Source organism: Phytohabitans sp. LZ39, from assembly GCF_059359075.1.
Genome location: NZ_JCADBM010000008.1, coordinates 57,672 through 169,981, shown reverse-complemented (window position 1 = coordinate 169,981; position 112,310 = coordinate 57,672). Strand labels below are relative to the sequence as shown.

107 protein-coding genes and 1 pseudogene (2 of these 108 cut by a window edge) are annotated in these 112,310 nt (G+C 73.0%); 46 read left to right on the top strand and 62 right to left on the bottom strand.

What is annotated here, in order from left to right; translation table 11 throughout:
- From AC5L36_RS17855 to AC5L36_RS17845, 3 genes are all read right to left on the bottom strand, one after another.
- A protein-coding gene (locus AC5L36_RS17855; protein ID WP_441217374.1) for a sulfate ABC transporter permease crosses the window boundary here: on the bottom strand, positions 1–106 show its 5' portion. Its footprint begins 737 nt before the window's first position; the window shows 106 of its 843 coding nt (coding positions 1–106); it begins with the start codon at positions 104–106; its stop codon lies off the left edge, out of view.
- A complete protein-coding gene (gene cysT, locus AC5L36_RS17850; RefSeq protein ID WP_441217372.1) occupies positions 99–944 on the bottom strand; it encodes a sulfate ABC transporter permease subunit CysT in 846 nt (281 codons plus the stop codon). The genes AC5L36_RS17855 and cysT overlap by 8 nt, the downstream gene beginning before the upstream one ends.
- Positions 945–1,065: 121 nt before the next feature.
- Positions 1,066–2,100, bottom strand: a complete 1,035-nt coding sequence (locus AC5L36_RS17845; protein ID WP_441217370.1) for a sulfate ABC transporter substrate-binding protein — start codon at positions 2,098–2,100, stop codon at positions 1,066–1,068.
- 136 nt (positions 2,101–2,236) lie between these two features.
- Here AC5L36_RS17845 and AC5L36_RS17840 point away from each other — a divergent pair, with 136 nt between their 5' ends.
- Together AC5L36_RS17840 and AC5L36_RS17835 are read left to right on the top strand one after the other, a co-directional pair.
- Positions 2,237–2,956, top strand: coding sequence for a class I SAM-dependent methyltransferase (locus tag AC5L36_RS17840; RefSeq protein ID WP_441217368.1), 720 nt, complete (start codon positions 2,237–2,239; stop codon positions 2,954–2,956).
- A 16-nt stretch (positions 2,957–2,972) separates the two neighbouring features.
- Positions 2,973–4,736 (top strand): putative glycosyltransferase family protein, encoded by a 1,764-nt coding sequence (locus AC5L36_RS17835; protein ID WP_441217366.1) that lies wholly within the window; start codon positions 2,973–2,975, stop codon positions 4,734–4,736.
- Between the two features lie 217 nt (positions 4,737–4,953).
- On the opposite strand, the gene AC5L36_RS17830 is transcribed toward AC5L36_RS17835, so the two are convergent.
- Positions 4,954–5,148: a hypothetical protein gene (locus AC5L36_RS17830; protein ID WP_441217364.1), complete on the bottom strand. Its 195-nt coding sequence runs from the start codon at positions 5,146–5,148 to the stop codon at positions 4,954–4,956.
- A gap of 79 nt (positions 5,149–5,227) precedes the next feature.
- On the opposite strand from AC5L36_RS17830, the gene AC5L36_RS17825 reads away from it, so the two are divergent.
- Positions 5,228–6,379, top strand: a complete 1,152-nt coding sequence (locus AC5L36_RS17825) for a saccharopine dehydrogenase family protein (protein WP_441217362.1) — start codon at positions 5,228–5,230, stop codon at positions 6,377–6,379.
- A 53-nt stretch (positions 6,380–6,432) separates the two neighbouring features.
- The gene (locus AC5L36_RS17820; protein ID WP_441217360.1) at positions 6,433–7,599 is read left to right on the top strand and encodes a glycerophosphodiester phosphodiesterase; all 1,167 of its coding nucleotides are present in this window, start codon (positions 6,433–6,435) and stop codon (positions 7,597–7,599) included.
- A gap of 60 nt (positions 7,600–7,659) precedes the next feature.
- Here the strand turns inward: AC5L36_RS17820 and AC5L36_RS17815 are convergent, their stop codons facing one another.
- From AC5L36_RS17815 to AC5L36_RS17800, 4 genes are read right to left on the bottom strand one after another with little or no spacing between them, the layout of a single operon-like run.
- Positions 7,660–8,310: a class I SAM-dependent DNA methyltransferase gene (locus AC5L36_RS17815; protein WP_441217358.1), complete on the bottom strand. Its 651-nt coding sequence runs from the start codon at positions 8,308–8,310 to the stop codon at positions 7,660–7,662.
- 9 nt (positions 8,311–8,319) lie between these two features.
- Positions 8,320–9,270 carry a TIGR03557 family F420-dependent LLM class oxidoreductase gene (locus AC5L36_RS17810; protein WP_441217356.1) on the bottom strand — a complete coding sequence of 317 codons (951 nt, stop codon included), beginning with the start codon at positions 9,268–9,270 and terminating at the stop codon, positions 8,320–8,322.
- Positions 9,271–9,295: 25 nt separating this feature from the next.
- Positions 9,296–10,153 (bottom strand): aldo/keto reductase, encoded by an 858-nt coding sequence (locus AC5L36_RS17805; protein ID WP_441217354.1) that lies wholly within the window; start codon positions 10,151–10,153, stop codon positions 9,296–9,298.
- A 10-nt stretch (positions 10,154–10,163) separates the two neighbouring features.
- Positions 10,164–11,291, bottom strand: a complete 1,128-nt coding sequence (locus AC5L36_RS17800) for a glycosyltransferase (RefSeq protein ID WP_441217352.1) — start codon at positions 11,289–11,291, stop codon at positions 10,164–10,166.
- Between the two features lie 193 nt (positions 11,292–11,484).
- Between AC5L36_RS17800 and AC5L36_RS17795 the strand changes: the two genes are divergently transcribed.
- From AC5L36_RS17795 to AC5L36_RS17780, 4 genes are all read left to right on the top strand, one after another.
- Positions 11,485–12,471 carry a TolB family protein gene (locus AC5L36_RS17795; RefSeq protein WP_441217350.1) on the top strand — a complete coding sequence of 329 codons (987 nt, stop codon included), beginning with the start codon at positions 11,485–11,487 and terminating at the stop codon, positions 12,469–12,471.
- 64 nt (positions 12,472–12,535) lie between these two features.
- The gene (locus AC5L36_RS17790; protein WP_441217348.1) at positions 12,536–12,976 is read left to right on the top strand and encodes an SRPBCC family protein; all 441 of its coding nucleotides are present in this window, start codon (positions 12,536–12,538) and stop codon (positions 12,974–12,976) included.
- Positions 12,977–12,986: 10 nt separating this feature from the next.
- Positions 12,987–13,574, top strand: coding sequence for a dienelactone hydrolase family protein (locus AC5L36_RS17785; protein WP_441217346.1), 588 nt, complete (start codon positions 12,987–12,989; stop codon positions 13,572–13,574).
- A 25-nt stretch (positions 13,575–13,599) separates the two neighbouring features.
- Positions 13,600–13,959 (top strand): YkvA family protein, encoded by a 360-nt coding sequence (locus AC5L36_RS17780; protein ID WP_441217344.1) that lies wholly within the window; start codon positions 13,600–13,602, stop codon positions 13,957–13,959.
- Positions 13,960–14,595: 636 nt separating this feature from the next.
- Here AC5L36_RS17780 and AC5L36_RS17775 read toward each other — a convergent pair.
- Positions 14,596–15,489: a LysR family transcriptional regulator gene (locus AC5L36_RS17775; RefSeq protein ID WP_441217342.1), complete on the bottom strand. Its 894-nt coding sequence runs from the start codon at positions 15,487–15,489 to the stop codon at positions 14,596–14,598.
- A 70-nt stretch (positions 15,490–15,559) separates the two neighbouring features.
- Here AC5L36_RS17775 and AC5L36_RS17770 point away from each other — a divergent pair, with 70 nt between their 5' ends.
- Positions 15,560–16,069, top strand: coding sequence for a hypothetical protein (locus tag AC5L36_RS17770; protein ID WP_441217340.1), 510 nt, complete (start codon positions 15,560–15,562; stop codon positions 16,067–16,069).
- Here the strand turns inward: AC5L36_RS17770 and AC5L36_RS17765 are convergent.
- The 6 genes from AC5L36_RS17765 to AC5L36_RS17740 form a co-directional block, all read right to left on the bottom strand.
- The gene (locus AC5L36_RS17765; protein WP_441217338.1) at positions 16,026–16,577 is read right to left on the bottom strand and encodes an RNA 2'-phosphotransferase; all 552 of its coding nucleotides are present in this window, start codon (positions 16,575–16,577) and stop codon (positions 16,026–16,028) included. The two genes, AC5L36_RS17770 and AC5L36_RS17765, sit on opposite strands and share 44 nt — an antisense overlap.
- Complete coding sequence (locus AC5L36_RS17760) at positions 16,570–17,772, bottom strand: VWA domain-containing protein (protein WP_441217336.1); 1,203 nt, start codon at positions 17,770–17,772, stop codon at positions 16,570–16,572. Before AC5L36_RS17760 ends, AC5L36_RS17765 begins: the two co-directional genes overlap by 8 nt.
- Positions 17,772–18,743: a VWA domain-containing protein gene (locus tag AC5L36_RS17755; RefSeq protein ID WP_441217334.1), complete on the bottom strand. Its 972-nt coding sequence runs from the start codon at positions 18,741–18,743 to the stop codon at positions 17,772–17,774. The genes AC5L36_RS17760 and AC5L36_RS17755 overlap by 1 nt, the downstream gene beginning before the upstream one ends.
- Positions 18,740–19,624, bottom strand: coding sequence for a DUF58 domain-containing protein (locus AC5L36_RS17750; RefSeq protein WP_441217332.1), 885 nt, complete (start codon positions 19,622–19,624; stop codon positions 18,740–18,742). The genes AC5L36_RS17755 and AC5L36_RS17750 overlap by 4 nt, the downstream gene beginning before the upstream one ends.
- Positions 19,621–20,598, bottom strand: a complete 978-nt coding sequence (locus tag AC5L36_RS17745; RefSeq protein ID WP_441217330.1) for an AAA family ATPase — start codon at positions 20,596–20,598, stop codon at positions 19,621–19,623. Before AC5L36_RS17745 ends, AC5L36_RS17750 begins: the two co-directional genes overlap by 4 nt.
- An 82-nt stretch (positions 20,599–20,680) precedes the next feature.
- Positions 20,681–21,439, bottom strand: a complete 759-nt coding sequence (locus tag AC5L36_RS17740; RefSeq protein ID WP_441217328.1) for a S1C family serine protease — start codon at positions 21,437–21,439, stop codon at positions 20,681–20,683.
- A gap of 70 nt (positions 21,440–21,509) precedes the next feature.
- On the opposite strand from AC5L36_RS17740, the gene AC5L36_RS17735 reads away from it, so the two are divergent.
- A complete protein-coding gene (locus AC5L36_RS17735) occupies positions 21,510–24,389 on the top strand; it encodes a glycoside hydrolase family 2 TIM barrel-domain containing protein (RefSeq protein WP_441217326.1) in 2,880 nt (959 codons plus the stop codon).
- 56 nt (positions 24,390–24,445) lie between these two features.
- Here AC5L36_RS17735 and AC5L36_RS17730 read toward each other — a convergent pair whose 3' ends face one another.
- The gene (locus AC5L36_RS17730) at positions 24,446–25,195 is read right to left on the bottom strand and encodes an SDR family oxidoreductase (protein WP_441217324.1); all 750 of its coding nucleotides are present in this window, start codon (positions 25,193–25,195) and stop codon (positions 24,446–24,448) included.
- A complete protein-coding gene (locus AC5L36_RS17725; RefSeq protein ID WP_441217723.1) occupies positions 25,192–25,845 on the bottom strand; it encodes a VOC family protein in 654 nt (217 codons plus the stop codon). The genes AC5L36_RS17730 and AC5L36_RS17725 overlap by 4 nt, the downstream gene beginning before the upstream one ends.
- Before the next feature lie 150 nt (positions 25,846–25,995).
- Between AC5L36_RS17725 and AC5L36_RS17720 the strand changes: the two genes are divergently transcribed.
- The 11 genes from AC5L36_RS17720 (at position 25,996) to AC5L36_RS17670 (ending at position 37,415) form a co-directional block, all read left to right on the top strand.
- On the top strand, positions 25,996–27,327 hold the full coding sequence (locus AC5L36_RS17720) for an ABC transporter substrate-binding protein (protein WP_441217322.1): 1,332 nt from the start codon (positions 25,996–25,998) through the stop codon (positions 27,325–27,327).
- 1 nt (position 27,328) lies between these two features.
- On the top strand, positions 27,329–28,261 hold the full coding sequence (locus tag AC5L36_RS17715; protein ID WP_441217320.1) for a carbohydrate ABC transporter permease: 933 nt from the start codon (positions 27,329–27,331) through the stop codon (positions 28,259–28,261).
- Positions 28,258–29,160, top strand: coding sequence for a carbohydrate ABC transporter permease (locus AC5L36_RS17710; protein WP_441217318.1), 903 nt, complete (start codon positions 28,258–28,260; stop codon positions 29,158–29,160). The genes AC5L36_RS17715 and AC5L36_RS17710 overlap by 4 nt, the downstream gene beginning before the upstream one ends.
- Entirely contained in the window at positions 29,157–30,464 is a 1,308-nt protein-coding gene (locus AC5L36_RS17705) for a GH1 family beta-glucosidase (protein WP_441217316.1), read from the top strand. The genes AC5L36_RS17710 and AC5L36_RS17705 overlap by 4 nt, the downstream gene beginning before the upstream one ends.
- Complete coding sequence (locus tag AC5L36_RS17700) at positions 30,457–31,512, top strand: LacI family DNA-binding transcriptional regulator (RefSeq protein WP_441217315.1); 1,056 nt, start codon at positions 30,457–30,459, stop codon at positions 31,510–31,512. The genes AC5L36_RS17705 and AC5L36_RS17700 overlap by 8 nt, the downstream gene beginning before the upstream one ends.
- 69 nt (positions 31,513–31,581) lie before the next feature.
- On the top strand, positions 31,582–32,106 hold the full coding sequence (locus AC5L36_RS17695; protein WP_441217313.1) for a SigE family RNA polymerase sigma factor: 525 nt from the start codon (positions 31,582–31,584) through the stop codon (positions 32,104–32,106).
- Positions 32,103–33,335 (top strand): WD40 repeat domain-containing protein, encoded by a 1,233-nt coding sequence (locus tag AC5L36_RS17690; protein ID WP_441217311.1) that lies wholly within the window; start codon positions 32,103–32,105, stop codon positions 33,333–33,335. Before AC5L36_RS17695 ends, AC5L36_RS17690 begins: the two co-directional genes overlap by 4 nt.
- Positions 33,336–33,519: 184 nt before the next feature.
- Positions 33,520–34,842 (top strand): FAD-binding oxidoreductase, encoded by a 1,323-nt coding sequence (locus AC5L36_RS17685; RefSeq protein ID WP_441217309.1) that lies wholly within the window; start codon positions 33,520–33,522, stop codon positions 34,840–34,842.
- A gap of 33 nt (positions 34,843–34,875) precedes the next feature.
- On the top strand, positions 34,876–35,718 hold the full coding sequence (locus tag AC5L36_RS17680) for a DUF427 domain-containing protein (RefSeq protein WP_441217307.1): 843 nt from the start codon (positions 34,876–34,878) through the stop codon (positions 35,716–35,718).
- Positions 35,719–35,760: 42 nt separating this feature from the next.
- Positions 35,761–36,267, top strand: coding sequence for a hypothetical protein (locus tag AC5L36_RS17675; protein WP_441217305.1), 507 nt, complete (start codon positions 35,761–35,763; stop codon positions 36,265–36,267).
- 56 nt (positions 36,268–36,323) lie between these two features.
- Positions 36,324–37,415 (top strand): class F sortase, encoded by a 1,092-nt coding sequence (locus AC5L36_RS17670; RefSeq protein WP_441217303.1) that lies wholly within the window; start codon positions 36,324–36,326, stop codon positions 37,413–37,415.
- Positions 37,416–37,419: 4 nt separating this feature from the next.
- Here AC5L36_RS17670 and AC5L36_RS17665 read toward each other — a convergent pair whose 3' ends face one another.
- The 7 genes from AC5L36_RS17665 to AC5L36_RS17635 all read right to left on the bottom strand — a co-directional run bounded on the left by AC5L36_RS17665 (position 37,420) and on the right by AC5L36_RS17635 (position 46,434).
- Entirely contained in the window at positions 37,420–39,072 is a 1,653-nt protein-coding gene (locus AC5L36_RS17665; RefSeq protein ID WP_441217301.1) for an amidohydrolase, read from the bottom strand.
- Between the two features lie 19 nt (positions 39,073–39,091).
- Entirely contained in the window at positions 39,092–39,796 is a 705-nt protein-coding gene (locus AC5L36_RS17660) for an ABC transporter ATP-binding protein (protein WP_441217299.1), read from the bottom strand.
- Positions 39,789–41,663: a branched-chain amino acid ABC transporter ATP-binding protein/permease gene (locus AC5L36_RS17655; RefSeq protein ID WP_441217297.1), complete on the bottom strand. Its 1,875-nt coding sequence runs from the start codon at positions 41,661–41,663 to the stop codon at positions 39,789–39,791. The genes AC5L36_RS17660 and AC5L36_RS17655 overlap by 8 nt, the downstream gene beginning before the upstream one ends.
- A complete protein-coding gene (locus AC5L36_RS17650; RefSeq protein ID WP_441217295.1) occupies positions 41,660–42,532 on the bottom strand; it encodes a branched-chain amino acid ABC transporter permease in 873 nt (290 codons plus the stop codon). The genes AC5L36_RS17655 and AC5L36_RS17650 overlap by 4 nt, the downstream gene beginning before the upstream one ends.
- A complete protein-coding gene (locus tag AC5L36_RS17645) occupies positions 42,529–43,791 on the bottom strand; it encodes an amino acid ABC transporter substrate-binding protein (RefSeq protein ID WP_441217293.1) in 1,263 nt (420 codons plus the stop codon). The genes AC5L36_RS17650 and AC5L36_RS17645 overlap by 4 nt, the downstream gene beginning before the upstream one ends.
- A 2-nt stretch (positions 43,792–43,793) precedes the next feature.
- Complete coding sequence (locus AC5L36_RS17640; protein WP_441217291.1) at positions 43,794–45,461, bottom strand: amidohydrolase; 1,668 nt, start codon at positions 45,459–45,461, stop codon at positions 43,794–43,796.
- Between the two features lie 208 nt (positions 45,462–45,669).
- Complete coding sequence (locus AC5L36_RS17635) at positions 45,670–46,434, bottom strand: helix-turn-helix domain-containing protein (RefSeq protein ID WP_441217289.1); 765 nt, start codon at positions 46,432–46,434, stop codon at positions 45,670–45,672.
- Positions 46,435–46,629: 195 nt separating this feature from the next.
- On the opposite strand from AC5L36_RS17635, the gene AC5L36_RS17630 reads away from it, so the two are divergent.
- Entirely contained in the window at positions 46,630–47,055 is a 426-nt protein-coding gene (locus AC5L36_RS17630; RefSeq protein WP_441217287.1) for a cupin domain-containing protein, read from the top strand.
- A gap of 643 nt (positions 47,056–47,698) precedes the next feature.
- Positions 47,699–49,105 (top strand): DivIVA domain-containing protein, encoded by a 1,407-nt coding sequence (locus AC5L36_RS17625; protein WP_441217286.1) that lies wholly within the window; start codon positions 47,699–47,701, stop codon positions 49,103–49,105.
- 48 nt (positions 49,106–49,153) lie between these two features.
- Here the strand turns inward: AC5L36_RS17625 and AC5L36_RS17620 are convergent, their stop codons facing one another.
- The gene (locus tag AC5L36_RS17620; RefSeq protein WP_441217284.1) at positions 49,154–50,563 is read right to left on the bottom strand and encodes a glycoside hydrolase family 10 protein; all 1,410 of its coding nucleotides are present in this window, start codon (positions 50,561–50,563) and stop codon (positions 49,154–49,156) included.
- A gap of 225 nt (positions 50,564–50,788) precedes the next feature.
- Positions 50,789–51,922, bottom strand: a complete 1,134-nt coding sequence (locus AC5L36_RS17615; protein ID WP_441217282.1) for a low temperature requirement protein A — start codon at positions 51,920–51,922, stop codon at positions 50,789–50,791.
- Between the two features lie 110 nt (positions 51,923–52,032).
- On the opposite strand from AC5L36_RS17615, the gene AC5L36_RS17610 reads away from it, so the two are divergent.
- Positions 52,033–52,935 carry a phytanoyl-CoA dioxygenase family protein gene (locus AC5L36_RS17610; RefSeq protein ID WP_441217280.1) on the top strand — a complete coding sequence of 301 codons (903 nt, stop codon included), beginning with the start codon at positions 52,033–52,035 and terminating at the stop codon, positions 52,933–52,935.
- A 6-nt stretch (positions 52,936–52,941) separates the two neighbouring features.
- Here the strand turns inward: AC5L36_RS17610 and AC5L36_RS17605 are convergent, their stop codons facing one another.
- Together AC5L36_RS17605 and AC5L36_RS17600 are read right to left on the bottom strand one after the other, a co-directional pair.
- Positions 52,942–53,583 (bottom strand): response regulator, encoded by a 642-nt coding sequence (locus tag AC5L36_RS17605; protein WP_441217278.1) that lies wholly within the window; start codon positions 53,581–53,583, stop codon positions 52,942–52,944.
- A complete protein-coding gene (locus AC5L36_RS17600) occupies positions 53,571–54,647 on the bottom strand; it encodes a sensor histidine kinase (protein WP_441217276.1) in 1,077 nt (358 codons plus the stop codon). Before AC5L36_RS17600 ends, AC5L36_RS17605 begins: the two co-directional genes overlap by 13 nt.
- Positions 54,648–54,769: 122 nt before the next feature.
- On the opposite strand from AC5L36_RS17600, the gene AC5L36_RS17595 reads away from it, so the two are divergent.
- Positions 54,770–55,888: a serine hydrolase domain-containing protein gene (locus tag AC5L36_RS17595; protein ID WP_441217274.1), complete on the top strand. Its 1,119-nt coding sequence runs from the start codon at positions 54,770–54,772 to the stop codon at positions 55,886–55,888.
- Here AC5L36_RS17595 and AC5L36_RS17590 read toward each other — a convergent pair.
- The 6 genes from AC5L36_RS17590 to AC5L36_RS17565 all read right to left on the bottom strand — a co-directional run bounded on the left by AC5L36_RS17590 (position 55,806) and on the right by AC5L36_RS17565 (position 63,049).
- Positions 55,806–56,456 carry a DUF2306 domain-containing protein gene (locus AC5L36_RS17590; RefSeq protein WP_441217272.1) on the bottom strand — a complete coding sequence of 217 codons (651 nt, stop codon included), beginning with the start codon at positions 56,454–56,456 and terminating at the stop codon, positions 55,806–55,808. The genes AC5L36_RS17595 and AC5L36_RS17590 overlap by 83 nt on opposite strands.
- Before the next feature lie 91 nt (positions 56,457–56,547).
- A complete protein-coding gene (locus AC5L36_RS17585) occupies positions 56,548–56,940 on the bottom strand; it encodes a hypothetical protein (protein ID WP_441217270.1) in 393 nt (130 codons plus the stop codon).
- Positions 56,937–57,599, bottom strand: a complete 663-nt coding sequence (locus AC5L36_RS17580; protein WP_441217269.1) for a response regulator — start codon at positions 57,597–57,599, stop codon at positions 56,937–56,939. Before AC5L36_RS17580 ends, AC5L36_RS17585 begins: the two co-directional genes overlap by 4 nt.
- A gap of 94 nt (positions 57,600–57,693) precedes the next feature.
- Positions 57,694–58,833, bottom strand: a complete 1,140-nt coding sequence (locus tag AC5L36_RS17575) for a sensor histidine kinase (RefSeq protein ID WP_441217267.1) — start codon at positions 58,831–58,833, stop codon at positions 57,694–57,696.
- Between the two features lie 78 nt (positions 58,834–58,911).
- Entirely contained in the window at positions 58,912–59,199 is a 288-nt protein-coding gene (locus AC5L36_RS17570; RefSeq protein ID WP_441217265.1) for an antibiotic biosynthesis monooxygenase family protein, read from the bottom strand.
- 70 nt (positions 59,200–59,269) lie between these two features.
- Positions 59,270–63,049 (bottom strand): CHAT domain-containing protein, encoded by a 3,780-nt coding sequence (locus AC5L36_RS17565; RefSeq protein ID WP_441217263.1) that lies wholly within the window; start codon positions 63,047–63,049, stop codon positions 59,270–59,272.
- A gap of 143 nt (positions 63,050–63,192) precedes the next feature.
- Here AC5L36_RS17565 and AC5L36_RS17560 point away from each other — a divergent pair, with 143 nt between their 5' ends.
- Complete coding sequence (locus AC5L36_RS17560; protein ID WP_441217261.1) at positions 63,193–64,080, top strand: hypothetical protein; 888 nt, start codon at positions 63,193–63,195, stop codon at positions 64,078–64,080.
- A 21-nt stretch (positions 64,081–64,101) separates the two neighbouring features.
- Here AC5L36_RS17560 and AC5L36_RS17555 read toward each other — a convergent pair whose 3' ends face one another.
- Positions 64,102–64,500, bottom strand: coding sequence for an STAS domain-containing protein (locus tag AC5L36_RS17555; protein ID WP_441217259.1), 399 nt, complete (start codon positions 64,498–64,500; stop codon positions 64,102–64,104).
- A gap of 171 nt (positions 64,501–64,671) precedes the next feature.
- Between AC5L36_RS17555 and AC5L36_RS17550 the strand changes: the two genes are divergently transcribed.
- The 3 genes from AC5L36_RS17550 to AC5L36_RS17540 are packed head-to-tail and all read left to right on the top strand — an operon-like array spanning position 64,672 to position 66,382.
- Positions 64,672–65,352 carry a hypothetical protein gene (locus AC5L36_RS17550; RefSeq protein ID WP_441217257.1) on the top strand — a complete coding sequence of 227 codons (681 nt, stop codon included), beginning with the start codon at positions 64,672–64,674 and terminating at the stop codon, positions 65,350–65,352.
- A complete protein-coding gene (locus AC5L36_RS17545) occupies positions 65,349–65,768 on the top strand; it encodes a phage holin family protein (RefSeq protein ID WP_441217255.1) in 420 nt (139 codons plus the stop codon). Before AC5L36_RS17550 ends, AC5L36_RS17545 begins: the two co-directional genes overlap by 4 nt.
- Positions 65,765–66,382 (top strand): DUF3618 domain-containing protein, encoded by a 618-nt coding sequence (locus AC5L36_RS17540; protein ID WP_441217254.1) that lies wholly within the window; start codon positions 65,765–65,767, stop codon positions 66,380–66,382. Before AC5L36_RS17545 ends, AC5L36_RS17540 begins: the two co-directional genes overlap by 4 nt.
- Before the next feature lie 50 nt (positions 66,383–66,432).
- On the opposite strand, the gene AC5L36_RS17535 is transcribed toward AC5L36_RS17540, so the two are convergent.
- From AC5L36_RS17535 to AC5L36_RS17520, 4 genes are all read right to left on the bottom strand, one after another.
- Entirely contained in the window at positions 66,433–67,008 is a 576-nt protein-coding gene (locus AC5L36_RS17535; protein ID WP_441217252.1) for a DUF5709 domain-containing protein, read from the bottom strand.
- A 40-nt stretch (positions 67,009–67,048) separates the two neighbouring features.
- Positions 67,049–68,455: a hypothetical protein gene (locus tag AC5L36_RS17530; RefSeq protein ID WP_441217250.1), complete on the bottom strand. Its 1,407-nt coding sequence runs from the start codon at positions 68,453–68,455 to the stop codon at positions 67,049–67,051.
- Between the two features lie 224 nt (positions 68,456–68,679).
- Positions 68,680–69,357, bottom strand: coding sequence for a response regulator transcription factor (locus tag AC5L36_RS17525; RefSeq protein ID WP_441217248.1), 678 nt, complete (start codon positions 69,355–69,357; stop codon positions 68,680–68,682).
- Positions 69,354–70,505, bottom strand: coding sequence for a sensor histidine kinase (locus AC5L36_RS17520; RefSeq protein WP_441217247.1), 1,152 nt, complete (start codon positions 70,503–70,505; stop codon positions 69,354–69,356). The genes AC5L36_RS17525 and AC5L36_RS17520 overlap by 4 nt, the downstream gene beginning before the upstream one ends.
- A 147-nt stretch (positions 70,506–70,652) precedes the next feature.
- Here AC5L36_RS17520 and AC5L36_RS17515 point away from each other — a divergent pair, with 147 nt between their 5' ends.
- Complete coding sequence (locus tag AC5L36_RS17515; RefSeq protein ID WP_441217245.1) at positions 70,653–72,812, top strand: MMPL family transporter; 2,160 nt, start codon at positions 70,653–70,655, stop codon at positions 72,810–72,812.
- On the opposite strand, the gene AC5L36_RS17510 is transcribed toward AC5L36_RS17515, so the two are convergent.
- The 6 genes from AC5L36_RS17510 to AC5L36_RS17485 all read right to left on the bottom strand — a co-directional run bounded on the left by AC5L36_RS17510 (position 72,746) and on the right by AC5L36_RS17485 (position 77,713).
- Positions 72,746–73,474, bottom strand: coding sequence for a hypothetical protein (locus AC5L36_RS17510; RefSeq protein WP_441217243.1), 729 nt, complete (start codon positions 73,472–73,474; stop codon positions 72,746–72,748). The two genes, AC5L36_RS17515 and AC5L36_RS17510, sit on opposite strands and share 67 nt — an antisense overlap.
- A complete protein-coding gene (locus AC5L36_RS17505; protein ID WP_441217241.1) occupies positions 73,471–74,001 on the bottom strand; it encodes an RNA polymerase sigma factor in 531 nt (176 codons plus the stop codon). Before AC5L36_RS17505 ends, AC5L36_RS17510 begins: the two co-directional genes overlap by 4 nt.
- A gap of 375 nt (positions 74,002–74,376) precedes the next feature.
- The gene (locus tag AC5L36_RS17500) at positions 74,377–75,768 is read right to left on the bottom strand and encodes a M1 family metallopeptidase (RefSeq protein ID WP_441217239.1); all 1,392 of its coding nucleotides are present in this window, start codon (positions 75,766–75,768) and stop codon (positions 74,377–74,379) included.
- 69 nt (positions 75,769–75,837) lie between these two features.
- Positions 75,838–76,461: a pentapeptide repeat-containing protein gene (locus tag AC5L36_RS17495; RefSeq protein WP_441217237.1), complete on the bottom strand. Its 624-nt coding sequence runs from the start codon at positions 76,459–76,461 to the stop codon at positions 75,838–75,840.
- On the bottom strand, positions 76,454–77,119 hold the full coding sequence (locus tag AC5L36_RS17490) for a Pr6Pr family membrane protein (RefSeq protein WP_441217235.1): 666 nt from the start codon (positions 77,117–77,119) through the stop codon (positions 76,454–76,456). Before AC5L36_RS17490 ends, AC5L36_RS17495 begins: the two co-directional genes overlap by 8 nt.
- A 12-nt stretch (positions 77,120–77,131) precedes the next feature.
- A complete protein-coding gene (locus AC5L36_RS17485; protein WP_441217233.1) occupies positions 77,132–77,713 on the bottom strand; it encodes a PH domain-containing protein in 582 nt (193 codons plus the stop codon).
- A gap of 75 nt (positions 77,714–77,788) precedes the next feature.
- Between AC5L36_RS17485 and AC5L36_RS17480 the strand changes: the two genes are divergently transcribed.
- The 3 genes from AC5L36_RS17480 (at position 77,789) to AC5L36_RS17470 (ending at position 81,229) form a co-directional block, all read left to right on the top strand.
- Positions 77,789–78,373, top strand: coding sequence for a TetR/AcrR family transcriptional regulator (locus AC5L36_RS17480; RefSeq protein WP_441217231.1), 585 nt, complete (start codon positions 77,789–77,791; stop codon positions 78,371–78,373).
- A gap of 36 nt (positions 78,374–78,409) precedes the next feature.
- Positions 78,410–79,618: a cytochrome P450 gene (locus AC5L36_RS17475; RefSeq protein ID WP_441217229.1), complete on the top strand. Its 1,209-nt coding sequence runs from the start codon at positions 78,410–78,412 to the stop codon at positions 79,616–79,618.
- Between the two features lie 66 nt (positions 79,619–79,684).
- Complete coding sequence (locus AC5L36_RS17470) at positions 79,685–81,229, top strand: NAD(P)-binding domain-containing protein (protein WP_441217227.1); 1,545 nt, start codon at positions 79,685–79,687, stop codon at positions 81,227–81,229.
- On the opposite strand, the gene AC5L36_RS17465 is transcribed toward AC5L36_RS17470, so the two are convergent.
- From AC5L36_RS17465 to AC5L36_RS17455, 3 genes are all read right to left on the bottom strand, one after another.
- Positions 81,213–81,779, bottom strand: coding sequence for a nitroreductase family protein (locus AC5L36_RS17465; protein WP_441217721.1), 567 nt, complete (start codon positions 81,777–81,779; stop codon positions 81,213–81,215). The genes AC5L36_RS17470 and AC5L36_RS17465 overlap by 17 nt on opposite strands.
- 124 nt (positions 81,780–81,903) lie before the next feature.
- The gene (locus AC5L36_RS17460; RefSeq protein ID WP_441217225.1) at positions 81,904–83,022 is read right to left on the bottom strand and encodes a carboxylate-amine ligase; all 1,119 of its coding nucleotides are present in this window, start codon (positions 83,020–83,022) and stop codon (positions 81,904–81,906) included.
- Positions 83,023–83,043: 21 nt separating this feature from the next.
- Entirely contained in the window at positions 83,044–84,180 is a 1,137-nt protein-coding gene (locus tag AC5L36_RS17455; protein WP_441217223.1) for a M20 family metallopeptidase, read from the bottom strand.
- 106 nt (positions 84,181–84,286) lie between these two features.
- Here AC5L36_RS17455 and AC5L36_RS17450 point away from each other — a divergent pair, with 106 nt between their 5' ends.
- Positions 84,287–84,832, top strand: a complete 546-nt coding sequence (locus tag AC5L36_RS17450) for a carboxymuconolactone decarboxylase family protein (RefSeq protein WP_441217222.1) — start codon at positions 84,287–84,289, stop codon at positions 84,830–84,832.
- Positions 84,833–85,079: 247 nt separating this feature from the next.
- Positions 85,080–85,529, top strand: coding sequence for a hypothetical protein (locus AC5L36_RS17445; RefSeq protein ID WP_441217220.1), 450 nt, complete (start codon positions 85,080–85,082; stop codon positions 85,527–85,529).
- Between the two features lie 104 nt (positions 85,530–85,633).
- Here the strand turns inward: AC5L36_RS17445 and AC5L36_RS17440 are convergent, their stop codons facing one another.
- The 3 genes from AC5L36_RS17440 to AC5L36_RS17430 all read right to left on the bottom strand — a co-directional run bounded on the left by AC5L36_RS17440 (position 85,634) and on the right by AC5L36_RS17430 (position 88,188).
- On the bottom strand, positions 85,634–86,482 hold the full coding sequence (locus AC5L36_RS17440) for a serine/threonine protein kinase (protein WP_441217218.1): 849 nt from the start codon (positions 86,480–86,482) through the stop codon (positions 85,634–85,636).
- Positions 86,483–86,503: 21 nt separating this feature from the next.
- The gene (locus AC5L36_RS17435; RefSeq protein ID WP_441217216.1) at positions 86,504–87,235 is read right to left on the bottom strand and encodes a methyltransferase; all 732 of its coding nucleotides are present in this window, start codon (positions 87,233–87,235) and stop codon (positions 86,504–86,506) included.
- A 101-nt stretch (positions 87,236–87,336) separates the two neighbouring features.
- Complete coding sequence (locus AC5L36_RS17430) at positions 87,337–88,188, bottom strand: oxidoreductase (RefSeq protein WP_441217214.1); 852 nt, start codon at positions 88,186–88,188, stop codon at positions 87,337–87,339.
- Between the two features lie 457 nt (positions 88,189–88,645).
- On the opposite strand from AC5L36_RS17430, the gene AC5L36_RS17425 reads away from it, so the two are divergent.
- Positions 88,646–89,560 carry an AraC family transcriptional regulator gene (locus AC5L36_RS17425; RefSeq protein WP_441217212.1) on the top strand — a complete coding sequence of 305 codons (915 nt, stop codon included), beginning with the start codon at positions 88,646–88,648 and terminating at the stop codon, positions 89,558–89,560.
- A 5-nt stretch (positions 89,561–89,565) separates the two neighbouring features.
- Positions 89,566–89,970 (top strand): SRPBCC family protein, encoded by a 405-nt coding sequence (locus AC5L36_RS17420; protein WP_441217210.1) that lies wholly within the window; start codon positions 89,566–89,568, stop codon positions 89,968–89,970.
- A 74-nt stretch (positions 89,971–90,044) separates the two neighbouring features.
- On the opposite strand, the gene AC5L36_RS17415 is transcribed toward AC5L36_RS17420, so the two are convergent.
- The 4 genes from AC5L36_RS17415 to AC5L36_RS17400 all read right to left on the bottom strand — a co-directional run bounded on the left by AC5L36_RS17415 (position 90,045) and on the right by AC5L36_RS17400 (position 93,247).
- Positions 90,045–90,476, bottom strand: a complete 432-nt coding sequence (locus tag AC5L36_RS17415) for a bleomycin resistance family protein (RefSeq protein WP_441217209.1) — start codon at positions 90,474–90,476, stop codon at positions 90,045–90,047.
- Positions 90,477–90,492: 16 nt separating this feature from the next.
- A complete protein-coding gene (locus tag AC5L36_RS17410; protein ID WP_441217720.1) occupies positions 90,493–91,317 on the bottom strand; it encodes a phosphatase PAP2 family protein in 825 nt (274 codons plus the stop codon).
- Between the two features lie 101 nt (positions 91,318–91,418).
- Complete coding sequence (locus AC5L36_RS17405) at positions 91,419–92,075, bottom strand: response regulator transcription factor (protein ID WP_441217718.1); 657 nt, start codon at positions 92,073–92,075, stop codon at positions 91,419–91,421.
- A gap of 8 nt (positions 92,076–92,083) precedes the next feature.
- The gene (locus tag AC5L36_RS17400; protein ID WP_441217207.1) at positions 92,084–93,247 is read right to left on the bottom strand and encodes a sensor histidine kinase; all 1,164 of its coding nucleotides are present in this window, start codon (positions 93,245–93,247) and stop codon (positions 92,084–92,086) included.
- 92 nt (positions 93,248–93,339) lie between these two features.
- Here AC5L36_RS17400 and AC5L36_RS17395 point away from each other — a divergent pair, with 92 nt between their 5' ends.
- The 4 genes from AC5L36_RS17395 to AC5L36_RS17380 all read left to right on the top strand — a co-directional run bounded on the left by AC5L36_RS17395 (position 93,340) and on the right by AC5L36_RS17380 (position 97,818).
- Complete coding sequence (locus AC5L36_RS17395) at positions 93,340–94,068, top strand: ABC transporter ATP-binding protein (RefSeq protein ID WP_441217205.1); 729 nt, start codon at positions 93,340–93,342, stop codon at positions 94,066–94,068.
- Positions 94,065–95,408: a DUF1349 domain-containing protein gene (locus AC5L36_RS17390; RefSeq protein ID WP_441217204.1), complete on the top strand. Its 1,344-nt coding sequence runs from the start codon at positions 94,065–94,067 to the stop codon at positions 95,406–95,408. The genes AC5L36_RS17395 and AC5L36_RS17390 overlap by 4 nt, the downstream gene beginning before the upstream one ends.
- Positions 95,405–96,064, top strand: a complete 660-nt coding sequence (locus AC5L36_RS17385; protein ID WP_441217203.1) for an ABC transporter permease — start codon at positions 95,405–95,407, stop codon at positions 96,062–96,064. The genes AC5L36_RS17390 and AC5L36_RS17385 overlap by 4 nt, the downstream gene beginning before the upstream one ends.
- 131 nt (positions 96,065–96,195) lie before the next feature.
- Positions 96,196–97,818, top strand: a complete 1,623-nt coding sequence (locus AC5L36_RS17380; protein WP_441217202.1) for an ABC-F family ATP-binding cassette domain-containing protein — start codon at positions 96,196–96,198, stop codon at positions 97,816–97,818.
- Here AC5L36_RS17380 and AC5L36_RS17375 read toward each other — a convergent pair.
- The 3 genes from AC5L36_RS17375 to AC5L36_RS17365 form a co-directional block, all read right to left on the bottom strand.
- Positions 97,805–98,557 carry a M50 family metallopeptidase gene (locus tag AC5L36_RS17375; protein WP_441217201.1) on the bottom strand — a complete coding sequence of 251 codons (753 nt, stop codon included), beginning with the start codon at positions 98,555–98,557 and terminating at the stop codon, positions 97,805–97,807. The two genes, AC5L36_RS17380 and AC5L36_RS17375, sit on opposite strands and share 14 nt — an antisense overlap.
- A gap of 61 nt (positions 98,558–98,618) precedes the next feature.
- Positions 98,619–99,056, bottom strand: a complete 438-nt coding sequence (locus AC5L36_RS17370) for a DUF1707 SHOCT-like domain-containing protein (protein WP_441217200.1) — start codon at positions 99,054–99,056, stop codon at positions 98,619–98,621.
- Between the two features lie 17 nt (positions 99,057–99,073).
- Entirely contained in the window at positions 99,074–102,142 is a 3,069-nt protein-coding gene (locus tag AC5L36_RS17365) for a discoidin domain-containing protein (protein ID WP_441217199.1), read from the bottom strand.
- A 209-nt stretch (positions 102,143–102,351) separates the two neighbouring features.
- On the opposite strand from AC5L36_RS17365, the gene AC5L36_RS17360 reads away from it, so the two are divergent.
- The 3 genes and pseudogenes from AC5L36_RS17360 to AC5L36_RS17350 form a co-directional block, all read left to right on the top strand.
- Positions 102,352–102,903, top strand: coding sequence for an ArsR/SmtB family transcription factor (locus AC5L36_RS17360; protein ID WP_441217198.1), 552 nt, complete (start codon positions 102,352–102,354; stop codon positions 102,901–102,903).
- Positions 102,900–104,168, top strand: a complete 1,269-nt coding sequence (locus AC5L36_RS17355; RefSeq protein WP_441217197.1) for an MFS transporter — start codon at positions 102,900–102,902, stop codon at positions 104,166–104,168. Before AC5L36_RS17360 ends, AC5L36_RS17355 begins: the two co-directional genes overlap by 4 nt.
- A 1,027-nt stretch (positions 104,169–105,195) precedes the next feature.
- Positions 105,196–106,449 (top strand): annotated as a pseudogene (locus AC5L36_RS17350) (glycoside hydrolase family 6 protein); the annotation flags it as partial.
- A gap of 42 nt (positions 106,450–106,491) precedes the next feature.
- Here the strand turns inward: AC5L36_RS17350 and AC5L36_RS17345 are convergent.
- Complete coding sequence (locus AC5L36_RS17345; protein ID WP_441217196.1) at positions 106,492–107,826, bottom strand: carbohydrate-binding protein; 1,335 nt, start codon at positions 107,824–107,826, stop codon at positions 106,492–106,494.
- A gap of 103 nt (positions 107,827–107,929) precedes the next feature.
- Between AC5L36_RS17345 and AC5L36_RS17340 the strand changes: the two genes are divergently transcribed.
- The gene (locus tag AC5L36_RS17340; RefSeq protein WP_441217195.1) at positions 107,930–108,772 is read left to right on the top strand and encodes an endonuclease/exonuclease/phosphatase family protein; all 843 of its coding nucleotides are present in this window, start codon (positions 107,930–107,932) and stop codon (positions 108,770–108,772) included.
- 39 nt (positions 108,773–108,811) lie between these two features.
- On the opposite strand, the gene AC5L36_RS17335 is transcribed toward AC5L36_RS17340, so the two are convergent.
- A complete protein-coding gene (locus AC5L36_RS17335) occupies positions 108,812–109,915 on the bottom strand; it encodes an FAD-dependent monooxygenase (protein ID WP_441217194.1) in 1,104 nt (367 codons plus the stop codon).
- A 42-nt stretch (positions 109,916–109,957) separates the two neighbouring features.
- Positions 109,958–111,061, bottom strand: a complete 1,104-nt coding sequence (locus tag AC5L36_RS17330) for a serine hydrolase domain-containing protein (RefSeq protein WP_441217193.1) — start codon at positions 111,059–111,061, stop codon at positions 109,958–109,960.
- A 737-nt stretch (positions 111,062–111,798) separates the two neighbouring features.
- Between AC5L36_RS17330 and AC5L36_RS17325 the strand changes: the two genes are divergently transcribed.
- Complete coding sequence (locus AC5L36_RS17325) at positions 111,799–112,251, top strand: hypothetical protein (protein WP_441217192.1); 453 nt, start codon at positions 111,799–111,801, stop codon at positions 112,249–112,251.
- Here AC5L36_RS17325 and AC5L36_RS17320 read toward each other — a convergent pair.
- Positions 112,248–112,310, bottom strand: the 3' portion of a protein-coding gene (locus AC5L36_RS17320) for a hypothetical protein (protein ID WP_441217191.1). The gene runs 381 nt beyond the window's last position; the window shows 63 of its 444 coding nt (coding positions 382–444); its start codon lies off the right edge, out of view; the stop codon is at positions 112,248–112,250. The genes AC5L36_RS17325 and AC5L36_RS17320 overlap by 4 nt on opposite strands.

Genomic DNA, 112,310 nt, shown 5'->3' with positions numbered 1-112,310 from the left:
GCCAGGCCACGAGGAAGAAGAGATAGGCGACCACGATCAGGCGGGACACGTACCGCCCGGGTCCGCGGACCGCACGCGGTCGGCGCGCTGTCGCTTGCTCAGCCACGGCGGATCACCCTCCGCTGGATGACGTCGAGAATCACGATCACCGCGAACGAGATGGCGAGCAGCACCGCGGCGACGGCTGCGGCGCTGTCGATGTTGTCGTTCTCGATGCTGCTCAGGATGCGGACCGAGGTGACCTCGGTGCGCATCGGCAGGTTGCCGGAGAGGAGCACCAGCGAGCCGTACTCGCTGACGCCCCGGGCGAAGGAGAGCGCGGCGCCGGCGGCGATCGCCGGGGTCAGGCTCGGCAGGATGATCCGCCGGAACGTGGTGAACCGGCTCGCGCCCAGCGACGCGGCCGCCTCCTCCACCTCGTGGTCGAGCTCGGCCAGCACCGGCTGCACGGTGCGGACGATGAACGGCAGCGTCACGAACAGGAACGCCAGGAACACCGCGATCCGGGTGTTGTGGATGTCGATGCCGAGCGGGCTCTCCGGCCCGTACAGCGAGAGCAGCACAAGGCCGGCGACGATCGTCGGCAGTGCGAACGGGATGTCGATCAGGACCTCCAGCAGCCGCTTGCCGAAGAACCTGTCGCGCACGAGCACCCACGCGATGAGCGTGCCCATGACGACGTTGACCACCGTCACGCCGAACGCGGTGCCGACCGTGAGCCGGATGGCCGCCGCGGTCTGCTCGTTGGTCACCGCGTCCCAGAAGCCGCTCCAGCCGCCCTCCGAGGCGGTGACCACGACGGCGGTCAGCGGGATCAGGACGAGCAGGCTGAACCAGAGCATCGCGACCCCGAGACCCAAACCGGAGTAGCGGTTGAGGCGGCGGCCACCCCGGGCCGATCGGCGCGCGGCCGACCGGTCCGGGGCGAGGGTCGCAGTCGTCACTGAGTCTCCTGGTTCGCTCGCTCGTGCGGCGCTGAAGGCGACGTCTTCCTCCGCCACCCCGAAACCCCGACTTCGTCGGCGGGGCGGCTCCGTCCAGACGCCGCCGCGCCAACTCGCTCGCTCACTGAGCTTTGCCCGACTCAGCGATGATCTTCGTGATGATGCCCTCCTTCTCGTCGAAGAACTTCTTCGACAGGGCGGACCAGCTCTCGAAGTCGTTCTCGACGGTGAGCAGCTTCTTCGGCGTGGGGAACGGGTTGTTGGGGTCCGGGACGCCCTCGATGCCGGTGGTGTCGACGCCGTCGACGATCGGCCGGAAGCCCTTCAACGCGAACTGCCGCTGCCCCTTGTCGCTCAGCACGAAGTTGAGCCACTCCTGCGCCTTCGGGTTGGCGTTCTTGAGGACCGCGCCCGGGTTTTCGATCTTGATGGTGGTGTCCGGGTAGATCCATTCGAGCTCCTCGCCGCTCTGCGTGGCGAGGATGGTCTCGTTCTCGTACGCCAGCAGCACGTCGCCGCCGCCGTTGAGGAAGCTCGTCGTGGCGTCTCGGCCGCTGTTGGGCAGCGAGCTCACGTTCGCGAAGAGCTTCTTCAGGAACTCGGTGGCCTGCGCCTCGGTGCCGCCGTTGGCGGCGATGTGCCCCCATGCGGCCAGGGCGTTCCATCGGGCGGCGCCGGAGGAGGCCGGGTTGGGCGTGACGATCTTGATGCCCGGCTTGACCAGGTCGTCCCAGCCCTGGATATTCTTCGGGTTGCCCTTCTGCACGGCCAGCACGACGACCGAGGACGAGACCACGCCCTTGGTGGGGCCGTCGTCCCAGGTCGCGTCGACCAGACCCTTGTCGACGAGGCGGGTGACGTCGCTGGCGACCGAGAAGTGCACGTAGTCGGCCTTGAGGCCGGCCACCACCGCGCGGCTCTGGTCGCCGGACGCGCCGTACGACGTCTGGAACTTGACGCCCTTGCCCTCGGGCGTCTTGTTCCACTCCGCGGCGATGGCCTTGTTGGCCTGCTCCGGCACGGCGAAACCAACGATGTTGAGAGTGGTGTCGCCACCACTGCCCGAGGAGGCGTCGTCGCCCCCACCACAAGCGGAAAGAGCCAGGCCGGCCGCGAGTGCGAAGGCGATGGCTGCTCTGGAACGTATCTTCGTCACGCCTCGCAATATTCCACTTAACCCATAGACTTTCAAGGTCAAGTAGAGATTCGTAACCGACCGGTGGATGGCTGGCGGTACGGGACCGGTAACATTCGGTCGAATTCGGCCCGCCCCCGCGGCACAAGGAAACGCCATGCCCCCTGACGACCGCCCCGCTCCCGGTCAGAGCGCGCACGACCTGCTGACCCGGTGGTACGAGGACCACTACTCGACCACCGCCGCGACCGCCGACGGGTCGTTCTTCGAGCGCTACCTGCACCGGTCGATGGAGGCGGCGTACGGGCCGGAGGCGCGCTTCGCCCGGGTGCTGGAGGTGGGCGGAAACCGCGGCGAGCACGTGCCGTACGTGCGGCACCGGTTCGACGAGTACCTGCTGACCGACCTCCGCGAGCCGCGTCCGACCGAGGAGGTGGCGGCGGACCCGCGGGTGAGCGTCGCGGCCTGCGACGTGGCCGCGCTGCCGTACCCCGACGGCCGCTTCGACCGGGTGATCGCGACCTGCCTGCTGCACCACCTGCCCGACCCGTTCGCCGCGCTGGGCGAGATGCGCCGGGTCACCGCGGCCGGCGGCACGGTCACGATCCTGCTGCCGACCGACCCCGGCGTGGCCTACCGCGCCGGCAAGGCGCTCACGTCGGGCCGGGCCGCCCGCCGGCAGGGCATCGCGGAGATGTACCAGGTGGTCACGGCGCTCGACCACCGCAACCACTTCCCGTCGCTCCTGGCTCAGGCGCGGCACGTCTTCCGCACCGACCGGGTGGGGGTGAGCTGGCGGCCGTTCCGGGTGCCCGGCTGGCACCTCAACGCGTTCACGGTGCTACACGTCCAGGTATCGGATGGCGCGGGTGTCTGACCTAACATCGACTGCTATGGAAGCCGCAGCGCCCACGATCGAGCCCGAGGCCGCCTCCGACGAGCCGAAAGGCGGGTCCGGACGCGGGCGCGTCTGGCGGGTGCTCGCGCACGAGTGGACCCTCGCCGTGCTCGGCGGCCTGCTGCTGGCGGTGGTGCTGACCTGGCCCACGCTCAAGCACCCCGCCTCGACGATCCCGGGCGACATCGGCGACCCGACAGTGCAGTCGTGGCAAATCGCGTGGGGCGGCCACGCGCTGCTCACCGACCCGCTGAGCCTGTGGGACTCCAACACGTTCTACCCCGAGCGGTACACCTACGTGTACACGGACACGCTGCTCGGCTACGCGCCCGCCGGGTGGATCGGCTCCGGCCTCGAGGCCACGATCGTTCGCTACAACATCCTGTACGTGCTGCTGTACGCGCTCGCGTTCATCGGGGCGTACGCGCTGGTCCGCCAGCTCGGCGCGGGCAAGCTCGGCGCGGCGGTGGCCGGCATCGCGTGGGCGTTCGCGCCGTGGCGGCTGGCGCACGGCGGCCACATGAACATCCTCTCCACCGGCGGCATCGCCCTCTCGCTCGCGATGCTGGCCCGCGGCCACGGCTGGTCCCTCACCGGCGGGTACCAGCCGGACAAGCGCAGGCCGGGCTGGGTGGTGGCCGGCTGGCTGACCGCGGCCTGGCAGGTCAGCCTCGGCTTCGGCATCGGCCTGCCATTCGTGTACTTCCTGTTCGGCGCCGGCGTGGTCGCGGCCGCCACGTACGCGTGGTCGTGGTGGCGCAAGAAGGCCCGCCCGCCGTTCGGCCGCAAGCTGCTGATCGCCAACCTCGCCGGCGGCGCGATCTTCGGCCTGGTCACCGTCTCGATCGCGATGGCGTACCTGAAGGTCATCGAGCTCAACCCGGGCAGCAAGCGCGGCCTGGAGTGGACCATCATGTTCTCCCCGCCGGTCAAGGCGTTCTTCACCGCGCCGGCCGAGTCGTGGTTCTGGGGCGAGCGCCACACGGCCGCCCGTGAGCAGCTGACCTGGCCGCCGGAGATGGCGCTGCTGCCCGGCATCACGCTGATCGTGCTGGCGTCCGCGGGCCTGTTCTTCTCGATCTTCTCGGTGCGCCACCGGGTCATGCTGGCCGCCGGCGCGGTCGGCACCGCCCTGCTCGCCATGGGTGCGAAGCTCGGCGGCGACGGCGACCCCGGCTACATCACGCTCTCCAAGCACCTGCCGGGCTGGGACGCGCTGCGCACCCCCGGCCGCCTGATGATCTGGATCAGCCTGCTGCTGGCCATCCTCGCCGCCGGCGCGGTCAGCGAGGCGGTCCGCAACGCCGACGTGCTCAAGGGCGCCGGCCGCACCGTGGCGCGGGTGGCGCTCGTCGTCCCGCTGCTGCTGGTGCTCGGCGAGGGCGTCAACAAGACCGGCCACCCGCCGGTGCCGCAGCCGCCGGCCGCCTTCGCGCAGGCCCGCGAACCGTTGCTGGTGCTGCCCGCCACCGGCCTGATCGAGCTGCACTACATGATGTGGACGGTCGACGGCTGGCCGCGGATAGCCAACGGCATGGCCGGTTTCGAGCCGGCCACCCAGGCGCAGACCCGCGCGGCCACCGTCACGTTCCCGGACCCGACCTCCATCGCGTACCTGCGGGGGATCGGCGTCAAGGACGTGCTCGTGCTGCCCGCGGCTCTGGCCGGCACGCCCTGGGACGGTGTGCAGACCCGGCCGATCGACGGCCTCGGTATCACCCGCGAAGACATCGACGGCGCGGTGCTCTATCGCTTGTGAGCGACGGGGCGCCGCGCCGTGGGTACCGCTGGCTCCTGATGGTGGGGGTAAACCGCCGAGCCTGCGTGCTTCGGGTCGGGGTGCCTCTCCGCCGGACCCCGCAGGTTCGCCTGCCGATGTTACGGAAGCCCATCGAAATATCCAAGGCCTTCAATGAAACGCGTCAGCCGGACGGCCCGCGCACGATAGCGTGCGCGGGCCGCCGTGGGGCTGGTTATCAGCGGAACCCGAAGCGGTGCTTCCGCTTGCGTCCGGTCATGCTTTGCAGCGTGTCGGCGCCCTTGTGCAGCAACCGCGAGACGCGATTGGAGCCGCGGCGCGCCTCGACGGCCTGACCGATCCGCCGCGCACCCACCGCCGCCAGGGGAACGGCGACCGCCAGCACGGCCCAACGGCCGATGGCCCTTCTCATCGTGGTCCTCCCGTCTAGGTGGTTTCCCATCTGGTACCCGGACCTGCGATGGATCATGCGTTTTGACTACTCTCCGGTAATGACGGATCGGGCGTACGACATCGTGCTCTTCGGCGCCACGGGCTTCACCGGCCGGCTGACCGCCGAATACCTGGCCGCGCACGCGCCGGCCGGCCTGCGGTGGGCCCTCGCCGGGCGGGACGGCGACCGCCTGCGCGCGGCCCGCGACCGGCTCGGTGTGCCCGTCGACGTGGTCACCGCCGACGCCGGCGACGAGCGCGCACTCAGGGAGCTGGCCGGTTCGGCGCGTCTGGTCGCGACCACGGTCGGCCCCTACATCCGGTACGGCGGGCCGCTGGTCGCCGCCTGCGCCGCCGCCGGCACCGACTACGTGGACCTGACCGGCGAACCCGAGTTCCTCGACCGGGTGTACGTGGAGCACCACGCCACCGCGGCCCGCACCGGCGCCCGCCTGGTGCACGCATGCGGCTTCGACTCGATCCCGCCCGACCTCGGCGCCCTCTTCACCGTCCAGCAGCTGCCGGAGGGCGAGCCGATCCGGATGCGCGGCTACATCAGCGCGGGCGGCCGCCCGTCCGGCGGCACGTTCAACACCGTGCTGCTCAACTTCGGCCGCTTCCGCGCCGCCGCGGCCGCCCACGCCGCGCGCCGCCGGGTCGAGCCGCGGGTCACCGGGCGGCGGGTCCGCGGCGTGTCCGGGCGCCCGCACCGCCAGCCGGCACTCGGGCTGTACGCGCTGCCGATGTCGAGCATCGACCCGCTGATCGTGGTCTCGTCGGCGCGGGCGCTGGACCGGTACGGCCCGGACTTCACGTACGGCCACTTCATCGGCGTCCGCAACCCGATCACCGCGGCGGCGTTCGCGGCCGGCGCGGGTGGCGCGTTCGCCCTGGCCCAGCTCGGCCCCACCCGCCGCGCGCTGGGCCGGCTCCTCCCGCCGGGCGCCGGACCGTCCGAGGAGCAGCGCGCCCGCGGCTGGTTCCGCATGCGCTTCGTCGCCGAGAGCGGCGACCGCCGGGTGCTCACCGAGATGGCGGGCGGCGACCCCGGCTACGGCGAGACGGCGAAGATGCTGGCCGAGTCGGCGCTGTGCCTGACCCACGACGAGCTCCCGGCGCTGGCGGGGCAGCTGACGACGGCGGTCGCGATGGGCGACGCGCTCCGGGCCCGCCTGGAGAAGGCCGGCATGACGTTCCGCGTCATCACGTAAAGATCAGCGCCGGGCCACCTCGGCTTCACGGGTGGAGTCGAGACTCGACAGGCATGAGATCTCACATCATGCGGGCGCTCGTCGCGGCCGGCGCCGTCGCGGGCCTGCTGGCCACCGGCGCGGCCGCGCGGGCCGACGAGGATCCGCGGGTCGAGCAGTACCGGCAGGCGCTGGCCGCGCTGAAGCAGCTGGCCGCACCGCCCGCCTGCGACCAGGTGCCCGAGCCCGGCCGCTGGCTGGACGCCGGCACGCCGGACGCGGGTTCGGACAACGTCGTCATCTCCGCACACCGCGGCGCGCTCACGCTCGCGCCGGAGAACACGCTCAAGTCCTACGAGTACGCGTTCGCCTACGGCGTCGACCTCGTCGAGGTGGACGTGCAGCAGACCCGCGACGGGCGTTTCGTCGCGATGCACGACTCCACTGTGGACCGTACGACCGACGGCACCGGCGCGGTCGCCGACCTCACCTACGCCGAGATCCGCGCGCTCAACGCGGCCGACTACGAGCCGTGGAAGGGCGGCGCGTACGACGGGTCGAAGGTGGCGTCGCTGGAGGAGATCCTCGCGCTGGCCCGGCGGGTCGGCGGCGGCCTGGAGCTCGACATCAAGGGCTCGGTGACCGAGGAGGGCCAGCTGGCCGCGCTCGTCGGGCGGTACGGCCTGATCGAGGAGTCCATCTTCAACTCGGCCGACCCGCGCGTCCTCGTCGCGGCGCCGGCCGCCCGGCTGATCTACAACCGGGACGCCTGGGAACCCACCTTCCTGATCTACGAGATCGGCGAGGTCTTCAAGGTGTTCGGCTCGCGGCTCGACGAGTACACGCCCGAGTCGGTCGTCGCCGCGCACGACGCCTGCGCGATCGTGATGCCGCACGCGTACGACGCCGGCCCGGACCAGGAGGTCGCGCAGTTCCAGCTGGCCCGGTCGATCGGCGCCGACGGCGTGCAGACCAACCAGCCCGCGCTGATCGTCGCTGCGGCCGGCGAGGCGGTCCGCTCCCGCCTCACCGTGCGGCACCACGGCGACATCTGCCTGGTCAACGCCCGCAACGGGCTCGGCTTCCCAGGTAAGACCGTCTCCCTGTCCAAGGGCCGCAAGTCGGCCAGCCTGACCACCGGGTACGCGGGCTGCGTGGCCCTGCCGGCGAAGCACTGGCGCGGCGCGGTGGCGACGTTCGCCGGCGACGGCGCCGTGCACCCGTCCCGCACGCGCGTCTAGCCCAGTGCGGTGGCCACAAACGTTGGCCGGCTTCCCCGGTGAAGGTTTGTGGCCACGGCTCTAGCGGCGGGCCAGCAGGTACGCCTGCGGGGTCGACTCCAGCGGGCCCTCCGGCCGGCGCACCACCCGCGTGGTCACCTCGAAGCCGGCCGCCGCCAGCAGGTCCGTGATCCGGTCCGGCGACAGGCGGTAGGCGTCCGCCGCGACCGCGTGCCCGTAGGCCTGCTCGATCCGCCGCTTCTCGAAGTCGCCCTCCCAGGGCGCCTGGAACGCCGTCATCAGATGCCCACCGGGCCGCACCACCCGCGCGAACTCGGCGAAGACCAGCGGCAGCCGCTCCGGCGGCGTGTGGATGATCGAGTACCAGGCCACGAGGCCGGCGAGCGCGCCGTCCGGAAGGTCCAGGTCCGTCATGGTGCCGACCACGAACGAGATCCCCGGGTACAGGCGGCGGGCGACCGCCACCATCTCCGGCGACAGGTCGACGCCGCGCACGTCGACGCCGAGCTTGTCGAGATAGGTGGTGATCCGGCCGGGGCCACACCCGACGTCGGCGACCGGGCCGGCCTCGACCAGTTCGGCGAACGCGCCGAGGAGCGCCCGCTCCAGCGGCGCCCCGGCGAGATGGTCCTTGAGCGTCTCGGCGTAGTCGGCGGCGACGGTGTCGTAGGCGGTCCGCGTCTCTTCGAGGTATGGCAGGGTCTCGGTCACCCGAGCACACTACGCGAGGCTGGGCAGCACCTTCTCGGCGTACATGTCGAAGAGGCCCTGCCAGTGCGGCCCTGTGTTGGCGACGTAGACCTCGTCGAACCCGGCCTCGGCGTACTCCTCGATCTTGCGCAGGTGCGGCTCGGGGTCGTCGCCGCAGGCGAAGGACTCGCCGACCATCTCCGGTGTGACGAGCCGCGACACCTGCTCGAAGTGGCGCGGCGACGGCAGCACCTGGGAGAGCTCGCCCGGCACGCCCGCGTTGGGCCACCGCTCGTGGGCGATGCGGGCGCCCTCCTCGGCGCTCGCCGCGTACGCCGCCTTGAAGCCGCCCTGGCAGGGCTTGTCGCCGCCGCCGCCATCGCGGAAGCGGCGGACCAGGTCGCCGTCGGGCATCGTGCTGACGTAGCCGTCGCCGATCCGCGCGGCGAGGTCGACCGCCTTGGGGCCGAAGCCGGACACGTAGACGGCGGGTGGCCGCTCGGGGCGGGTGTAGATCCGCGCGTTCTCGACGGTGTAGTGCCGGCCGCGATGGTCGACGAAGCCGCCGTCCCACAGCCGGCGCATCACGTCGATCGCCTCTTCGAGCATCTCCAGCCGCACGTCCGCGCTGGGCCACGCGTCGCCGAAGATGTGCTCGTTGAGCGCCTCGCCGCTGCCCACACCCAGCACGAAGCGCCCCTCGTGCAGCACCGCGCTGGTGGCGGCCGCCTGCGCGACAACCGCCGGGTGGATGCGGACGGTCGGGCAGGTGACCGCGGTCGTGACCGGCAGCCGGCACACCTGGCTGAGCGCGCCGATCATCGACCAGACGAACGGGCTCTGCCCCTGGGCGTCGATCCAGGGGTGGTAGTGGTCCGAGATCCACAGCGCCTGGAAGCCGGCCGCCTCGGCGCCCCTGGCCTGGGCCAGCAGCTCGTCCGGGCGGTACTCCTCGCTGGACAGGAAGTAGCCGATCCGCATGCCGGCCCTGTACCCAGGTTTCGGGCTACATGAACAAGGGCGACAGCTCGCGCTCGGCGACGAGGGCGTCCATGCGTTCGTCGGACGGGCGCTCGGTGAAGCGCTCGGCCGCGTCGAGCAGGCGGGGGAGGATGTCCACGTCGCCGGTCGTCAGCAGGAACGCCCGCGGGTCGCCGAGCACCCAGTGCACCGCGAGGTCGATGTCGGCCTGCTCGGTCAGCGGCTCGTACCACGTGTTGGCGGTCTTGGGCCGGCCGTCCCACGGGCGGTAGGCGAGGCTCTTGATGGTCTGGAGCGCGACGTCCCGCTCGGCGCACACGGCGGCCACGGCGTCGAACGTCTCCGCGTAGCGGGGGTCCTTCATCTGCCGGTAGTTGTACGGCAGCAGCACCGAGTCGAACGGGAAGCGCTCCAGCGAGCGGCGGTGCATCTCGGGCACGGAGAGGCCGTGGCCGGTCACACCGATGAACCGGACCAGCCCCTCCTCGCGCGCCTCGACGGCGGCCTCGAGCGCGCCACCGTCGCGCAGCGCGGTCTCCCACTCGATGACGTCGACGAGGTTGTGCAGCTGGATCAGGTCGATCCGGTCGACGCCGAGGCGCTCCAGCGAGCGGTGGATCTGCTCGCGCGCGCCGCGGTAGCTCCGCTCGCCGGTCTTGGTGGCGACGAAGAACGTGTCGGGGTGGCGGCGCAGCCACGGCGCCACCCGCAGCTCCGCGTCGCCGTAGCCGGCCGCGACGTCGATGTGGTTGATGCCGTGGGCGAGCAGGGCGTCGAGCGTGCGGTCGGCCTCGCCCTTGGAGACGGCGGCCAGCGCCGCACCACCGAAGATGACCCGGCTGGAGGAGTGTCCGGTCGCGCCGAACGGGACCTTTGCGATCACGTACCGAAGCTTACGCGGCCAGCCGCGGCGCGGCGGCGGTGTCGTGGCTGAGCGCGTGCTGGTCCATCGCCCGCTCGTACGCCTCGACGGTGCGCCGCGCGGCCACCGCCCAGTCGTACGCGCCGCGCACCCGCTCGGCCGCCGCGACCCCGTAGGCGCGGCGCAGGTCCGGATCGGCGAGCAGGTCGCGGATCGTGCCGGCGAGCTGGTCGGGCGGCACGACGCGGCCGGTTGCGCCGTCGACGACGCTCTCGACCGGCCCGGTCGCCACCACCGGTATCCCGCAGGCCATCGCCTCGATCGCCGCGCGGCTGAACGACGCGTGCTCCGGCGTGCACACGAGCAGGTCGGCGGAGCGGTACCAGCCGGGCATGTCGGCGTAGGGTGCCGCGCCGGTGAGCCGGAGGTGCTCGTGTACCCCGTGGTTGACGGCGAGGGCGCGCAGCTCGGCGGCGTGTGGCCCGAGCCCGTTCGACGGCGGTCGCGGTCGCCCCACGACGACGAGCTCGGTGTCGCCGAGCTCGGGGAGCGCCTCGACGGCGGCGGCGAACCCGCTGGCCGCGACGAGTTGACCCACCGCGAGCACGCGGTGGGTCCGGCGGCGGGCCCAGGACCGCCCTTCGGGGGCGAACCTGCCGATGTCTACCCCGGGTGAGATGACGGACATGTTGGTCGGGGCGGCGCCCAGCCGCAGCACTCCGTCCACCTCGGCGCGGCAGAGCGCCACGACGGCGTCGGCGGTGCCCGCGATGGCGGCGGCGTCACCTTCCTCCTGCCCGTGGAGGGTGACGGCGGTGGGCCGGCTGGTCAGCTTGCGGGCCACCATCGCGGCGACCGCGGAGGGCAGGGCGTGCGCGTGCACGACGTCCGGCTCCCAGCCGAGCCGCCACGCCGCGTCCAACCACTGCCCGAAGGCGTCACCCTCCTCTTCGGGCACCGCCACGGTGGTCACGCCGTCGGCGCCCAGCTTGGCCTCGGGCTGCGACGGGTTGGCCCGCCGGGTGTAGACCCGCACGTCGTGGCCGAGACCGGCGAGGGCGCCCGCCAGCTCGGTGACGTGCACCGCCGGTGCGGCCGTCCACTCACGGCTCGCCGGGCGCACTGGCCGATGGTCGACTGAAAGCATCGCGATGCGCATCTACGCTCCATCCGCCGTGACCTTGACACACCGCGGCCTCGACGCGCCGTGACCTTGTCGAGACCTGGCCGTGATGTTCCCGAGACTCTACCCGCCAAACCCGTTCCTTGTCGGGCTTGCCTCCGGGTGCCACTATCTGGCTGGCCGTGGCGGGGGCGCGGCGCCAGCGTTTGTCGACGTCAAGGGAGGGACGATGGCGTCCGTCGTGGACCGGCGCACGATCATCATCGGGATACCGGTGCTGGCCGGCCTCGCGGCGGTGGGCGCCGTGACCGGTTACGCGCTGGCCGGCGACCCGCCTCGCGCCGGCGACGGCGGTGACGCCCCCGACGGCAGCGGCGGGCTCGGCTCGGCACCGACCGGCAGCCCGCGGCCGTATCCGAGCGAGACCATGCTCGTCCGCTTCGACCAGGGCGAGAGCTCGTTCGTCTACGGCGTCACCCCGGGCACCGACAAGCGCACCAAGCTCGCCGACTCCGGTCACGACGCGCTGCCCCAGTGGTCGCACGACCGCAAGACCATCGTGTACATCCGGGACGCGGGCAACTGGTGGCAGATCGTGACCATGAACCCGGACGGATCCAACCAGCAGGTCGTCGTCGACCGGGTGACACGCGGCACCCGCGTGTGCTGGTCCGGCGATGACAAGCGACTGGCCTATGTGGACAAGGTAGACGGGCGAAACCAGCTCTTCACGCTCACCCTCGGCGAGGCGAAGCCGAAGCAGATCACCCACACCCCGGACGACAAGGACGACCCCACCTGGTCCCGCGCGGGCGACCAGGTAGCGATGTGGATCAACACGCGGGGTAACCGCCAGATCGCGATCGTCCGGCTCGACCAGCCCGACGCCACCCCGCTGTGGCTGACCAAAGACAAGGTCAACTGCGCCGACCCCTGCTGGTCGCCGGGCGGCGAGTGGATCGCGTACACCCGCAACGGCGAGGTCTCCGGCCAGTCGGACATCTGGGTGGTGCGGCCGGACGGCACGGACAACAGGCCGGTCACCACCGGCACCGCGCAGGACATGGACCCCACCTGGTCGCCGGACGGCCAGTGGATCGCCTTCACCCGCGGCAAGGTCAAGGCGCCGTCGGTCTGGATCGTCCGTCCCAGCGGGCGCGACCCACAGCGGCTCACCGTCGGCCCGGCCTACGAGGCGCATGCCTCCTGGTCCTGAGCCTCCTGTCACCTTCTCGCCGGCGCATCCGTCAAGGCTGTGACGACGAGTTTCGGGAGGCATCATGTCCGCTCTGACCAGCACCATCGAGATCGCGCGGCCCCAGGACGAGGTCTTCGCGTACGTCACCGACCCCACCCACTTCCCCGACTGGCAGGGCGACGTCCTGCGGGTCGACGTCGAGGACGGATACCGCGCGGAGGTGGGCGCCCGCTTCACGACCACCCGCCGCGTCGGCGGCTCGGAGCGCACCATGACGCAGCGGGTCACCGAGCTGAGCCACCCCCGCCGCTGGGCCGTGGAGGGCGTCGACGGGCCGATCCGGCCGAACGCCTCGATCACCGTCGAGCCGCTGGACGGCGGGCGCTCGCGGGTCACGTTCACGCTCGACTTCGCCGGCCACGGCGTGGGGGTGGCGCTCGCGCCGATGGTCCGCCGGCTCGCCGCCAAGGGCGCGCCGCGCAGCTACGCGAGCCTCAAGCGGCTGCTGGAGGCGGCGGCCTAGGCTACGGCCCATGGCCGAGATTCTCTTCCTTCACCACGCGCTCGGGCTGACCGGCGGACAGCGCGACTTCGCCGAGGGCCTCCGCAAGGCCGGGCACGCGGTGCACACCCCGGACCTGTACGGCGGGAAGGTCTTCGACACCCTCGAGGCCGGCATCGCCCACGGCCGCGCGCTCGGCTTCGAGGCGCTGCTCGAAGACGGTGTCGCCGCCGCCGAAGGGCTGCCCGCCGAGCTTGTTTACGTCGGGTACTCCCTCGGCGTCCTGCCGGCACAGCGGCTCGCGCAGACCCGGGCCGGTGCGCGGGGCGCGGTGTTCCTGGAGGCGTTCGTGCCACCGTCCGAGTTCGGCGGGTGGCCCGCGGGCGTACCCGCGCAGGTGCACGGCATGGACGAAGACCCGATCTTCGCTGGCGAGGGTGACCTCGACGCGGCCCGCGCGTTCGTCGAGGCGACGCCGGAGGCGGAGCTGTTCCTCTACCCCGGCAAGGCGCACCTGTGGGCCGACCCGGGACTGCCGACCTACGACCGGGCGGCCGCGGCGCTGTTGACCGAGCGCGTGCTGGCCTTCCTCGACGGGCTGTCTCCAACGGGCGGGTAGCGCTCCGCTCGGATACGGTGACGGCATGTCGCGCGAAGCCTGGATCGTGATCATCGTCCTCGGCGCGATCGTCGCCGTGGCGACGCTGATCGGCGCGCTCGTGCTCGCCTTCCGCGTGTGGCGCACCCGCAAGATGCTGGGCGAGCTGGGTGCTGGCGGCAAGGTGGCGTTCTACGGTGCGCTGCTCTACACCATCCTGCCGGTCGACGTGCTGCCCGACCCCATCTACCTCGACGACATGGGCCTGCTGGCCGGCTCGCTGCTCTACCTCTCCCACCTGGTGCGCAAGCGCCAGGCCGCGAAAACCGACCTCCACCCGCCCGTGCCGGCGTCGCGACCCGGCCGCCAGCTCCGTCCCAGAGGTGAGTCCGCCCCCCGAGGCTGAGCCGCCGCGACGCCGTCCGCTGCCGGGCCCGCGGTGTAGGCCCGCGGGCAAGACCTTGGCCGGCGGCCAGCCCGGTTTACCGCGGGGCCTGCCATCAGAGCTTGGATTTGTCGGCCCCTTGACTTTCGCGGCTTTTGGCCGGGCTTGGGGCTCGGCCAAGCAGGGCTCCGCGAGCCCCGGTGTCCGCCGCGCTTCGATGATCGTTAGCCCTAGAACCGCATTTTCGCCCGCGTGTCACACAGGTTCCGGGCTAACGATCACCACGCCTTCCAACTGCTGACCCGGATTGTCCCGTTACGTGGGAGGTCCGGGACTGCGACGGCCGCGACGATCATGGCGCCGCCCACATGCCGAGCCACATCCCCAAACAGTGGGAAGGCGGCACGGCTCCCACCGCAACCACCCACCAAGAAAAGAAGACAAGCCGGGACGGCCCGGCCGGAGCCCGCGGCCCCGCCGGAGGCGCACTAACCGCAACCAACAGCGGACGGGTGAGGCCGCGGGAGCAGCGGTCCGGGCCACGACGGACGTCGCGGTAGCCCAAATCTCCTTGGATCGAGGAGGAGGCCGCGGCGACCTCGGCTCCGGAAGCACCAAGCAGTTGCGAGGCACGACCCTCGCGCACCGGCGTCCAAGTCAACGTCGGTCACCGGGATCCCGCGCGGCGAGGTGGGCGCGGGTGCTGGCGAGTAGGTCGGCCACGCGTGGGTCGTCGAGGGCGCCGGGGCGGTGGAACGCGTAGTACGGGACGTCGGGCAGGTCGGCGACCGGGCGGCTGACCAGGCCCGCCGTCGGGGTGACGCAGCCGTTGACGACCGCGAGCCCCAGGCCCAGCGAGACGAAGTGGACGGTCAGGGGCCATCCCTCGGCTTCGACCGCGACCGACCACTCGACGCCGGCCGCGCGCAGGGCGCGTTCCAGGGCGATCCGATGTGGACGGTGCGGTGGCGGTACGACGAGGGCGGCGCCGGTCAGGTCGCGGAGCCGCAGCCGGCGGCGGCGGGCCAGGGGGTGGGTGGCCGGGAGGATCGCGGTCTGTGGATAGGTCGCGAGGACCTCCGTCGTCAGGTCGTCGGGCAGCGTGTCGAGCACGGCGACGCCGATGTGGGCGCGGCCGGTGCGGACCGCGGCGAGGGTCTGTGACCGGTCGCCGTTGACGAGGCGGAGGCGGGCCGGCAGGGCGTCGCGCACCACGTCGCCGAGCAGGTACAGGTAGGCGCCCTGGCCGGCGGCGAGGATCACCGGCTGGTGTGGGGGAGTGGCGCGCAGCTCGCCGAGGAAGCGGGCCAGCCGGTCGTCGTGGTCGCGGGCGAAGCGGGCCACCGCCTCGCCGTCGGGCGTGAGGACCAGCCGGCGGCCGCTGCGGTGGTAGAGCGGTCGGTCGAGCGTGCGGGCCAGCTTGGCCACCTTGACGTGCAGGGCGGGCTGGGAGATGTGCAGCTCGGCGGCCGCGCGGGTGAAGTTGAGGTGCTCGGCGAACACGGCGAACGCGGTGAGCGCGTCACCGGAGACCGACGGCACCAAAGCCATAACCGTGGACTATAGCTGAGCCCATCAAGAATAGTTCCGCTCAAGCGCCGCTGGGCCCCACGCTGGGACTATGAGACTTGGTATCGACATCGGCAAGGTCATCATCAACGGGCCGGCGCACCCCGAGGGCGGCGACACCGCGTTCTTCACCGGCGACACCGCGCGGCTGCTGCGCACACCCTCGATGCCGGGGGCTTTCGAGGCGATCGCGCGGCTCGTGACGCTTTTCGACGGGCGGGTGTGGCTCGTCTCCAAGTGCGGCGAGCGGGTGGAGCGGCGCACACTCCAGTGGCTCGCGCACCACGACTTCGCCGGCCGCACCGGGATCCCGCCGGACCATGTGCGCTTCTGCCGGCAGCGGCGGGACAAGGCGATCCACTGCGCGGAGCTGGGCATCACGCACTTCGTCGACGACACGCTCGAGGTGCACGAGGCGCTGCGCGGGCTGGTGCCGCGCCTCTACCTCTTCGGGTCCGGGGAGAGCCAGCCGCGGTGGCTGGAGCACACACCGACGTGGGCGAGCGCCGAGGAGGCGATCACGGCGACGTTCGCAGAAACCGCGGCGGGACGTGGTCGGTGAGCCACACGCCGTTCGCGCTGCGGTAGAACGCGTGCCCGGCCGCGGCCATCGCCGCCGCGTCGACGGCCAGCACCGCGATCGGCCCGCGCCGTCGCCGGCCGACGACCTGCGCGGTGGTGACATCGGGCGAGAGGTGAACATGGTGGCGCCCGCCCCGCTCCAGCCCGCGCGCCCGGATCGAGGGGAGCGCCGCGGCCGACGTGCCGTGGTAGAGGACCGGCGGTGGTGACACCTGGTCGAGGCCGAGGTCGACCGGCACCGAGTGGCCCTGGCTGGCGCGGATCTCGTCGCGGCCGTCGGGCCGGCGGCGGATCGCGTACCGGCGCTTGTCGTTGCCGGCCACCACCGCGTCGAGGTCGGCGCGGCTGACCGAGGTGCCGAGCGCGGCCAGCAGGTCGTCGACCGCCACCCAGCCCCGCGAGTCGAGCGTGAGGCCGACGCTGGCCGGGTCGTGGCGCAGGATGTACGACAGGCGCCGGCTCAGCCGGACCAGCGCGGCGCTATCCACGCTTCCAGACCGCGTCGTCCGGAGGATCAGCACGAGACGGCGGCGGCTCGGCATGGGACGGCGGCGCCTCGGCGCGTGACGCGGGCTCAGCACCGGACGGCGGCGGCTCGGCATGGGACGGCACGGCCGCCACGACCGGAGAGACCGCGCGCTGCCACCACTGGGCCAGCCCCACGCCGGCGAGCACGAACAGCGCGCCCACCAGCGCGAACCACGCCGTGATCTCGACGTTTTCGCGCTGGAGCGTGATCGAGTCGGGCAGGTCGAGCAGCACCTCGGTGAGGGCGTCCGCGTTTTCGGCCTTGAAGAACTCGCCGCCGGTCAGGTCGGCGACCTCGGTGAGCGTGCCCTCGTCGGCCTGCATGTAGCGGCCGCGGCCGCCGAAGCCGCCGAACGGGCCGCCGCTCCCGTCACCCCGGTACGCCGCGTCGCCGCTGATCTGCTCGCGCGTGCAGATCGACGGCGCGGGCTCGGTGCTGCCGAAACCGATCGTGTACACGCGGAGCTTGCGCGCGGCCGCCTCGCCCGCGGCGGTGACCGGGTCGACGCCCTGCGTGTTGCGCCCGTCGGTGAGCACGACGATCGTGTCCGGCTCGTAGGCGCCGGCATCGCCGCTCGCCGGCGGCACCTCGACGCCGGTCGGCGCTACGTCCGGGTTGATCTCGGCGATCGCGTCGACCGAGGTGAGGATCGCCTGGCCGATCGCCGTGCCGCGGGAGGTCTTGAGGTCGTCGATCGCGGCGAGCAGCGCGTCCTTGTCGTCGGTCGGCTCGACCAGCAGCCCGGCGATCGCCGAGAAGGTGACCAGCCCGATCCGCGTGCCCTCGTCGAGGTCCTTGACGAACTCGCGCGCCGCCTCCTGCGCCGCGCTCAGCCGGTTGGGCTCGACGTCGGTGGAGCACATCGACGCGGAGACGTCCATGGCGAGCAGGATCGTGGCGGAGTTGGACGGCACCGGCACCGAGGCCTGCGGGCGGGCGGCGCCGGCGGCGAGCACAACGAGCCCGGCGGCGAACAGCCAGAGCGGGACGCGCCGCCGCCACAGCGAGCGGCCGGGCAGCGCGGCGCGGATCAGCGTGACGCTGGAGACCCGCACGGTCTCGCGGCGGCGCCGGCGGCGCAGCCACCACCGGTAACCCAGCAGCAGCGGGAAGGCCAGGAGCGCGGTGAGGGCCCACGGCCAGGTCAGCGACATCAGAGGATCCGTCCGAACCAGGAGATCATGAGCAACCCGCCGATCGTGAGCAGGATCAGCGCGATCGCGACCGCCGCCCCGGTCAGCTCGACAAGCTTGTCTTCCGTGGTGATGCGCAGGTCGAGCGAGTCGTAGACGTCGTTGAGGGACCGTGCGTCCTGAGCTCGATGGTAAGAGCCGGCGGTGGTCTCCGCGACCTCGGTGAGCAGTTCCTCGTTGAGCGCGGTCGCCATCTGGTACCCGTCGACCTCGATCGTGGCGCCCTCCACCGTGCCGACGCCGACGGTCTCGATGTGTACACCCGCGGTCGCGGCGAGCTCGGCGGCGGCGAGCGCGTCGGGCCCGCCGGTGTCCTCGCCGTCGGACAGGAGCACGATCGTCGCCGAACGCCAGTAGCCGAGATCGGGCGGCGGCTCGGCCGCGTCCGGGTCGGGCAGGCTCACCGGCTGGCCGACGATCGCGGAGAGCGAGGCGAGGATCGCCTGCCCCAGCGACGTGCCGCCGGCGACGGTGAGCCTGTTGATGGCCGCGACCGTGCTGTCGTGGTCGGCGCTGGGCAGCTGGGTGGTGAGCGCGCCCTGCCCGAAGGCGACGATGCCGACGTCCACTGTGTCCGGTTGCGCGCGCACGAACGCGGCCGCCGCGGACTGGGCGGCGGCGAGGCGGGTGGGCGTGACGTCCTTGGCGCCCATGCTGTTGGAGACGTCGAAGGCGAGGATCACCGTGCCCGAGGCGCGCGGCACCGGCACTGTCGCTTGTGGACGCGCGACGCCGAGGAAGAGCAGCACCAGCGCGGCGAGCATCAGCAGCGGCGGCAGATGCCGCCGTACGCGCCCGCGCCGCCGGGTGGGCTGGAGTCCGGCGGCCGCTAGCGCCGCCGCCCGCCGCCGCTGGAGCAGTTGGTACGCCACGAGCAGCCCCGCGCCGACCGCCACCGCGACGGCCAGCAAGAGGGGGTACTCGAAGCTCACGCCCGCCTCCGTTTCGACCGCTGTGCCATGTCGACGAGCGCGCCCACCAGGTCCTGGTCGGTGCCGAGCCGGTGGTCGACGGCACCGGCCCGCCGCATCGCGCCGGTGACCGCGAACTCGCGGGCGTCGACCTCGGCCCGCAGCCGCCGGCGGAAGAGCGGGTCGCTGGTGTCGGCCAGCAGCTGCTCGCCGGTCTCCGCGTCTTCGACCAGCACCAGCCCGAGGTCGGGCAGGTCGAGCTCGGCCGGGTCGACGACCCGGATCGCCACCACCTCGTGCCGCAGGGCGAGCCGGGTCAGCGCCGGCTCCCAGTCGAGCTCGCCGATGAAGTCGGATATGACGAAGACGAGCCCCCGCCGCCGCGCGGTGGCCGCGGCCAGGTGCAGCATCGCCGCGAGGTCGGTCGGGCGGCGGTCGTCGCGGGCCGGCCCGTCCTTGGTCAGCTCGTGGGTCAGGTGGAGCACGTGGGTGCGCCCGGTGCGGGCCGGGACGACCCGCTGCACCTGGTTGTCGTAGAGGATCGCGCCGACCCTGTTGCCACCCTGGGTGAACAGCCGCGCCAGGCACACCGCCAGCTCGGTCACCACCGAGGCCTTGCCGGCGCCGACGCCGAAGCGCATGGACGCGGACCGGTCGAGCACGAGCCAGGCGGTCACCTCACGGTCCTCTGTGTACTGCCGGACGTAGGGCTCGTCGAGGCGGGCGGTGACGTTCCAGTCGATGTGCCGCACGTCGTCTTCGGGCGTGTAGCCACGCAGGTCGGCGAAGTCGATGCCGGTGCCCCGGAACACCGTGCGGTAGGCGCCTTGCAGCCGCCCGTCGAGGCGGCGCACGACCTGCCACTCCAGGCGGCGCAGCAGGCGGTCCGGCGGGCTCGTCACGACACGGCCGCTCTGGCCCGCGGCGGCGCGTCCGGCGCGGGCAGCGCCTCCAGGACGCGGGTGAGGATGGTGTCCGGGGTGACGTCGTCGGCGAGCGCCTCGTACGACAGCACGAGCCGGTGCCGCAGCACGTCGAGCGCGAGGTCGGTGAGGTCGGTCGGCACCACGTAGTCGCGGCCGCGCACGAACGCGAGCGCGCGGGCGGCCAGCACCAGGTTGATGGAGGCGCGCGGGCTGGCGCCGAAGCTCACGTACCGGGCGAGGTCGTCGAGGCCGACGTCGGCCGGGCGGCGGGTGGCGGCGGCGAGCCTGACTGAGTGCTCGATCAGCGCCGGGTCCACGTACACCTGCTCGACCTTGGCCTGCATCGCGATGAGCCGCTCGGGGTCGGCGACGGCCTGGGTGGCCGGCGGCGCCGCGATGGCCCGCTCGACGATGACGAACTCCTCCGTGGTGCTCGGGTAGCCCACCACGACCTTCATCATGAACCTGTCGACCTGCGCCTCGGGCAGCGGATACGTGCCCTCCGACTCGATCGGGTTCTGCGTGGCCATGACCAGGAACGGGCGCGGCACCTGGTGGGTCTCCCGGCCGATCGTCACCTGCTGCTCCTGCATGACCTCCAGCAGCGCGCTCTGCACCTTGGCCGGCGCCCTGTTGATCTCGTCGGCGAGCAGCAGGTTGGTGAAGACCGGACCGAGCGACACCTGGAACTCGCCGGTCGGCTGGTGGTAGACCCGGGTGCCGACGATGTCGGCGGGCACGAGGTCGGGCGTGAACTGGATCCGGTGGAACTGCCCGCCGATCGCGCTGGCGAGCGCCTTGACGGCGAGCGTCTTGGCCAGGCCGGGAACGCCCTCGACGAGGATGTGACCGCGGGAGAGCAGCGCCACCAGCAGCCGCTCGAGCAGGGCGTCCTGGCCGACGATGGTCTTCTTGACCTCGTAGAGAACCTGCTCCACCGGGGTGTCCATGCCTACCACGCTCCGTCGCTCGGCGCTCGTTCGCCGTCGTGGTCGAGGCCCGTGGCCTCGCAACTCCCGCTCATCCTGTGTCCTATCGCTGTGGGCCGTTGCTGCTGCCGGGGCCGCCGCCGAGGGCGGTGCCGATCGGCACCGCGAAGCCGATGCCGATGAACGTGCCGGCCTTGGTCGGGTTGGCCAGGGCGACGACGATGCCGACCGTCTCGCCGCGGGTGTTGACCAGCGGGCCGCCCGAGCTGCCCGGGTTGACCGCGGCGTCGAACTGGATGAGGCCGCCCAGCCGGGTGCCGTCGTCGCCGGCCGCGGCGCGGTCGAGCCCGGAGACCACGCCCGCGGTCGCGCTGCTGGTCATGCCGAGCTGGTTGCCGATCGCGACGACCGTGTCGCCGATCGCGAGGCGCCCCGAGTTGCCGATCGTGGCGGGCACGAGCACCTGGGGCAGGCCGGTGACCGCGAGCGCGGCGATGTCGTTGGCCGGGTCGCTCGCCTCGACGGTCGCCGCCGAGCGCGTGCCGTCGGCGAACGTGACCCGCACCGCGCCGCCCTTGACCACGTGCAGCGCGGTGAGGATGACGCCGGTGTCGCTGGCCACGACGCCGGTGCCGGTGCCGGCGACCTGGTTACCCGCGGCGAGCCGCTCGACGATGACCACCGAGGGGGCCACCGCCTCGTAGACCTCGGCGGGGGTGAGCGCCTCGACGGCGGTCGGCTCGGGCGAGGGTGTCGGCTCGGCGGCGGGCTCGCCGCCGCCGGGGCCCCATCGGACCAGCGCGACCGCGAGTAGCAGGAGCGCCACGACCGCGGCCGCCCAGAGTACGGTCCAGCGGCGCATCACAACACGATAACGGTGGAGGAGTCACACAGGCTAGCCTGCTGTGAGCGCTCACAGTATGGTTGCCGCCATGAGCGAACGCCTCTGGTACGAATCCTTCGCCCCGCCACCGACCGCCCGGCCCGCCCGCGCCTGGCTCGACAGCGACGCCCCGCGGCTGCCGCTCGACGGGCAGTGGCGCTTCCGGTACGCAGAGCGCGCCGACGGGCCGCTGGACTTCACCGGGCCGGCGTTCGACGACGCGGGCTGGGACAGCCTGCCGGTGCCGTCGCACTGGCAGCTGCACGGATACGGCGCCCCGGCGTACACGAACGTCACCTACCCCTTTCCGCTCGACCCGCCGCACGTGCCCGACGAAAACCCGACCGGTGACTACCGGCACACGTTTCGCCTCCCGGCCGGCTGGCCGCCCGGGAGCACGCTGCTCCGCCTCGCCGGCGCCGACTCCGCCGCCCGGGTGTGGCTCAACGGCGTCGAGCTCGGCCGCACCAGCGGCAGCCGGCTGACCACGGAGTTCGACGCCACGGAGGCCCTGCGGCCGGACGGTGACAACGTTATCGCGGTACGCGTCGTGCAATGGAGCGCGGGCAGCTACCTGGAAGACCAGGACATGTGGTGGCTTTCCGGCATCTTCCGCGGCGTCGACCTCGTCGCCCGTCCCGACGGCGGGATCGACGACGTCGACGTGCGCGCCGAGTACGACCACGTGACCGGCGCCGGCACGCTGACCGTCGCCGCCAGCGCCCCGGACGCCCGGGTGCGCGTCCCCGAGCTCGGCGTCGACGTGGCCGCCGGCGAGACCGTGCCGCTGGCGTCGGTCGAGCCGTGGTCGGCCGAGCGCCCCCGCCTGTACGACGCGACGGTCAGCACGGCCACCGAGACCGTGCGCCTGCGGATCGGCTTCCGCACCATCCGCGTCGAGGACGGCGTCATCACCGTGAACGGCCGCCGCGTGCTCTTCCGCGGCGTCAACCGCCACGAGTTCCACCCCGACCGCGGCCGCGCCGTCACCGAGGAGGACATGCTCGACGACGTGCGCCTCATGAAGCAGCACAACGTCAACGCGGTGCGCACGAGCCACTACCCGCCGCACCCGCGCTTCCTGGAGCTGTGCGACGAGTACGGCCTCTACGTCGTCGACGAATGCGACCTGGAGACCCACGGCTACGGCGACGTGGAATGGCGGGGCAACCCGGCCGACGACACGCGCTGGGAGGCGGCGCTCGTCGACCGGATGCGGCGCACCGTCGAGCGCGACAAGAACCACCCCAGCGTCGTGCTCTGGTCGCTCGGCAACGAGAGCGGCAGCGGCCGCAACCTCGCCGCGATGGCCCGCTGGGCCCGGCACCGCGACCCCAGCCGCCCGCTGATCTACGAGCGCGACTGGACCGGCCGCGACGTCGACGTGTACAGCCGCATGTACCTGAACGTCGCCGAGGTCGAGGCGATCGGCCGCGGCGAGGAGGCGCCGCTCGACGACCCCGCGCTGGACGCGCGGCGGCGCCGGATGCCGTTCGTCCACATCGAGTACGCGCACGCGATGGGCAACGGTCCGGGCGGGCTCGCCGAGTACCAGCGGCTGTACGAGACGTACCCGCGCCTTCAGGGCGGCTTCGTGTGGGAGTGGATCGACCACGGGCTGCGCGCGCGTACGGCGGACGGGCGCGAGTACTTCGCGTACGGCGGCGACTTCGGCGAGCTGCTGCACGACGGCAACTTCGTCGCCGACGGGCTGCTCTTCCCGGACCGCACGCCGTCGCCCGGCCTGCTGGATGTGAAGAAGGTCTTCGAACCGGTGCGGCTCACCCCCACCGGCGACGGCGGCCTGGCCGTCCACAACGGACGTATCCACAGCGGACTGTCCGACCTGGACTTCCGGTGGGTGCTGGAAGACGACGGCGAGGTGGTCGCGCGGGGCGCGCTCGAGGTGGGCGACGTGCCGGCCGGCGAGAGCGTGCGGGTCGACCTGCCCGCCCTGCCGGCCACCGAGGGCGAGGCGCACCTGACCGTGCAGGCCGTGCTCGCCGCCGACGAGCCGTGGGCCAAGGCCGGCCACGAGGTCGCCGCTACCCAGCTGCCGGTGGGCGTCCGCCGCCCGGCCGCGCCGCCGGCCACCCCGGTCCCGGTGCGGCGCGACGGCGCCCGGGTACACGTCGGGCCGGGCGTGCTGGACGAGCGGACCGGGCGCCTCGTACGCCTCGGCGGGTGGGACGTCGACGGTCCGCGCCTGCAAGTCTGGCGGGCGCCCACCGACAACGACCGCGCGCCGCACGGCGAGGCCCTCGAACCGCTCTGGCGCCGCGCCGGCTACGACCGCCTCACCCACCGCCTTGACGAGGTGACCGTCACCGGCACCGGCGCGGTGGTGCGCGTCCGGGTCGCCCCGGCCTCGTCCGACGGCGGGCTGCTCGCCACGTACACGTGGAGCGCCCTCGCCGACGACCGCCTCGGCTTGGTCGTCGACGTCGACCTCGACGGGCATCTGCCCGGGCCGCTGCCGACGCTCGGCGTGCTGTTCGCGCTGCCCGGCGAGCTCGACCAGGTGGAGTGGTTCGGCCGGGGTCCGGGCGAGGCGTACCCGGACACCGGCCTGGCCACCCGCACGAGCCGGTGGTTCCGGACGGTCACCGACCTACAGACGCCCTACGTGTTCCCGCAGGAGAACGGCCGCCGCGCGGACGTCCGGTGGGCGACCGTGACGGCCGGGCAGGGCGGCGGCGTGCGGGTGGAGGGCCGGACCCGGTTCGGCCTCACGGTGCGGCCGTGGACCGCGGAGGCGCTGGACCGGGCCGCGCACCCGACCGACCTTGTCCCGGACGGTCGCACCTGGCTGACGCTGGACGCCGGCCACAACGGCATCGGCTCCGCCTCCTGCGGTCCCGGCGTCCTCCCGCCCTACCTGCTGCCGGCCGCTCCGGCCCGGCTGGACCTGGAGCTGCGGGTGATCTGACGATGTCGACCAGGGAGTCGGTGGAGCGGCGCGCCCGGCGACTCCCTGGCCGACTCTCAGGGGAGCGGGGTGCCGGTCAGGGTCGCGCAGGCGGCCAGCAGGGCGTCCTGCACCGCGGTGTCGTAGGCCTGCTCGTTGAGGCGGACCACCCGGCGGTCGTGGAAGAACATGCCCGTCGGTGGGTCGTCCCTTGTGGACAGCCAGACCGGGGTGTCGGCGCCGGCGGAGACGTCGAGCGGGGCGGCGACGCCGCTCATCTTCGTGCGGATCCAGCCGGGGTGGACGGCGTTGCACCGCACGGCCGGGTAGCGGCGGGCGACGGCGAACGCGATCGCGGTCATCGCGAGCTTCGAGTCGGCGTAGGCGCTGTCGGCCGTCCACTGTGTCTCGTGCTGGAGGTCGTCGAGGTCGATCCGCCCGCGCGCGATCGAGTCGGAGCTGACGTAGACGAGTCGCGACGGCAGCGGCAGCAGCGCGGTGAGCAGGTAGGCGGAGAGCGCGTTGACCTGGAATGTGCGCTCCAGCCCGTCCGCCGTCACCGGCCGCGGGCCTTCGGGCGGGAGCCAGCCGGCGTTGTGCACCACCACGTCGAACGGGGCACCGGCGCACAGCGAAGCGGCCATCGCCCGGGTGGAGGCGAGTGATGCGAGGTCGCCGACCACCACCTCGCCCGCGCCGGCGTCGCGCAGCCGGGCCGCCTTCGCCTCGTCGCGGGCGTGCCGGACCACCTCGTGGCCCCGCCCGTCGAGCACCCTGGCGATCTCCGCACCGATCCCGTCGGACGACCCGGTCACCACGACCCTCATGCGGCGACTCCCTGGAAGCCGAGCACCCCGTCGACCTCCAGCGGGCGTGGCCGCACCGGCACGTCGAAGCTGAACACCTCCAGCACCGCCGGCCCGGCCTGGAGGTAGGTCATCAGGAAGCCGCGCGGGTCGTCGTGGTGGCGGATCTCGCCGATCACCGGGTAGCCGAACGTGTCGAGCGCGGCCGGCAGGTCGTCGACGGTCACCGCCACGTGGTCGAAGCGCGGCCGCTCGCCGGGCGCGACGAGGGTCTGCGCGGCGGCCAGGTCCGGCGCGTACACGTGCTGGTAGCTCAGGTTGCCCTGGACGAACTCGAGGCGTGCCCCGTCCGGGTCGAGGAAGAACGCGATCCGCACGTCGCCGAGCACGTCGGCGGGGGGCGACAGCACGGTGACGCCGGCCGCCGCGAGGTCGCGGACGCGGGCGTCGATGTCGCCGACCTTCATGCCGAAGTGGCGGATGCCGCCCTGGAGGTCGTCGTTGACCCAGCCGCCGAGGTCGCCGCCCGGCCCGACGTCGGTGACCAGGACGCGCACCGCCCCGGCCGCGAAGCACCGCGTGCGCGGCGCCGACGTCACCTCGTCGAAGCCGAGCAGGTCGCGATAGAAGGCCGCAGACCGTTCGAGGTCGCGCGAGCCGAGCCGCAACATCACAAACGGGCACCCTACCGTGACCGCTCACAGAGGCACAACCGCTAGCGGCGCACTGGAAACAATTCCGCAACGAGCCCTTGACAGGCGCGCGACGGCGCGCAGATTCTGTGAACGCTCACAGAGTAGTGAACTCAGGAGGGCACCCCCATGACTCAGCACATCCACCGGCGCGGCTTGCTAAAGGGCATCGCGACCCTCGGCGCGGCCGCCGCCCTGCCCACTTTCCTCGGCGCGTGTACCGACGACGAAGAGCCGGCGAGCCAAGCGGCCGGCGACCCCAACGCACCGGCCAACCTCACGTTCTGGACCTGGACCACCAACATCCAGAAGGTCGTCGACATCTGGAACGCCAAGAACCCCACGCAGAAGGTCACGGTCAGCAACCAGGCACAGGGCGAGGAGCTGATCACCAAGACGCTCACCGCGCACCGCGCCGGCAACGCGCCCGACCTGATCCACGCCGAGTACCAGGCGCTGCCGGTGCTCATCACCAACGGCGTCGCCGCCGACCTCACCTCGATGGCCACCGGCATCAAGGGCGAGTTCACCGACGGGACGTGGGCGCTGACCTCGTTCGGCGGCAAGACGTACGGCATACCGCAGGACGTCGGGCCGATGATGCTCTACTACCGCGAGGACCTCTTCCAGCAGATGGGTCTCACGGTGCCGAAGACGTGGGACGAGTTCGCCGGTGTCGCGCGACAGGTGCGGCAGAAGGACGCCAAGCGCTACCTCGCGACGTTCTCCTCCGGCGACCCGGGCTGGTTCGCCGGGCTCGCCGAGCAGGCCGGCGCCAACTGGTGGGTCAACGACAACGGCACCTGGACCGTGCGGATCAACGACGAGGCGACCAAGAAGGTGGCCACCTTCTGGGGCCAGCTCGTCAACGAGGGCATCCTGTCCGGCAAGCCGATGTACACCCCGGAGTGGAACAAGGCGATGACCGACGGCACGCTGATGGCCTGGCCGAGCGCGATCTGGGGCGCCGGCGTGCTGGAGGGCGTGGCGCCGAGCACCAAGGGCAAGTGGCGCATGGTGCCGATGCCGCAGTGGGACGCCACCCCGGCGACCGGCTACTGGGGCGGCTCGGCGACGGCCATCTCCAGCAAGTCGAAGCAGCGGGCGCAGGCGGAGAAGTTCGTCACCTGGCTCAACACCGACCAGGAGGCGCTCGACACGCTGATCTCCGCGGGCGGCATCTACCCGGCCGCGACCAAGGGCCAGTCGAGCACCCAGCTGAGCAAGGCGCCGGCGATGATGCCCAACCAGCCGGACTTCTTCGCCGAGGCCGCCGAGATCGCGAAGACCGCGCGGGGCTTCAACTGGGCGCCGAACGTCAACGTGACCTACAGCCAGTACAACGACATCTTCGCCAAGGCGATCCAGGGCAAGACGGACTTCGCCGCCGCCGTCGACGCCATCCAGGCCGCGTCCGTCGCCGACCTCAAGAAGCAGGGCTTCGAGGTCAAGGAGGCCTGAGGTGGTAGCCCCGGCCGCCACGGTCCGCCGCCGCCGGCCCCGCCGGCGCGGCGGCCCGACCCCGTACGTGCTCCTGGCCCCGGCGATCGTCCTGCTCGTGCTGTTCCTGCTCGTCCCCATCGGGTACACGGTGTGGCTGAGCCTGCGCGCGGCGAGGGTGACCGGCGGCGGGTTGGGGATCCGCGAGGAGACGTTCGTCGGCCTCGAAAACTACGCGAGCGTGCTCAGCGACTCCGCGTACGTCGACGGCCTGCTGCGCATGCTGCTCTACGGCCTGATAGTCGTGCCCTCGATGCTCGGCCTCGCCCTGCTATTCGCGCTGCTGCTGGACACACCGCGGGTGCGCTTCGCGACGTTCTCCCGGATCGGTATCTTCCTGCCGTACGCGGTGCCCGGCGTGATCGCGTCGCTGCTGTGGGGCTTTCTCTACCTGCCCAACGTGAGCCCGATCCGGGACGCGTTCGAGGCGGTCGGGCTTCCCGCGCCGGACTTCCTCGCGGCCGGCTCGGTGCTCTTCTCGGTCGCCAACATCGGCGTGTGGGGCGGTGTCGGGTTCAACATGATCGTGCTCTTCACCGCGCTGCGCGGCCTGCCGGGGGAGATGTACGACGCGGCCCGCATCGACGGCGCCAACGAGGTCCAGATCGCGCTCCGGGTGAAGGTGCCGCTGATCATGCCGGCCGTCATCATGACCGGCATCTTCGCGATGATCTCCACGCTCCAGGTCTACACCGAGCCGGCGACGCTGCTACCCCTCACCGACACCGTCTCGCAGACCTGGGTACCGCTGATGACGATCTACCGGGACGCGTTCGTCAACGCGGACCTCTACAGCGCCGCGGCCGCCTCGGTGGTGCTCGCGCTCGGCACGCTCGTCGTGTCGGTCGCGATGCTCACGCTGCTCCAGCGGCGCGCCTTCGGGAGGGACCGATGACGACGCTCACCGCGCCCCGGGCGGCGGCGGACACCCGGCCCGCCCAGCGCCACCGCGGGGCCGACAAGCGCACCCGGTGGGTGCCGACGGCCCTGCTGCTGCTCGGCGCGCTGTACTGCCTCGTGCCCGTGGTCTGGGTCGCGGTCGCGGCCACCAAGGGGCCGAGCGAGCTGTTCAGCACGTTCTCGTTCTGGCCGAGCTTCCACGGCGGGTTCCAGTACAACGTCACCCACCTGCTCGACTTCCGCGACGGCGTGTTCCTCAAGTGGGCGCTCAACAGCCTGCTCTACGCCGGCGTCGGCTCGGTGCTGTCGGTGGGCGTCTCGACGATCGCCGGGTACGCGCTGGCCAAGTACGACTTCGTCGGCCGCGAGCTGATCTTCATGACGATCCTCGCCGGCGTGCTCGTCCCGCAGATCACGCTCGCCGTGCCGCAGTACCTGCTGATGTCCGAGCTCGACCTGGTCAACTCGTACTGGTCGGTGCTGCTGCCGAGCATCATCAGCCCGTACGGCATCTACCTGTCCCGGATCTACGCCGCCTCGGTGGTCTCCGACGACATGCTGGAGGCCGGCCGGATCGACGGTGCCGGCGAGTACCGGCTGGCCTGGAAGGTCGGGCTGCCGCCGATGATCCCGGGCATGGTGACGCTGCTGCTCCTCCAGTTCGTCGCGATCTGGAACAACTTCCTGCTGCCGTACATCATGATCTCGGACGATGGCCGCTTCCCGATGACCGTCGGCCTCTTCACGATGCTCAACCAGGGCGCCAGCCAGCCGGCCCTGTACTCGCTGGTGGTCATGGGTGTTCTCCTGTCCGTGCTGCCGCTGGTCGCGCTGTTCCTGTTCCTCCAGCGGTACTGGCGGCTCGACCTGGTCAGCGGGGGAGTGAAGGGATGACGTCGGTGCGTTTCCCGACCGGTTTCGTCTGGGGCACGGCCACGGCCGCGTACCAGGTGGAGGGCGCGGTCGCCGAGGACGGGCGCGGACCGTCCATCTGGGACACGTTCTGCCGGGTGCCGGGCGCGATCGCCGGCGGCGACACCGGCGACGTGGCGTGCGACCACTACCGGCGGTGGCCGGAGGACGTGGCGCTGATGGCGTCGCTGGGGCTGGGCGCGTACCGCTTCTCCGTCGCCTGGCCCCGCGTGCAGCCGGACGGCGCCGGCCCGGCCAACCAGAAGGGCCTCGACCACTACCGCCGGCTCGTCGACGGGCTGCTGGAGCGGGGCATCGTCCCGTACCTGACGCTCTACCACTGGGACCTGCCGCAGGCGCTGGAGGACCGGGGCGGCTGGCCCGCACGCGACACCGCCTACCGGTTCGCGGACTACGCGGCGATCGTGCGGGACGCGCTCGGCGACGTGGTCGACCACTGGGCCACGCTCAACGAGCCGAAGGTGGCCAGCCACGCCGGGTACGGCGAGGGCATCCACGCCCCCGGCATCCGCGACCGGGCGCTGCGCGACAGGGCCGCCCACCACCTGCTGCTCGCGCACGGGCTGGGCCTGTCGGTGCTGAGCGGGAGCGGGGAGGTCGGCGTCACCCTCGACCTCAGCCCGGTGGTGCCTTACGGGGGGAGTAGGGCGGACGCCGAGGCGTACGACTACGACAACCACGGGATGTTTCTGGAGCCGATCCTGCGCGGCGAGTCCCGCCTTCCGGATGATCTTGTCCACGCCGGCGACCTCGACCTGATCAGCGCGCCGATCGACTACCTCGGCGTCAACTACTACCGGCCCCTCTACGTCCCGAGGGTGCCGCCCGAGCTTCCGGTGACGGCCGTGGGGTGGCCGGTGGTCCCGTCCGGCCTGCGTGACCTGCTCGTCGGCCTGCGCGACACCTACCCCGACCTGCCGCCGGTCTACATCACCGAGAACGGCGCCGCCTACGACGACGAGGTCGGCCCGGACGGGTGGGTCGACGACCCGCTGCGGGTGGCCTACCTGCACGCGCACCTGCTCGCCCTGCACGAGGCGATCGAGGCCGGCGTCGACGTGCGCGGCTACTTCCTGTGGACGCTGCTGGACAACTTCGAGTGGGCCGAGGGCTACTCGAAGCGCTTCGGCATCGTCCACGTCGACCACGCCGACCAGACCAGACGACCCAAGACAAGTGCCCATTGGTACGGACAGGTGGCCCGCACCGGCGCGGTGCCGCAACCCGGGCCGGAGCTCACGTGGAAAACTGAGTCCGATGAGTAGCGAGATGGCGCAGCCACACCCCAAGTCGCGCGGCGCGGCGCGGCGGGCGATGCGCCGCGGGCCGACGATCGATGACGTGGCGGAGATCGCCGGCGTCTCCCGGGGCACCGTCTCCCGGGTGCTCAACGGCGCCCGCTACGTCAGCCCGGCCGCGCTCAAGGCGGTCGAGCGGGCCGTGCGCACCACCGGGTACACGGTCAACCAGAGCGCCCGCAGCCTGGTCACCAAGCAGTCCAACGCGGTGGCGTTCGTGCTGTCCGAGCCGCAGGAGCGGCTCTTCGAAGACCCCAACTTCAGCGTGCTGCTGCGCTGCTGCACCCAGGCGCTCGCCGAGCACGACATCAGCCTGATCCTGATGCTGGAGTCCAGCGACGCCGAGCGTGACCGGGTGCTGCGGTACGTGCGCGGCGGCCACGTCGACGGGGTGCTGCTGATCTCCGCGCACTCCGGCGACCCGCTGATCGCCGACCTGGCCACCGGCGTCGTGCCCGCCGTGGCCTGCGGCAAGCCCGGCGGGGCCGAGGCCGCGATCCCGTACGTGGCGGCCGAGGACGCCGAGGGTGCCCGCCAGATGACCCGCCACCTCGTCGCACAGGGCCGCAAGCGGATCGGCATGATCGCCTGCCCGCAGGTGGTCGGCGGCCCCGAGCGGCTACAGGGATACCGCGACGTGCTCGGCCGCAAGGCCCTCAAGCGCCTGGTCGTGCACACCTCCGACTACAGCTTCGCCGCCGGCGCGGCCGCGATGCGCGAGCTGCTCGCCGAGAGCCCCGACGTCGACGCCGTGTTCGCCGCGTCCGACCTGCTCGCCGCCGGTGCCCTCGCCGAGCTGCGCCGCGCCGGCCGCCGGGTCCCGGACGACGTGGCGGTCGGCGGCTTCGACGACTCCCGGATCGCCCGCGAGACCGACCCGCCGCTGACCACGATCCGCCAGCCGCTGGAGCGCGTCGCCGCCGACATGGTCGACGTGCTGCTCCGCCTCGTCCGCCGCGAGCCGGCGTCGTCCCGACTCCTCCCCACCGAGCTGGTCCGGCGCGAGTCCGCCTGAGCTTCTGACCTTTCCGGCCGCCGCGGCGTGTACTCCTGTGACAGGGCTCGCTGACATCGGAGGACACGGGTGGAGGACGGGGATGGTTTCCAGGAGTTCGCGCGCGCCAGGCTGACGACGCTTTCCCGGATCGCGTACCTGCTCGCCGGCGACCACCACGGGGCGGAAGACCTCGTGCAGAGCACCTTGATGAAGGTGGCGCTGCGGTGGCGGCAGGTGCGGGAGACGGCTGATCCGGACGCCTACGTGCGGCGGATCCTCTACAACGAGCGGATCAGCGCGTGGCGCCGGCGTGGCCGGGGCGGCGAGGTGGTCACCGACGCTCCGCCCGAGCATGCGTCCACTGTGGACGAGTCGGAGTCCGTGCTGCGCCAGATGATGCTGCGCCGGGCATTGGTCCGGCTCACACCGCGGCAGCGGGCGACGATCGTGCTGCGGTTCTTCGAGGACCGCACGGCGGCGGAGGCCGCGGCGATTCTCGGCTGCTCGGTCGGTGCCGTCAAGAGCCAGACCCACCACGCGCTCGGCCGGCTCCGTGCCGTGGCACCGGAGCTTGCCGAGCTGCTCGACCAATCGACGGAGGTTCGGGGATGAACGGTTTGCGGGGGCTTCTGGAGGACGTGGCCGACCAGGCCAGGACCTACGACGTGACCGAACGCGCGGTGCGCGCGGCCCACCGGCGTGAGCGGCTCCACCGGTACGCGCCGCTGGCGGCGGTGGCCGCGGTGGCGCTGCTGGCGGTGGGCATCTGGGTGCCGCTCCGGCCCTCCGGCGGCGAGCCGTCGCTGGTCGCGGGCCCGGTGCCGTGGCTACCGGAGGTGGTGGCGCCGCCCGCCCAGCCTCCGCCCGTCCTCGGCCCGGACCGGCGGGTGGGGCCGGGCTCGCTGCTCTACCGGGTACAGGGCCAGGCGGGCACGATCCTGTTGACGTCGGACGGGCGGCGGTACACCGTCCCGGACCGCGACGACCGGCGCGCGCTGTCGCTCTCCCCGGACGGGCGCTGGCTCCTGCTGGGATCGGATGACCTGCTGGTGATCCAGGACCTGCGTGACGGCGGCCAGCGGCAGGTTGCCGCGACCGATGGGAGGCAGCTCTCCTGGCGGTGGTCGTCGAACGGCAGGTGGCTCGCGCTCGGCGAAACGCTCGTGCCGCCCGCCGAAAGGAGCATGATGCGCCTGATCGACCTGACCACCGGGCAGAGCACTTCGTCGCGTGCGCAGCCCGTGGAGAGGTCGATGCTGGCCGTGCTGGATTCCGGAGAGGTTCTGCTCTGGCACGCCGGTACGACGTCGCTGAGCGCGGAACACCCGTCCGGTGGTGCGCGGTCGGTCCCGCTGCGGCTCGCCGGGGCGATGCGGCCGAACGAGGGGCTCAACCCGCAGCCGGTGGCCGCCCAGGCGCTGGCCGACGGCGCCAACGTCCTCATGCGGGCCTGGGCGTTGCTGTCCGGAGGGGACGGCCGGACCGCCCTGGTCCCCGACGACCTGCTGATGCTGGACCCCGGCAACGGCACGGTGCTGCGCCGGTTCGAGCTACCCGACCCGGTGTTCCGCGGCCCGGTGGGCGGGCCGCCGTCGGTCGACCCCAGCGCCGGCACGCAGACCTCGGGTACCCCGAGCGAACCGCCCCTCGGCTGGACGGACGCCGCCTACGACAAGCGCGACTCGGTGGCGGTCGCGCCGGAAGGCGTCCTGCTGGTGCACGAGATGCTGTCCGGATCGGTGGAGCTTGAGCTGCTGGACACCCGGACCGGGGAGCTGACGGTCGTCACCCGCGCCGGCGACCGGGTCGGCGACCTGCGACCCCGCGGCTACACCCGCTGACCAGGGCATCCGCCCGATGTCTATCAGGTGTCTACATCCCCGCTGGACGCTGTTCGCGGCGTCCAGTGGGCGCCACCGAGGGCTGGCCGGCCGGCGGGCCGAAACTCGCGACCGGCCGGGTGACCCGAGCCTCATCCAGGCCGTGGTTCCGCCGGCCGGCCTTCGCCTTCTAGGGTCTAGGCCCATGGACGCGGTCCGCGACATCTCGGCTCGGCTCGGCCCGGAGCGGGTGCTGGCGTCCGGCCCCGCGTTCGAGGCGGCCAGCCGGGTGTGGAACTCCGCGGTCGAGCACCGGCCGGTCGTCGTCGTGCGCCCCCGGTCCACCGCCGAGGTGGCCGTCGCCGTCGAGGCCGCGGGGGAGCACGGGCTGCCCCTGTCGGTGCGCGGCGGCGGGCACGACTGGCTCGGCCGGGCGGTGCGCGACGGCGGGCTCGTCGTCGACCTCGGCGCCATGCGGCGGGTCACTGTGGACGCCGCCGCGCGCGTCGCCACAGTGGAGGGTGGCGCGACCGTCGGCGACGTGATCGGCGCGGCCGCACCGCACGGCCTGGTCGCCGCGGCCGGCACCGTCGGCGGCGTGGGCATGGCCGGCCTCACCCTCGGCGGCGGGTACGGGCCGCTGGCCGGCCGCTTCGGGCTGGCCGCCGACAACCTGCTCGGCGCCGAGGTCGTGCTCGCCGGCGGGCGCGTGGTGACGGCCGGCGCCGACCTGCTCTGGGCGCTGCGCGGCGGGGGCGGCAACTTCGGCGTGGTCACCGCGATGCGGATCCGGCTGCACCCGGCGGCCCGGCTGCTCGCCGGCTTCGCGGTCTACCCGTGGGAGGACGCCGCCGGCCTGCTGTCCCGCCTGGACGACCACCTGCCGGCCGCGCCCGACGAGCTGACCGTCCCCAGTGGAGTCGCGGGCGCCCCCGGCCCGGCCGTCTTCCTCGCCCCGGTCTGGTGCGGCGACGAGAGCGCCGGCCAGGCGGCACTTGCCGAGCTGCTGCGCCTCGGCACGCCGCTGGAGTCCACCGTCGCGGCGGTGACCTATCCGGAGCTGCTCGCCCGGTTCGAGCCGTACGCCGCCGGCGGCCGGCACCACGCCATGCGCACCCGCGGCGTCCCCGGGCTCACGCCGGATGTCGTCGGCGCGCTCGTCGCGGCGGGGGAGCGCCGCACCTCGCCGCTGTCCGGCGTCGTCGTCCACCACTTCCACGGCGCGGCCGCGCGGGTACCCGAAGACGCCACCGCGTTCGGCAACCGCCGCGACCACCTGATGGTGGAGATCGGCGCGGTGTGGGAGCCCGGGCCCGGAGAGCCGCACCGGGCGTGGGCCGACGAGGTGTCGTCGGCGCTGGCGCCGGCGGCGCTGCCCGGCGGCTACCCCAACCTGCTCCGCCCCGACGACCATGACCAGATAGCGCACGCCTACGGCGCCAACGCCGCCCGCCTGGCCGAGGTGAAGGCCCGCTACGACCCCGGCGGTGTCTTCACCGCGACACCACTTCCATCGCCGAAGAGCTGACGCGCGGGGCGGGTGCCGTGCCACGCTGGACCGATGTCACTGACGATGGGGAGCGGCCCGTTCGGCCACGCGCCGGCCGGCGTGTTCGCACCCGGCATGGTGCTGATCGACCCCTACCCGCGGCGCATGCGCGGCGTCCTCGACGGCGAGACGATCGTCGACTCCACGCGCGGCCAGCTCGTGCACGAGCCCGGGCGGCTGCCACGGTGCTTCTTCCCGCCCTCCGACGTGCGCACCGACCTGTTCGTCTCCGGCCCGGCCGGCGTGCCCTCCGCGGCCCTCGGCGAGAGCCAGGTGTGGGACCTGCGGCTGGGCGACCGGCTCGTCGAGCGGGCCGCGCTCGCCTACCCGTCGCCGCCGGCCGAGGCCGCGCGCCTCGCCGGCCACATCGCCCTGTACTGGCGGGCGATGGACCAGTGGTACGAGGAGGACATGCCGGCGCTCGCGCACATCCGCGACCCGTACCACCGCGTGGACGCGCTCCCGTCGTCCCGCCACGTGCGGGTCAGCCTCGACGGGGTGACGCTGGCCGAGAGCGAGCGGGCGGTGGTCGTCTACGAGACCGGCCTGGTGCCCCGGTGGTACTTCCCGCGCGCGGACGTGCGCGTCGAGCTGGAGCCGAGCGACTACGCGTCGCGGTGCGCGTACAAGGGCGAGGCGTCCTACTGGTCGGTGGTGGTCGGCGACACCCCGCACGTCAACCTGGCGTGGACGTACCGCGAGCCCCGCCACGACGCCGCGCTCACCAGGGACCGGGTGGCGTTCTTCAACGAGCGCGTCGACGTGGATCTCGCCGGGGCGCGCGAGGAGCGCCCCGGCGGCCCGTGGGCCGACCCCGACTGGTGGCGCGACAAGACGTTCGAGGGTGATCTCTGACCGCGGCCGTTTGTGCCCCTGGCGGGCGGGAAACCGCACGCGATGAGCCACAGATTCGTCGCTCGTACGCTCTTCGTCGCCGCCACCGCCGCGGCGATGATCGGCACCCCGGCGCTTTCCGCGGCCGCCGCCCGCGGCACCGAGGTTTTCGTGGAGGTGACGCCGAGCACCGTGCAGGCCGGCGACCAGGTGCACATCCAGGCCAGCTGCGACGGCAACGACCGGCAGGCGCGGGTGCGCTCGGACGCGTTCGGCCAGGTCTCGGTGCGGCCGGACAACGGCCTGCTCACCGGCACCGCGACGGTGCCCGACCGCAAGCCGCCGAACACCTACGACGTCGTCCTGAACTGCCCCAACAACGTCACCGCCAACACCACGGTCACCGTCGTCAACATGAGCAAGGCCACCCGTGGTCCGGCCACCGGCGCCGGGGGTACCGCCGGCGGTGGCGTCAGCCCGTTCGTCCTGACCGGCGGCCTGGGCGTTGTCGCGGTGGGCGCCGGGGTCGCGCTGATCGTGCGCGGTCGGCGCGCCGGATCCGGCGGCTGAGCCGGCCGCGCGTGGCCGGAAGCGACGACCGGCGGTGGCCGGGCGCCGAGGCCGTCGTGAGCGCGGCTGTCGGGATCGGCCGCGAGGCGGCTCGCGCCAGCCTGGGCTCGGCGCCGGCCGGGACACCCGCCGGCGGGCAGCGGACGCAGAAGCCGCCGGTCCGCGAGCGACCGGAGAAGCCGCCGGTCCCCGAGCGACCGGAGAAGCCGCCGGTCCCCGAGCGGACGGTGAAGTCGCCGGTCCCTGACCGCACGGTGAAGTCGCCGGTCCGTGACCGCACGGTGAAGTCGCCGGTCCCTGACCGCGCGGAGGGGCGGCGGACGGCGCCTGCCGGGGAGCGCCCGGCGCCCGGTCGCCGGGCTGAACGCGGCCCCAGGCACGCCGCGCCGGGCGCGGCCGTCGCGGTGTCGCGAGTGGAGGGTGCGGGGAGACACGCCGCCCCGGAGCCCGCACCCGCGCCACCTGCGGCGCCCGCGCCTGCCTTCGCTCGCCGCCGCCGGCCGTTGCGGAGCGCGGCCCGGCGGATCGGCGGGCCCGACTGGGGGCTGCGCCTCGTGTTCTCGCTGGTCGCCGCGCTCATGCTGCTGACCGTCACGGGCTTCGCCTTCGAGCGCCTCACCGGCGTCGACGTGCTGCCGGACGGGCCGCCCGCCCGCTTCTGGCCCGCGCCGCGCGACTTCCCGGTGCTCGACCGCAGCCTGCCGGTGAGCATCCGGGCCAGGTCCGTCCGGATTGACGCCCAGGTGCACCGGGTCGGGAACACGCCGAGCGGCGCCATCGACGTACCCACCGGCGGCCGGTTCGACGAGGCGGGCTGGTACGACAAGGGGCCCACCCCCGGCGAGTACGGCCCGGCGGTGATCGTCGGCCACGTCGACAGCGGCACCGGGCCGTCGGTCTTCCACAAGCTGTCGCGCCTGCGGCCCGGCAACCGCGTCGAGGTCACCCGCGCGGACGGTTCGGTCGCGGTCTTCGAGGTGAACTCCGTCAAGCGCTTCGACCGCGACAACCTCCCCGCCGACCAGGTGTTCGGCGACTTCAGCCGCCCCGCGCTGCGCCTCATCACCTGCGGCGGCCGGTGGGTGGGCGGCACCACCGGCTACGCCGACAACGTCGTCGTGTTCGCCTCTCTGGTGAAGGCACGCTGAGGCGTCAGCGCTGGTACACCACCTTGCCTCCCACCATCGTGAGCACGGGGCGGATGCGCTTGACGTCCTCCTCCGGCACCGAGAAGTAGTCGCGGTCGAGCACCACAAGGTCGGCGAGCTTGCCCTGCTCGATCGAGCCGATCTTGTCTTCCATGTTGAGGTGCCAGGCGTTGTTCGCCGTGAACATCCGCAGCGCCTCGACCCGGGTGATCCGCTCGGCCTCGTTGATCTGGTCGCCGAGCGCGTTGCGGCCGGTGACCGCGAAGTACAGGCCGAAGAACGGGTTGAGCGGCGCGATGTGCACGCCGTCCATGTGGATGCCGGCGTGCGGGATGCCACTGTCCAGGATGGAGCGGAACGGCGAGCCGCTGGCACCCGCCGTGCCGCTCGGGTAGCGGAACGTGCCGACCTGCACGCTGCCGCCGAGCGCGGCCAGCCGGGCCAGGAGGTCCCGGGTCACAAACGGTACATGGTGGACGGTCCAGCGCAGGTCCTTGATGCCGAACTCGGCGTCGACCGCCTCGTACGCCGCCACGATGTTTTCGAACTGGGCGAGGCTGAGCGCCCGGTTCGTGTTGCGCCACCCGGCCTGCGCGATGACCCGCTGCGCCTCCAGCCACGCCGCGCCGGAGCCGTCGCCGGGCGCGCCCCACTCACCGATCGCGCCGGTCATCAGCATGTCGTCGCCGAACAGCGGGAAGACGTTGCGCAGCCGCTCCTTCAGCTCGGGCAGGGCGATGTCGTTCTGGTTGTGCAGGAAGTTGGTCTGTAGCCGCACGATCGCGTCGCCGTCGGCGTGCACGGCCAGCCACGGGTCGTACATGCGGTAGTGGTCCAGGTTGGACAGGCTCTGCGTCGGGGTGAGCGGGCCGGGCGAGGGGAAGAGCACCTGGTCGAGCGAGGCGGTGAGGCCGACGCTGGCCGAGTACGCCATCGCGTCCCGGGTGCTTCGCTTCTTGTCCTCGAACGTCTGCCGCACCCGCAGGTGGTACAGCGCGGTGGTGGACTGGGCACCGGCCGCGATCGTGCCGTCCGCGGCGACCACGACGGGGATCGACGCGGTCTCCAGGAACGCCTTGCCGAGGCTGTTCGTCCGCGCCGGCCCGCTGAAGCTCTGGAACAGCAGCACCGGCCGGTCGGGTACGGCCTCGTCGAGCTCGGCGAGCGTGGGCACCCGGCGTTCGGCGAACATGTTGGGGTGCCAGCCGCCCATCGCGGTGACGAACTCGCCGGGCGGCACGCCGCGCCGCCGCTTGGCGAGCATCTGCTGGATCTCGGCGATGTCGCGGGCGTTTTCGATGACGACGTGGTAGCCGGGGCGGTTGGCCAGGCTGACGATATGGACGTGGCCCTCGATGATGCCCGGCACGACCGTGCGGCCGCGCAGGTCGATCACCTTCAGGCCGGGCCCACCGCGCGGGACACCCCGCCCGACCGCGGCGAAGGCGCCGTCCTCGACGAGCACCGCGTCGACGACCGAGTCGCGCTTGTCCATCGTGTGGATGCGTCCGTTGACGAGTGCCGTGCGGTCGGGCGAGCCGTGCGCCGAGGCGGCTGCGGGAGTCGCGACCACGCCGGCCACGCCGACCGCGGCGCCGGTCTTCAACAGGTTTCTCCGGCCGAGTCCGGGCATGGCGGTATCACCGTCTCTGTGCATTGTGAACGCTCCTTAGTGGTCAGATGCCCAGCACGCTGCGCTGGACGGTGTCGCTGGCGCGCAGCTCGGCCGAGGTGCCGCTGCCGGCCACCCGCCCCTCGGCGAGCAGGTAGCCGCGGCCGGCGGCCTCCAGGGCGCGGTCGACGTCCTGCTCGACGAGCAGCACGCTCACCCCCTGGGCGTTGACGGCTTCGATCGCCTCGAACACCTCGTCGGTCATCACCGGGGCCAGCCCGAGCGACGGCTCGTCGAGCAGCAGCAGCGTTGGCTTGGCCATCAGGGCCCGCCCGATCGCCAGCATCTGCTGCTCGCCGCCGCTCAGGCTGCCGGCGAGCTGGCCGGTGCGCTGTCGCAGCCGGGGAAAGACGTCGTAGACCCGGTCGAGGCTCTGGCGGTACCCGGCGCGGGCGGCGCGGCGGTACGCGCCGAGGCAGAGGTTGTCGTAGACGGACATGGCCGGGAAGACCCGACGGCCCTCGGGCACGACGGCGACGCCGTGCGCGCAGACCTTGTGCGCGGGCAGGTGGGCGATGCCGGTGCCGCCCACCGCGATCGTGCCGCGGCGCTTGGCGTGCAGCCCGGCGACCGCGTTGACGAGTGTGGACTTGCCGGCGCCGTTGGTGCCGAGCACCGCGACGGTCTCTCCATCGTGGACGTCCATCGTGACGCCCCACAGCGCCTGCGCGTCGCCGTAGAAGGCGTCCAGGTCGCGGATCTCAAGCATGGGCACGCTTCCCCAGGTAGGCCCGGACGACGGCCGGGTCGGCGAGCACCTCGCGCGGGTCGCCGTCGGCGAGGCGGGTGCCCCGGTCGAGGACGACGACGCGGGTGGCGAGCTGGTTCACCACCCGCAGGAGGTGTTCGACGATCACGATGGAGACGCCGGAGCGGTGCACGCGGCGGATCACCTCGACCGCGTTGTCGATCTCGGCGGGGTTGAGTCCGGCGAGCGCCTCGTCGAGCAGGAGCACCTTCGGGTCGGCGGCCAGGGCGCGGGCGATCTCCAGCAGCTGGCGCTGGTGGAGGTTGAGCTTGTCCGGGTACGCGCCGGCCAGGTGACCGAGGCCGACGACGTCGAGCGGGCCGGCGGCGTCCCGCCGGGCGGTCGCGAGGGAGCGCGGGGAGCGGCCGAACATGATGGCCATCGCGACGTTGTCCCGCACGGTCATCGAGGTGAACGGGCGGGGGATCTGGTACGTGCGGGCGACACCCGCGTGGGCGACCCGGTGCGGCGGCAGCTTGGCGAGGTCGTTCCCGGCGATGTGGACGCTGCCCCGGGTGGGGCGGAGGGTGCCGGAGAGGATGCTGACGAGGGTGGTCTTTCCGGAGCCGTTCGGCCCGACGAGCCCGACGATTTCGCCCTCCCGCACGGTGAGCGAGACGTCTTCGAGGGCGCGGACACCGCCGAAGTAGCGGGCCACGTTCCGGCATTCGACGAGGACGTCGCCGATCTCCGGGGGCTCCGACAACACCGCTGGGACGGGCGATGCCGGCTCGGCGGCCGGAGCGGGAGGCGGGGACGCGCGACGGATCGGAAGCAGCGCCACCACCGTCGCCGCCAGCAGGCCGGCCAGGATCGCGTCGAGCGGCTCGCCCGGCAGCCAGACCGCCGCGGTCACCACCACGGCCGTCCCGAGCGCCAGCAGGGGGCGGGCGCGGAGCCTCGCGTACACGCCCTCGGGGGCGAGCACCACCAGCACGACGAGGATCGCGCCGAGCACGATGAGCTGCCACTCGCCGAGCCCGGAGGCGGTGAGCCGGTCCTGGAGCAGCACGACGAGCGCCACCCCCACGACCGGGCCGAACCAGTGTGTCCGTCCCCCCAGGACGCTCATCACGATGACGAAGAGCGGCACGGTGAGGTGGAAGACGCTGTCCACCGCGACGAAGCCGATCTGGAGCGCGAAGAGGCTGCCGCCTACGCCACCGATGACGGCACTGGCCAGCAGCGCCAGCATCTTGTACCGGAACGTGGGCACGCCCAAGCCCTCGGCCACGTCTTCGGCGTCGCGCACCGAGGCGAGCGCCCAGCCGAAGCGGGATTGCCGCATCAGGTACGCGACGAGCACCGCGAGCGCGGCGACGAGCAGGTTGAGCAGGTACAGGAAGTCCTGGAAGAGCCCGAGCCCTTCGGGGAAGGGCGGCACCGACACGATGATGCCCTGCCCGCCGTCGATGTCCGAGTTGATCCGGGCGAGCGACGCGAGGATGAACGGCACGGCGAGCGTGAGCAGCGCGAAGATCTCCCCGCGCAGCGACCGCAGCCGGAACGCGATGGCCCCGATCGCGAGCGCCAGCAACGCGCTCAGGCAGGCGGCCACGAGGATCGTCACGTAGAAGCTGACCCCGTGGCGTCCGAAGAGGACGGCGGTGCTGTACGCGCCGATGCCCACGTACGCCGCCTGGCCGAAGCTGAAGTATCCACTGTAGCCGGACAGGATGTTCCAGCTCGTCGCCTGCGTGACCCAGAAGAGCATGAGGGTGAGCAGCGCGAGGTAGAAGAGCGGGAAGCCGAGCGTCACCCGGTACAGCGACAGGCAGGCCAGCGCCGCCACCACGAGCGGAAAGCCGACGGCGAAACGGCGGCTCACCGGTGGGCTCCCGCCATCGTGAAGAGGCCCTGCGGCCGCAGGATCAGCGCGAGGACGATCGCGGAGAAGAGCACGAACGGCGCCGTCGCCGGGGAGAGCACGACCGACACGACGCTGGAGAGCAGCCCGACGAGTACACCGGCGGCGAGCGTGCCGACGAGGTGCCCGATGCCGCCGAGGATAACCACCGCGAACACCGTGCCGAACCACTCGAACGCGGTCGACGGGGTCAGGGAGTTGCCGAGCGAGAAGAGCATCCCGGCCACCGCCGCCGTGGCTCCGGTGACGGCGGCGAGGAGTACCCCGATCCTCCGGTGGTCGATCCCGAACGCGGCGGCGATCGGCCGGTCCTCGGCGTACGCGCGCAACGCCCGCCCGACGAACGTGCGTCGCAGCACGAGGTGCGCGCCGCCAATGACGAGCACCGCGATCGCGAACGCCAGCAGCGTCGGCACCGGGAAGACGAAGCGCCCCAACCGCAGCGACTCGGTCGCGTACGGGTTTACCTCCGCCGCCATCCGCTGGAAGTCAGCGCTCCACAGGTTGCTGACCGACTGCACGACCACGATGAGCAGGCCGAAGGTGATCAGCAGCGAGTTGAGCTCGGAGACGCGCAGGTAGTCGAAGGCCCACTGGAGCGCGCCGCCGAGCACGAACATCGCCGGCACGCTCACCACCAGCGTGACGAGCGGGTTGACCCGCCACGCGGTGGCGAGCTCGAACGTGAGGTACGCGCCGAGCAGGATCATGCCGAAGTGGGCCAGGTTGATGATGCGCAGCACGCCCCAGGTCACCGAGACGCCGGCGGCCATCAACGCGTACAGCCCGCCCAGCAGGATCCCGCTCAGCGCGGCTTGGATCGTGGTCATGGTGTGGGGCCGCGGAGCTGAGCGGCCGCCCGGTCGGCGGGCCACACGGTCACCCAGTCACCGTTCTGGATCTGCTTGATGGTCTGGGTGGTCGGCCAGAAGTTGTTCTGCGCCGGGTCGAACGCCAGGTGGCCGCTGAACGTCGTGTCGGCACCCTTCGCGTGCAGCGCCTCGCACATCTTCGTCTGGTCGGTGTCGCCGGCGCCCTTGACCGCCGAGGTGAGGATCTCCCAGGCGTTCCAGGAGGCGGCGGCTTGCGTCTCGAAGACCGTGTACGGCAGCTTGGCCGTCGTGGCACGGGCCTTGAACTCGTTCACGATCGTCGTCGCGTCGCCGCCGAGCTTGTCCAATGTGGCCTTGTTCGGCTCGAAGATGCTCACCGACAGCAGCCCGTCCGAGGTCGCGCCGAGGCCGAGCGGCGGTCCGGGCGCCGGGAAGAGGCTGAACATCATCGGCGGTTTGTAGTTGAGCTGCGCCATCGCCTGGAGCAGGTTGACCGGGTCGACGCCGAGCCCGTTGTTGACGACCAGGTCCGGCTTGGCGTCGCGCACCCGGGCCGCGATCGGCGCCCAGTCGGTGGTCGTCGGCGGGTACCGCACCTCCAGCACCAGGTCGAGGCCCTTCTGTTTGGTGATGGAGACGGCGCCGGTCTTGTTGTCCTTGGAGCCGTACGAGACGAAGTCCGTCGAACCGTTCTGGTTGGTGAGGATCGCGATCCGCTTCGGCGGGCTGGCGAGGCTGGCGGTCGCCTCGAAGAGCTGGTTGGGTACGAACTCGTTCGGCGCCGGGCCGATAGACCAGGCCGGAAACTGGCACTCGTAGGTCAGCAGCGGCGCGATGACGGCCGTGTGCTGGGGCATCGTGTACTTGTGGCGGGCGGCCACGGCCATCGCACTCAGGATGTTGGGCGTGGCGTACGGGCCGATGATCAGGTCCACCTTGTCCTGGCTGATCAGCTGCTCGTAGAGCGTGCTCACCTTGGCCTGGTCGGACTCGTCGTCCCGCACCACCCATCGCACCGGGCGGCCGAGCAGGCCACCGGCGGCGTTGAGCCGCTCCACGTACAGCTCGCCGGCGATCTTGTGGATGGCGCCGGTGGCGGCGAACGCGCCGCTGAGCGAGAGCGTGGAGCCGACGACGATCGGGTCACCGCTCGCCGCCGGCGCGCCGCCCGCGTCGTCGGAGGGCGACTTGGACTCGCAGGCCGCGGCGGCCACGAGGAGCAAGGCGGCCGCGGCGATCATTCCCTTCTTGAACATGTTCAACGCACCTTCCCGGTGGCATGCACGATGGACCCGCCGACCACGGTCAGCTCGGACCGCACGTGGCGGATCTCGTCCTCGGGTACACGGAAGTAGTCGCGGTCGAGCACCACGACGTCGCCGAGCCGGCCGGTCTCCAGCACGCCGAGCTGGTCTTCGTCGGCCTTGCCGAGAAACCAGGTGTTGTCCCGGGTGTAGAGGTCGAGCACCTCGCGGCGGGTGATCTGCTGGCCGTCGTTGACGACGGCGCCGAGCGCGTTGCGGCCGGTGACCGCGTAGTAGGCGTGGACGAACGGGTTCATCGGGGCGATCTGCATGCCGTCCGAGCTCATGCCCGCGTGGATGCCGTTGTCGACGATCATGCGGAACGGCGGGCCCGCGGCGGTGCCGGTGCCGGCCAGGTAGCGCCAGCCGGTGAGGCTGAGGCCGCCGCCGAGCGCCTTGAGCCGGTCCACATAGTCCGGTGTGATGAACGGGACGTGCGCCACGACCCACCGGAGGTCCCTGATGGACACTTCCGCGTCGACCGCCTCGAAGCCCTCGATCTCGGTGCGGAAGTCGGTGGGGGAGAGCGAGTGCACCTCGGCCCGCCAGCCGGCGCGGGCCACCCGCCGGGCCGCCTCCAGCCAGTTGGGGCCGAGGCCGCTGGCGATGAACTCGCCGATCCCGCCGGTGCGCACCATGTCGTCGCCGAAGAACGGGAACGCGTTGCGCAGCCGCTCGGCCAGCGTCGGCAGCGCGGGGTCGGTGTCCATGTGCAGGAAGTTGATCCGCAGGCGCACGATGGCCCGCCCCTGCTCGTGCAGCTCCAGAAACGGCAGGTGCATCGTGTAGTTGTCTTCGTGCGCGGCGCCGTCGCTCGGCGTACCCGTGGATTGGAAGGCGCCCTGGTCGAGATGGGTGGTGACGCCGACGCTGGCCGCGTAGGCCATCGCGTCGAGCGTGCCCCGCCGCCGCAGCTCGGGGGTGAGCGTGCGGCGCAGCGCGAGGGTGGCCTTGCCGGTCTCGGCACCGGCGGCGATCGCGCCGTCCGCGCCGACGACCACGCCGGCCGCCTCGAAGAACGCCTTGCCGAGGGTGTTGGTCGCCGACGGACCGCTGAACCCGACCGAGACGTACGCCGGGTGGGCGGGCAGCGCGGCGTCGAGCTCGGTGAGCGTGGGCAGCCGCACCTCGCGGAACTGGTTGAAGTGGAACCCGCCGATCGTGGTGACGAACTCGCCGGCCGGCACGCCCTTCGCCCGCGCCCGGTAGGTCCGCTGCACGTCGGCGACGGAGTAGGCGTTTTCCAGCGGGGTGTGGCGGCCGGGACGGTTGCCCATCAGCACGATGTGGTTGTGGTTGTCGATGATGCCCGGGATCGCCACCCGCCCGCGCAGGTCGATCACCCGCGGGTGGTCCGGCAGCGCGCGGCGCGCGGCGCCGAGGCTGTTTCCGGTGTACGCGACGCGGCCGTCCCGGATGGCGATGGCGCGGACCACGTCGTGGTGGTCGTTCATGGTGTGGATGGCGCCGTTGTGCAGGATCAGGTCCCGCTCCGCCGGCATGCCGTGCGCGGCCGCCGGCCGGGACTGGGTCACCGCGCCGACGGCGGTGGCGGCACCGACCGCCGCGCCGGTGCGAAAGATCGTTCTTCGGGGGACGCCTTCCTGGTCAGCCTGGGTCACGGGACACCGTCCTCTCACGGGTCACGTCGCGGCTTAGTGAGTGGGGTGTAGGCGTGTGTTTCGGGTGGGGGTCAGCCCGGTTTCCGAGCTGTCTTAGGGCCGGAGTGTAAGCTGCTAGTTCACACGTGTGCAATACCACTTACACCGGTTGCGATCTTGTGAACGCCCGGACGCACGCGCCGGCCTACCCGGCGGACTGAGTGGACGCTCAGGCCCAGCGCTCGAGCACGAACCACACGCCGACGGCGGGCTCGGTGCTCTCGTTGCGGTAGGCGTGCGGGTTGGACGAGTCGAACGACACCGCGTCGCCGGCCCGCAGCTTGTGCGTCTCGAAGCCCAGCGACAGCGTCAGCTCACCGCTGATCACGAAGCCGAACTCGATGCCCGAGTGGCGCATCAGCAGCCCCGAGCTCGACGACGTGCCGCCCGGCTGGTAGGTGATGAGCAGGAACTCCACGTGCTTGTGCGGCATCCGGCCGAGCAGCTCCCAGGTGACCCCTGAGTCGAGGGTCAGCACTTCGCGCTCGTCCGGCGTGATCACCGGGCCGACCCGCTTGCCGGCCACCTCGACCGACCCGCCCGTGCCCGCCGCGGCGAGCGCCGCGGTGAGCAGCGCGGCCGTCGCCGGACCGTCCCGGACCGCGGCGGCGTCCCCGGCCGCCGCGAACGCGGGCAGCCGCACCACCTCGACCCCGTCGCCAGCCTCCGCGACCCCCGTCGCCTCCGCCGCCGCGGGCGGGTCGGCCGTCTCGCCCGCGGTCGGCGGGCCGAAGAGCTCCTCGATGGAGATGCCGAGGGCGGTGGAGATCGCGTACAGCGTGCTGACCGACGGGCTGCTCTTCTCCGTCTCGATCTGGGAGATGAGGCTCGCCGAGACGCCGATGTCGCGGGCGAGGGCGCGGATGCTGACCCCACGGCGGATGCGCTCGGCGCGCAGCCGCGCACCGATCGGGGGCACCGCCGACGCCGCCACGACCACCTCCTGATCCAGATCGTCGAGTGTAGGTTACCGTCCCACCGGCCCGATTCCGTCAAGTACCACTTAACGCGAATGCGATTCCCGCCACTCGTCGATCACGACGACCCGGACGGGTGGGGCGCGGCTCGCGCGTCCCGGGACGCCGGTCGTCCGTTGACACTGCGGCCCCGACAGTTCGACGGAGGATCGTTGAAGCCTTCCACCTGGGTCGCCGTGGTCGCCGCCGCGGCGCTGCTGCCCGGCACCGGCACGCCGGCGCGGGCGACCCCGCCCACCGGCGTCAGCGCCACAGCGACCTTCGACAGGACCGCTGGCGACACCCGCGTCGCACTGCGCCGGATCACCATCGCGCCCGGCGGCGACACCGGCTACCACTACCACGACGGACCCGTGTCGGCCGTGGTGGTGGCGGGCACGCTCACCCACTACGGCGCGGACTGCCAGGTCGACCACGTCTACCGCGAGGGCGACGTCGTACGGGAGCCGGCCGGACCCGGCAACGTCCATATCGGACGGAACGAGGGCCCGACCCCGCTGGTGCTGGACGCGCTCTACATCCTCCCGGCGGGCGCACCCTTCGCGGTGGACGCCCCCGCACCGCCCTGCGAAACCTGACCCGTCCTCGGCGACGAGAGATTTGGGCTACCGCGACGTCCGTCGTGGTCCAGACCGCTGCTCCCGCGGCCTCACCCGTCCGCCGTTGGTCGCGCTCACCCTGCGCGCAACCGGCCGGCAGGAAAGAGGGCGGGGTGACGGGCTCGAGCCAGGCGGTGGCCGCCGTTTGTCCACAATGTCTGTTCCCGGATCGGCGATCCGGGAAAGCAAGTCCTGGCCCCGGGCTGGTTACGGTGCGTCAGGATGGCGGAGGTAGCGCCCGCGAAGACCGCCTTCGGGGCTTGTCCCGCGGACCTGGCAGTGGACGGCCGGGGGTTTCGGCGAGCGCCGCGAGCCGCCGGCCGGGAACGGTGCCCGCGGGAGCAAACGGTCTACAGCTGACGCGGACGTGGGCAAATATGTCTCCGGCCACTGACGAAGGGGAAACACCCCGGATCCGAACGGTCTCTAGGGAGTTGGGCCTCTCCGGTGGGCACCGTAGACCTCATCGAAGGTCATCTCCAGCCGCCGGACGTGCCGTTTGGGGTCGGGTGACACCCCGCTATGGCTCGCGGCGCGGTGACGGTAGCGTTTGCGGGCGGCGGGTCGCCACCCCCTCAGCCGGCGGCCCGGGCCCTCTGTCCGTCGGTTTGGGAGGATGCGCATGTCCCAGCGTGGTGAGGCGGTCGCGGCGCCCGAGGGCGCGGCGTCCCAGCAGCGGTTCCAGATCACCCTTCGTGGTTACGACAAGAGTCAGGTGGACCGGTTCGTCGCGCAGGCGGAGAGCGGGATGTCCGCCGTCAAGCGGGAGCGCGACCAGGCTCTGACCCAGGTGCGCGACATGGCCGGCCAGCTGCACCAGCAGCGGGCCGAGCTCGCCGACCTGCACGCCGAGCTGACCGAGCTGCGCGACCGGCCGCGGCAGCTGGAGAAGGCGTCGTTCCGCGACCTCGGCACGATGGTCGACCAGATCATCGAGCTCGCCGAAAAGCAGGGCGAGCTGCTCGTCAACGCGGCCGCCGAGCGGGCCGCCGCCCTCGACGCGCAGGCCGAGAAGGCCCTCGCGGACGCCCGTGACCTGGCCGAGCGGGTGCGGGCCGCCGGCGAGGCCGCCCACGAGCGCAGCCTTCAGGCGGCCCAGCAGGTCGACGAGGAGGCGGCGCAGCGGGCCGAGCAGGCGCGCGCCGACGCCGAGGCGATGCTGGAGGCGGCGCGGGCGCAGGCGCAGCAGGAGATCGACACCGCCCGGGCCAACACCCGCCAGGAGCTGACCCAGTGGCAGGCCACTGTGGAGCGGGAGATCGGCGACCGGCGCACCGCCGCCGAGCGCGACCTCAACGAGCAGCTGACCGCCGCGCAGGCGAAGATGGCCGACGAGCGGTCACAGGCCGAGCAGAGCGCGGCCACCCTGCTGGCCGAGGCGCAGCAGCACGCCGCCGACATCCGGCGGCGGGCCGACGAGCAGCAGGCCTCCCACCAGCAGCAGCTCCAGATGGTGCAGCAGGAGATCCAGATGCGCCGGCAGGCGCTGGCCCAGATGCAGAGCGAGCTCGACAGCGGGCAGCAGCAGCTCACCCAGGTGCGCCACGACGGTGACGTCGCCGAGCGCGAGGTGGCCGAGCTGCTTCAGCAGCTCGGCGCGGTGCGGCAGGATCTGGCCGGCGAGCTCGACCGGCTGGAGCACGCCCGCGGCGCGGCCGACTCCGCCGAGCGGCACGCCAAGGAGGTGCGCGCCCGGGTGCAGCGCGAGGCGAAGCGGGTCGCCGACCTCGCCGCCGCCGCGGTGATGGCGGCCGCGGCCAGCAACGTGCAGACGGGGGAGTACCCGCAGGTGGGCCCGCCGCGGCAGAAGCCCGCGCCGGCCGCGGAGGAGGCGCCCGAGGCGGTGCCCGCCCCGGAGCCGGCCCATGCCGCCGAGCCGGCGCCCGCCCCCGCCCCCGCCCCCGTGCCGGCGCCCGCGCGCAGCCTCTTCGAGCCGGGCCCGCGCAACGGCCAGGTCGAGCCGGACCGCGACGGCGAGCACCGAAACGGCGCGGTGCCGGCGCAGCCCGGACACCGGGCGGCCGAGTAGCCGAGCCCTGGTGCGGAGGGCGACCCCTCCGCACCGGGGACTTCTCTCTTAGCTGGCGGAGCAGGTCGGCGTCATGCCGGTGCCGACCCCCGTGCCCTGGAAGCCGAACTCCGTCGTCTGCCCGGCGGCGATGCGGCCGTTGTAGCTCACGTTCGTGAAGGTGACCGGGCCGCTGTTGCCGCTGCGGTTGGCGCTCCACGCGTTGGTGACAGCGGCGCCGGACGGCAGCGTCATCGACACCGACCAGCCGTTGGTGCCGCTGGAGCCGGCGGTCACCCGCACGGTGGCGACGAAGCCGCCCTGCCACGAGTTGAGCGAGACGGTGGCGGTGCAGCCGCCCGGGCCCTGCGTCGGCGGGGTGGTGGGCGGCGTGGTCGGCGGGGTCGTCGGCGGCCGCGAGGTGGGGGCGGTCGTCGGCGGGGTGGTCGGGGGGACGCCGTTGTTCAGCTCGGCGAGCACCGCGTCGTAGGCCGGCTTCTTCTGGCCGCTGCCGTTGAACAGCAGCGGTGCCTCACCCGAGCGCCACGAGTCCGAGTCGCGGACGCCCCACACCGTGATGCCCTTGCACCGCGCGACCGCCATGCAGTCCCGGACCGTGTTGCGGTACGCGTCGGCCGGCGCGTTGCGGATGTCGAGCTCGGTGATGTGCACGTCGACGCCGAGCGCCGCGAAGCTGGACAGCGTGGTGCGGTAGTTGCTCGGGTAGTTCGAGCCACCGGTGAAGTGCGACTGGAGGCCGACGCAGTCGATCGGCACGCCGCGCTGCTTGAAGTCCTGCACCATCCGGTACACGGCCTGGGTCTTGGCGTCGGTCCAGTTGTCGATGTTGTAGTCGTTGTAGCAGAGCAGCGCGTTGGGGTCGGCGGCGTCGGCGGTGCGGAACGCCACCTCGATCCAGTCGTTGCCGGTCCGCTGGAGGTTGGAGTCGCGGCGCGCGCCGCTGCCGCCGTCCGCGAACGCCTCGTTGACCACGTCCCACGCGAACACCTGGCCGCGGAAGTGGGTGGCGACCTGGGTGATGTGGTTGTTCATGGCGTTGCGCAGGGCGGTGCCGGACAGGCTCTGCATCCACGGGGGCTGCTGCGAGTGCCAGGCCAGCGTGTGGCCGCGCACCGACATGCCCTGCGAGCGGGCGTGCTGGACGATCCGGTCCGCGTTGCCGTAGCTGAACTGGTTCTGGTTCGGCTCGGTCGCGTCGATCTTCATCTCGTTTTCGGGCGTGACCTGGTTGAACTCGCGGTTCAGGATGGTCACGTACGCCGAGTCGCTGAGCTTGTTGGCCGGGACCGCCGTGCCGAAGAAGCGGCCGGTCTGCGCCGCGGAAGCGCCGAGCGTGGTCGCGGCCGTGGCGGTGCCCGCCATCACCATCGTCATCGCCGCCGCGGCGGCCAGGCCGGCCGCGACCACCGACCAGGTCGCGGCTATCCGCGTCCGCTTCCGCCGGAGTTGCTGTGTCATCGTTGCCTCTTTCGCACGTGGGGTGGGTGCCGCGATGGCACGGGGGGCCACGCGACCATGTGGGGACCGTCCCGCGCGCGTCTGCCCGCGCCGGGGACGGCGACATCGGCCGGGGTGCCACTCCGCCAGGCCCGTTGTGCTCGATCCGCACGACTGTCCGGACCACCGGCCCGGATCCAGCTCAGGTTACGGAAGATTTCCGGTAAATCCAAGCCCTCCGATGGATCACGCTGCCCTGGTGTGGCGGCCGCGTTCGAGGACCAGCGGGAACGCGACGACGAGCACCATCGCCGCGAGCTGGAGCCCGGCGTTGACCTGCGTGCCGATCGGGACGGTGGCCAGCACGGCGGCGGCTGTCAGCAGGCGCCGCCACAGCGGCCGCACACCCAGCGCATGCCGGGTCTCCGTGACGCTTGCCAGGTATGCCGCGACGCCACCGGCCAGCGCCAGCGCCTCCGGCCAGTGCGCGTGGTCGCCGGGGTGGGCGACCGCGGCGTGGATCCCGGCCGCGGTGACCACGATGCCAAGCAGCAGCGGGACGAGCGCGAGCCCCAGCCGCACGGCCAGCCGGACCGCGGCCCCGCCCTCGGTGCGGGCCAGGGTCTCCTCGGCGGCGCCGGCGTCGGTGAAGTACGTCCACCACAGCCCCGCCGGCAGCGCCAGCGCCAGCACGACCACCGCGAGCGTGCCGGCGCCCAGGTGGTCCACGTCGACACCCATGCCGATCGCCACCACCGACTCACCCAGCGCGATGATCACCAGCAGCCCGTGTCGCTCCACCAGGTGGCCCGGGACCAGGTGGAACGAGCGGGCCGCGCCCACCCACGAGTGGCGCGGCGCCACGTAGGGCACGACCATCTGTAGGACGAGCGCCGCCACCCACAGCGCCGTCCGCGCCGCGCCGCCCGCCAAGCCGCCGGCCACGAGCAGCGCGGCGGCACAGAGGTTGTACGCCGCGAGCGGCCGCAGTCCCCGCCCGACGTCCGCCTGGGTGAAGAGCAGCAGGTGTACGCAGATCGTCACCAGGTAGCCGACCGCGAAGACGAGCCCGGTGTCGTCGAACGCGTGCGGGATGCCGACCGCGGCGATCAGCAGGCCGGCCATCCCCACGAAGAGCAGCAGCTTCTGCGCCGGCTGGCGGGGCGGCACGTGGTTGGCGAGCCAGATGTACCCGTCGAACATCCACCACAGGATCCCGAAGAGCAGCAGCACCTGCCCGACCGTGGTGAGCGTGAGGTGCTCCTCCAGGAGCCGGGTGAGCTGGGTGAGCGTGAAGACGAACACCACGTCGAAGAAGACCTCGACCGGTGTCACCTGCTGGGCCGGGCCGCCGTTGTCCCGCCACCGCGTACGCGTCATGCCAACGGAGCATAGGTACCGGCCGGCCTGAGCGGGCTTCAACCCGGGTTCCAGCCGCGTTCAGGGCGGGGCGGTTAGCGTGAACGGCGGCCCCGATGCAGGGAGGTGTCGTGGACACGGAAACGCCTGGGCAGGACGTTGACGTCGTCGTTTCCCCCGAAGAGCTCGCCGCCGGTGAGCTTTCCCCCGAAAAGGCGCGCCTGGCCACGCTGCTGCTGCACACGCGCGGCTGCGTGGTCCTGCGCGGCGCGCTGCCGTCCACAGTGGTCGGCGCGGCCGACACCGCGTTCGACGAGGTCTTCGCCGACTGCGTGGCCAGCGGTGACGGCGAGAGCCTGGAGATGGCCGGCATCACGTGCCGGGTCGGCCGCGAGTCGCAGGCGGTCTTCTGGGAGCGTAACCACCGGTGGCGCATCTTCCCCCGGCTGCGGTCACCGTTCGACAGCCCGTGGCTGCTGGCCAACCCGTTCGCGATGGGCCTGATCCGGGGCGCGCTGCGGGACGACTTCCACTGCAAGTTCGTCTCCAGCGACACGTGCCTGGCCGGCGCCGTCATCCAGTCGCCGCACCGGGAGATGGATCCGGGGCTGTCGTGGGAGCCGCGCGGATACATCGTCAACATCCCGCTGCACCGCTGCGATCTGGACAACGGTCCGTTGGAGATCTGGCCGTGCGGCAGCCACCTGTGGCGCGACGACGTGCTGCGCGGGCTCGGCTACGACGACACCGTCCAAGATGGACGCAACCCGGACTTCGAGGCGCTGGCCGCGATGTTTCCGTCGCGGCGGGTCGAGCTGGAGCCGGGCGACCTGCTGATCCGCGACCCGGCGCTGATGCACCGCGGCACGGTCAACCACACCGACAGCCCGCGCACGATGCTCGCGATCTGCTACTTCCGCGACGGCCTGACGCACAACTACGGCCAGCTCGACCTCAACCTCGACCGCGAGCTGCACGAGCGCCTCGCGCCCGAGGTGCGGCCCCTCTTCGACGGGGTGCTCCAGGCGGTGTGATGCGCGTCAGCGCCGCCCCTCCAGGTAGGCGAGGACGGCGCGGACCCGGCGGTGGCCACCGTCGTCCGGCGACAGGCCGAGCTTGGTGAAGATGTTGCCGATGTGCTTGTGCACGGCGTTGCCGGTGACGAAGAGGCGGGCCGCGATCGTGTCGTTGTCGTGGCCCTCGGCCATCAGCGCGAGCACCTCCCGCTCTCGTGGGGTGAGCGTGGCCACCGGGTCGCCGCGGGTCAGCAGCTGGGCGACCACCTCCGGGTCGAGGGCGGTGCCGCCGCGGGCCACGCGGGTCAGCGCGTCGACGAACTCGTCGACCCGGCTCACCCGGTCTTTCAGCAGGTAGCCGACGCCTCGGGGCGCGGCGGCGAGCAGCCGGGTGGCGTAGGCCTGCTCGACGTACTGGGAAAGGACCAGCACCGGCAGGTCGGGATGGCGGCGGCGGGCCTCGATCGCGGCGCGGATGCCCTCGTCGCGGAAGCCGGGCGGCAGGCGCACGTCGACGATCGTGACGTCCGGACGGTGGGCGTCGACCGCGGCGAGGAACGCCTCCGCGTCGGTCGCGACGGCCACCACCTCACAGCCCTTGGTGCCGAGCAGCAGCTCCAGCCCGCTGGAGAGCAGCACGTTGTCTTCGGCGATCACGACCCGCACGGCAGCTCGACCTCCACGAGTGTCGGCCCGCCGGGCGGGCTGGTGACGGTGAGCCGGCCGTCGAGCGCCTCCGTGCGCCCGCGGATGCCGGCCAGGCCGGTGCCGCCGTCTTCGCGGGCGCCGCCGGCGCCGTCGTCGCGGACCTCCACCAGCAGGCGGTCGCCGGCGCGGCGCACCCGGACGGTGGCGCGGCTGGCCCCGCTGTGCTTGGCGACGTTGGTGAGCGCCTCGGTGACCGCGAAGTAGGCCACCGCCTCGACCGCCGCCGGCATCCGGCCGAGGTCGCCGACGTCGAGGTCGGCTGGGACGCCGCCGCGCGCCGCGACCGCGTGCAGGGCGCCGGCCAGGCCCAGGTCGGCGAGGATCGGCGGGTAGATCGTGCGGATCACCGCGCGCAGCTCGGTCATCGCCTCCTCCGTGCCCTCGTGCGCCTGCCGCAGCAGGTCGGCGACGGCCGGCGGCGCGTCGGGCAGCGCCTGCCGGGCGACGGCCAGCCGCATCGCGATCGCCACAAGCCGGGCCTGGGTGCCGTCGTGCAGGTCGCGCTCGATGCGGCGCAGCTCCGCACCGTGCGCGTCGAGCACGTCGGCGCGGGTGCGGGTCAGCTCGGCCACCCGCTCGGCGAGCCGCTCCGCCGCCGACGGGGCCAGCGCGGCCAGCGTGAGCCGGGCGTGCAGCGCGGCCAGCGGCGGGAACACCCCGGCCGCCACCGCGGCGAGGATCGCGAGCTGGGCCGCGCCGAGCGCCAGCGCCCGCCCCCAGCCGGTGACCGGCACCTCGACGAGCAGGCGGAGCGGGTCGCCGGCCGGAAACATCCACCACAGCGGCGCGGCGACGAGGGCGACCAGCGCGTTGCCGAGGCAGAAGAGCGCGAGCAGCCCGGCCGGCACGCCGATCACCACGTGCGCCGCGAGCCAGCGCAGGTAGCGGTCGAGGCGTGCGGTCGGTGGCGGCGGGTCGACACCGCGCAGGGCCGCCGCCCGCCGGAGGTGCGCCGCGGCCCAGCGCCGGCGCAGCGGGAACGCGACCACGGACACCACCAGATACACCGTCGCCGTCCGCACTCGCCGCACCCGTAAACGTCTACCAGGGCGGCGGCCCGCCCCGCACTACAGCCAGCGCTACCTTCCGACGGGTCGCTGGCGGTATCGGATCGGGCCCACCGCCGCACCTAGCGTGAGCCGGCATGCGAACCCTTCTCGCTCTGCTCGCGGTGGCGGCCGTCGCCACGCCGCCCACCGACCTCCAGCGGCACACCGACGCGATACACGCGCTCGGCCTGCCGGGCGCACAGGCCCGCCTCGTCACCGAGGACGGGCGCCACCACGTCGCGACGAGCGGCTTCGGCGATCTGGGCGCCGGCCGCCCGGTGCCGCCCGAGGGGCGCTTCCGGATCGCCAGCACCGGCAAGGCGTTCGTCGCCACCGTGGCCCTCCAGCTCGTCGGCGAGGGGCGGCTCCGCCTCGACGACACGGTCGAGCGGTGGCTGCCCGGCGTGGTGCGTGGCAACGGCAACGACGGCCGGCGGATCACCGTGCGGCACCTGCTCCAGCACACGAGCGGCATCCACGACGACTTCCCCGACTACACGACCGAGGCCGACTTCCTGCGCCACCGCTACGACGTCTACACGCCGGAGCAGCTCGTCGCGCGGGCGATGGCGCACCGGCCGCACTTCAAGCCGGGCAAGGGGTGGGGCTACTCCAGCGTCGGCTACATCCTGGTCGACATGATCGTCGAGCGGGTCACCGGCAACCCGTGGTGGACCGAGGTCGAGCGCCGCGTCGTGCGGCCGCTCGGGCTGACCGCCACGTCCTGGCCGGGCCTGTCACCCGAGGTGCCGCGGCCGCACGCGCGGGGGTACCAGATCCTCGACACCGGCCGGCAGTTCGACGTCACCGAGCAGGTGGTGGTCGACCCGGAGGCGGCGATCACGTCCACCACCCGCGACCTCAACACGTTCTTCCGGGCGCTGCTCGGCGGGCGGCTGCTGCGGCCGGCCCAGCTCGCCGCGATGACGCGTACCGTGCCGGTCGACCCGGGCCTGGCGGAGATCCTGCCCGGCGCCCGCTACGGCCTCGGCCTCATGCGGCGGCCACTCCCGTGCGGCGGTGTCTACTGGGGACACCCCGGCGGCGGGGCCGGCTACATCACGGACAACGGCGTCACGGCGGACGGCCGGCGCAGCGTGGTCCTCTCCGTGAACGGCACGCACCCCGACTTCACCCAGCAACAACAAGCGGCCGACGCGCTTGTCGAGGGCGCGCTCTGCGGCGCAGGAACCACTCGGCCACGGCGAGGTTGACCAGCCAGGCGAGGAGCATCAGCCCGGCGCGGGCGTTCGCGCCGGGCTGTTCGCCGGTCGCCACCATGTAGGGCGCGAGCGTGAACGCCTGGGTGCCCGCGCCGAGGCCGATCGCGTAGCCGCGGGCCATCCACGCGCGGTGCCGGGTGAAGTCGCGGCGCAGCGCGGCGGCGAGGCCGAGCAGGATCGACAGGGCCATCGCGGAGCCGAAGAAGAGGCGGATCCAGGTCAGCACGCCGTGGTCGTGCGCCGGCAGGTCGTACGCGAAGGTCATCCACAGGCCGCTGAGCGCGACGGTCAGTCCACAGGGGACGAGTATCCGCCCGGCCCGGCGGTGCCAGCGGTGGCGGCGCAGGCTCGGCACGAACTGGAACGCGCCGAGGATCGAGTACACGACCGCGCCGACGATGTGCAGCACGACCGGCACCGGGTCGGCGACGAAGCGGGCGTTGCCCGCGGTCACCTCGGGGCCGGTGCCCAGCTCGGTCACCCGGGCCGCTCCGGCGATCACCGGCACCAGGCTCAACAGGATCAACGCGGCCGGTAGCCGCCACTCGCGCCTCGTCATGCCGTCGATCGTCGCCGCCGCGGCTGCCGCGCCTCATCGGTACATGGGCCGCGATCCGGCTCGCCTATGGTCGGGCCCGGCGGTCGTACTTTCAGCGATCACCGGTCACCAGCCACTCGTCGCCGACCTTCGTGACCCGCAGCACGGTGATGCCCAGCGGGTTGGCCCCGACGGTCAGCGCGTCCGCGTCGCCGCTGAGGCGCGCGTCGCCGACCTTCTCCCGCTGGGCGCCGGAGAGGCCGGCGAGCATCGCGTCGACGCCCCGCGGGCAGTCGCCCACGGAGTGGCGGGTGGCCAGCTCCTGCCCGAACGGCTCCGTCACCAGCGTGCACGCCAGCTCGCCGTCGCCGGTGGCGAGCGCCTTGAGGTAGTTGCGCGCCGCGCCCTCCGCCGGGTCGGTGCGCTGCCAGAGGTACGCGAAGCAGCCGAGGACGAGCACCGCGGCGAGGACGACACCGATCAGCGCGCGGCCGCGGGCCGTCATCCACGCGCCCGGGTGCGGTTGGTCTCGTACGCCCACATGGCGATCTCGACCCGGTTACGCACGCCCAGCTTCGTCATCAGGCTGGTGATGTGTGACTTGACGGTGCTGAGCGTGATGAAGAGCTCGTCGGCGATCTCCTTGTTGGTGCGCCCCCGCGCCACCGCGACGAGCACCTGCTCCTCCCGGTCGGTGAGCGCCTCGATCGGCTGCGCCGGCGGTGCGGCCGGACCCGCGTCGGCGAACGCCTTCAGCAGGCGCGTCGTGACGCTCGGCGCGATCAGCGCGTCACCGTCGGCGGCCGCGTGCACCGCCTGGGCGAGCAGGGCCGGGCCGGCCTCCTTGAGCAGGAAGCCGCGGGCGCCGGCGCGCAGTGCCGCGTACACGTAGTCGTCGAGGTCGAAGGTCGTGATGACGACCACCGCGAGCGGGTCGGCGACCGACGGTCCGGCGAGCGCCCGGGTGGCCTCGATGCCGTCCATGCCCGGCATGCGGATGTCGAAGAGGCACACGTCGGGGCGGAGCCGCCGGGCGAGCTCGACCGCCCGCCGCCCGTCGCCCGCCTCGCCGACCACCTCGATGCCGGGCTGCGCGTTCAAGATCATGGTGAGGCCGGTGCGGACGATCTCCTGATCGTCCGCGACGAGCACGCGCACACTCACTGTGTCTCCTGGTTCGCTCGCTCGTGCGGCGCCTTCGTCGCTCGCCGCGGCACGGCGGGGCAGCCTGGTCCGGACGCCACCCCGGCCGGCTCGCTCACGCGGCCGCTCCGGTGCGGGGCAGCACGGCGGTGACGGTCCACCCGCGGTCGGGGTTGGGGCCGGCCGCGCAGGTGCCGCCGAGCAGGTCGGCGCGTTCCATCATGCCCATCAGGCCGAACCCCGGCGCGCCGGACGGGCGCGCGGCGCTGGCCTCGCCGTCGTCGCTGACCCGCAGGCGCACCGACGTGTCGTCGGCGGCGACGCTGACCTCGATGCGGGTGGCGTGGCGGGCGTGCCGGCGGGCGTTGGTGACCGACTCCTGGGCCAGCCGGTAGATGGCCGAGCCCACCGACGGCGGCAGGTCGTCGAGGTCGCCGCGGATCTCCACGTCGACGGCGGGCCCGGCGCGGAACCGGCCGGCGAGCCGCTCGATGTCCGTGACGCGCGGGCTGGGCGCGAGGTCGGCGGGCTGGTCGCGGCGCAGGACGCGGACCATGGCGCGCATCTCGGCGAGCGCGCGGGAGGCCTCGGTCTCGATCACGCGGAGCGCGTCGACCGCGGCGTCCGGCTGGGTGGCCGAGGCGGCGATGCCGGCCTGGGCGCGGATCGCGATCGCCGACACGTGGTGCGCGACGGTGTCGTGCAGGTCGCGGGCGAGCCGCTCGCGCTCCAGCAGCTTGACCCGGTCGCGCTCGCGTGCCCGCGCGCTGGCCCGGAAGCGGAGCGCGGCGCCCAGCGTGGAGACGCCGAACATCACCGCGAAGCCGGCGATCATCTCGCCGATGCTGATCGTGCCGGCCAGGGCGGAGAGGCCCACCTTCGCCGCGACGAAGGCCGAGCCGATCACCGCCTCCCGGCCGCCGCCCCAGCGGAGCAGCGCATACGGCAGGACCAGGAACCACGTCATCGTGTACATGACGCAGGGGTCGCCGGGCAGCACGAACGGGGCGACCGCGGTCACGCCGAAGGCGATCGCCACCGTCGCGAGCGGGTGGGTGCGCCGCCACAGCAGTGTGGGCAGCAGGGCCAGCCCCATGACGACGGAGCCGGCCCGCCACTCCAGGTCGGGCCGGAAGATCCCTTCCAGCACGATCGCGGGCGCGAACACGGCGACGAGCACCCAGTCGCGCCACACCCGGGCCGGGGCGTCGGGGACCCGCGGCTCCTCCAGCAACGCGCGCAGACGTGGATGCACGGTCCCATGGTACGAACGGGCGGTCCTACTCCAGATCGGCCCAAAGTACGACTGTTTTGTCCCGGTGCGAGGGCCCGGTCAGTAGGTGTCGGTCTCTACTTCCTCGCACACCAGGAAGTCCGGCGGCGCGTCCATGCCGGCGCGCTGCTGTGCCTCCTTCAACGCCGCGCTCCGCGTGAAGGCGCGGGCGTCGTCGGCCGTCGCGAACTCGGTGACGACCACGACCCTGTTCGGGTCGTCCACGCCGCGGTGGAGCCGATGCGCGGTGGCGGCGTGCTCCTTGCGTACCGGACGCATCTCGTCGAAGACGGACTTGAACCGGTCGTAGTCGGTGACATGGAGCTGGACGATGAGCTTCGCGGTCATGATGAACCCCCCGACCCGCATGGGTGTCCGAAATGTCGCATACGCCGTCAGTGTACGCCCGGTGCGCGGGCTACGGGAGGCCGAGCAGGTGGAAGGCGGCCCAGTCGACCGTGCCGGCGAAAGCGGGTGTGTCGTCCGCGTGGCTTTCCCAGCCGGCCAGCGTGGCGTTCAGCGCGTCGTCGGCTGGTTCGGCGGCGGCCCACTGCCGCAGGATCTTCACGACGTCCGCGTTGGACATCTCGGCGCGCATGGACTTCTGGGCCGCGGCCAGCGCCGTGGCCGCCGGGACCGCGCCGTCGTGCCAGCACCGGAAGAACTCGCCGACGAGCAGCGCGGCCGGCAGGTCGCCGACCGTCCAATGTGTCGCGATCACCTGCCGCGCGCCGGCCGCGAGGAGCGCCTCGGGCGGGCCGACCGCCTCGGCGGACAGGACGACGAGCGACGCGTCGACCGGCCCCGGGACGCTGAGCCCCGGATCGTCGGTGGCGAGGTGCACCACGTCGTACGCCCGCAGCAGCTCGCTGACCGCCGGCACGGTGACCTCGGCGCCGGCGAGGGTGGTAACCGGCCCGGCGACGTCCGAGGTGAGGCTCGCCGCCTGCCGCCGCAGGAAGGGCAGTGTCACGGCCTGCCCAAGGCCGCGCCGCGCCGCCGGCCGCTCCCCGGTTTGGCGGAGCAGGGCGAGGCTGGGCGCGTAGGAGACGCGGATCCGCTCGCCTACGTGGTGGCCGTCGGGCAGGAGGGCCGCCGCCAGCGGGAGGCCGGCAAGGCGCGGAGACGGCAGCAGTACGACGCCGGTCGTGCCCTCCGGCACCAGCTCCAGCACGGGCGCCCACAGCTCGCGCCCGAGCAGCCGGCCCATGGCGTCCAGCCGGCCGGACGGGAGCGGTGCGCCGGTCGCCACCGGGAGGTCGTCCGGTGCGACGGCGGGACGCTCGCTGATCGCAGTCCACCCGCCGCGCCCGGCGCAGAGGACGGTGAGGGCGGGTGCCAGGTCGACGTAGGCGGCGACCACGCCCGGCGGCAGCACCGCCGTCATCTCCTCCAGCGCGGGCAGCGCCGTGCTCCGGACGGACGTGGCCCGCCGCGCCTCGGCGACCTCCACCGCGAACGTCGCGTCACCGGCCCGGACCGCCGCCGCGCCGCCCAGCTCGTACGCCCGGTCGCCGCCGGCGTCCCGGGACAGCGTGTCGAGGTACTGCCGGATCGCGGGGCGGGCGCCGGCCCAGTCGCCCCGCTCGGCCCGCAGCAGCGCGGCGAGGAAGTACGTGCGGCTGGCGAGCGTGATGATGACCGGCGCGTCCGGCGCGAGCAGGGGCTGGAGCACCGCCTCGGCCGCGCCGGTGTCGCCGAGCCGCAGGTGGCATTCCACGAGGTGCAGCAGGGCGGTGCGCTCCTCCTCGGCCGCGCCGAGCGCGCGGTACTCGCCCGCCGCCCGTTCGTAGTAGCCCACCGCTTCGGCCAGGCCGCCGGCTCCCATGTGGACGGTGGCGAGGGAGCTCGTCGCGGCCGCGTGGGCGGCAAGGTCGCCGGCCTCCTCCGCGAGGTCGGCGGCGCTGCGCAGATGCTCCCGCGCGGCGTCGAGGTCGTCGACGGAGAGGGCCACGTCGGCGCGGATCGCCATCGTCCGGCCCAGCCCGTGCGGGTCGCCGTCGGCGCGGAAGATCTCGGCCACCCAGCTGAGCACCCGCTCAGCTCCGGCGGCGTCGCCGCTGGCGTGGAGCGCTTGGCCGAGGGCCTGGCCGAGGAACGCCTCGGCGGTCGGGTGTCCACCCAGCGCGCGTACCCGGGGCAGGCATCCCTCGAGCACCTCGACCGCCTCGCCGGCCCGGCCCGCCGCGGCCAGCGCCACGCCCCACTGGTGGGTGGCGGCCACCCCGGCCGGTGAGGGGTCGCCGGCGAGGGCGAGCCGGTGCGCGTCGCCCAGGCTCACGAGCATGGCGGAGGCGTCGTTGCCGGCGCGGTGGGCGAGCCCTTCCGCGGTGAGGAGCGCGATCCGCAGCTCGTCGTCGCCGCTCGACTCGACCCGGCCGCGCACCGCGTCGAGCACCGCCATCGCCGCGGCCGCGCTGCCGGCCAGCGCGTGCTCCCGGCCGAGGGCCACGCCGGTGGCCGGCTCTCCGGTCTCCAGCCACGCCCGCTCCAGCCGGTCGAGCTCGCTCTCCGGCTCAGGCACCAGCTCGGTCTCCGGCTCGGTCTCTGGCTCGGGCACCGGCTCGTCGAAGGCCGCCGGCTGATCGGTCACAGGCTCCTCGTAGGCCGCCGGCTCGTCGTAAACCTCCGGCTCACTGAAGGCCGCCAGCTCATCTGGGGCCGCCGGTTCATCATGGGCCGCCGGCTCGTCGTAGGCCGCCGCTTCATCGTGGGCCGCCGGCTCGTCGTGGGCCGCCGGCTCGTCGTGGGCCGCCGGCTCGTCGTAGGCCGCCGGCTCGTCGAAGGCTGGCGGCTGATCGGCCGCCGGCTCGTCGTAAACCTCCGGCTCGCTAAAGGCCGCCGGCTCGTCGTAGGCGGCCGGCGGCGCGTCGGGAGCCGGTGCGTCGTGCAGCTCGGCCAGCAGGAGGTGGGCGCGGACGGCGAGCGGGCACTCGTCGGCGCTCGTAGGGTCCGCGAGGCGTACCACCGTCCGGAGCGCGGCCGCCGCCGGTGCCCGGTCGTTCTCCCGCCAGAGCGCCTCCGCCCACGCGAAGTGGGTGACCACCGTGTCCCGCCGCACCGCGTCGGCGAGGGCGGGGTCGTCGCCGGCGTGCTGCCCGGCCCGGACCAGCCGGTCGGCCGCCTCCGCGTAGCTCTCCCGCGCGGTCAGGTACGCCGCCGTGTACCTCTCCGCCGTCGCGAGCCGCTCCGGCCGCCGGGTGCGCTCGGCCGCGTCCCGCATCATGGCGAGGAGTGGCTCGGCCTCGTCGAGCGCGCCGCCGGTGACCAGGAGGCCGACCAGGTTGGCGGTCCACCGGCTGAGGTTGAGCACGTCGCCGTACCGCAGGCAGAGCTCGATCGCGCGGTCGTACGTCTCGATCGCGGCCCGGGTGTCGCCGGCCCGGTCGTACGCCATCGCCTTCTCGCCGAGCAGCGCGCACAGGCCCGCTTCCAGGCCCTGCGCCCGCGCCACCTGCTCCGCCCGGGTGAACCGGTCGACCGCGCCCGCCAGGTCGCCGGCGTGCAGCAAATCGGCACCCTGGCGCGACAGCGCGGCGAAGTCGGGGGCGGCGACGAGGTCCGTCGCGTACCGGGCGGCGAGCCCCGGGTCGGCCGCGAGCACCTCCATGACGGCGGTGGCGATCCGCGCGCGGTCGGTGTCGCCGACCATCGCGGCCACGGCGGCGGCGTTCTGCGCGACCACGCGGGCCTGCCCGACATAGGCGCGGTCGCCGGCGGCGAGGGCGGTCAGCCGCGGCAGCACGGCGAGCAGCACATCCTTCGCCACCGTGACGCGCTCGTTACGCAGCGCGACCTCCGCCGCGAGCAGGTCGAAATACGTGGCCAGGCCGCTGTGGCCGGCCTCCGCGGCGAGCGTCCGCCCGGACGCCACGTCGGCGGGGTCGAAGCCGTCGGGGTCGCTGGCGATCCGGTCGTGGACGCGGAACGCGGCGAGCGCCAGCACGGCGTCGGGCCGCCCGTCGACCAGCCGGGAAACCCTGTCGTACCGGTCGGCGCCGGCGACTCCGGGCCCCACGTACGCCTCGAGCAGCTCGTAGACGGCATCGGCCTCGTCGGTGCCGACGCCGCCGTAGGGCGGGGATCCGGCCACCGACCAGACCAGGTCGGAGTAGGCGTCCTCGTCGCCGTTGGAGGCGATGAAGCGCAGCATCCAGTAGGGCCACGGCTGAGCCGCCGGCTCCGGGTGCTGGCCCATTCGTTCACCGCCGATGCAAAGAGGCTCCTTCAACATATGACGGATGGCGGCCGGAGGTTAGCCGGGTACGGGCGCTCGACGTACCGGCCGCCGGTTTCGCGAGAGGACTAGACTCGGACACCCACGACACGAGGAGTGCGTCGGTGGTGACGGCTCTGGATCCACCATCGCTGTACATCGGCCATGATCCCGCGGTGACGGTCGTCTCGACGCGGCCGTTGAAGGTCGAACGTGGCGGGGTCCGCACCTACCGGTGGGGGCATGTCGCGGAGCTCTTTCCCGGGGGAGCGCCGGCCGGCTTCACGAAGGCGCAGCAGGTGCTGGTGCTCAGCATCGTGCTGTTCGTGCTGGCGGCCGTCTTCGCCGCCTTCGGCACCGCGTGGACGTTCGTGCCGGCACTGTTCGGGGTGGCCGCCCTGATCGTGTCCGGCCAGCTCGAAGGGGCACAGCGGCGGCCGGGCCGGATCCTCGCACCGGAGTCCGACCGATGGGCGGAGCAGTGCTATCTGCTGGTCGACCACCGGGAGCGCCGCGACCTGTGGACGGCGGTCACCGTCGGAAAGCGGGTCTGCCGCACGCTGCCGGCCCTCGCCGGGATGGTCGACACCGGCGCCGCGGAGCGGCTGCTGGCGTCCGCGCTGTTCGACATCGCCAAGGTACTCAACCAGCGGCAGGAGGTGCGCCGCCTGATCCACGAGCTCGGCCGGCAGCGACACTACGGCCTGCCGGCCGACAACCCCGCGGTGCGCAAGCTGCACCGCCAGCGCGAGCGGTTGGTCCAGGCGCTGTCCGACCTCGACGCGGAGGTCGCGCGGAAGATAGCGGGCCTGGAGGCCACGGCGGTCGCCAGCGAGACGTTCATCCGCGAGCGGGAGATCCACCAGGTGACCAGCAGGGTCGACCAGACCCTCGCCAGCCTGGCGCCGGCCGAGGTTCTGGGCACGCCGGACTCCGGGCTCGCGCTGGCCGACGAGGTCGAAGCCGTCCTGGCGGTGTACCGCGAGCTCAACGAGCGGTACGGCACCAGCTGAGCAGCTCCGGGTGGGCGCGGCTCAGCCGAGGGAGGCGGTCGCGGCCGTGACCGTGGGGTAGACGTGGAAGCGGCGATCCAGTTCCGTGGTCTGCATGAGCCGTTTCACGATCGGGTTGAGGGCGGCGAGGTGGAGCCAGCCGCCGCCGGCCTCCGCCCGCTCGTGCACCGAGAGCAGCAGGCCCAGCCCGGTCGAGTCGACGAATGACACGTCGCGCAGGTCGAGTACCACGCGCGGGTGGGCCTGGAGGGCGTCGTTGAGCCGCTCCTGCATGGGCCCGACGCTCCAGAAGTCGATGACGCCTCGCGCGGTTACCACGCTGACGTCGTGGCGCTCCTCGACGTCGACGGCGAGCCCCAGCTCACCGTAGGCGTCGCCCGCCGGATACCGGCGCCGGTCGGCGTGCAGGCTGTCGTTCATCACCCATCCCATGATCAACCCCCGTTTCGTGCCGGCGTGGTTGCCCGCGGACAGGTGAGGTCAAACAAGGTTGTGGCAGGAAACGCAACTGGCACACCCGCCGTGAATGGAACCGACCGAAGGGGGTAGCCACCCCGTCCTCACCCCCAACTGATGAGCAGGGAGCACGTGATGACGGACATTGCCACGTCGCGCTCACCCTCGGGCGACCATGAGTCGACCGCGCAGGTGGCGAAGGAACAAGCCGTGAACGTGGGGCAGACCGCCGCCGACAGTGGCGGTCAGGTGCTGCGCACCGCCGCGGAGCAGGGCCGGCAGGTCGCGGAGGAGGCCGGCCACCAGGCCCGCGACCTCTACGCGGAGGCGCGCGAGCAGGTACGCGGCCAGGTCGGCGACCAGCAGCGGCGCGCCGCCGGCGGCCTGCGGTCGGTCGGCGAGGAGCTGCGCCGGATGGCCGACCAGGGCGGCGGCTCGGGGCCGGCCACCGAGCTGGCCCGCCGGGCCTCGGGCACGGTGGACCAGGTCGCCGGCTGGCTGGAGGGCCGCGAACCGGGCGCCGTGCTGGACGAGGTCAAGCGGTACGCCCGCCAGCACCCGGGCGCCTTCCTGGCTGGCGCCGCCGTGCTGGGCGTGCTGGCCGGCCGGCTCACCCGCGGCCTGACGGCCGGTGCCGGCTCGGGGTCGGGTAGCCGCACCGACTCCGGCTCCGGTGGCGGCATCGACTCCGGCGAGGGCACCGGCACCCTGTACGCCGGCGGCGCGTCCGGTGGCGTACCGGGGATCGCCACGCCGGTGACCGGTGCCGACGACCGGCCGATCGACCCGGTGCTGCCCGGCGAGGCGCGGCTATGAGCACCGCCGTCAACCAGCCGCAGCCCGACCCGGCGCAGCGCTCCTTCGGCGAGCTTGTCGGCGAGGTCGCACAGGACCTGTCCACGCTGGTCCGCCAGGAGATGGACCTCGCCAAGGCCGAGCTGCGCGAAGAGGCCGGCAAGGCGGGACGGGCCGCGGGTGCCTTCGGTGCCGCCGGTCTCGCCGGGTACATGGTGCTGCTATTCCTCTCGATCGCCCTGTGGTGGGCGCTCGCGAACGGGATGGACGAGGGCTGGGCGGCTTTGATCGTCGCGCTCGTGTGGGCCGTCGCCGGCGCCGTCCTCTACGCGGTGGCCCGGTCCCAGATGCGCCGCGTACGCGGCCTGACCCGGACCGCGGAGACCGCCAAGCAGATCCCCGACGCACTCAAGCCAGAGCCAGGAGGCTACCGATGAGCACAGACCCCGACCAGATCCGGCGGGAGATCGCCCGTACCCGGGAAGAGCTGAGCGACGACGTCGACGCGCTCGCCTACAAGGCCGACCCCCGGCGCATGGTCCACGACCGCAAGGAGCGCGTCCGGCACACGTTCCGGCGGATGAGCGACACCGTCATGGGTACCGCGTCGCAGGTGACCGCGAAGGGCGGCGAGGCCGCCTCGGGCGCCTCCGACAAGGTGTCCGCCGCGGTCTCCACCGTCGGTGACGCGGCGGCCGCGGCCCCGGGCCAGATCAAGCGGCAGGCCGAGGGAAACCCCATCGCGGCCGGCCTGATCGCGTTCGGCGTGGGCTGGCTCGTGTCGTCGCTGCTGCCCGCGAGCGAGCGCGAGAAGGAAGCGGCCGAGCGGCTGAAGGCGGTCGCGCAGGACCACGCGGACACCATCAAGGAAGAGGTGGGCGGCGTGGCTCAGGAGATGCGCGACAACCTGCGCGAGCCGGCGCAGCAGGCGGCCCAGTCGGTGCGGTCGACCGCCGAGGACGCCGCGCGGTCCGTCAAGGACGAAGCCCGGTCGGCCACCGACGACGTCCGGGACGAGGTCCGCGAGGCGGGCCACCAGGTCCGCTCGTAGCGGCCAGCCGGCCGGCACCCCGCGGGGGCGCCGGCCGGCTACGACCGTTCCTACGGCTCCTCGACCTCGTGGATCGCGGCCTCCTCGGCGCTGGGCGCGCCGCCGGCCGCGCCGGCGTCCCGGGCGATCGACGAACCCTCGGTATCCGCGCGGACGCCCTCGTCCGGCTCGACGAGCCGGCCCACCGAGCCGGTGCCGGCGCCGGTGTCGTACATGGAGACCGGCGAGTCGGTACGCGGGTCGACCGGGCCGGTGTCGTCCAGCGGGGTCTGGTCGTCCACCCGGTCAGTCTCCTCGGACAGGGGGTCCGGGTCGAAGGCCTCCGCCTCGATCGGGGACGGGGTGGCGTCGCGGCGTTCGCCGACGTTTCGCATCGCCGGGTCGGCGGTCTCGCGGGTGAGCTTGTCGTCCAGCGACTCGCCCTCGCGCTGCTCCTCGGCCGTGGTGCCGAAGCGGTCGATCGCCTCGGGACGGTCGTCCCGGTCGAGCGGGATCGCGGCGGGCTCCGGGCCGTCCGCCTCGCGGACGGTCTCGACCTCGTCGCGGGCGGTGGAGTCGTCGTCGGCGACGTCGGGGATGCCGAGCGCCTCGGGATCGGAGAGCAGGTGCGGGTACTCGTCGCTCATGCCGGTCTCCTACCCAGGGAGGTCGCCTTTATACGACCCTTCAGCACACCAGGATCGCGGGCGTGGCGGCGGACTCGCCGATGGCCTCCATCGCGGCGTCGGGGCGCAGCGGCGCCGGGGTGGGCAGGTCCGCCGCCTGCCCGCGCAGGACGCCGGTGGCGTGCCGCACCGGCAGCGGAAACATGCCCAGGTTGGTGGCGGCCGGGTCGACGTGCGCGCGACGGGAGCCGAAGCGGGCGGCGGCGTGCCACTGCGACGGGTTGGCCGTCGCCGCGGTGGGCACCCCGAAGCCGTCCACCAGCACGTCGATCGAGCTGAACGTCGTGCTGCCGGCCAGCCACCAGCACAGGGCGTTCGCGGCGCGGCTGGCCGGGGTCTCGCACCAGTACGGCACCATGCCGGCGCGGAGCACCTGCGCCGGGTCGAGCAGGCGACCGCTCTCCACCACGAGCCGGTTGCCGGTCTTGCCGGCGCCGCGCAGCCACCGGCGGTACAGGTCGGCGACCGCCGCGCTGAAGGCCTCCGGGGCGGCGTACAGGACGCGGTGCAGGCGCAGCCGGCGGGCCCGTGCCCACGAGCGCACGCTCTCCTCGAAGCCGGCCTCGACGCCGGTCTCCGTGTACCGCTCGGGGCAGGAGATCGTGGGCGGCCGCCACCGCACCCGGTCCGCGTCGAGGTAGCGCAGCGCCTGGCACAGCTGCGGTCCGGCGGTGCGGAACTCACCCGCGTCCAGGCCGCTCGCCGGGCTGCCGAGCTGAAACGTGTGGCCGGCGCCCACGTCGAGCACCGGCCAGGTCCGCATGTCGCGGACCACGATCACGGCGGCGTCCCGGCTCAGGTAGGCGGAGAGGAACTCGCGGTACGGGTCGGGCAGGTGCTGCCAGCGGGCGTGGAGGGAGACGGTGGAGCCGGCGAGCACCCCGCGCAGCACCGGGTCGTGCACCTGGCGGATGGCGAGGGCCGGGTTGGCGGCGAGCAGGCGGGCGGCCACCGAGGCGCCGTGGGTGAGGGCCGCGTTGGGGTCGTCGGGCGAGCCGTCCGGCCACCGCACCGCCATCTCGAAGCCGGAGGGTAGCCACGGCACGCCGGCCGCGGCGGCGAGGTGCACCGCGGCGCCGTGCGGGGAGCCGACGACCACCGACGGGTACTGCCGGCGTGGGTACTGGCCGACGACCCACCGCGCGACCTCGTCGGCGTCGACGCCGTTGGTGGCCGCCACGGGGACGGCCGCCTGGCTGGCGTGGCGTGCGGCGGCCCGGCGCGCGCCGGACGGCAGGACGCCGCCGTAGCGGGCCACCATCGGCCGCCGGCCGAGGTCGCCGCAGTCCCGGCCGTGCAGCGCCCGGGCGGTGGCGGTCACGAGAACCCGGGTCAGGCTGTCCGGGCACACGACCCGATCCGGCGTGGCCGCGGTCGCCGCGGTCGCCCGTGCCGATTCCTCCAACATCACCCACGTCCTCTTAGGTCGCCCGGTCTCGCACGAGATGGCCGCGATCCGCTGGTCCAAACGTCGACCGCCGGTTGTTTCGGCGCGGCGCCACCCCCGGCGACCGGCGCACCCCCGGTCCTCTGTCACCCGCGGACCGCGTGCTCCCGCGGGCACAGCTCCGGCCGGTCGACCCGGTCCGGCCCGGCACAGCCCTCGATCGACGGGCCACTCGTGGAGGTCTCCTAGTGGCCGATGTCGTACGCGCCGGGCTCGACGAGGCCGCTCTCGTACGCGAAGACCACGATCTGGGCGCGGTCGCGCAGGCCCAGCTTGGTGAGGATGCTGGAGACGTGTGACTTGACCGTGGCGGGTCCGATGTAGAGCCGCTCGGCGATCTCGGTGTTGGTGGCGCCGCGGGCGACGCCGGCGACGATGTCGCGTTCGCGGTCGGTGAGGCGCTCCAGGCGGTCGGCGACGGCGGTGTTGACGCCGGGGCGCGTGGCGAAGCGGCTGATCAGGCGGCGGGTGATCGACGGGGCGATGAGGGCGCCGCCGTCGGCGATGGTGCGTACCGCGGTGGCCAGCTCCCGCGGTGGGATGTCCTTGAGCACGAAGCCGCTCGCGCCGGCGCGGAGGGCCTGGTAGACGTACTCGTCCGGGTCGAACGTGGTGAGGATGAGGATCCGCACCGGCCAGTCGGCCTCCCGGAGGATCCGCGCGGTCGCTTCGAGGCCGTCGAGCTCGGGCATGCGGATGTCCATGAGGACGACGTCCGGGTGGTGCCGGTGTGCGGCGTCGATCGCCTCGAAGCCGGTGCCGGCCTCGGCCACCACCTCGATGTCGGGGTGCGCGCCCAGGATCATGGCGAAGCCGCCGCGTACCAGGGCCTGGTCGTCGACGACCACGACGCTGATCGTCATGGCTCGCCCGTGCGGGGGAAGCGGGCGAGGACGCGGAAGCCGCCCTCCGGGCGCGGGCCGGTCTCGAGGCTGCCGCCGAGCAGCGTCGCGCGCTCCCGCATGCCGATGATGCCGTGGCCGGGCGCCTGCGGGCGGTTCGGGGCGAGCGGGGCGTGGTCGACGACCTCGATGGTGATGTCGGTGCCGTCCTCGCACAGGCGTACCTCGGTGCGGGTGCCCGGCCCGCCGTGCTTGAGCACGTTGGTGAGCGCCTCCTGGACGATGCGGTAGGCGGACAGCTGCACCCGCGTGGGCAGCGGTGTCCGCAGGCCGTCGGTGACATCGATGTCGAGCCCCGCCGTGCCGAGCTGGGCGACGAGCCGGGGCAGGTCGGCGAGTCCGGGCTGGGGGCCGAGGCCGCCCCGGTCGGCGTCCGGGCGGAGTACGCCGAGCAGGTGGCGCAGCTCGTCGAGGGCCTGGCGGCCGGCCTGCTCGACCGCGGCCATCGCCTGGCGGGCGCGCTCCGGATCCGCGGCGGCCACGGCCTGGGCCGCCCCGGCCTGCACCGTCATCATGCTCACCTGGTGGGCCACCACGTCGTGCAGCTCGCGGGCGATGTGGGTGCGCTCCTCGGCGACGATCCGGCGCGCCTGGTCGGCCTGCTGCCGGCGCCGCTGGGCGGCCCGCTCCTCGCGCGACGCCATCCGCCGCCCGATGTACCAGATGACCAGGAAGAACACGACGCCGAAGGCGGTCTCCGACCACGGGCTGGACAGGACGAGGCCGTCGAGGACGAGCAGGGCGACCGCCGCGGCCACGCCGGCCAGTCCCCACCGGCTGTCTCCCGCGTAGCGGCCGACGGCGTAGAGCCCGAAGAGCGTGATCAGACCCACGTTGGTGTCTTCGGTCGGCAGGGCGAGCGCCCAGCAGGCGACCGCCACGCCGAGGACCGCGACCGGCGCGCGGCGGCGCTGGGAGAACGCTGCCGCGGCGACGGCGTAGGCCACGAACGCGACCGGGGGCACCTCGGTGATCGACCGGAGCGCCGGCGCGTCGCCCTGCCCCTCCGTGACGAACACCGTCGTCAGGAACAGCACGGCAGCGAGGACCCCGTCGGCCGCCCGGGGCCAGCGGGCGAACGGGCCACGGCGGCGGCGTGTCCGGTTCATCGTCGCTCACGGTAGGGCAGCGCACGCCGTGCCGTCATCCGCCGCCGGGCGGAGGGAAACGCCCCCGGTCGCCCGCCCGGCGGGGGAGGGGCCACCCCGTCCGGCGCCGGGAGACCGGGCCCGGTGCCGCCGCCGACGATGACGGCCATGAACTCCTTCACCCGGCGCATCGGCGTGGCGAGTGCCCGCCGGCCCTGGATCACCATCGCCGCCTGGATCATGGCCGCGGCGGCCGTCATCGCGCTGGCCGGCACGGCCGGGGGCGCGTTCGCCGACGACTTCGTCGCTCCCGGCAGCCAGAGCGAGCAGGCGATGGAGCTGCTCGAGGAGCGGTTTCCCGAGGCGGCCGGCGGCGCCGCCCTCGCGGTCTTCGCCGTGCCCGAGGGCCAGCGGCTGGACAGCCACCGGGCCGCCGTCGACGCCGCGGTCGAGCGGATCGCGGCCGGCGCGCACGTGACCGCCGTGGCCAGCCCGTTCGCCGCCGGCACCGTCTCGCCCGACGGGCGCATCGGGTACGCCGAGATCACCTTCGACACGCCCGCCACGGAGCTCGGCCCGGCGCCCTTCACAGCGATCGCGGGTGCCCTGGAGCCGGCCCGGCAGGCCGGCGTGACGGCGGAGCTCGGCGGCGACGCGACGTTCATCAACGCCGAGACGGAGGCCTCGGGCGCGGAGGCGGCCGGCCTCGTGGTCGCGCTGATCGTCCTGCTCGTCGCCTTCGGCTCGGTCGTGGCCGCGCTGCTGCCGATCGTACTCGCGCTGTTCGCCGTGGCCGCCGGCGTCAGCGGCATCGCGCTGCTGGCCAACGCCATGGACGTCTCCTCCGTCGCACCGGTGATCGCCGGGATGATCGGGCTCGGCGTCGGCATCGACTACGCCCTGTTCATCACCGCGCGTTACCGCGAGAACCGCGCCACCGCCCCCGACAACGCCGCCGCGCTGGCCGGTGCGATGGCCTCGGCCGGGTCCGCCATCGTGTTCGCCAGCGGGACCATCGTCGTGGCGATGACCGCGTTCGCGCTGACCGGCACGGGTTTCCTGATCTCGATCGGGCTCTCCACCGCGCTGGTCGTGCTCGGCGTGGCCGCCGCCGCCCTGACCCTGCTCCCCGCCCTGCTCGCACTGCTCGGCGACCGCATCGACCGCGGCCGGCTCCCGCTGCCTCGGCGGCGGGCCACCGGCGCCGCCTGGGGGCGCCTGGCCCTCCGCGTGTCCCGGCGTCCATGGGTGTACCTGCTCGCGGCGGCCGCGCTCCTGCTCACGCTGACCGCCCCGGCGCTGGCGATGCGGACCGGCTTTCCGGACGCCGGCGGCGACTCGACGGGCACTAGCCACCGGCGCGCGTACGACCTGCTCGCCGAGGGCTTCGGCCCGGGGGTCAACGGCCCGCTGCTGCTGGTCGTGGACCTGCGCCGCCCCGGCACCGGTGCCGGTGACATCGCCGCGCTCTCCGCACGCGTCGCCGCCGACCCGGGCATCGCCTCGGTCGGCGAACCGCAGGCCTCTCCCGCCGGCGACGCGGTCGTCATCCGCGCCGTCCCCACCACCGCACCCGCCGACGCCGCCACGTCCCGGACGCTCGAACGGATCCGCGCCCTGGTCCCGGAGAACGCCTCCGTCTCCGGACTGACCGCCCTGACCGACGACCTCAGCCGGCAGCTCACGCGTACCCTGCCGATCTTCGTCGGCGCGATCCTGGCCGCGTCGTTCCTGCTGCTGATGCTGGTGTTCCGGTCGATCCTCGTGCCGCTCAAGGCCATCCTGATGAACCTGCTCTCGATCGGCGGCGCCTACGGCGTGATCGTGGCCGTCTTCCAGTGGGGGTGGGCCAAGGAGCTGTTCGGCCTGGAGGAGACGGTCATCATCCCCTCGCCGCTGCCCATCATCTTCTTCGCCGTCCTCTTCGGACTGTCGATGGACTACGAGGTGTTCCTGCTGTCCCGGATCCGCGAGGCGTACGACGAGAGCGGAGACACCGTGGGCTCGGTCGCCCGCGGCATCGCCGCCACCGGTCGGGTCATCACGTCGGCAGCGCTGATCATGGCCGCCGTGTTCCTCGCCTTCGTCGCCGACCCCTCACCCTTCGCCCGGATGCTCGGCCTGGGCCTGGCCACCGCCGTGCTCCTCGACGCGACCGTGGTACGCCTGTTCCTCGTGCCGGCCCTCATGACGCTGCTCGGCCCCGCGAACTGGTGGCTGCCGCGCTGGCTCCACCGGCGCATGCCGCACCTGAGCGGCCGTCAGCGGCCGAGCCTGTCCAGGTCGGGCAGCGGGCGCTCGCCCAGCACCGTCCCGGCCGAGTCGTAGCCGACGAGCGTGGGCGGGGCGACCCGCTCGTTGGCCTCGTACCAGAAGAAGAACATGCCCGCGGCGGCGAGTGCCGGGCGGACTGACCCGTCAGTCAGGCGCAGCTCGGCACGGACCGCACCGCCCGCGCTCGCCCACATCGTGTGGATCCCCTCCGGGGTCGACGAACCACCCGTCGAACCGAACACCGGCTGCGACCGCATATCCGCGGGCTCGCACTGGCCGCCGGCGAGCCGGAAGTCCGCCGGCGCCGGCCGGTCGACGGGCCCGGGTGCCTCGAACATCGGGGCGACGCAGACCGTGCCGTTCGCGCCCCGGGCGGACCACACCGACAGCACCGTGCCGTCCGGGCCCGGCCCCTGCGCCACCCGCCGCGCCGTCTGCACGTCGACCCCGCCGTCCGTCTCGCTCGTCCAGAACGACAGCGACCCGGTGAACGACTCGGGCAGCAGCCCGCCGGCGGTGGCGGCGCCCGCACCCACCGCGAGGATGCCCGCCGTGAGCGCGGCGGTGACGAGAAGGCGCGGCCGGCGCCGGGCCGCCGTCGGGGCAGGCGCGAGCAGCAGCCGCTCCAGCGCCGCCGCACGCGCCGCGGGCGGCCACTCGTCGTCGACCGCGGTGACCGGCCGGAGCTTCTCGAGGATCGTCTGTTCCCTGCTCATCGGGTACCTCCTGGTGCGGGAAGCGGGTGGGTAATGGGGCGCGGTTCACTGTCGAAACGCAGCCGCCGCCGCGCGCGGAAAAGGCGTACGTGGAAGGCGGGCAGCGAGCAGCCGGCCACCTTCGCGGCCTGCTCGGGCCGCAGGCCGTCCCAGGCCACGAGCAGCAGCGCCTCCCGCTCCTTGGGCGTCAGCTCCGCCAGCCCGGCCAGCACGGCCGCCCGCTCGGTGGCCAGCACGTCCGCGGCCGCGGCCGGCTCGGCGACCTGCCGCCACCGCTCCAGCTCGGCCGCCAGCCGCGCCTGCCGGTGACCGGAGCGGCGCAGGTTGGCGATCGTGTTGCGGGCGACCACCAGCAGCCAGGGCAGGGGATCGTCCGGCACGGCCGCCAGCCGGCGCCAGGCCACCAGGAACGTCTCCGACACCACATCCTGCGCGGTGTCGGAGTCGAGATGTCGCAACGCGTACGCCATGACGCGCGGGCTGTGCTCTCGCCACAGCGCCACGAACCGCTCTTCGTCTTCGCTCACACCATGTACTGTCCGGCGGACCCCAGAATCTAACGTCGGCTTGTCTTGGCCCATTAAAGATCAAGATTTGAGCTACCGCGACGTTCGTCATGGTCGCTGCCGTTGCTCCCGCGGCCCCACCCGTCCGCTGTTGGTCGCGGTTACTTCGGCGCCTCCGCCGGAGGCGCACATGGGCGTCCGTGGCGAGAAATTGCCCCTCTAGGGGCCACAGATCGCCACGGACGCGGCGATCAGTCACGCCGCGAGCTCGGGTGCGCGTGACCAGCGGCGGATGGGTGAGGCCGCGGGAGCGGCGGTCTGGACCACGACGGGCGTCGCGGTAGCTCGAGTCTGATTTGAACCGGGGTTTCGGGACCGTTGTTTTGCGGTGCGCTTCTACCAGGTGGTCGGCTTTACGGGCTGGTAGAGCCAGGTGTCGAAGAACGCGTCGAGTCGCTTGCCGCTGCGCTTTTCGGCCAGGCGGACGAAGTCGGCGGTGGTGACGTTGCCGTCGCGGTTGCGGGCGTACCACTCGCGGAGGATGCGGAAGAAGGTCTTGTCGCCGACCTTGACCCGCAGCGCCTGGAGCGTCGCCGCGCCCCGGTCGTACACCGTGCCGGAGAAGAGGAACTCGGGACCGCCCACGTTGCCCGGGGGCCGGGTCCAGATCGAGCTCGTCGCCGGGCGCGCGTACACCTCGTCGAACGACGCCTGCGCGGTCTGGCCGCCGTGCTTTTCGTCGTAGATCCACTCGGAGAACGTGGCGAAGCCCTCGTTGAGCCAGATGTCCGGCCATACCGTCAGGGTCACCGAGTTGCCGAACCACTGGTGCGCCACCTCGTGCACGACGGTGGTCGGGTTGGGCGTGCTGTCGTACTGCACCTTGGTCTGCGACTCCAGCGCGTACCCGACCTCGGGCGCGTGGTCGACCACCGCGCCGCCGCTGCTGAAGGGGTAGGGGCCGTACAGCCCGGCGAAGAACTCGATGATCTCGGCCTCGGCCGCCAGCCGGTCGAAGGCGCCGTTGGGCACCTCGACGGGGTCGACCGCGTGGTAGAGCGGGATGCGCCCGGCCTTGCTGACCCGCAGCTCGAAGACGCCGTTGGTGGCGGTGGCGAGGTACGGGGCCATCGGCGAGTCCTCGTACCAGTGCCAGGTGGTCTTGCCGCCGTGGTCGCGCCGGGACAGCAGACGCCCGTTGCCGATCGCGGTGATGCCCTTCGGCACGGTGATGGCCATGTCGTAGGTGGCCTTGTCGCGCGGGTTGTCGTTGGCCGGGTACCAGCCGGGGGAGCCCTGCGGCTCGTTGACCACGAACGCGCCGTCGGCGGTGGGAACCCACCCCTCGCTGCTGCCGTCGGGGTCGATCACCTCGGTCGGCTCGCCCTTGTAGTCGACCTTCACGACGAACGCCTTGCCGCGCCGCAGCGGGACCTTCGGCGTGATCACCAGCTCCTGGCCGTCCCGGGTGAACGAGGCGGGCAGCAGGTTGACCGTCACCCGCGTGACCGTGAAGCCGCGCAGGTCGAGGTCGAACCGCCGCAGGTCCTGCGTGGCCCGCGCGGCGATGACGGCGGACGCGTCGAGGTGGTTGGTGGCGCGCACGTAGTCGAGGTCGAGCGAGTAGTGGCGCACGTCGTAGCCGCCGTTGCCGGCCAGCGGATAGTACGGGTCGCCGAGGCCGGGCGAGCCGACACCGGGCGCCGCGGAGGCGGGTGTGGCGACGACCAGCGAGATGGCGGCCGCGGCCACGCCGGCGGCGGCGCGGACCACGTGACGTCGGGCCATGGGGGACTCCTCTCGCCGGGCTGGCCTGCCGATGCTCCCAGAAGCCACGACCGCCGTCCACAACCGGCCTCAGAGTGCGGGCTGGACCCTGAGGCCGAGGGCTTCGGCGAGGACGACCGCCTGGTCGGGGTCGATGACGGCCTCGCGCAGAGTGACCGTCAACGGGTCCAGTGTGGACAGGTCGGAGCCGCGCAGGTCGGCGCGGGTCAGGTCGGTGTGGTGCAGCAGCGCGCCGGCGAGGTCGACCTGGCGGAGGGTGGCGCCGGCGCACTTGGCTCCGGTGAGGTCGGCCTCGCGCATGCGTACGCCGGCGATCTCCGACTTGCTGAGGTCGGCACCGGGCAGCCCGACGAACGACCAGTCGCCGCCGGTCACCTTCAGGAGGCCGAACGTGCACCGGTCGAACATGCTGCCGACCAGCTTGCAGCCCGTGAAGGCGGCATCGAAGAACGAGCAGTTGGTGAACGTGCAGTTGACGAACGCGGCGTCGCTGTGCGCGGAGGCGTTGAAGCGGCAGTCGCTGAACGTGCACTCGGCGAACGACGCGCCCTGGTTTACCACCTCGGTCAGGTCGACGTCGTGGAACGCGACCCGGGTGTGCTCCTGCCCGGAGATGTCGTCGCACGCCCAGTCTTCGTGGCGCACCTCGGTCTCGGTCGGCGGTGCCGGTGCCCCGTACCTGCGCTCAGCCATGGTTGTTGACCCTAGCGAGCCACCCGTCGAGGTAGCGCGCGAGGGCGGCGACGGCAAGCGCGATCGCCAGCACGCCCGCGACGTTGCGCAGCGCGACGGCGTAGCCGAGGTCGGTCACGTCGAGGAACGGGTACGGGTACCAGTCGGTGGCCGCGCCGCGCACGAGCGTGTACGCCACCCAGGCCGCCGGCCACGCGAACGCCCAGCCCACCACGCGCCAGGTGACCCGGGGGCGGGGGCCGAACAGCAGCCAGCCGGCCACGGTCCACAGTGGGCAGAAGTAGTGGAAGGCGGCGTTGAGCCACAACGCGAGGCCCTCGTGCGACACCTGGCCGGCGAGCACCGTCGCGTACACGATGCCGGTGATCGTGATGCCGAGAAGGCCGTCGAGGCGCAGGACGCGCCACCAGCGCCCGTCCCTCAGGGGGTTGGCGGCGAGGGTCGCGGCGGCGGCGAGCACCAGCAGGTTGCTCTGGATCGTGAAGAAGCTGAGCAGGTTGACGACGCGGGTGCCGGTGCCCGCGGGCGCCTCGCCTTCGGCCGCGTTGACGTCGGCGCCGCCGCGGAGCACCAGGACGAGCTGGGCGACGAAGGCGGCCGCCACGACGGCGAACAGGACGGCGTGCCACAACCGGCTGAGCTGGCGGCTATTGCCCACAAAAGGAACATATCAGGCAAGGGTCCGCGCGAGTGCCACGAGGGCGTTGGGGTCGTCGGCGTAGAAGCGGACCTCGTCCACCGGATCCTCGTGCACGGGCAGCGTGAGCGGCTCGCGCAGCGTGACGTCGATGCTCGTCTGCCCGCCGGTGCCGAGGTGGAGCACCGTCCCCTCGACCTGGACGCCGCGGCTCGACGGCAGCGAGCGGTAGCGGTGCCGGACCGAGGCGATCGCGTCCCACGGGATCGTGATGTCGATCGAGGTGCCGTTGCGCAGGCGGATGCCGGCGTCGCCCACGACGTGCGGGTTGGTGAGCAGCGCGCCGAGTGCGCCGATCATCCAGATCAGGCCGTAGACGCCGGCGACGAGCGCGGCGTACCGGACCGTCGACCACGGCACGAGCCGGCTGATGACGAGGTCGAAGATCGGGATCTCCAGCGCGGACAGGACGATGAAGACCGCGAAGATCGGCTTGACCGGGCCCGCGTGCCCGAAGGCCACGTCGCCGGGCGCCAGCTGGACGGGGCGCCGGGTGAGCCAGCGGAACAGGCCGCGCCACATCGCCGTCTCGTAGCGGATGACCGTGCGGAGCACCGCACACCTCCTTTCGCGTTGCAACTGCAACGTAACACGCGTGACGTTGCACTCGCAATGTGAAAGCATGTGGGCATGCCCAAGGTGGTCGACCACAACGAGCGCCGCACCCGCATCGCCGAGGCGCTGCTGCGGGTGGCGGGGGAGCGCGGGCTCGAAGCGGTGAGCCTGCGCCACGTGGCTGCCGAGGCCGGCGTGACGTCCGGGATGGTGCAGCACTACTTCCGCACGAAGGACGAGATGATGGCCTTCGCGCTCGCGGTGGTGCGGGAGCGGAGCGAGGCGCGGCTCACCGCGGCGGCCGCCGCGCTCGGCGCCGACCCGCCGCCCCGCGAGGTGCTCCGCACGATCGTCGCCGAGGTGCTGCCGGTCGACGAGCCGCGGCGCGCCGACGGCCGGGTGGCGCTGGCGTTCCTCGCGTACACGGCGGTGCGCCCCGAGGTCGCCGGCCCGCTGCGCGCCGACACCGCGGCGATGCTCGCGTTCGTGGCCGAGCAGATCCGCGCCGGCGGGCCGCGTCCGGGGACCGATCCGGACCGGGCGGCGGTGGGCCTGCTGGCGCTCATGGAAGGGCTGGGCCTGCACCTGCTCGGCGGCCACTACGGCCCGGAGACCGCGCTGGCCGCCCTCGACGCCCACCTGGACACGATCTTCGCGTAGGAGTTTGCGCCCGCGCGGCGTCGGGCATCCGGGTGCATGCTCGGGTTCTTCCTGGAGGGGTACGGCTGGTTGCCCAACCGCCGCCGGCGCGCCGGCGAGCACGTGGTCGAGACCCGCGCGTTCGGGTGGCGCGTGACCGCCCTCTGCGGCCCCGACGCGGCCCGCTTCTTCTACGACGAGACCAACATCCAGCGCCATGGCGCGGCGCCCGGGCCGGTGCAGGACACGCTCTTCGGCCGCGGCGGCGTGCAAGGCCTGGACGGGGTGTACCACCGGCTGCGCAAGGCGATGTTCCTCGCGATGCTGACCGGCGAGGGCGTCGCGCTGCTGGAGCGGTACGCCGCGGACGCCTGGGACGCCGCCGCCGAAACGTGGTCCACGCGCGACAGTGTGGTGCTGTTCGACGAGACCGCGGAGGTGCTCGCCCGCGCGGTCGCGCCGTGGGTGGGCCTACGCGCGGACGAGTCGCTCGCGGCCGACCTGGTGTCCATGGTGGACGGGTTCGCCACGCCCGGGCCCCGCCACTGGCGCGCCCGCCGGGCGCGGGCCCGCCGCGAGCGGTGGCTGTCCGATGTGGTCACCCGGGCCCGCGGCACGTCGCCCGCGCCGGCCGGCTCCGCGCTGGCCGCGATCGCCGAGCACACCGACTCCGCCGGCGACCCGCTCGACCCCCGCGTGGCCGCCGTCGAGCTGCTCAACGTGCTGCGGCCGACGGTGGCGGTGTGCTGGTACGTGACGTTCGCCGCACACGCCCTCCACCTCTGGCCCGAGCACCGCGACCGGCTGCGCGACGGCGACCCCGCGTACGCCGAGGCCTTCGTCCACGAGGTGCGGCGCTTCTACCCGTTCGCCCCCTTCGTGGGTGGCCGCGCCACCCGTGACCTGGAGTGGGACGGCCACCGCATCCCGGCGGCCTCGCTGGTGCTCCTCGACCTCTACGGCCAGAACCACGACCCGCTGCTGTGGCCCGACCCGTACGGCTTCGCGCCCGGCCGTTTCCTGGAGCGCCGGGTGGGCGCCTACGAGCTCGTCCCGCAGGGCGGCGGCGACCCGCTGACCGGCCACCGCTGCCCCGGCGAGATGGTGACGATCGCGCTGCTCCGCACGCTGCTGCCGAGGCTGGCGAAGCTCGACTACACGGTCCCCGACCAGGATGTGGACATCTCCCTGCGCCGCGTCCCGGCCCGCCCGGCCAGCGGCATGGTCCTCACCGACGTCCGGGTGCCAGCGCACGTTGGAAGTTGACACGCGGGGTCACGTGCCCGCATCGTCGTGCGCACCGGGCGTCGAACGGGAAAGGGCCGACCTTTGGTGGACCAGCGCACGCGCCAGTACGTCATCGTCGGGGCCGGTCCGGCCGGTTTGCAGCTCAGCTACTTCCTCCAGCGCGCGGGGGCCGACTACGTCGCGCTGGAGCGGGAGCCGGGGCCGGCCGCGTTCTTCCAGCAGTACCCGCGGCACCGCCGGCTGATCTCGCTCAACAAGGTGCACACCACCAGCACCGACCCTGAGATCAAGCTGCGCTGGGACTGGAACTCGCTGCTCAACGACTCACCCGACCTGCTGTTTCCCAAGTACAGCACCGAGTACCTGCCGGCGGCCGACGACCTGGTCCGCTACCTCGCCGACTTCCAGCGGATCCACGAGCTCGACGTGCGCTACGACTGCCCGGTCGACCGGATCGTGCGCCGCGACGGCGGGTTCGACGTCCACTGCGGACCGGAGACGTGGCGGGCCCGCGCGGTCATCGTCGCCACCGGGTGGGGCCTGCCCTTCGTGCCGGACATCAAGGGCATCGAGCACGCGGTCGGCTACGAGGACGTCGCGACCAAGCCCGAGGCGTTCGCCGGCCAGCGGGTGCTGATCATCGGTAAGGGAAACTCCGCGTTCGAGACGGCGAGCGCCATCTTCGGGCACACCGCGATGGTGCACCTGGCCAGCCGCCAGCCGCTGCGCCTGGCGTGGAATACCAAGCACCCCGGCGACGTGCGCGGGCAGTACGGCGCGATCCTCGACAGCTACCAGTTCAAGACGCTGCACTCGGTGCTCGACTGCGTGATCGACGAGATCCGGCCGGTCGACGGGGGTTACGAGGTGGACATCACCTACACCCACGCCGACGGCGAGCGCGACACGTTGGTGTACGAGTCGGTGGTCCGGTGCACCGGCTTCCGGATGGACACGTCGCTGTTCGACCCCAGCTGCCGGCCGGAGATGGTGCGCGACGGGCGGATCCCCGGGCTGCGCCCGGACTGGCAGTCGACCAATGTGGACGACCTGTACTTCGCCGGCACGATCGCGCAGGCCCGCGACATCAAGCACGCCTCGTCCCCCTTCATCGACGGGTTCCGCTACAACCTGCGCACGTTCGCCCGGCTGCTGCGCGAGCGGTACGACGGGGTGCCGCTGCCCAGCGGCACGGTGGCCGCCGACCCGGAGGCGCTCACCACCCACGTGCTCGACCGGGTCAACTGGAGCTCCGCGCTGTGGACCCAGTTCGAGTACCTGTGCGACTCCTACGTGCTCGACCCGGCCACCGGGTGCTTCCGCCACTACGAGGACCTGCCCGAGGACTACGCGGTCGAGCGCTTCCGCGACGAGCCGCACCACTACACGGTGGCGCTGCGGTGGGGGCGCGAAGAGTACGGCGACGTCTTCGCGATCGAGCGGCACCCGACGCCGAGCCGGGCCCGGGAGAGCGCGTTCATCCACCCGGTGGTCCGGCGCTACCGCGGCGCGGAGCTGGTCGCCGAGCAGCACCTGCTGGAAGACCTGCTCGCCGAGTGGCGCCGGCCGGAGCGCCACGTCGAGCCGCTGCTCGCCTTCTTCCGCGCGGAGCTCAGCAGCGCACCATGACCTCGGCCAGCGGCTTGCGGGTGAGCGCGGGCACCCGGGCGCCGGGTGCCGGGCGGCCGACCGGGATCACCAGGTAGGGGCGCTCCTCCGGGGGCCGCTCGCAGACGTCGTTGAGAAAGCGCATCGGGCTGGGCGTGTGCGTCAGCGTGGCGAGGCCGGCCTGGTGGAGCGTGGCGAGCAGCAGCCCCACCGCGATGCCGACCGACTCCTTCACGTAGTAGGGCTTCGGGCTGTGCGGGCCCTGATGCACCTCGAACACGACGATCACCGCCGGCGCGACCTCCAGAAACGGCTTGCGCCAGTCGGTGCCGAACGGCGCCACCGCGTCGAGCCACTCGGCCGGCGCGCGGCGGCTGTAGAACTCGCGTTCCTCGGCCTCGGCGGCCTCCCGCAGCCGCCGCTTGCGGGCCGGGTCGCTCACCACGACGAAGCGCCACGGCTGCACGTGCGCCCCGCTGGGCGCGCTGGCGGCCGCCTGGATCGCCGCCTCCAGCACGCCGTCGGGCAGCGGCTCGGGGGAGAAGTCGCGCACCGAGCGGCGCCGGGCCATCTGGTCGGCGAACCGCTTGGCCGCCTGCGTCGCGTCCACAGGGGACAGTGGCGGCAGGTCGAGTGGCTCGGTCGGCAGTGGTGCGCTCACAGACCAACGATGGCACGGCTGGCGCGGCGTGTCGTTATCGCGCCGTGCTCTCTGCGGGCGCGGTGCTGGCGACGAGGTGGTCGACCGCGGCGGTGAGGCCGCCGGCCGCCGCCCGCCGCTGCCGGGTGGCGCCGTCGCCCTCGGCGGCGAGCCGACCGAGCCAGTCGCGGACCCGGTCGAGGTCGCCGAAAGCGGCCAGCGCCGGCCGGGCGCTCTCGACGAGCCGCTCGGCCAGCTCGATGGCGGGCACGAGCCGCCCACCGGGGAGGTCGACACCGTGCCCGGCGATGCCGTCGCGGGCCGCGCGCCAGTAGGCCAGCCGCATCAGCTCCGGCGCCACCTCCGGTGCGGGCTCGCCCCGGTCGACGGCCGCGCCGGCCGTCACCACGAGGCCGCGCACCAGAGCGGCGAAGGCCGCGGACTCCTCCGCCGTCGGTGGCACGTCGGCGACCCGTACCTCCAATGTGGGCTGACGCGCGGAGAGCCGGATGTCCCAGAAGAGCGTGCCGATGTCGACCATCGCCCCGGCGTCGAGCATCGTGCCGACGACGTCGTCGTAGTGTGCGGCGGACGCGAAGACCGGCGGCGGCCCGGCGACCGGCCAGCGGTGCCAGGTGACGGTGCGCCAGCTCGCGTACCCGGTGTCCCGCTCGTCCCAGTACGGCGAGTTGGCGGTGAGCGTGATCAGCACCGGCAGGTGCGGGCGCAGATGGTTGCCGACCCGCACGGCGCGGTCGCGGTCGGGCACCTCGACGTGCACGTGCACCGCGCAGATGCCCAACTCGTCGTGGAGGCCGCGGAACGTGGCGGTGCCGCGGTCCTGCCGGGGGCCCTCGGTGATCGGCGGCGGTGCGGCCCGGCCCACCACGGGCGTGCCGGTGGCCACCACGCGCAACCCCTCGGCCGCCGCGGCAGCGGCCAGCTCGGCCCGACCCTCGGCGAGCTGGCCGTGCAGGTCGGCCGCGGTGTGGCAGGGCGCCGTGCGGGTCTCCACCTGGAGCTTGGTGATCTCGCCGCCGACCCGGTCGCCGAGCCGCTCGCGGGCCCGTGCGATCACCCGGGCCGCCTCGGGGGCGATCACGCGGGTCTCCGCGTCGACGACCAGAAACTCTTCTTCCACGCCGAAGCGGGGCGCGCCCCCGTCGATCCCCATGCCGGGGACAGTAGCGGGTCGCTAACGGGCCGTGGCGAGCAGGCTCTCCATGACGGCGGCCAGCAGCGCGGCGCGTTCCGGCAGGTGGCGCACCTCGATGTACTCGCCGCGGGCGTGCGCGCCGCCGCCGACCGCGCCGAGACCGTCCAAAGTTGGCACACCGAGCGCCGCGGTGAAGTTGGCGTCCGAGGCACCGGGCGCGTACGCGCCCTCGACCGGGGGCAGGCCCAGATCCTTCGCGGCCGCCGCGGCCACCTCCAGCAACGGGCGGGCGACGTCCGGGGTCATCGGGTACCGGTTGACGCCGCCCTCCAGGACGAGCTTGGCGCCGCGCACGTGCGGCCGCAGCGCGCGCAGCTCGCGGTCGACCCGGTCGAGCTCGGCGGGGGTCCAGGCGCGCACGTCCACGGCGAGGGTGGCCCGCTCCGGCACGGTGTTGGTCGTGGTCCCGCCGGCCAGCAGCGTCGGCGTCACGGTCGTGCCCGCCGTGGGTGAGGCCAGCGCGGGCAGGGCGAGTACCTGGTGGGCGATCTCGACGGTGGCGTTGACGCCGCGCTGGGGCTCGACGCCGGCGTGCGCGGCCCGGCCACGGGCCACGAGCCGGTACGCCGAGCCGCCCTTGCGGGCCACCTTCAGCAGCCCGTCCGGCGTGCTCGGCTCGCACACCAGCACGGCGCCGGAGCGGCGGGCCTGCTCCTCGATCAACGCGCGGGAGGTGGCCGAGCCGGTCTCCTCGTCGCAGGTGAGCAGCACGCCGACGCGCGAGGTGCCGCCGAGCAGCTCCAGGGCGGCGAACATCTGCACGATGCCCGCCTTCATGTCGCAGACGCCGGGCCCGGTCGCGAGGCCGTCGCGCACCGCGAACGGCCACGACGCCAGCGTGCCCGCCGGCCACACCGTGTCGAAGTGGCCGAGCAGCAGCACCCGCTGGTCCGGCGCCGTCCACAGTAGATGCGGGAGCCCGTCGCGCGTCACGCGCTGGGCTGGGCGGCCCAGCGCGGCCTCGCCCCAGCCGGCGAGCAGGTCGGCGCAGGCGGTCAGGTGTGGTGGCGAGCCAGGTGGCGACTCGTGCCGGACCAGCTCGCGCAGCCGTAGGACCATCGCCTCGGCGCCGTCCCGCGCCGCCCGCACCATCGCGGTGCCCCGTTCACCGTCCACGCATCGACGATCGCACCCGCCGCCGCTCGACGCCTTCGCGGAAAGTGCCGTCATACCGCACATCCGCGTATTTCGCCGGCGGCGTCCCTCGTCTACATTGGCGGGCGTGGCACACATCGATCTCGGCGTCGACGAGCAGCTGTTTCCGGGCATCAGCGGGCCGATGCGGTTCCGGCCGGAGACCGCCAAGCCGCTCAACGAGCTGGCCGAGGTGCTGCTGCGCGGGCCGCACACGCTGTCGCGGGGCGAGCGGGAGCTGATCGCCGCGTACGTCTCGGGCGGCAACGAGTGCGCGTTCTGCCGCGACTCGCACTCCGCGTTCGCGGCGGCCCAGCTCGACGGCGGCATGAAGGTGGTCGACCAGGTCGTGTCCGACCCGGAGAGCGCGCCCATCTCGGCCAAGCTGCGCGCCCTGCTGCGCATCGCGGCGGCCGTGCGGGTCGACGGGCGCGCGGTGACCGCCGAGCTCGTGGCGGCCGCCCGCGACGAGGGCGCCACCGACGTGGAGATCCACGACACGGTGCTGATCGCCGCCGCCTTCTGCATGTACAACCGCTACGTCGACGGGCTCGCCACGCTCGTGCCGGCCGACCCGGCCATGTACGAGATGAGCGCCCGCAGGATCGTCGAGCGCGGCTACGGCGCCCCCTAGCGCGGTGGCCGCAAACCTTCACCGGTGGTGAGTGGTGGCCTCGGCCGGCCCTCGCCCGGGCCGGCGAAGCCGGCCAACGGCCCCAGGTAGGCGAGGACGGCCAGCACGCGGCGGTGGTCGTCTGCCGACGGGGGCAGGGCGGCCAACCCCGGACGCGACAACGCTCCGCTGTTCGATCCTCTCCCTCCGGCGCACCCAAAAGGTAGACTCCGATCGATATGTTGATCGTTCCACTGGAGGAGGTTTCGTGCGCGCGAAAACCCTTTTCACCGCCGTGGTCGTCGCCGCGTCCCTGGCCGCCGCCCCGGCGTCGGCCGGCTCGGCGGCTCCCGCCGACCCGGTGGCGCCGACCGGCTGCGCGCCCACCGATGCGACCGGCCGGCCGATCCAGCTCGGACACGCCGACAACGGGCGCACCATCTGCCTGCAACGGTGGCAACGGCTGTACGTCACGCTCTCCGTCGACCCGGTGCGATACCCCAACCCGCACAACTGGTGGACCCCAGTCCAAGCCAGCGGCGACGTCCTGGTCGCACTGCCGCTGCCGGCGCCCCCACCACCCGGCACGACCGCAGCCGCATACCGCGCTACCCGGCCCGGCCGCGGCGGCCTGGCCTCGTACCGGGACTTCTGCCCGCCCGAGATCCCGTGCGGCGCGCCGGTGCTGCCCTGGCGGGTGACCGTCGACGTGAACTGATCCCGGGGCGGCCCGGCCGGCGGATCATCATTGGGATCATGCCGGAGAGGATCGGCCCGCTGCGGCCAACTGTCAGCATCATCGCGCGGTCACCCGGTGACGCGTTACGTCGACCTGGTCGTGTGCCAGTCCGCGCAGAACTCCGCCAGGCTGCTATGACGCCGTTCGGGCTCGGTTTCGCATGCTCGCATCGCGACGCTCCAGAGCCTGTCAGGACCGCGGAACGCCTCCCGGTTCATCGTGCCGTCACCGAGCAGAACCAGCACTGTACGCCCGAGTGTGAATACGGAGGTCCGCTGGTCGATCATCGCGCCTTTTACGAACTCCTCCGGTGCCATAAAGCGGGTAGACCCAAACATCCGACCCATCTCGTTACGGAACGGGCCAGAATGGTAGTTGTCCAGGTCCATAATAGACAAGCGGTGGGTAGTGAAGTTGTAGAGCAGGCACCCGTCGTAGAAGTCGCAGGCCACCTCGCCGCCTCGGCCGAGCAGGTCGTGAACGTCGACGACGGTGTCGAGCGCGGCGACGATGCGCTCGATCGGCAGGTGCCGGAACCTGTAGAACGTCGACGCCGGATCATCGCGGGTATCGCGAGGGACACCGAGCAACTCGCCATCAACCCAGCCGTAGACCAGCATCGGTCCGTGCGGCGACTCAATCACGCGTTTCAATAGCGGCAGGGCCGCATGCCGGTAAGCCTGACCGATTCGGGCCGCGTTGCGCAGCAACCTGACCCGCTGCTCGTGGGTGAGATGCGGCAGGTCGAGTTCGGGGCTTCCGGCGGTCTTGACGAAGTACCGTCCACCGCCGACCTCTACGCCGTACGACACGTTGCCAGAGTCTTGGTGGTCAAACACCGCGAAGATCGCTCCGGCATCGCGGAGGTGCTCTTCGGGGGCGCAGTCGATCCAATCCAAACTCAACATGCGAGCCAGATGCCCTTCCTTCACAGCCGCGAGTATCGCTCAGCGTCATATGACGTACGGGATCAGAGCGCGCCGCTTCGCCGGGTATTCGGGGAACCGCTGGTGGTACCAGGCATGGTGGTCTATGGCCCGGGGCGCGAGATTCGCCACCGTGTAGACCACGAATGCGAGTCCGGCGGGTGACCAGGTGGCGAGTGCCCAGCCGGTCCATTCCACTATCTCGCCGAGATAGTTCGGGCAGGAGACCCATCGGTACGCGCCGCCGTACGGAATGTGGTATCCATCGCCGGCGGACGCCCGCAGGCGGCGGAGTTTACGGTCGGCCCACACGTGCAACGTCAGGCCACTGGCGAAGAGCGCCACGCCGATCAGAAACCGCGGGTCGGCCAACCAACCAACCGGGTACTGCCCGAGCGTGCCAATCCAGTAGGCATTGATCGAGGCGTTGAGCACATTGAACGCGATGGCGAGCAGGACCACCACAACCGGCATACGTCTTCCACCCCGCAGCAGAAACGGGTAGACAAAGGCGCGGTACAAATAGTGGCTCTGCCACATAGCGAACAGCACCAGCGCCACCAGATCGGTCCGCCTCGGCCCGGACCAGAAGACAACCACGAACAACAGCGACGAGACGCTCTCCATGACCAGCCAGCCGGCCCGCGCCGGCACGGTAACGCCCCACCCCTCGCGTAGGTGGCGACCGTACGGCGCGGTTATGAAACGCAGCGCGACGAAGGTGACCACGGCGAGCGCGAACTCCAGAAACACCAGCATCCAGTACGAAGTCGGCACCAACGAAGTGTAGTTACACATCGATGACCGCGAGGACCTCATGAGCTTTGGCAGCGACCCGACCGTAGGGCCGCAGCGGAGCCTCAGACACGTTTGGCGCTCCGGGCGGCAACGATGGCTATGAGGCTGAACAGCCCCACCAACACGCGATCGAAGGCACGGTCGGGCAGAAGCCACCGTGCGAGCAACGCCGCTTTCGCACCACGCCCGACCGCGTACCGAGCACGCGGCCGCCGCACCGTAGCGGCCCGGCCGATCGCCCGGGCGACGACCGAGGGCGATGAGATGCCCTTAGCCTCCGACAACAGCGCGGCCGCGTACCGACGGGCGTACTCGGCATAGGCGCCGTTGCCGGAGACGGCGAGCAACCGATCGCCGGCGACCCCAGGGAACTCGGTGGCGATGCCGCCGGGCCGAATCAAAACCACGTCGATGCCGAACGGCCTGAGCTCAACCCGTAGACAGTCGCTAAGGCCTTCGACCGCGTACTTCGTCGCGTGGTACCAACCACCCAGCGGCTGGTACATCCGCGCGCCGACCGACGAAACATTGATAATGCGTCCGGAACCCTGCACCCGAAGATGGGGCAGCACGAGCTGGCACAGCCGGGCCACGCCGAAGAGGTTGACATCGAACTGCCGCCTGGCCTCGTCCAACGACACGTCCTCGAGCGCGCCGAAGGATCCATATCCGGCGTTGTTTACCAGCACGTCGATACGGCCCGACTCCCTGACCACCCGATCGACCAGCGCCACCAGGTCGTCCTCGTGGGTGACGTCCACCCTGACCACACGGATACCAAGGGCAGCGAGCGGAGCCATCCGATCCAACCGGCGGGCGGCCGCGTAAACCTGGAACCCTCGCTCGTGCAGCCATCGGCTAGCGGCCGCGCCGATCCCCGAGGACGCACCGGTCACAATGGCGACCCTGCCCATATGCCCACCCTTCGCTGGCCGCACGGGGACCGACGAGGTGCTCAGGGTATCGACGTCCACGACGGGCCACAGCCGCTGCGGCACATGTCCGACCAACAACCCCACAGAGCGCGGCTATGGACGCCTGCCGCCCGGCCACCGCGGCGCCCTCCGCCAACCTTCGGGTGCCGCATGGCGTGGCGGCCTTGCGTACGAACGCGCACGGCAGACCCACGTGCCGGCCCAAGGCGGTGACCACCGCGATGCCGCCCATCTCCAGGCCGGCGAGTACCTCGGTGCCTTCCGGCACGAGACCGGCCATGCGTTTGGCCACCTCGTCGAGCGGTGGTGGGTCCGCTTCCACCTGCTATCCGGCCGGAGCGGAGTACGAAGTCGCCGGTAAGGCGGCAGGCGGTGTGGATCCGTGCGGGCAGGTCGCTGGTGCTGGTCACGGCGTCCCAGCATGCCAGGATGGGGCGTGGAGTTCACCTACGTGGCGCGCCGGCCGGAGGCGCTCGCGCCGTGGGTGGAGTCGGTTTGGTTCGCGCGCGGGCGGATCGACTACCGGCGCGAGCTGATCGCGCCGACGGGCTCCAGCGTCGCGGTTGTCGTGCTCGGCGACCCGATCCGGCTGGTGGCCGGGGACGGGGCGGGCTTCGTGGCGCGCGGCGGCTTCCTGCTCGGGCCGCACGATCGGCCGGTGGTCAACGAGCCGCTCGGTGAGACGTACTGCGTCGGGGTGGTGACGACGCCGGTCGGGTGTCGGGCGCTCTTCGGTGTGGCGCCGGCGGCGGTGCGGGGGCGGGTCGTCGACCTGCTCGCGGCGTGGCCGCCTGCCGCGGACCTGCGCCGCGCGCTGCTCGCCGACTCCAAAACGCCGACAGCGGAGGCGGCGACCGAGGTGGACCAGGCGAAGAAAGCCGAGGCGGCGCTCGATCTGTACCAAAGCGTGCTGGCGCCCGGCGAGCCGGGACCGGCAGTGCGGCGTTGTGCGGCGGCGGTGGCCGCGCTCGAAGAGGACCCGCTGCGGCCGATCGCGGGGCTGGCCGCCGAGTTGGGCGTGTCGCACGGGCACCTCGACCGGGAGTTCACGGCGGTCGTCGGGCTGTCGCCGCGCGTGCTGTCGCGGATCCTGCGGCTGCGGGCGCTCCTCGCGGCGATCGACGTCTACGGGACGGTCGACTGGCCGGGGCTGGCGGCCGCGTACGGCTGGTTCGACCAGAGCCACTTCATCCGGGACTTCCGGCGCCACACCGGGGTGACCCCTTCCCGGTACGTGGCCGCTCAGCGGGCCGCCTTCACGCCCGACCAGGCGGCGCCGGGGTTCGTGCCGGAGACGGGCGTCGATGTGAAGTCTGTCCAATACGCTAGCCGGGGTGGCCGGGCACGCTGACCGCCGTGACCACCGCCTTCACCGCCTCCACCACCGTCGAACGTCCCGTGCCCGAGGTGTGGGCGCGCCTCACCGACTGGCCGGCCGCGCCCGCCTGGATGCCCGGTGTGGACAGTGTGCGGGTGAGCGGGTCGGAGCTGACCTTCCGGGCCCGTGGGCGGGACCGCACCGGGCGGGTCGAGGTGGTCGAGCCGGGGCGCACGGTGGTGGTGCACTCCGCGCAGGGCGGCGTGACCGCCGCGTACACATACACCTGCGTGCCGGACGGCGACCGCACGCGGGTCACCCTGACCGCCGACTGCCGTGCCGGAGGGGTGTGGCGGCCGTTCGCCGGACTGCTGCGCGCGGCGATCCGGCGCGCCGACGGCGGCCAGCTCACCGCCTTCAAGCGGGTGGTCGAAGCCGGTTAGCGCGGTGGCCACAAACCTTCACCGGTGGGGCGGCGGCCTTCGGCCGCCGCCCCACCCGGGGCCGGCGAAGCCGGCTAGTGCGGGTGCGGATGCTCGTGGTCGTCGTGGATGCCGTGGCTCATCCGGAAGACGTGCCCGTCCGGGTGCCGGACGTGCATCTCGCGCACGCCCCACGGCATGTCGGTCGGCGGCCAGGTGACCTCGATGCCGGAGGCGACGCAGCGTTCGTACAGCGCGTCGACGTCGTCCACCCAGATCGACATCCACGCGCCCCGGTCCGCGGTCTGGTCGCCGTCCGGGCCGAAGGTCGCCGCCACGCCGCCGTGGCCGCGGCCGCCCTGGCCGTCGAGGCAGAGGAAGATCTCGCACGCGCCGGAGCGGACGCCGCCGAAGGTGGGCGGGTCGCCCCAGTCCCACGCCTTCTCCCAGCCGAGCGTCTCGAACCACCGCACGCTCGCGGCGAAGTCGCTCACGTTGAGGATCGGGTTGACCACGTGCGCCGTCATGGCAGCAGCGTAGGCGTCAGCCGGTGCGCCAGGGCACCACGCGGTGCATGGCGGCCAGGGTCAGGGCGGTGACCGCCGAGACGACGCCGGCGATGCCCGCGGCCGCGCCCCCGTAGGCGGCCATCAGCGTGCCGCGGCCGAGCTCGTCGACCGGGGTGGTGGCGACGCCGTCGACCCACCAGAGGGCGCCGGCGGACACCGCGAGCAGCAGGGCTGAGGCGATCATCAGCAGCGCGACGGCGAGCGGGCGGGCGTCGTCGGTCTTCACGCGGGCGTCCCGGCCGTGCGCGAGCACCAGCAGCAGGCAGGCGAGCGCGGCGCACCCGCCGACGACGAGCACCGCGCCGGCGACGTCGCTGGGACGGTGCCAGCCGAGCGACATGGTCGCCACACCCGCGGTGGTGGCGTAGAGGGCGCCGAGGACGGCCGCGACGCCGCGCGCTTTCGGTGGTACCACCAGGACGAGCGCGATGACCACGGACATCGCGACGGTCGCGTGGCCGCTGGGGAAGCTGTTGCCGGCGGTCACCCGCTCCGGGTCGACGCCGAAGTCCGGGCGGTAGATGCCCTGCTTGATGACCTGGGTGACGATGTTGGCGGTCGCCACGAACGCGGTGACCACCACCGTGAGCAGCACCCGTCCGCGGGCCAGCGCGATCACCGCGACGACGATGGTCGCCACCGCGAGCGAGCCGAAGGACACCGCGTTGAGCACGGTGCTGGCCAGCCCGTCGACCCGGTCCTGGCCGATGGCGTTGCCCTCCAGAGCGACGGTGTCGAGCAGCTGGCCCCGCTCGGTGCGCACGAAGAAGCGCCACAACAGGCCGACGCCCGCGGCCATGGCCAGCCCCAACACCACGAGCCACGCGGCCGGGGCCGTCACCCGGCCTTCTCGGACCCTCGTCTGCACCGCCGTCACGGCGCCATCTTTGCCCCAGTCGCTCACGTTTCAATCCCACCACGGAGATAGGCCAGCACAGCGCGTACCCGTCGATGATCGTCGGCGTTGGACGGCGGCAGGTCGAGTTTCGTGAAGATCGCGTTGATGTGCTTTCCGACCACCTTCTCGCTGACGGTGAGGCGGCGGGTGATGGCGGTGTTCGAGAGGCCCTCGGCCATCAGCCCCAGCACCTCGCGCTCGCGGGGCGTGAGGCGGGCCAGCGGGCTGCGCTGCCGGGCGAGCAGGTGGCGGACCACTTCCGGGTCGATCACGCAACCGCCGGCCGCGACCCGCTCGACCGCGTCGACGAAGTCACGCACCTCCAGCACTCTGTCCTTGAGCAGGTAACCGATCCCGCCGCTGTCGGTCGCGGCGAGCATGGTGTCCGCGTACGCGGTGGCCACGTACTGGCTCAGCACCAGGATCGGCAGCCGCGGGTGGTCGCGGCGCAGCGTGATCGCGGCGTGCAGCCCCTCGTCGGTGAACGTGGGCGGCATCCGCACGTCGGTCACCACCACGTCCGGCCCGTGCTCGGCCACGGCCGGCGCCAGCCCGTCCGCGTCGCCGACCACCGCGACCGCCTCGTGGCCGAAGCGGGCGAGCAGCGCCACCAGGCCCTCGCGGAGCAGCACCGCGTCGTCGGCGAGGACCACGCGCAGCCCGGCGGTCACCACGGCAGCTCCGCCCGCAGCACGGTCGGCCCGCCGGCCGGGCTGGCGAGCGTGAGCGTGCCGCCCACCGCGTCGGTGCGGTCGGCGAGCCCGGCCAGCCCGGTGCCGTGCGCCGGGTCGGCGCCGCCCACCCCGTCGTCGCGTACCTCCACCACGAGGCGGTCGCCCTCCAGGTGCCCGGTCACGGACACGGAGGCGGCCCGCGCGTGGCGGGCGGCGTTGGCGAGAGCCTCGGCGACCACGAAGTACGCCGTCGACTCCACCGTGGACGGCGGCCGGCGCGGCAGGTCGAGCGCCACCCGCACCGGTGCCGCCGACCGCTCGGCGAGGTCGGCCACCGCCGCCGCCAGGCCGAGGTCGGTGAGGACCCGCGGGTGGATGCCGCGTACCAGCTCCCGCAGCTCGGCCAGCGCGGACCGGGCCTGGCCGGCGGCCTTGCGCACGAGCGGGCGCGCCGCCTCCGGGTCCTCGTCGAGCTCCAGCTCGACCGCGACGAGCGTCATGCCGAGCTCCAGGAGGCGTTGCTGGGCGCCGTCGTGCAGGTCCCGCTCGATCCGCCGCCGCTCCACCTCGAACGCGTCCACCAGCCGCGCCCGCGACCGTGTCAACGTCCGGACCGCGGCCTCCGCGCCGGGCCCGAGCAGCTGCCGCGCCAGCGCGCCGTGCGCCGCGGCGACCAGACCCACCGTGTACAGGGCGGCGAGCGCGACCGCGAGCACGGCCACGACCGCGAGCGTGGCGACGGCGGCGGCGACCACCACGTCGAGCGTCGCGGTGTCCCCTTCGGACTGTGGCAGCGTCACCGCGCCGAGCAGCAGCAGCGGTGCGAACGCGAGCGCCGTGGCAGCCGCGTCGAGCAGCAGCAGGAGCGTGCCGTGCAGCACAAGGTAGGCCAGCTCGCGCCAGGTGACCGGCTCGGCGTGGCGGGCGCGCAGCCAGGCGACCGCACCGGGCCGGTCGGGCCGGCGGTGCGGGTCGGGGAGCGAGGGACCGCCGAGGAGGGCGAGCCGGCGGCGTTCGAGGGCGACGAGCGGCGCGGTGAGCAGCGGGGCGCCGAAGCCGAGGCCGAGGACCAGCGCGAGCGGCAGCCACACGAGCGTGAGCACGCCGGTGACCGTGCCGGATACCACGTACCCGAGCCCGCGCAGCCTGCCCTTCATGCCCGACACCGTACGCGGTAGGGCTAGCCCCCAGCTGTGGATGCGGGCCTGGGCTCACGCGCCGGCGCCGCGGCGCCGCTTCGATGGAGCACATGGGACCGATCGAATGCCAAGGGCTGCGCAAGCGGTACGGCCGGACGCTCGCCGTGGACGGGCTCACGTTCACCGTCGCGGCGGGCCGGGTCACCGGTTTCGTGGGGCCGAACGGCGCCGGCAAGTCCACCACCATGCGGATGATCCTCGGGCTGGACCGGCCGGACGCCGGCGCCGCGCTGGTCGGCGGCCGCCGCTACCACGAGCTGCGCGCGCCACTGCGCCACGTCGGCGCGCTCCTCGACGCCGGCTCGCCCGACCCCGGCCGGCGGGCCCGCGACCATCTACTGTGGATGGCCCACGCGAACGGCATCCCGCCGGCCCGCGTCGACGAGGTGCTCGAGCTGGTGGGGCTGGCGGCGGTGGCGCGGCGGCGCTTCGGCGGGTTCTCGCTCGGCATGCGGCAGCGGCTCGGCATCGCGGCGGCGCTGCTGGGCGACCCGCCGGTGCTGATGTTCGACGAGCCGGTCAACGGGCTCGACCCCGAGGGCGTGCGGTGGATCCGCGGGCTGCTGCGCGGGCTGGCGGCGCAGGGGCGGGCGGTGTTCGTCTCCAGCCACCTGCTCGCCGAGCTCGCCGGCACCGCCGACCATCTCGTGGTGATCGGGCGGGGTCGGCTGCTCGCCGACACGAGCGTGGCGGCGCTGACCGCCGGCGGCGTCTCGCTGGAGGACGCCTACGTGGCGCTGACCAGCGGCTCTGTCGAGTACACGGCGGGTGCGGCATGAGGCTGCTGCGGTCGGAGCTCACCAAGCTGTGTACGGCGCCGGGCCTGGTGTGGTGCCTGCTCGGGGCGGCCGCGGTCATGCTCGCCCTCCCGCTGCTGGCCTCGGCGGGAAACCCCGGGACCTACGGCCGCGCGGCCTACGTCGACGAGTTTCGCTTCGTGCACCAACCGCTCTCCGGCGACGGTACCCTCACCGCGCGCGTCCGCACGCCGGCCGGCGGCCACCCGTGGGCGATGACCGGGCTGATGGTGAAGGAGCGCGCGGTGCCGGGCGCCCGCTACGCCGCGGTGCTCGTCACGCCGGGCCACGGCACCCGGATGCAGGCAGACTTCACAGTGGACATCGCGGGCGGCGCGGCGGCCTCCTGGTTGCGCCTGGTCCGCACCGGCGCCACCGTCAGCGGGTACGCCTCGGCGGACGGCCACGCCTGGCGGCCGGTGGGCAGCGTGCCGATGGCGGGCCTGGCGCCGACTGTCGAGATCGGACTGTTCGCCACGTCGCCGGGCGCCACCCGCACGGTGGCCACCCGGCCGGTGCTCGTGCCCACCCGGCCCGCGACGGCGGTGTTCGACTCGGTGAGCCTGGGCGGCGCCTGGGTCGGCACGGACGTGGGTGTCCCCGGTGGCCAGTCCACGATGGACACGGCGGAAACCTACGCCGTCACCGCTCAGCCAGGTGACATCGTCGCCCAGGCCGACGACGGCAGCCGGGTGGTGGCGGCCACGGCCGGGACGTTCGCCGGGATGCTGCCGCTGGTGGCGCTGGGCGCGCTGGTGATGACCGCCGAGTACCGCCGGCACATGGTGCGCACCACGTTCGCCGCCAGCCCTCGGCGCGGGCCGGTGCTCGCCGCCAAGGCCGTGGTCGCCGGCGGTGCCTGCTTCGTGGCCGCGCTCGTCGCCACCGCCGGCGCATTGCTGCTCGCCCAGCCGCTGCTGCGGCGCAACGGGTACCGCCCGCCCACCTACCCCGACCCGTCGCTCGGCGACCCGCGGGTGCTGCGGGTCGTGGCCGGCACGGCCGCCGCGGTGGCACTCGTCGCGCTGCTGAGCCTCGGCCTGGGCGCGATCCTGCGGCGCGGCGCGGCCGCCATCGCCGCCGTGGCCACGGTCCTGCTGGTGCCGGCCGCGGTCACCCCGCTGCTGCCGGCCGGCACGGGGATGTGGGTCCAGCGGCTGAGCCCGGTCGCCGGCTTGTCGGTGCAGCAGGTGCGGGAGACCGACGACGTGTTCCTGCTCCCGTGGGCGGGACGCCCGTGGACCGGCCTCGCCGTGCTGGCCGGGTACGCGGCGGCCGCGCTCGCCGTCGCCTACCTGCTGCTGCGGCGGAGGGACGCGTGAGGCTCGCCCGCGCGTGCCACGCCGAGTGGACGAAGCTCCGCACGCTGCCCGCCACGGCCTGGCTCCCGCTGGTCACGGTGGTCGCGACGGCGGGGCTGGGCACGGCCGTCCGCGCCTCCTGCGAGACCGACTGCGACGCGGCCCGCCTCGGCCTTACCGGCGTCTACCTCGGCCAGCTCGCGGTGGTGGCGCTGGCGGTCCTGGCCGCGGCGGGGGAGTGCCGTGCCACGACGCTGACGGCGATCCCGGCCCGCGCGGTGGCGTTCACCGCGAAGGCACTGGCCGTGACCGCCGCGGTCCTGCCGGCGGCACTCGTCGCGGTGGCCGCCTCGACCGTGGCGGGCCCCGACCTGGACGGGCGCACGCTCCGGGCGGGTCTGGGCACCGTCGCGTACCTCGTGCTGATCGCTCTGCTCGCGCTCGGCGTGGCGGCGACCCTCCAGCGGACGGCGGCCGCCCTCAGCACGGTGCTGGGGCTGCTCTACCTCGCGCCGATCGCGACCCAGTTCGTGACCGACGAGCGCTGGCGGACCTGGATCGAGCGCGCCGCCCCCGGCAACCCGCGGGCCGGCCTGGCTGCCCTGGCCGGCTGGACGGCGGCCGCGCTGGCGGCCGGCGCGCTGACGTTCGTCCGCCGCGACGCGGCGCCGAGATGATTCGGTTAATCGTTTGCGGGGTCGCGGCGCGGTGGTTACCGTGGACGGCGATGTGATCCACAGGCACCCCACGCGCCCGCGTCCGAGGCACTGCCCGGCGGGCGGCAGCGTCTATCCCGCGGTGGTGTCCTGTGTCACGTCATCCCCTTGTCGCCCATGATCTCGTCCGCACGTTCGGTGCGCGCCGGGTGCTCGACGGCGTCTCGCTCGTCGCCGCGCCCGGTCACCGCATCGGGCTGATCGGCGAGAACGGTACGGGCAAGACCACCCTCCTGCGCATCCTCGCCGGCGTGGACGAGCCGGACGGGGGCAGCGTCGTGCGCCCGCCGGACCTCGGCTACCTGCACCAGGAGATGCCGTTCGACCTCGGCGCGACCGTGCGTGACGTGGTCGACGACGCGCTGCGTGACGCGCGCGAGGTGCTGGCCGCGCTCGACCGGCTCACCGCCGCGCTCGCGACCGAACCGGCCGGCGCCGGCGACGGCGACCTGCTCAGGGAGTACGGCGAGACGCTCGACCGGGCGCAGGAGACCGACGCCTGGGACGCCGACCGCCGTGCCGGGCTGATGCTGGCCGGGCTGGGCGTGGGCGACATCGCCTACGACCGCACGCTCGGCTCGATCTCCGGTGGGCAACGCGGGCGCCTCGCGCTCGCGGCGCTGCTGATCCGGCGGCCGTCGGCGCTGCTGCTCGATGAGCCGACCAACCATCTCGACGACGCGGCGGCCGCGTTTCTGGAGGAGCAGCTGCGGGGCCTGCCCGGCGTCGTCGTGCTCGCCAGCCACGACCGCACGCTGCTCGACGCGGTCTGCACCGACCTGGTCGACCTCGACCCGGCCGTGGACGGCCCGACCCGGTACGGCGGCGGCTACACGGCCTACCAGGCGGAGAAGCGCGCCGAGCGGGAACGCTGGCAGCGCCGCTTCGCCGAGGAGCAGGAGGAGCTCGGCGAGCTGCGGCACGCGGTCACCGTCACCGCGCACCGGGTGGGGTACGCGCGGCCGCCGAAGGACAAGAACAAGATGTCGTACGGCATGATCGGCAACCGGGTCGAGCAGCAGGTCTCCCGCCGCGTGCGCAACGCCACCCGCCGCCTCCACGAGCTCGAACGCGACCAGGTGCGCAAGCCGCCCGAGCCGTTGCGGTTCCGGGTGTCCACATTGGTCACCGGTGGCGCCGAGGGTTTGCTGGTGTCGGTGCGCGACCTGCGCGTGCCCGGCCGGCTCAGCCTCGACCGCCTCGACCTGCCCGCCGACGACCGGCTGCTGGTCACCGGCGCCAACGGCACCGGAAAGTCCACATTGCTCGCCGTGCTCGCCGGGACGCTCCACGGAACGGGCGAAGTACGGCGGCGGCGCGGGCTGCGGGTGGGGCTGCTGACCCAGGACACGGTGTTCGACCGGCCGGACCGCACCGCGCACGACACGTACGAGCTGGAGCTGGGTCCGGAGCGCGCGGAGGCGGTACCCCTGCGGTCTTTGGGTTTGTTGACCCCGCGCGACGCCGCGCGGCCGGTGGGTGAGCTGTCGGTCGGGCAGCGGCGGCGGTTGGCCTTGGCGCTGCTGGTGGCCGATCCGCCGGAGCTGCTCCTGCTCGACGAGCCGACGAACCACCTGTCGCCGCGGCTCTGCGACGAGCTGGAGGAGGCGTTGGGGACCGGCCCGGGAGCGGTGGTCGTCGCGAGCCACGACCGCTGGCTGCGGGCGCGGTGGCCCGGGCGGCAGCTCGCGCTGGACGGGGTCAGGTCGGCGTAGCGGTCGGTGCGGCCGGCGCCGCCGGCGCGGACGGCATCTCGACCAGGCCGAGCATGACGCCGGCGCCGACGACCAGCGCGGCGACGGAGAGCAGCCAGAAGAGCGCCACACCGATCGGCGGCGGGATCCAGGCGAGCTGCCAGAGCTTGACGACGTCGGATTTCTTGTCCGGCTTCTTGTCCGCCTTCATGGCGCGCCTGATCCGGCGCAGGTCGACGGTGTTCACGACGCCGCCGATGAGCAGGAACCAGACCCAGGTCACGGCGAACAGCTCCCGCAGGCCGTCCGGCGCGTACCGGGCGACGGCCCACAGGGCGACGCCGGTGAGGATCACCGCGATCCGGCCGAACCAGTTGGCGACGCTGAGCAGCAGGAGGAAGAGCAGGACGAGGCTGACCCACAGGACGGCCTCCACCTGTCCCTTCACGAGCAGGAAGCTGCCCAGCAGGCCGAAGGCGGGTGGCCCGGTGTAGCCCGACCAGGCGACCGCGAACTTGGCGAGCCAACTGCCGGGGTGCTCGTACTTGAGCAGGGCGCGCCCACGAGTGAGCTCCACGCCCGTGACCTTGCCGACGAACGACGCGGCGGTGGCGTAGCCGCCCAGGTGGGCCATGGCGATGATGTGGCGGAGTGTCGGCCAGCCGACCGTGGTGATCAGCAGTGCGAGGATGCCGGCCAGCACGACGACCGCCGCCGACGGCGGCTCGTACGCGGCGGCGAGGGGGAGGGTGGCCCGCACCGTCCACACGCTACGAAGAGGCCAGCCGGAATCGTCTCGCCCGAGCGTTCCAGCTGTTCCGTCAGCGGCGGCTGCGGAGACCCTCGACGATCGCGATGGCGGTGACCACCAGCACGCAGAACACCACCGGGACCGCGAGCGTCCACCACCAGCCGTTGACCGCGCCGAGCACGATCGCGACCGGGACGCCGAGCAGCATCGCGAGGAGGCAGGCGACGCCGTAGAGGGGGAGGTCGTCGGGGTTTGAACCCTTGCGCAGCGGCAGCGGCGGAGGAAGGCCGGGCAGGTCGGGATGCGGCTCCGGCAGGTCGGCGAAGATCCGCAGCAGCTCGCCCTGCGTGGTGGTCGCCTTGATCAGCTCCATCCGCCGCTCGTACTCCGCGGAGTCGATCCGCTTCTGTGCGACGTGCTCGGCCAGCGCCTCCTGCGCGGCGGCGAACTCCGGCGTCCCGACGCGCAACGCGAGCCGGGCCGCCGGAGTCTCCTGGAGATCGCTCACGACACCACAGTAGACGCTCAGAAGCCGGTCATGCCGGCACCGAACGGGTACAGGGGATTGCCGTAGCCGGTCGGCACCGGCTGCCCGGCGTCGATCCGCGCGCGGATCTCGTTGCGCTGGGCGGCGGTGGCGCCGAGGTCGTACGGCAGGTCCCACTGCTCGTTGGCGTCGGCGAGCACGTCACCGCCGCCCGGCCGCAGCACCTGGTCGAGGGTGCGCGGCAGCTGCCACGGCAGCTTGCCGCGCGGCTGGTAGTCGCCGAAGAGCAGCCCGGCCGCGGCCGGTCCCATCTCCTCGCCGCCGCGGTAGGTGACGACCACCGCGCCGGCCAGCTCGTGCCACTCGGTGATGACGTACGGGCGCGGCATCACGAGGAGCACGACGACCGGGATGCCCTGCCGCTGGAAGCCCTGGATGACGGCGAGCTGGTCGGCCGGCAGGTACGGCTGTTCCTTCACCCAGCTCGTGGCGTGGGTGTACGAACCCTCGCCGACGGCCACCACCGCCAGCTTCGGCGACGGACCGGTGTCCTGGTACACGTTGACGCCGGCCCGCGCCGCCCGCGCGCGGATCGCCTCGAGGATGTTCTGCGAGCCGTACTCCTGGTGGAAGTAGCTCGTCCATATGCAGCAGGCGCCGGAGTCGGTGGCGCGGGGCCCGGCCACCACGATGTTGTCGCCGGCGTTGAGGCGTACCGGCAGCACGCCGTTGTTGCGCAGCAACGTCATCGACTCCCGCGCCGCCTGGTTGGCGAGGCTCGTGTACTGCGGCGTGTGGAGGCGGTACGGGCCGTTGACCGGGTCGCCGTAAGGGTTTTCGAAGATGCCGAGCTGGAACTTCAGCCGCAGCACCCGGCGCACCGCGTCGTCGATCCTGGCCGCCGGCACGCCCGCCGTGAACGTGCCGATGCTGTACCCGGGCGCGCCCGGGTCGGCGCCGCCCATCACGTCCGAGCCGGCGCGCGCGGCGCCGACCCACGAGCCGGACGGGAGCCAGTCGGTGGTGATGAGGCCGGTGTAGCCGAGGTTTTGCCGCAGGTAGGCGAGGATCGGCGCGCTGTCGCCGGCCCCCGGGCCGCCCGGGTCGAGGTAGGAGCTGCCCGCGTAGCCGGGCATGATGTTGACCGCACCGGCCTCGATCGCGGCCCGGAACGGGATCATGTGGTACTTGATGGTGACGGCGTCGTACACGATCAGCGCCTCGCCGCCCGCACCCTCGCCGGGCCAGTGCTTGACCGTGGCGAGCACCGACGCCGGGTTGAGCTCCGGGCCGCCCTGAAGGCCGGCCACGAGCGCCCGCACCTGCGCGGCCGCGACCTCGGCGCTCTCCCCGTTCCCTTCCTGGATCCGCGGGTACAGCACCTTCGTGCCCACCTCGGCGAGCGGGCCGAGCACGCCGCGGGTGCCCACTTCGAGCTGCTCGCGCCGCTGCATGTCGCCGAGCTTGTAGTCGAGCGGGTAGTCGCGCCCCGCGGCGAGCGCGCTCTGCGTCGGGTAGGCCGTCTTGTACCCGTGGATGGTGTCGCCCGCCGAGACGAACGGGATGCCCAGCCGGGTGCCGCTCGCCCGCAGCAGGTTGGCGTGCAGGTCGGCCGCGTCGGCCGGCCCGAAGTGCCAACCCGACTGGGCGAAGGCCTGCGCGTTGTAGAACATCTGGTAGGCCTTCTCCTCCAGCGTCATCCGCCCGAGCAGGTCGCTGACCCGCGACTCGACCGGCAGCCGCCAGTCCTCGTACGGCTGGATGGCGCCGTCGCGGTTGAGGTCACGCGCGCCGCTCACGATCCCGACGCCGTCGGCGACCGCCTCCAGCGTGGGCACGTAGAGGCTGAACTGGCGGATGTTCGACGTGGCGACGGTGCCGCCGGAGCCGTTGACCGCGACCACGTACCACTTGTAGGTCCACCGGTCGGCGATGTCCCAGGTCGGTGTGTAACTGGTGCCGGTGGGCTCGGCGACCTTCGTGTACAGGTCGACGAGGTTGCCGGACGCGGCGAAGTCGTAGTCGGTCCGGCTGACGTTGAGCCACACCTGGTATCGGGCGGCACCGCCGACGGCGGCCCAGGACAGCGGCGGCCGGCGGGTGTTCGTGACCATCGCCCCGTTGGCCGGCGCGCTGAGCGCGAACTGCCCGGTGGTCGCCGGCGGCCGGGTCGGGCCGGAGAGCATCGGCGGCGTAGTCGCCTGCGTGTCGACCGCACCGAAGACCTGGAACTCCCACAGCGAGTACCCGTAGCCGGTCGCCCGTGCCGTACCGGTCAGCCGGATGTAGCGCCCTGCGCCGGAAACGGCCGGCCGCTCGGTGCCGCCCCGCCCGGCGGTCGTGGCGTATACCTGGGTCCAGGTGGTGCCGTTGGTCGAGGTCTCGATCCGGTACGCGGTCGCGTACGCGGACTCCCAGACGAGCGTCACGCCGGTGATGGTGGCCGCCCCGCCCAGGTCCACTTGGATCCACTGTGGATCGCTGAACTGGCTGGACCACCGGGTGGTGGTGCGGCCGTCAAGCGCCGCGGCCGGTGCGTTGCCGCCCTCCCACGAGGACGCCGTGACGTTCTTGAACTCGGAGATGGGTGTCCCGGTGGACGGGCCGGCCGTCCCGTACACCTGGAACTCCCACAGCGAGTAGCCCCAACCGGTCGCGCGCGCGGTGCCGTACACGCGCACGTACCGGCCGGAGCCGTTGACCGCGAGGGTCTGCGTGCCGCCGGTGCCGGTGGTGGTGGCGTAGATCTGGGTCCAGCTCGTGCCGTCGGTCGACGTCTCGACGCGGAACCCGGTCGCGTACGCCGCCTCCCAGGCGAGGACGACCTGGTCGATGCCGGCGGTCTGGCCGAGGTCCACCTGGATCCACTGTGGATCGCCGAACTGGCTGGACCAGCGGGTGCCCGGGTCGCCGTCGACCGCGAACGGCGCGGCGAGGCCGGCACCCTCGGCGGACGACGCGGTGGCCGGCCGGCCCTGCGAGATCAGCGGGCCGGCCGCGTCCGCCGGGCCCTGCGCGACGGCGACCGCGCCGAGCAGGCCGGCCAGGACCACGGTCAGGGCGGCCGCGAGCGTGCGGCGCGAACGGGCATGGGGGTACTGCGACATGACACCTCCAGGCGTCGGGCGATGGTGGGACACACCGCCCGTGGCGGACCCGCGAAGGGGCCGCCACAGCGCCGAAGAGGCGGTTCTGAGAATCAGGGTCATCGACATCCCTCCACGCGTCAAGGACTGGATTTCCGTAAGGCCCGCCCGGTGCACAGAACATGTGCATAAGACTTGTGCATAGGTTCTGTGCAAGGTACGGTGCCGGTATGGAACCCATCCGGCTCGACAGCAGGCAGCTGCGGGTGCTCGCGCATCCGCTCCGGTCGCGCCTGCTCAGCGCGCTGCGGCTCGACGGTCCGGCGACCGCCACCGGGCTCGCCGCGGCGATCGGCAGCAACACCGGCGCGACCAGCTACCACCTGCGCCAGCTCGCCTCCGTCGGCCTGGTGGAAGAGGACACCGGGCAGGGCCAGGGCCGGGAGCGCTGGTGGCGGGCCGCACACCGCGAGCACGGCTGGGACAGCCGCGACGTCGCCGACGACCCCGACGACCGGGCCGCCGCGACCTGGCTCACGGAGTACCAGGTGCGGGGGTTCACCGAGCTGCTCGTCGACTGGGTGCGCGACCACTACTCGCACCCGCCGGCCTGGCGCGACGCCGCCGAGGTCAGCGACTTCGGGCTCGTGCTGCCGCCCGACCGGCTGCGCGCGCTCAACGACGAGCTGCACGCGGTGATCGAGCGCTACCGGAGCGAGGCCACCGGCGAAGGGGAGCAGGTGCTCGTCTTCATCGCAGGCTTCCCGAGGCTGCCGCGATGAACGCGACCGGCGCCCGCCGGCGCTACATGTTTCTGCACGGCCTGCGCTGGCTCCCGACCGGCCTCATCATCCCGATCCTCGTGCTCCTGCCGCTCGACCGCGGCCTCACGCTCGCCCAGGTCGGCGCCGCCGGCGTCGCGCAGGGCCTCATCGTGCTCATGCTGGAGCTGCCCACCGGCGGGCTCGCCGACGCGATCGGCCGGCGCCCCGTGCTGCTCGCCGCCGGCGTGGTCAACCTCGCCTCGTTCGGGCTCCTCGCGGTCGCCGGCTCCCTGCCGCTGTTCGCCGCGGTCTTCGCGCTTCAAGGCATCTACCGCGCGCTGGACAGCGGCCCGCTCGACGCCTGGTACGTCGACGCCGCCCTGGCCGCCGACCCGGAGGCGGACATCGAGAGCGGCCTCAGCCGCGGTGGCGCCGTCGCCGGTGTCGCCATCGCCGGGGGAGCGCTCGCCAGCGGCGGGCTCGTCGCCCTCGACCCGCTTCCCGGGGTGAACCCGCTCGCCGTGCCGGTGCTGGCCGGGCTCGCCGTGCAGGTGGTCGCGCTGGTCGCGGTCGCGGCGCTGCTGACCGAGGTGCGGCCGGCACGCGGCGCGAGAGCGCTGGCCGCCTCGGTGCGCGAGGTGCCCGGCACGATCCGGGCCGCGTTCGGGCTGCTGCGCCGCTCCCGGATCCTGACGGCGCTCGTCGCGGTGGAGCTGTTCTGGGGCTTCGGCATGATCACGTTCGAGACGCTGCTGCCGGTGCGCCTGACCGAGGTGGTCGACGACGCCGACACCGCCGCCGCGCTGCTCGGCCCCGCCGGCTCGGCCGCCTGGCTCGCGTCCGCGGCCGGTGCGGCGCTGGTGCCGCTGGCCAGCCGCCGGATCGGCGCGCCGTGGACCGGCGCCACCCTCCGCGTGCTCCAGGGCGCCACCGTCGTGGGCATGGCGCTGCTGGCCGGCCCCGCCGGCGTGCTCGCCGCCTACCTGCTCTGCTACGTGGTGCACGGCGCCGCCAACCCGGTGCACATGGGCCTGCTGCACCGCCAGGTCGACGGCCCGTACCGCACGACCGTGCTCTCGCTCAACTCGATGATGGCCCAGCCCGCCGGCGCGCTCGGCCTGCTCGTCCTGACCGCACTCGCCGACGCGACCTCGGTCAGCACGGCGATGCTCGTGGGCGCGGGCGTGCTCGCCGCGGCCGCGCCGCTCTACCTCGTCGCCCGTCGCCCCGCCCCGCCGCGGCCGGCGGCCCGCGAGAAGGACGCTGTCGGTTTGTCGACATAGGACGGTCGCCGGCGGCCCGAATCAGCCTCGCGTCGAGGGCCGCCGCGGGTGGAGACCTTTCGGTTTCTGCCCTCAGGAGACATATTTGCCCGCGCTCGCGTCAGCTGTAGACCGTTTGCTCCCGCGGGCACCGCTCCCGGCCGGCGGCTCGCAGCGCTCGCCGAAACCCCCGGCCGTCCGCTGCCGGGTCCGCGGTGCAAGCCCAGGCTTCGTTCTTGGTTGCGGTTACCTCGGTCTGTTGCCGTCGCCTCGGCGGCGGAAGGGGTGAGGCCGCGCGTTGGGGCCTGGGTCTCGCGGCGGGCTTGTGGCGCGGGGCTGGCAGCGGAGGTCGGGGATTTCGGCGAGCGCTGCGAGCCGCCGACCTGCGCGGTCTCCGGCGGGAGCGGCGGTCCGCCGCTGACGCGGACCCGGGACAAATCTGCCTTGCGGGACGTCACGACGGGGGCCACCCCGACCGGATGGGCCGGGGCTGGTTTCAGGCGGCGTGTGCTGGGTACGGGACGACAGGCCCCTTCATGTCCAAATAGGACTATGGGCCGCTATCCGTTCAATCGCATTGATCGAGAATTAAATCGATGAAGTGCTATTGATGGATCTAATCGGGTGCAATATGGTACGGGTAGAGCCGCGCCAGGCAGCCGGCATAGAGCGATACGGGTCTCGTGGAGGGATCGTTCGCCGAGGGCTACCACAAGGGCACGGGGGGCGCTGGAGTTCGCCCCGCGACGGCCCCGCCGCTGACTGACGCATTGACAGCCGCCCGAGGTCCGGGCCCGGATGGCTGATTTCCGGTGGTGCGCCCGCGGCACGGTTGTCGCGCCCGGTTCGCGGGCCGCCGCCCCCGGGAGGGCCGCAGTGCGCGTGCGCGCGTGGTGCGGTCGTGGGTCCTTCCGGGGTCCGTACGCGACCCCAAGGAGTGTTACGTATGCAGGTCAATCGTCGGTTGCGCCGCGGCCTCGCCGTGGCCGCCGCGTTCACGCTGATGGCGGGTGCCGTCGCCGTCAGCACCGGCTCCGCCAGCGCGTTGGCGCGGGTCGACAACCCGTACGCGGGTGCACAGGTCTACGTCAACCCGGACTGGTCGGCGCAGGCCGCGGCGAGCGGCGGGGCGGCGATCGCCAACCAGCCCACCGCCATCTGGCTGGACCGGATCGAGGCGATCGAGTCGGGTTCCGCCGGGTCCAACACCATGGGCCTGCGGGATCACCTCGACGAGGCGCTGTCCCAGGGCGCCGACCTGATCCAGGTGGTCATCTACAACCTGCCCGGCCGGGACTGCGCCGCGCTCGCCTCCAACGGCCAACTCGGCCCGACGGAGATCGGCCGCTACCAGTCCGAGTACATCGACCCGATCGCCGAGATCATGGGCGATCCGGCCTACGCCAGTCTGCGGATCGTCACGATCATCGAGATCGACTCGCTGCCCAACCTGGTGACCAACGTCAGCCCGCGGGAGACCGCCACGCCCGAGTGCGACGTGATGAAGGCGAACGGCAACTACATCAACGGCGTCGGGTACGCGCTGGCGCAGCTCGGTGCGATCGAGAACGTCTACAACTACATCGACATCGGCCACCACGGCTGGCTCGGGTGGGACGACAACTTCCAGGCCTCGGCCGACGTCTTCCTCCAGGCCGCGAACGCCAACGGCGCCACGCCCGCGGACGTGCACGGTTTCGCCAGCAACGTGGCCAACTACGGCATCCTGGACGAGCCGTTCTTCGACGCGAACACCGTCGTGGGCGGCAAGGTGGTCCGTGAGGGCAACTCGTCGTGGATCGACTGGAATAGGTACGTGGACGAGCTGTCGTACGCCCAGGCGTACCGCAACCTGCTCGCGGGCATGGCGTTCGACGACAACCTCGGCATGCTGATCGACACCTCGCGCAACGGTTGGGGCGGCCCCAACCGGCCCACCAGCGCGAGCACGTCGACCGACCCGGAGACCTTCGTCGAGGAGTCGCGGCTCGACCGCCGTATCCACCTCGGCAACTGGTGCAACCAATCCGGGGCCGGCATCGGCGAGCGGCCGAGGGCTACGCCGGCGTCGGGCATCGACGCGTACGTCTGGATCAAGCCGCCGGGTGAGTCCGACGGCTCCAGCCGGTTCATCGAGAACGACGAGGGCAAGGGCTTCGACCGGATGTGCGACCCCACGTACGAGGGGAACGCGCGCAACCAGTTCAACATGTCGGGCGCCCTGCCGGACGCGCCACTCTCGGGCCACTGGTTCCAGGCCCAGTTCCAGCAGCTGATCGCGAACGCGCATCCGCCGCTGTAACCGGTCGAGGGGCGTCCCTTTCGCGGGGCGCCCCTCTTCGCGTCACCGTCCCTGTAGCGCCCGGACGTTGTCGCCGAACGTCCAGTTGCGCGAACCGTCCCAGTTGATCGACCAGGTCATCAGGCCTTTGAGCTGACCGTTGATCGAACCCCACGCCTGGCTCACCAGGCTGGGCGTCATGTACCCGCCGCCGGCACCCGCCTGGGCCGGCAGGCCGGGCACCTGCTTGTCGTACGGCACCCGGATCGTGGTGCCCTGGATGACCAGGCCGCTGTTGAGGCAGTTGGTCTGCACCGTGAAGCCTTGCACGGTGCCGGCTGAGTACGAGTCGCCGGAGCAGCCGTACATGCTGCCGTTGTAGTACTGCATGTTGAGCCACCACAGCCGGCCGTTGTCCGCGTACTTCTTGACGATCGGCAGGTACGCGCCCCAGATCGAGCCGTAGGTGACGCTCCCCCCGGTCACGTAGGCGGTCTCCGGCGCCATCGTGAGGCCGAAGTTGCCCGGCATCTGGGCGAGCACGCCGTCGATGATGCGGATCAGGTTGGCCTGCGAGGTGGAGAGCTGGTTGATGTTGCCGCTGCCGGTGAGGCCGGTCTCGATGTCGATGTCGATGCCGTCGAAGTTGTACCGCTTGAGGATCGGCACCACCGTGGCGACGAACCGGTCGGCCACAGTGGACGACGACAGGTCGATGCCGGCCGTGGCGCCGCCGATCGACAGCAGGATCGTGAGGCCGGCCGCCTTCGCCGCGCACATCTCGGCCGGCGTGGCCACCTTGACCCCGGCGTCCATGCCGTCCTGCCACAGCACCGTGCCGTCGGAGAGGATCACCGGGAAGGCCGCGTTGATCACGTTGTAGCCGTGCTGGCGGATCCGCGCGTCGGTGATCGGGATCCAGCCCAGCGGCGGGTGCACGCCGTTCGCCGCGCCGTCCCAGTTCTCCCAGTACCCGTGCAGGACCTTGCCCCCGGGCCGCGACTTGACCGCGCAGGTCGAGCCGGTCGGTGTCGGTCCCGGTGTGGTGGGCGTCGGCGAGGCGGTGCGAGTCGGCGTGGGTGTCGGGGAGGCGGTGCGGGTCGGGGTGGGCGAGGGCTGCCCGTCGCATGCGCCGAGGTCGCGCCACAGTGACGGGGTGGCCGCCGGGTTCCAGCCGGCGCCGGGGTGCGCGGTGTGCGTGACCAGGGCCTGGTAGAGCCGGCCGCCGTAGGTCACCTGGCCCCCGGCCGTGTAGGTGTTGCCCTCGGCCCACGCGGGCGCGTTGCAGACCACGAGCAGCTGGGGCGCCGCCCCGACGTTCGGCGCGAGGCCGATCCCGGCGACGACCGCCGCCGCCACCCCTGTCGCCAGGGCCAACACCAAACGCCGAGCGCCCATGAGAACCCCAATCATCGTCGATTGGGCAGGAAGCTTATCAGTTAACTTTGTTCATAGTAAGAGACTTCGGCGGCGCGATCGGGACGCCCGTACCCTGGAACCCGTGCGCCTGGCCACCTTCAACGTCCTGCACGGAAGGTCCCTCGACGACGGGGAGGTGGAGCGGGAGCGATTCGCCGCCGCGGTCGCCGGCCTCGACGCCGACGTGCTCGGCATGCAAGAGGTCGACCGGTCACAGGCGCGCAGCGGCCACCTCGACCTGACCGCGCTCGCGGCGGAGGCGAGCGGCGCCGTCGCGCACCGCTTCGCGCCCGCGCTGATCGGCACGCCGGGCGAGGCGTACCGCCGGCTCGCCCACGACGAGGACGGCGTCGACGAGCCGAGCTTCGGGGTGAGCCTGATCAGCCGCTGGCCGGTGCGGTCCTGGCACGTCACCCGGCTGGCCGGGGCGCCGGTCCGCGCGCCGATCATGGCGGCCGGACCGCCGCGGGGAAACGGGCTGGTGCCCGCCGGGCGGTTCATGTGGCTGCACGACGAGCCGCGGGTCGTCCTCGCCGCGGTGATCGAGGGACCGGACGGTCCGTTCACCGTCGCGAGCACCCACCTTTCGTTCGTGCCCGCGTGGAACGCCGGCCAGCTGCGCCTGGCGATCCGGGCACTGCGCCGGCTCCCGTCGCCGCGGGTGCTGCTCGGCGACCTCAACATGCCGGCCCGCGCGGCGGCCCTTGTCTCCGGGTGGCGGCCGCTCGCCCGGGTCGCGACGTATCCCGCCTGGCAGCCGCGGGTGCAGCTGGACCACGTGCTGCTCGACCGCCGTGGGGGAGCGCGGTGGTCGGCCGAGGGAGCCGCCGAGACGCCGCTGGTGCCCTTCTCCGACCACCGGCCGCTGGTCGTGGAGATGACCGCCGGGCCGCCCCCACGACGGCCCGGCACCAACGCTCGCTGAGCGTATACCTCCAGTTCGGACAGTGGTGCCCGTGGCCGCCTACGGCCGCTCGCGCAAAGGCTTGTAGCTCGTCTGGAAGAGCTTGACGCCCAGCTTGCCGAGCACGAGGTTGCGCAGCGGTGTGGGCAGCGAGCGGCTGCGGTCGCGGCGGTGCGTCTGCGCGCGCACCCACTCGGTGCGCGGCCGGCGCCGCTCCTCGAACGCCCGCAGCGCGCCGGCGATCGTGCCCGCGGCGGTCAGGCAGTCGGCCAGCACCAGCGCGTCTTCGAGGGCCATCGCGGCGCCCTCGGCCATGTTGGGCGAGGTGGCGTGCGCGGCGTCGCCGACCAGCAGCGTCGTGCCGCGCGACCAGCGGGGGAGGGAGACCTCCTCGACCGGCCCGCTCTGCATGCCCTCCTCGGCGGCGTCGAGGACCGTGGGCACGGGCTCCGCGAACCCGGCCAGCAGCTCGCGCGGCGGCACCCGCGGCGCGTCGAGCGGCCCGTCGCAGTAGACGTAGACGAGGCCGTCGCCGATCGGGATGGTGAGGAACGCGGAGCCGCGCCCCACCATCACCGACCACACAGGACCCGTCCCGGGCCAGCGGGCGAGAAAGCGCCGCGCGAACTGCCCGGTGGGACGGGCGGCGGCACCCGCACCGAAGATCAACCGCCGGACCGAAGAGTGCACGCCGTCGGCGCCGAGCACGAGATCGTACCCCTGGCGCGTGCCGTCGCTGAGCGTGACCCGCACGTGGTCGTCGGTGTCCACGATGGACTCGACCGTGCCACCCCAGCGGATCGGCACGTCCTTGGCGCCGGCGAGCAGCACCTGGTGCAGGTCGGCGTGGTGCAACGCCAGGCACGGCCCCACCCCGCGCCAGACGTCCGCCACCGCCAGGTCCATCAGCGACCGGCCCCGGTGGTCGCTGACGCGCTGGCGCTGGATCTCCACCGCCCGCGCGGCCACCTGCGTCGCGAGCCCCAGGTCGTCGAGCGCGCGGATCGCGTTTCCCGGCAGGTAGATGCCGGCACCGTCGACCCGCGCGGTCGGGCTCCGCTCGACCAACTCGACGTCCGCCCCCCAGGCCCGCAACGTGCGGGCGGCCGCCAAGCCGGCGATCCCCGCCCCCACCACGAGCACCCGAACTCCGTTCCCCCGCATGCCGGAAACTCTAGGCCGCGGACCTTCCGGATTCCTTATCGGTCACCCACAGATCGCCTTGTCCACGAACGCCTCGACGGCGTCGTCGGGATCACCGCGGAAGGCCGGCGTGATCGCGACCGTGACCTGGTAGCGCCCGTCCAGCGAGGAGAAGGAGTAGGCCTGGTAGGCCATGGCGTCGCCGTCGTTGCCGTACACGGTGATCCCGCACGGAGTGTCCCGCCAGGCCAGCCCGAGCCCGTACTTCTTGGTCTCGGTGCCCGGCGTCTTCATCTCGTCGAGCAGGCGGTCCGGCAGCAGACGCCCCCCGAGCAGCGCGGCGAAGAAGCGGTTGAGATCCCTCGTCGTGGAGATCATCTCGCCGCCCGCGCCCATCACCGACGGGTTCATCTCGGTGTAGTCGAGCAGCCGCGCCGGGCTGCCCGGCGGCGCCGGCACGTAGCCGCGCGGATGCGGCCCCCGAATCCACGGCGACGCACCCGGCAACGAGGTGCCGCGCAACGTCAACGGCCGGATGATCCGCCGCTCGATCTCCTCGCCGTACGACCGGCCGGTCACCGCCGTGATGATCTGGCCGAGCAGCACGTAGCCGGTGTTCGAGTACGAGTAGGCCGCACCCGGCGGCTCGAAGGTCGGCGGGTTGGCCAGCGCCCGCGCGACCAGCTCCTCCGCGGTCCAGGTGCGCCACCGGTTGTCGTAGAACTCCGCCGCGGGCGGCATCGGCAGCGTACGCAACACGTCGTACAACCCGCTGGTGTGGTTGAGCAGGTGGCGCACGGTGACCCGGCGCCCGTCCGGGACCACCCCGGGCAGCCACGCCTCGACCGGGTCGTCCAGCCGCAGCCGCCCCGCGTCGACAAGCTGAAGGACGACCGTCGCCAGGAACGTCTTCGTGATGCTGCCCGCCCGAAACCGCCCGTCGACCGGAACCGCCCGCGCCGTGCCCAGCGCGGCGACCCCGCTGCCGCCCCGCCACACACGCCGCCCGTCGCGCACCTCCGCCAACGCACCCACCGCATGGGCGGCCACGACGCCGTCCAACTCTCTCCGCAACTCATCCTTCGGCTCGGCGGCGGCGGCGGTCGGCGCCGCGACCACCGCCAACGCCGCCGTCGCGGTCACCAATGCCTGACGTACACGCTTCATCCGCAACCCCCGTAAACAGTCGGTCAAGATCGAGCCTCACGGACCCGGCGCGTCAGACCCATCCGGGATCGCCCTGGGTTCACCCCCGCTTCCGACTCGGGGTTCTGGACCCGCATTTTTTGCCCCTGTCCGTGTCACCTGCGGACCGTATGCGCGGGGCCGCCGGGGGAACGTGGAGCGAAGCGGAGCGTTTTCTTGGGGTGCTTTCCCGCGGGCACCGCTCCGGTCGGCGGCCAGCTTGGCGCTCGCCGAAATCCCCCGACCTCCGCTGCCCGCTGGCCACTGTCGGTGACGCATCGTCGGCGGGCTCAGGTAAGAAGTTTTCAGATCTAGGACAGTTAGGGTCGATATGGCGCCTAAACTCTCCAAGATCTCGAATCTTGGGCCGTGCACATGGGCGGCGGCGGTTACTCAGGGCGACGAAGCCCTGTTTCGATCTTCTGCCGCCTGTCGGCAACAGGCATTGTGGACAAACACCGCTGCATCCGCCGAGGCAAAAGGGGTGACCGCAAGCAACAGCGGACGGGTGAGGCCGCGGGAGCAGCGGCATGGACCACGACGGACATCGCGGTAGCTCGAATCTGCTTGTCGAAGCGAGCGCTCGGCCAGACCTGCACCGACCGGCCCGAGCCGCGGCGAGGGTGTGGCTTTGTGAGAGCGAAGTGAAAGCGCCCGACGCTACGATCGCGGCGCACCCGGACGGGCGGCGGGTGGCCTTGGTGACGGGGGTTGATCGTGTGAGCATCCGACAGTCGCCGGTCGTTGCCGCTCTGGGGCAGATTGTGGTGACGGGGCTGGTGGCGACGGTGCTCGCGCCGTTCGCGATGCTGCTCGCGTTGGCGGCGGTGATGGCGTTCGCGCCGCTGGTGGTCGTCCACATCTTTCTGGTCCTGCTGGCGCTCTTCGGGGTCGGGGCCGCCACCAAGGACGGCTCGCCGCTCACCGCTACGCCTGGCCCGCGGGTGGTCTGGACGCTGCTCGTCGTGCTGGGCGGCGTCGGCCTGGCCGCCCTCGGCTGGGTCAGCCTGCGCGACTCCGAGCTTGTCCCGGTGGGTGACCTGCGGGTCGGGTTGCCGCTCGTGGGTGTCGCGTTCGCGCTGGTGGCGGCGGTGCTGACCCGGCCGTGGGCGGTGCGGATCGCCGGTGGCGTGCTCATCCTCGCCGTCGTGGTCGTCTTCTCGGCCGGCTAGGGACCGTCGGGGCGGTCGCCGGTGCGCCAGGCGGCGCCGTGGCGGCAGATGTGGATCCA

Bases quoted from the DNA above. Each gene is read 5' to 3' on its own strand.
- AC5L36_RS17840 (WP_441217368.1), top strand. From the start codon at position 2,237: ATGCCCCCTGACGACCGCCCCGCTCCCGGTCAGAGCGCGCACGACCTG.
- AC5L36_RS17835 (WP_441217366.1), top strand. From the start codon at position 2,973: ATGGAAGCCGCAGCGCCCACGATCGAGCCCGAGGCCGCCTCCGACGAG.
- AC5L36_RS17830 (WP_441217364.1), bottom strand. From the start codon at position 5,148: ATGAGAAGGGCCATCGGCCGTTGGGCCGTGCTGGCGGTCGCCGTTCCC.
- AC5L36_RS17825 (WP_441217362.1), top strand. From the start codon at position 5,228: ATGACGGATCGGGCGTACGACATCGTGCTCTTCGGCGCCACGGGCTTC.
- AC5L36_RS17820 (WP_441217360.1), top strand. From the start codon at position 6,433: ATGAGATCTCACATCATGCGGGCGCTCGTCGCGGCCGGCGCCGTCGCG.
- AC5L36_RS17810 (WP_441217356.1), bottom strand. From the start codon at position 9,270: ATGCGGATCGGCTACTTCCTGTCCAGCGAGGAGTACCGCCCGGACGAG.
- AC5L36_RS17800 (WP_441217352.1), bottom strand. From the start codon at position 11,291: ATGCGCATCGCGATGCTTTCAGTCGACCATCGGCCAGTGCGCCCGGCG.
- AC5L36_RS17795 (WP_441217350.1), top strand. From the start codon at position 11,485: ATGGCGTCCGTCGTGGACCGGCGCACGATCATCATCGGGATACCGGTG.
- AC5L36_RS17790 (WP_441217348.1), top strand. From the start codon at position 12,536: ATGTCCGCTCTGACCAGCACCATCGAGATCGCGCGGCCCCAGGACGAG.
- AC5L36_RS17785 (WP_441217346.1), top strand. From the start codon at position 12,987: ATGGCCGAGATTCTCTTCCTTCACCACGCGCTCGGGCTGACCGGCGGA.
- AC5L36_RS17780 (WP_441217344.1), top strand. From the start codon at position 13,600: ATGTCGCGCGAAGCCTGGATCGTGATCATCGTCCTCGGCGCGATCGTC.
- AC5L36_RS17775 (WP_441217342.1), bottom strand. From the start codon at position 15,489: ATGGCTTTGGTGCCGTCGGTCTCCGGTGACGCGCTCACCGCGTTCGCC.
- AC5L36_RS17770 (WP_441217340.1), top strand. From the start codon at position 15,560: ATGAGACTTGGTATCGACATCGGCAAGGTCATCATCAACGGGCCGGCG.
- AC5L36_RS17760 (WP_441217336.1), bottom strand. From the start codon at position 17,772: ATGTCGCTGACCTGGCCGTGGGCCCTCACCGCGCTCCTGGCCTTCCCG.
- AC5L36_RS17745 (WP_441217330.1), bottom strand. From the start codon at position 20,598: ATGGACACCCCGGTGGAGCAGGTTCTCTACGAGGTCAAGAAGACCATC.
- AC5L36_RS17740 (WP_441217328.1), bottom strand. From the start codon at position 21,439: ATGCGCCGCTGGACCGTACTCTGGGCGGCCGCGGTCGTGGCGCTCCTG.
- AC5L36_RS17735 (WP_441217326.1), top strand. From the start codon at position 21,510: ATGAGCGAACGCCTCTGGTACGAATCCTTCGCCCCGCCACCGACCGCC.
- AC5L36_RS17730 (WP_441217324.1), bottom strand. From the start codon at position 25,195: ATGAGGGTCGTGGTGACCGGGTCGTCCGACGGGATCGGTGCGGAGATC.
- AC5L36_RS17725 (WP_441217723.1), bottom strand. From the start codon at position 25,845: ATGTTGCGGCTCGGCTCGCGCGACCTCGAACGGTCTGCGGCCTTCTAT.
- AC5L36_RS17720 (WP_441217322.1), top strand. From the start codon at position 25,996: ATGACTCAGCACATCCACCGGCGCGGCTTGCTAAAGGGCATCGCGACC.
- AC5L36_RS17710 (WP_441217318.1), top strand. From the start codon at position 28,258: ATGACGACGCTCACCGCGCCCCGGGCGGCGGCGGACACCCGGCCCGCC.
- AC5L36_RS17705 (WP_441217316.1), top strand. From the start codon at position 29,157: ATGACGTCGGTGCGTTTCCCGACCGGTTTCGTCTGGGGCACGGCCACG.
- AC5L36_RS17700 (WP_441217315.1), top strand. From the start codon at position 30,457: ATGAGTAGCGAGATGGCGCAGCCACACCCCAAGTCGCGCGGCGCGGCG.
- AC5L36_RS17690 (WP_441217311.1), top strand. From the start codon at position 32,103: ATGAACGGTTTGCGGGGGCTTCTGGAGGACGTGGCCGACCAGGCCAGG.
- AC5L36_RS17685 (WP_441217309.1), top strand. From the start codon at position 33,520: ATGGACGCGGTCCGCGACATCTCGGCTCGGCTCGGCCCGGAGCGGGTG.
- AC5L36_RS17680 (WP_441217307.1), top strand. From the start codon at position 34,876: ATGTCACTGACGATGGGGAGCGGCCCGTTCGGCCACGCGCCGGCCGGC.
- AC5L36_RS17675 (WP_441217305.1), top strand. From the start codon at position 35,761: ATGAGCCACAGATTCGTCGCTCGTACGCTCTTCGTCGCCGCCACCGCC.
- AC5L36_RS17665 (WP_441217301.1), bottom strand. From the start codon at position 39,072: ATGCACAGAGACGGTGATACCGCCATGCCCGGACTCGGCCGGAGAAAC.
- AC5L36_RS17660 (WP_441217299.1), bottom strand. From the start codon at position 39,796: ATGCTTGAGATCCGCGACCTGGACGCCTTCTACGGCGACGCGCAGGCG.
- AC5L36_RS17650 (WP_441217295.1), bottom strand. From the start codon at position 42,532: ATGACCACGATCCAAGCCGCGCTGAGCGGGATCCTGCTGGGCGGGCTG.
- AC5L36_RS17645 (WP_441217293.1), bottom strand. From the start codon at position 43,791: ATGTTCAAGAAGGGAATGATCGCCGCGGCCGCCTTGCTCCTCGTGGCC.
- AC5L36_RS17625 (WP_441217286.1), top strand. From the start codon at position 47,699: ATGTCCCAGCGTGGTGAGGCGGTCGCGGCGCCCGAGGGCGCGGCGTCC.
- AC5L36_RS17620 (WP_441217284.1), bottom strand. From the start codon at position 50,563: ATGACACAGCAACTCCGGCGGAAGCGGACGCGGATAGCCGCGACCTGG.
- AC5L36_RS17615 (WP_441217282.1), bottom strand. From the start codon at position 51,922: ATGACGCGTACGCGGTGGCGGGACAACGGCGGCCCGGCCCAGCAGGTG.
- AC5L36_RS17595 (WP_441217274.1), top strand. From the start codon at position 54,770: ATGCGAACCCTTCTCGCTCTGCTCGCGGTGGCGGCCGTCGCCACGCCG.
- AC5L36_RS17590 (WP_441217272.1), bottom strand. From the start codon at position 56,456: ATGACGAGGCGCGAGTGGCGGCTACCGGCCGCGTTGATCCTGTTGAGC.
- AC5L36_RS17585 (WP_441217270.1), bottom strand. From the start codon at position 56,940: ATGACGGCCCGCGGCCGCGCGCTGATCGGTGTCGTCCTCGCCGCGGTG.
- AC5L36_RS17570 (WP_441217265.1), bottom strand. From the start codon at position 59,199: ATGACCGCGAAGCTCATCGTCCAGCTCCATGTCACCGACTACGACCGG.
- AC5L36_RS17565 (WP_441217263.1), bottom strand. From the start codon at position 63,049: ATGGGCCAGCACCCGGAGCCGGCGGCTCAGCCGTGGCCCTACTGGATG.
- AC5L36_RS17555 (WP_441217259.1), bottom strand. From the start codon at position 64,500: ATGAACGACAGCCTGCACGCCGACCGGCGCCGGTATCCGGCGGGCGAC.
- AC5L36_RS17550 (WP_441217257.1), top strand. From the start codon at position 64,672: ATGACGGACATTGCCACGTCGCGCTCACCCTCGGGCGACCATGAGTCG.
- AC5L36_RS17545 (WP_441217255.1), top strand. From the start codon at position 65,349: ATGAGCACCGCCGTCAACCAGCCGCAGCCCGACCCGGCGCAGCGCTCC.
- AC5L36_RS17540 (WP_441217254.1), top strand. From the start codon at position 65,765: ATGAGCACAGACCCCGACCAGATCCGGCGGGAGATCGCCCGTACCCGG.
- AC5L36_RS17535 (WP_441217252.1), bottom strand. From the start codon at position 67,008: ATGAGCGACGAGTACCCGCACCTGCTCTCCGATCCCGAGGCGCTCGGC.
- AC5L36_RS17530 (WP_441217250.1), bottom strand. From the start codon at position 68,455: ATGTTGGAGGAATCGGCACGGGCGACCGCGGCGACCGCGGCCACGCCG.
- AC5L36_RS17525 (WP_441217248.1), bottom strand. From the start codon at position 69,357: ATGACGATCAGCGTCGTGGTCGTCGACGACCAGGCCCTGGTACGCGGC.
- AC5L36_RS17520 (WP_441217247.1), bottom strand. From the start codon at position 70,505: ATGAACCGGACACGCCGCCGCCGTGGCCCGTTCGCCCGCTGGCCCCGG.
- AC5L36_RS17515 (WP_441217245.1), top strand. From the start codon at position 70,653: ATGAACTCCTTCACCCGGCGCATCGGCGTGGCGAGTGCCCGCCGGCCC.
- AC5L36_RS17510 (WP_441217243.1), bottom strand. From the start codon at position 73,474: ATGAGCAGGGAACAGACGATCCTCGAGAAGCTCCGGCCGGTCACCGCG.
- AC5L36_RS17500 (WP_441217239.1), bottom strand. From the start codon at position 75,768: ATGGCCCGACGTCACGTGGTCCGCGCCGCCGCCGGCGTGGCCGCGGCC.
- AC5L36_RS17495 (WP_441217237.1), bottom strand. From the start codon at position 76,461: ATGGCTGAGCGCAGGTACGGGGCACCGGCACCGCCGACCGAGACCGAG.
- AC5L36_RS17480 (WP_441217231.1), top strand. From the start codon at position 77,789: ATGCCCAAGGTGGTCGACCACAACGAGCGCCGCACCCGCATCGCCGAG.
- AC5L36_RS17475 (WP_441217229.1), top strand. From the start codon at position 78,410: ATGCTCGGGTTCTTCCTGGAGGGGTACGGCTGGTTGCCCAACCGCCGC.
- AC5L36_RS17465 (WP_441217721.1), bottom strand. From the start codon at position 81,779: ATGGCCCGGCGCCGCTCGGTGCGCGACTTCTCCCCCGAGCCGCTGCCC.
- AC5L36_RS17460 (WP_441217225.1), bottom strand. From the start codon at position 83,022: ATGGGGATCGACGGGGGCGCGCCCCGCTTCGGCGTGGAAGAAGAGTTT.
- AC5L36_RS17435 (WP_441217216.1), bottom strand. From the start codon at position 87,235: ATGCTGGTGTTTCTGGAGTTCGCGCTCGCCGTGGTCACCTTCGTCGCG.
- AC5L36_RS17430 (WP_441217214.1), bottom strand. From the start codon at position 88,188: ATGGGCAGGGTCGCCATTGTGACCGGTGCGTCCTCGGGGATCGGCGCG.
- AC5L36_RS17415 (WP_441217209.1), bottom strand. From the start codon at position 90,476: ATGACGGCGCACGTGGTCAACCCGATCCTCAACGTGAGCGACTTCGCC.
- AC5L36_RS17410 (WP_441217720.1), bottom strand. From the start codon at position 91,317: ATGGCCGCGGGCGTCGGCCTGTTGTGGCGCTTCTTCGTGCGCACCGAG.
- AC5L36_RS17400 (WP_441217207.1), bottom strand. From the start codon at position 93,247: ATGAAGGGCAGGCTGCGCGGGCTCGGGTACGTGGTATCCGGCACGGTC.
- AC5L36_RS17395 (WP_441217205.1), top strand. From the start codon at position 93,340: ATGGGACCGATCGAATGCCAAGGGCTGCGCAAGCGGTACGGCCGGACG.
- AC5L36_RS17390 (WP_441217204.1), top strand. From the start codon at position 94,065: ATGAGGCTGCTGCGGTCGGAGCTCACCAAGCTGTGTACGGCGCCGGGC.
- AC5L36_RS17365 (WP_441217199.1), bottom strand. From the start codon at position 102,142: ATGTCGCAGTACCCCCATGCCCGTTCGCGCCGCACGCTCGCGGCCGCC.
- AC5L36_RS17360 (WP_441217198.1), top strand. From the start codon at position 102,352: ATGGAACCCATCCGGCTCGACAGCAGGCAGCTGCGGGTGCTCGCGCAT.
- AC5L36_RS17355 (WP_441217197.1), top strand. From the start codon at position 102,900: ATGAACGCGACCGGCGCCCGCCGGCGCTACATGTTTCTGCACGGCCTG.
- AC5L36_RS17345 (WP_441217196.1), bottom strand. From the start codon at position 107,826: ATGGGCGCTCGGCGTTTGGTGTTGGCCCTGGCGACAGGGGTGGCGGCG.
- AC5L36_RS17335 (WP_441217194.1), bottom strand. From the start codon at position 109,915: ATGCGGGGGAACGGAGTTCGGGTGCTCGTGGTGGGGGCGGGGATCGCC.
- AC5L36_RS17330 (WP_441217193.1), bottom strand. From the start codon at position 111,061: ATGAAGCGTGTACGTCAGGCATTGGTGACCGCGACGGCGGCGTTGGCG.